Here is a 112,950-nt window from a genome sequence, read left to right as displayed (position 1 = left end):
CGCCATGAGCCACGCCAGCCTCGAATCCGCCGTCAACGCCGCGTGGGAAACCCGCGACACCCTGAATGTTTCGACCAAGGGCGCCGTCCGCGACGCCGTGGAGGAGGCCCTGTCCGGCCTCGACTCCGGCGACCTGCGCGTGGCGCAGAAGACGGACGCCGGCTGGGTCGTGAACCAGTGGCTGAAGAAGGCGGTCCTGCTGTCCTTCCGCCTGAACGCCAACGAGACGATCCCCGGCGCGCCGGGTGGCGCCTCCTGGTACGACAAGGTGCCGCCGAAGTTCGAAGGCTGGTCCGAAGCGCAGTTCCAGGCCGCCGGCTTCCGCGCCGTTCCGGGCGCGGTGGTCCGCCGCTCCGCCTACGTCGCGCCGAACGTCATCCTGATGCCCAGCTTCGTCAACGTCGGCGCCTATGTCGACAGCGGCACCATGGTGGACACCTGGGTCACCGTCGGCTCCTGCGCGCAGATCGGCAAGAACGTCCATCTGTCGGGCGGCGTCGGCATCGGCGGCGTGCTCGAGCCGCTCCAGGCCAACCCGGTCATCATCGAGGACGATTGCTTCGTCGGCGCCCGCTCCGAGGTGGTCGAGGGCGTGATCGTGGAGCGCGGCGCCGTGCTGTCCATGGGCGTCTTCATCAGCGCCTCGACCAAGATCATCGACCGCAACACCGGCGAGGTCTTCGTCGGCCGCGTCCCGGCCTACTCCGTCGTGGTGCCGGGCACCCTGCCGGGCAAGCCGCTGCCCGACGGCACGCCGGGTCCGGGCCTCTATTGCGCGGTGATCGTGAAGCGCGTGGACGAGCAGACCCGCGCCAAGACCTCCATCAACGACCTGCTGCGCGACTGACGCCGGGGAAGACCGCACGATGAGCACCGCCGCCGTTCCCTCCTTCGACCCCTGCGATCCCGTCGCGGTGGCGCAGGCCCTGATCCGCTGCCCCAGCGTGACGCCCGAGGACGGCGGCGCGCTCGGCGTCCTGGAGGCGGCGCTGGCGCCGCTGGGCTTCGTCTGCCACCGCCTGCGGTTCGAGGAGGAGGGCACGGCGCCGGTGGACAACCTCTACGCCCGCCTGGGCACGGAGGGGCCGAACTTCTGCTTCGCCGGGCACACCGACGTGGTGCCCCCCGGCGAGCTGAAGGGCTGGTCCATCGACCCCTTCGCCGCGGAGATCCACAACGGCCGCCTCTATGGCCGGGGTGCGGTGGACATGAAGGGGGCCATCGCCGCCTTCGTCGCCGCCGCGGCCCGTCATGTCAAAGCAGGCGGCGCGCCGAAGGGCTCGATCAGCCTGCTGATCACGGGGGACGAGGAAGGGGTCGCCATCAACGGCACCCGCAAGGTGCTGGACTGGTTGCAGGCCAAGGGTGAGACGCTCGACGCCTGCGTGGTCGGGGAGCCGACCAACCCCAAGGCGCTGGGCGACATGATCAAGATCGGGCGGCGAGGCAGCATGACCGCCTTCCTGACCGTCCACGGCGCGCAGGGGCATGTCGCCTACCCGCATCTGGCCGACAACCCGCTGCCCCGGCTGGCCCGCATGCTGGCCGCCATCACGGCGGAACCGCTGGACGCCGGCACCCCGCATTTCCAGCCGTCGAACCTGGAGCTGACCACCATCGACGTCGGCAACCCGGCGCACAACGTCATCCCGGCGCAGGGCAAGGCGACGCTGAACATCCGCTTCAACGACCTGCACACCGCCGACACGCTGCTGGCGTGGCTGCGCGAGCGGCTCGACGGGGTGGGCGGCTCCTACGATCTGGACCATTTCGTGTCGGGCGACAGCTTCCTGACCCCGCCCGGCCCGCTGACCGGGCTGGTGGCGGACGCCGCGGAGCGCGTCACCGGGCGCCGTCCCGAATATTCGACGACCGGCGGCACATCGGACGCCCGCTTCATCAAGAATTTCTGCCCGGTGGTCGAGTTCGGCCTCGTCGGGCAGACGATGCACAAGGTGGACGAGCACACCGCGCTGGACGACCTGACCCGCCTGACCGACATTTACGGCGAGGTTTTGCGGAACGTCTTCGACCGGATCGGTTGACGTAAGGCCCCTTCCGCCCGCTCCCACCACCCTCCGGTGACCGCAACATGCCGCTGACCGCCCGGGACGTCGCCTCCTCCGTCTTCGGCGCCTATCGCCTGGCCCGGTTCGACCCCACCGGATTGCAGCATCTGGACCGCACCCCCGAAGGGGCGTGGAAGTCCTTCTACGCCGCCGTGATCGTCGCCCCGGCCTGGACGCTGCTGCTGGCGATCCGGCTGTGGGGCCAGGTGCCGGACACGCCGCTGTTCCAGCTCGTGGTGGTGGAGGCCATCGCCTACGTCATCAGTTGGACGGCCTTCCCCGTGGTCATGCACGGGGTGAGCGGGCTGCTGGACCGGCAGAACCGCTACATCGATTTCCTGTGCGCCTACAACTGGTCGTCGGTCGTGCAGATGAGCATCTATCTGCCGGTGGTGATCCTGGCCGCCACGGGGATTCTGCCCGGCCCGATCTCCGAAGGGCTGGTGTTCGGCATCATGCTGGCGATGCTGACCTACCAGTGGTTCGTCATGCGCACGGCGCTGGACATCTCCGGCGTCGCGGCGGCGGTTCTGGTCCTGCTCGACCTGTTCCTGTCGGCGCTGATCACGGATTTCGCCGACGGGCTGCTGTAAGGAGCTTTTGCCCCCTCCCTAACCCTCCCCCGCTTCGCGGTGGAGGGGATCAAGCCCCCTCTCCCACGACAGCGGGGGAGGGTCGGGGAGGGGGAAAATGCGACTCACACCCCGCGGGTGCTGACGCCCGCGTCGGCGAAGGTCGCCATGCCGGCGTGGCAGGCGCAGGCCGACTTCACGATGTTGATCGCCAACGCGGCGCCCGAGCCCTCGCCCAGACGCATCCCCAGATCGAGCAGCGGCTCCTTGCCAATGGCGGCGAGCAGATGGTCGTGGCCCGGCTCGACCGAGCGGTGGGCGACCATGCAATGGTCGAGCGCCCGGCGGTCGGCCTTGAACAGCACCGCCGCCGCCGCCGTGCAGGCGTAGCCGTCGAGCAGCACCGGCACCCGCGCCATGCGGGCGGCCAGGATGGCGCCGGCGATGGCCGCCAGCTCATAGCCGCCGAAGCAGCGCAGCGCCTCGAACGGGTCATCCTTGGCCTGCGGGTTGGCGGCCAGGCCGGCCTCGACGGCGGCAACCTTGCGGGCCAGCCCCTCGTCGTCCACGCCGGTGCCGCGGCCCGTCCAGTCCTTGGCCTCGCCGCCGAACAGCGCGTGGCAGAGCGCCGCCGCCGCCGTGGAGTTGCCGATGCCCATCTCGCCGAGCGCCAGAAGCTGGACGCCCGTCTCCACGGCCATCATGCCGTAGGCCATGGCTTGGCAGCAGTCCTCCTCGCCCATCGCCGGGCCTTCGGTGAAGTCGGCGGTGGGGGTGTCGAGGTCCAGCTCGTAGACGCGCAGGTCGGCGTCGGCCACCTCGCAGAGCTGGTTCACGGCGGCGCCGCCGTTCTGGAAGTTCTGGACCATCTGGGCGGTCACCGCCGCCGGGTAGGCCGAGACGCCGCGGGCGGCGACGCCGTGGTTGCCGGCGAAGACGGCGACGCGCGGGCGGCGCACCTCCGCCGGGTGCTGGCCCTGCCACGTCGCCATCCACTGGGCGATCTCCTCCAGCCGGCCGAGCGCGCCCGCCGGCTTGGTGAGCTGCCGTTCGCGCTGGAGGGCCGCCGTGCCGGCGTCGAGGTCCGGCCCCGGCAGGTTGCGCACCAGCGCGCGGATTTCCTCGAAGGTGATGGCGGGCTGCGTGTTGCTCATGGCGAAGGGTCCTGACGCTGACGGCAGAAGATGTGATCGGGAAACGATGAAAAAAGCGGCGCGACCTTGGACCATTCCCGACCCGCTGTCAAAGCGCCTCTCGTCCGGTCTGTCATCCGTTGCTGGGCTGTTATCCGTTGCGGCGGGCCTGGGGTTGCCGTACTCCGAAGCGCCATGCTTGAGGAATCCCCCGCCCCGCCCGTCTCCCGCTGGATCAGCGATCTGGCGCTGGCCGTCGTCTTCCTGACGCGGCTGCCGCTGCGCCTGTCCGGCCCGCTGGCCGGGGACGCCCACGCCCGCGCCATGGGCTGGTTTCCCCTGGTCGGCGCCGGGGTCGGTCTGTTCGGCGGCGCCGCCTATGGGCTGGCCGCGCTGGCCCATCTGCCGCCGCTGCCGGCGGCGCTGCTGGCGCTGGCCGCCATGGTTTGGCTGACCGGCGCCCTGCACGAGGACGGGGCGGCCGACGTCGCCGACGGCTTCGGCGGCGGGCGCGACAAGGCTCGCAAGCTGGAGATCATGCGCGACAGCCGGGTCGGCAGCTACGGCGTGCTCGCCATCGTCTTCTCGGTCACGGTCCGCGCCTCGGCGCTGGCGGCGCTGGCCGAACCGCGCATCGTCATCCCCGCCCTGCTCGCCTCGGGCGCCCTGTCGCGCGGCGGCATGGCGGCGGTCGCCCGATTCATGGACCCGGCCCGCGCCGACGGCCTCGCCGCCCGCCAGGGCCGTCCGTCGCCCGGCACGGTGGCCCTGTCGCTCGTCCTGGCACTGGCCGTGGCCGTGGCGGCTCTAAAGGGGCTGGCCATTGCCGCGATTCTGGTCTCGATTTCGGCGGTCGCGGCGGTGGCGTGGCAGGCGCGGCGGCAGATCGGCGGCCACACCGGCGACGTGTTCGGCGCCGCCCAGCAGGTGGCGGAGGCCGCCATTCTGCTCACCCTGGCCGCGACTGTTGCATGAAAAACACTCGCTGGTGGCTCATCCGCCACGCACCCGTCCCGAATCCGGGAAACGTGATCTACGGGCGAAGCGATCCCGCCGCCGACACCGGCGATTCCGACGCGCTGGCGGCGCTGGCGGCGCGGCTGCCCCCGCAGGCGGTTTGGGTGACCTCGCACCTGCGCCGCACGCGCCAGACGGCGGCGGCGCTGCGGCTGCCCGGCAGCGACATGGCGCTGGTCGAGCGGGCGCTGGCCGAACAGGATTTCGGCCGCTGGGAAGGGCTGTCCCATGACGACGTGGCGGAGTTGCATCCCGAGGAGGCGCGCCGATTCTGGAGAGACCCGGCGACAGAGGCCCCGCCGGACGGCGAGAGCTTCAAGGCGGTGATGGAGCGGGTGGCCGGCGCCGTCGCCCGGCTGACCGACCTCTACGCCGGGCGCGACATCGTGGCGGTGATCCATGGCGGGTCGATTCGCGCGGCGCTGGCGCTCGCGCTGGATCTGGCGCCTCGGGCGGCGCTGCGGCTGGCGGTGGCGCCGCTGTCGCTGTCGCGGATCGACCATTATAGCGGCGACGTGGGGGGCGGCTCCTGGTCGGTCGCGGCCCTGAACGCGCTCGGAACCTTTCCGGGCAGCGGGCGTTGACCGGACTCCGTTGGGCTACCAATAGAGGGTCAGACCATGGCAAGAAGCGCTGACGATCGCGAGGCCGCCGAGAAGCTCTGGGGCATGATCAAGGGCGTCCGCATCTGCATGATGACGACGCTGGACGAGAACGGCATTTTGCACTCCCGCCCGATGGCCACCCTGCCGCACGCGGGATTCGACGATGGAACCTTGTGGTTCTTTACGCGGGCCGACTCGCCGAAGGTCCATGAACTGAAGACGCATTGGCGCGTCAACCTGTCCTACGCCGATCCCGACAAGCAGGATTACGTGTCGGTGTCCGGCGTGGCGGAGACGGTGCGCGACCGCGACAAGATCCGCTTCCTGTGGCGGGACATCCTGTCCACCTGGTTCCCACAGGGGGTGGACGACCCCGATCTCGCGCTGCTGAAGGTCAGCGTCGATCGGGCGGAATATTGGGACAGCCCGTCGAGCGCGATGGTCTACGCCTACGGCTATGTGAAGGCGAAGATCACCGGCGAACCGCCGAAGCCGGGCGATCACGCGAAGATCGCGTTCCAGTAAGGGCATGAAAGAGGCAGTCTTTGCCCCACCCTTCCCATGCTTCGCATGGGCCCCTTCCCTCCCCCGCTATCGCAGGAGAGGGAGCTTGATCCCCTCCCCTGCGCAGCGGGGGAGGGTTAGGGAGGGGGCAAGCGCCCCCCATCCCCCTCACTTCTCCTCGGCCACCGGCTTCCCGCCGCCATCCAGCGCCCCGACCCGCTTCTTCAGGTCGGTCACGTCCGCGTGCATCCGCTTCAGTCGGGCCAGCCCCTTGTACTGGTCGAAGGCGCGGTCGCGCGGCACCGCCGGGTAGCCCATGTAGACGGCCTTCGCCGGGATGTCCGTCCCCACGCCGGAATTCGCCGCCACCACCGCGTCGTTGCCGATCTTCACATGGTCGGCCACGCCGACCTTGCCGGCCAGCACCACGCGGTCGCCGATGGTCGTGCTGCCGGCGATGCCGACATGGCCGCACAGCATGCAGTTGGTGCCAATCTGCACGTTGTGGCCGATCTGCACCAGGTTGTCGATCTTGGTGCCCGAGCCGATGCGGGTCGCCGTGATGGTGCCGCGGTCGATGGTGGCGTTCGCCCCGACCTCCACGTCGTCGCCCAGGATCACCGTGCCGATGGAGTTCACGCGGTGGATCAGCACGTTGGTGCCGACCACCTTGCCCGTCGCCTTGGCCGATTCGACGCTGCCCGGCTCGGGCGTCACGAAGCTGAAGCCGTCGTTGCCGACCGCGGCGTTGGGGTGGATGATGCAGCGCTCGCCCATCACCACCCGCTCGCCGATGCGGGCGCCGGGGTGCAGCAGGCAGTCCTTGCCGATCACCGCCTCAGCCCCGACCGTGGCGTGCGGCATGACGATCACGCCCTCGCCCAGCACCGCCCTCGGCCCGACATAGGCGAAGGGACCGACCGACACGCCCGCCCCCAGAATGGCCTCCGGCGCCACGAAGGCGGCGGGGTGGACACCCGGCTCGGCATGGACCGGCTTTTCGAAGACGGTGGTCAGGCCGGCCATGGCGAAGCGCGGGCGCTTGACGACGAGCCAGCCCTTGAGGTTGGCCGGCACCTCCGCCCCTTCCGCGATCACGGCGGCGACGGCCTTGCCGCCGGCGAGCAGCTCCGTCATGCCCTTTTCCATGGCGAGCGCCAGATCCTCCGGCCCCTCGGCCTCCGACGGATGGACGGCGCGGGCGATGCGCAGGGTGCCGTCGCCCTCCAGCGCCGCGCCCAGGGCGGCGGCGATCTCGGCGAGGGTGACCGGGGCGGCGGGGGAAACGGGAGTCATGGCGGGGCTCTGGCTGTCGGTCCGAAGAGGCCGGGACGCTAGCACGGCTGACCGGTGCTGGCGAGGGCCGGCGCCTTTTGTCACTCTCCCGTTTGCAGCAACGCCCCGCGCACCCGCGCCTGATGGAAGGAATAGAGGAAGGCGGCGCTGCACAGCCCCATGAACAGCGCGTTCAGCCCCACCGCCCAGGCCAGATGGTCCCAGCGCATCGTGCCGTCGAACAGGATGGCGCGCATCCCCTCGAAGACGTGGGCGGAGGGCAGCGACAGCGCCACCCATTGCAGCCAGCCCGGCAGGACGCTGACCGGGTAATAGACGGCGCTGACCGGGGCCAGCATGAAGACGACGATCCAGGCCAGCCCTTCCGCCCCCATGCCGTAGCGCAGGATCAGCGCCACGATGACCAGCCCCAGCGACCAGCCGAAGACGATCAGGTTGGCGAAGAAGCCGGCCAGCGGCAGCCCGAGGTCGAACAGCGAATAGCCGAACAGCGGGATCGCCAGCAGCGCCGCCGGGACGACGCCGATGACGGTGCGGATCAGGCTCATCCCGAACAGCGCCGCCACCCATTCGCCGGGGCGCAACGGGCTGACGAACAGGTGGCCGAGGTTGCGCGACCACATCTCTTCCAGGAAGGACACCGAGACGCCGAGCTGCCCGCGGAACAGCACGTCCCACAGCAGCACCGCGCTGACCAGCACCCCCGCCCCCTGCGCCACCCAGGCGCTGGAGGAGGCCATGAACTGGTTGATGTAGCCCCACAGGATCATCTGCATGGTCGGCCAGTAGGCCAGCTCCAGGAAGCGCGGCCAGGAGCCGCGCAGCAGATACCAGTAGCGCAGCACCATCGCCCCGACCCGGCGCAGCGAGAAGGCGGGGTTGGAATGCACCATCACGACGGCGTCACTCGGCGGCATCGGCGGCCTCCCGGCGGGCGTCTTCCCCGTTGGCGCGGTCGCGGGCGATGTCGAGGAACACGTCCTCCAGCGAGGTCCGTCCATAGCGGGCCAGCAGCCCCGATGGCGACCCGCGGTCGACGATCCGCCCCTGGCGCATCACCAGCACGTCGTCGCACAGCCGCTCCACCTCCAGCATGTTGTGGGAGGCGAGCAGGATGGTGGCCCCGGACTCCAGGCGGTAGCGCTCCAGATAGGTGCGGATCCAGTCCGCCGTGTCGGGGTCGAGCGAGGCGGTCGGCTCGTCCAGCAGCAGAAGCTCCGGCCGGTTGAGCAGCGCCTTGGCCAGCGCCACCCGCGTCTTCTGCCCCGCCGACAGCCCGCCGGAGGGACGCTCCAGGAAACGGGTCAGCTCCAGATGCTCGGCCAACTCCTCCACCCGCCGCTTCACTCCCTTCAGCCCGTAGAGATGGCCGTAGACGGTCAGGTTCTCCCGCACGGTCAGCCGGTGCGGCAGCTCCACATAGGGTGAGGAGAAGTTCATGCGGGGCAGCGCCGCGTGGCGGTGGCGCACCATGTCCACCCCCAGCACCTCCACCGTGCCGGAGGTCGGCAGCAGAAGCCCGAGCAGCATGGAGATGGTCGTCGTCTTGCCGGCCCCGTTGCCGCCAAGGAGCCCGGTAACCGACCCCGCCGCCACGGTGAAGGAGATGCCGTCCACGGCGGTGACCTCGCCGGACCGGGCGGTGCCGTAGCGTTTGGTCAGGGTCTCGGCCCGGATGGCGTGCTGTTTTGCGCATTGATCCATAGGCGGAGAATATGGCCGCTTGGCGCGCAAACGCCAGAGTGGCAAAACAGCACCGACAAATCGGCCAAGCGCCCCGATACGAAGCCGCGGCGACAGCGGCCCTTGCTGGAAAGCCCGCCCATGACCGTGACCGCCGCTTCATCCCTTCGCCACGCCATGACCCACGCCGGCCGGCCGGGTCCGGCGCAGTGGACCAACCTGGACGGCCGCGTCACGCTGCGCACCCTGATCCTGATCCGCTGGATCGCCGTGATCGGGCAGCTCGCCACCGTGGCGACGGTGCAGCTCGTCATGGGCTTCCCGCTGCCGCTGGGGCCGGTGCTGGCGGCCATCGGGGCGTCGGTGCTGCTGAACCTCGTGGCGATGGCCCAGCGCGGCGGGCGGCTGCGGCTGGCCGACCGGGACGCCGCGCTCTATCTCGGCTACGACATGCTGCAGCTCACGCTGCTGCTCTATCTGACCGGCGGCCTCGCCAATCCCTTCGCCATTCTGCTGCTCGCCCCGATGACCGTGGCCGCGGCGATCCTGTCGCGCTACAGCGTGGTTCTGCTGACCGGGCTCAATCTCGTCTGCCTGACCGTGCTGGCGATGTGGCACTTCCCACTGCCCTGGCCGGAGCCGATGCCCTCGGTCGCCCCGCTCTACGCCTTCGGCATCTGGCTGTCGCTGTCGGTGTCGGCCGGCTTCATCAGCGGCTATGTCTTCCGCGTGGCCGAGGAGGCGCGGCGCTTCGCCAACGCCCTGTCGGCCTCGCAGGTGGCCCTGGCGCGCGAGCAGCGGCTGTCCTCGCTGGGCGCGCTCGCCGCCGCCGCCGCGCACGAGCTGGGGTCGCCGCTCGGCACCATCGCGGTGGTGGCGAAGGAGCTGCTGCACGACATGCCGCCGGACAGCCCCTTCACCGAGGACGTAGCGCTTCTGCAAAGCCAGGTGATGCGCTGCCGCGAGATCCTGGCGGAGCTGGCCCGCAAGCCGGAGGCCGACGGCGGCGACCCGTTCGAGCGGCTGCCGCTGACCGCGCTGGTGGAGGCCGCGGGCGCGCCGCACCGGCTGGGCCACATCCAGTTCACGGTCGAGCGCAGCGACGGCTCCGTGGAGGAGGAGCCGATCGTCCGCCGCAGCCCGGAGATCATCCATGGTCTGGGCAACTTCATCCAGAACGCCCACCAGTTCGCCGATGGGCGCGTGACGGTCGCCGCCTCCTGGGACGCGAAGTCCGCGACCGTCGTGGTGATGGATGACGGCCCGGGCTATCCCGCCCATCTGCTGAGCCGCATCGGCGAGCCCTACCTGTCGGCAAGAAGCGAGCGGTCGGGCCATATGGGGCTGGGAATCTTTATTGCACAAACGCTGCTAGAGAAAACAGGTGCCCTTGTAGCCTTTAGCAATAACCGTAGCGGCGGCGCGCGAGTTGTCGTACGTTGGGACCGTGGTGTCTTAGAACCAGAGGACTAGTGGTGGATAGCGCGATGACCACGGACGAGAGTCCAACGGGCGAAACCGCCAAGCTGACGTTCACGGGTGACGTTACCCGCAGCCTCCTCATCGTCGACGACGACGCGCCGTTCCGAACCCGCCTCGCGCGCGCCATGGAAAAGCGCGGTTTCAACGTGGTGGCCGTGGACAGCGTGCAGCTCGGCATTGACGTCGCCCAGGAATCGGCGCCGGCCTTCGCGGTGGTCGATCTGCGGCTGGCCGACGGCAGCGGCCTGGACGTGGTCAAGACCCTGCGCGACGCACGCCCCGACGCCCGCATCGTCATGCTGACCGGCTACGGCAACATCGCCACGGCGGTCGCCGCGGTGAAGGCCGGCGCGGTGGATTACCTGCCGAAGCCGGCGGACGCCGACGCCGTGGAATCCGCCCTGCTGGCCGACGGCCGCCCGCTGCCCTCCCCGCCGGAAAACCCGATGTCCGCCGACCGCGTGCGGTGGGAGCACATCCAGCGCGTGTTCGAGCAGTGCGACCGCAACGTCTCCGAAACCGCCCGCCGGCTGAAGATGCACCGCCGCACCCTGCAGCGCATCCTGAACAAGCACGCCCCGCGGGGGTGATGCCGGTCGCCGGACCGTGACAGAGATAAGGCCCCTTTCCTTGCGGAGAGGGGCCTTTTTCTTTGCGGCGCGGCGGCTCATTTCCTGACGGAGCAGGTCCTGACACCGAACAGGGTGTAGGCCGGGCAGAAGCCGACCACGGCGGTCAGCAGCGGGACGAGGCCGATCCAGCCCCAGGGGGTCTGCGGGCCGACGAAGACGAGGGCGATCAGGACGAGGCCGACGATGGCGCGCAGCGCGCGGTCGATGGTGCCGACGTTGACGGGCATGGGTGCACCTTAGGAATTGAAGTGGGCGGTTGGTGCGCCCATCCAAGACCCTTTCCGCCCGCCGGTCTGTGACTCCGTCACACGCCGTCCGTGCGCTCCAGCGCCAGCAGCGCGTCGGGATCGCGCACCCCGACGCGCCCGCGCGACAGCTCCACGAAGCCGCGCCGCTCGAATTCCTTCAACTGGCGGCTGACCACCTCGCGCGCCGTGCCCAGCTCGACGGCCAGCGTCTGGTGGGTGGTGTCCAGCCCGCCGCGCGCGTCGCGGTGGTCGACCAGGAAGCGGGCCAGCCGCAGGTCGATGCGCCCGAAGGCCACCTCCTCCACCAGCATCATCATGCCGAGCAGGCGCGTGCCGAAGGAGGCGAAGACGAAGTCGCGGAACAGCGCGGATCGCGCCAGCAGCTCATGGAAGGCCCCGGCTCCGAGCGCGATGGCGTCCAGGTCCGTTTCGGCCACCCCCTCGGCGCTGTAGTCGGCGCGCGTCATCAGGCAGGCGGTGGTCAGGATGCAGGTCTCGCCGGCACCGACGCGGTAGAGAACGATCTCCCGCCCGGTCTCGGCGGTCATCTGGACCCGCACCGTGCCGTCCAGCAGCATGAGAAAATTGTGGCACAGGCTGCCGATGCGGAACAGCACCGTGCCGCGCGGCACCGCCATCCGTGCCCCCTGCGTGCGCAGGACGGCCTGTGCGTCGGGTTCCAGGGCGGACAGCGCCGGAAACGCACCGGCCCAGGCAGCGTCAATCTTTCCAACATGTTGCGGCAGCATGCCCGGCTCCCTTCGATCGACTATGACCATTATCCGCAAAGGGGCTTCCCCGGTCCACCCAAAGGACCGGCCCACCCAATGACACCTCCGGGGAGGGTACCCAATGAGCGTGTCTTCCCCACCATATGCCCTCCGGGCAGCATGAAACGGCCGGACGGTCGATGGCGTTCTAGGCAATCGTAACGCCCCGAACGGGGTGCCGTTCGGCATGCGAGGAGGAACCCGCTTTGGCCACCCAGGACATTCAGGATCAACCCCAGCGGCGGCAGGCGGCACCGGTTTCGGCACCGGTCTCCTTCGACCTGTCCACCGCGGCGGCCAGCGCGGTGCGCCGCACCACCGGCATGCTGCTGCGCCACAAGCTGTTGATCGGGACGGTGATCGTGCTGGGGACAGGCATCGCGGGCATCGTCGCCCTGCGCATGACGCCGCTCTACACCGCCCAGACCCTGATCATGGTGGAGCACCGCAAGAACCAGGTGATGAACTACCAGGAGGTCGTCTCCGGCCTCTCGACCGAGCTGGGCGCCCTGCAGAGCGAGGTGGCGATCCTGAAATCCCCCGCCTTCGCGGAGAAGGTGGTGGACAAGCTCGGCCTGATGAACGATCCGGAGTTCAACGCGGCGCTGCGGCCCGAGCAAACCAACTGGTTCTACTATCTGAACCCGAAGAACTGGATGCCCGACTCCTGGTGGAACAGCGCCCGTGGCGACCGGCCCGAGATCACGCTGAGCCCGGAGGAGAAGACAGCCAACGAGAGGACCTCGGTCGTCAACAGCTTCATCGAAAATCTGGCGGTGCGCCCGCAGGGCCGGTCCTACGTCATCGCCGTGGATTTCGACAGCGAGGACCCGCGCAAGGCCTCCCTCATCGCCAACACCATCGGCGAGATGTACCTCGTCGACCAGCTCGACGAGAAGTTCAAGGCGGCCAAGCGCGCCACCGCCTGGCTGGAGGAGCGCATTACCGAACTGCGCCGCGAGGCCAAGACGACCGGCGAGGCGGCGGAGAAGTACCGCGCCGAAAGCGGCCTGACCAGCGCCAACGGCGAATCCACCCTGATCGCCCAGCAGCTGGCCGAGCTGAACACCAGCTACGTCCTGGCCCGCACCAAGCGGCAGGAGGCGGAGGCCAAGCTGCGCGAGGTGACCACCCTGGCGCAGAGCCCGCGTGGCGTGTCGGCCATCGGCGACGTGCTCGGCTCCCCCCTGATCCAGGCGCTGCGCCAGCAGGAGGTCGAGCTTCAGCGCAAGATCGCCGACGCCGCCAACAAGTACGGCGCCCGCCACCCGACGCTGACCGCGCTGCAGAGCGAGCTGCGCGACCTGCAAGGCCAGATCAAGGCCGACGTGGGCCGCATCGTCCAGAACCTGAGCAACGAGGTGGAGGTCGAGCGCGGGCGCGAGGCCGCCCTGAAGACCAACCTCGACCAGCTCCAGGCCCAGCGCAACCAGCAGCAGGAATCCAACGTGACCCTGCGCACGCTGGAGCGCGACGCCGAGACCTCGCAGACCATGTACGAGGCGATGCTGACCCGCTTCCAGGAGATCGCCGGCCAGACCGAGATCCAGCAGCCCGACGCCCGCATCGTGTCGGAGGCGGCGATCCCCCTGAACCCGTCGCAGCCCGACAAGAAGATGATCGTGCTGCTGGCCCTGATCGCCTCGGCCACGCTGGGCGTTCTGCTGGCGATGCTGCGCGAGCAGTCGGAGCGCGGCTTCCGCAGCCCGCACCAGTTCGAATCGGTGACCGGCGTGCGCTCGCTGGGCATCGTCCCGGCCATCGGACGGCGGCGCCGCGGCACCTCGCCCGCCGCCTACGCCATCGACAAGCCGATGTCGGCCTTCGCCGAGGCGATGCAGAACCTGCGCACCACGCTGCTGCTCGCCAACCCCGACGGGCACCAGCGGGTGATCCTGTTCAGCTCCTCCGTCCCCGGCGAGGGCAAGAGTTCGATCGCCGCGGCCTTCGCCCGCATCTGCGCCAACGCCGGCCAGAAGACGATCATCCTGGACTGCGACATGCGCCGAAAGGGGCTGCACCCGATGCTGGGGCTGGAGAACCGGCACGGCCTGTACGAGGTGCTGTCCGGCGAATGCGCGCCGAACGAGGTGATCCAGACCGACCCGCGCACCGGCCTGCATTTCATCGCCTCCGGGCGCGGCTCCGCCTTGCCGCAGGACATGCTGGGCTCCAGCCGGATGCACCAGCTCATCTCGCGGCTGGCGCTGGAGTATGACCGGGTGATCCTGGACAGCCCGCCGGTGCTGGCGGTGTCGGAGGGCAAGCTGCTGGCGGCGCTGGCCGACCAGACGGTCTTCATCGTGCATTGGGGCAAGACCAAGCGGGAGACCGCCATGGCCGGGCTCAAGGAGATCGTCGAGGCGGGCGGCGAGGTGGTCGGCGTCCTGTTCTCCCAGGTCGATATCCGCCGCCACGCCCAATACGAGTTCCCGGACAGCGGGCGCTACCACGGCTACCGCCGCTACTACGCGAACTGACGGCGGCGCTTGAGAGAAGCGGTCGCGTCGGGCCCCCCTCCCGACCTCCCCCCGCTTTCGCAGGGGGAGGAGAAAAAGCCCCCCCTTGCGAAAGCGGGGGAGGTTTGGGTGGGGGCCCGAAGCCCGCACTTGCCATCACACCCAGAAAAGACCCGATGACCGCCGGACGACGCATTTTCCTGAACATCCGCGCGCTGGGGCTGGCCCGCGTCGCCACGCTGCTGAGCGGGCTGATCACCACGGCCTGGACGGCGCGCGCGCTCGGACCGGACGGGTTCGGCGTGCTGGGTTTCGGCACCTCGATGCTGGCCTACGCGGCGCTGTTCGTGAATCTCGGCCTGTCCACCTACGCGGTGCGCGAGATCGCCCGCGACCGGGAGAAGGCCACCGATCTCGCCGATCACGTGCTGACCCTGCGGATGCTGCTGGCCGTGCTGGTCGGCGGGCTCTACGTCCTGTTCGTGCTCCAGCTCGACAAATCGGCGCTGGTCAAGGCGGTGCTGCTGGTGCAGGCGGTGCAGTTGCTGGGCAACGCGCTGCTGCTCGACTTCGTCTATCAGGCGACGGAGCGGATGAGCGTCATCGCGGTGCGCGAGATCGGCACCTCGCTCGGCAACATGGTCGCCGTGCTGGCGCTGGTGCACGGGCCGGACGATCTGGCCGTCGCCGCCGGCATCACAGCCGTTTCCTTCGTCATCAACGCCGCCCTGATGCTGGTCCGCTTCAGCCGCGATTTCCGGATGCCACGGCCGCGGGTGGACCTCGCCAAGTGGCGGGACATCCTGAAGACCTCCGCCCCGATGGCGGTCAGCGTCTTCGCCTGGGCGCTGTTCTCCCACCTCGACCTGGTGATGCTGGGCTTCATGGCGCCGCAGACGGAGGTCGGCTGGTACGCCGCGGTAACCAAGCTGCTGGTGCTGTCGCTGACCGCGGGGAACATCATCCTCAGCGCCTTCATGCCGCAGCTCGCCGCCGCCTACGGCGACCGCGAGGCGATGCGGGCGCGGATGCGCGACTACGCCGCCACCACCCTGTCCATCGGCGCGCTGATCGCGGCGGGCGGCTTCACCCTGGCGCCGGCCATCCTGGGCACCGTCTTCGGCCCGGCCTATGCGCCGGCCGCCGACACGCTGCGCCTGCTGATGATCGCGGTCGCCATCGTGCACGTCAACCTGACGATGGGCAACCCGCTGCTCGTCTGGCACCGGCAGACCGGCTACATGACCGCCATCCTGATCGGCGGCCTGACCAACGCGGCGCTGAACCTGCTGCTGATCCCACGCTATGGGATCGAAGGGTCCGCCGTGGCGACGATCATCGCAGAGTTGACCGCCATGACCGGCCTCGCCTGGCTGCATCGGCGCGAGGTCGGGCAGCTCTATCTCGGAATCGCCGCGCGGGCGGTGCTGTGCGCCGCGCTCGCCATGGGAGTCACGCTGGGCTTGACCCACGCGCTGCCGGACCTGATGGCTCCCGCTCATCCTCTGCCGGCGCTGCTGATCGGCGGCAGCGTCCTGGTCGCGGTCTACGCGCTGGCGGCGCTGCTCACCGGGCTGGTCCGCCCGTCGCGGTTGCGCCGGTTGATCGTGGCGGCCGCATGACCCGCCCGCCTCATCCCGAATCCCGAAGGACGCCGACCGGACGCACCCTTGCCGCCGGTCCGGGGTACCACGAACAAAACAATGCCCGATCAACGGCATAGTCATTTCACGCCACCCCGAACGGCCGGAACAATGCCGCGTTGCAAGACGTTCGGATTGCGCATGGCGCGGGTGGCGGATGGCGGCGCCTTTGGATGCATGCTCCAATCACTAGCAGGATCGAAAGACTATGCTCCCAAAGTCCTTTCCCGACCGGAACGTCTGCGTGCTCGGTCTCGGCTATGTCGGGCTGACGCTGGGCGTCGCCATGGCGGACGCGGGGTTCCAGGTGCACGGCGTGGAAGTCCGGGACGAGGTGCTGGACAAGCTGGCCCACGGCATCCCCCACTTCCATGAGCCGGGCCTTGCCGAGACGCTGCGGCGCGTGATGGAACGCGGGCGCTTCACCTTCGGCCGCAAGCCGGAGAACAGCCGGGATTGCTCCGTCTTCATCATCACCGTCGGCACCCCGCTCGACCGCGACGGCCGCGTGCGCACCGACATGATCGAGGCGGCGACCCGCCAGGTGGCCGACTGCATCCACGACGGCGATCTCGTCATCCTGCGCTCCACCGTGAAGCTGGGAACGACGCGCGAGGTCGTGGCGCCGATCCTGCGCCGCACCGGCAAGCGCTTCGACATCGCCTTCTGCCCGGAACGCACGCTGGAGGGGCAGGCGCTGATCGAGCTGAACCAGCTTCCCCAGATCATCGGCGCGGAAAGCGTCGAGGTGGCGGCCCGCGCCTCGCAGATCTTCGGCATGCTGACCCCGACGACGGTCAAGGTCTCGACGCTGGAGACGGCGGAGATGATCAAGCTGGTGGACAACACCTACCGCGACGTCACCTTCGCCTTCGCCAACGAGATCGCCCGGCTGTGCAACGCCATGGAGGTCTCGGCGCTGGAGGTGTCGCGGGCGGGCAAGCTCGGCTACCCGCGCACGCAGCTTCCGCTGCCCGGTCCGGTCGGCGGCCCCTGCCTGGAGAAGGACCCGCACATCCTGATTGAATCCGCCCGCGAGTTCGGGGTGGAGATGGACATCACCGCCGCCGGGCGCCGCATCAACGAAAGCCAGCCGCTCGAGGTGTCGCACTTCCTGGAGCGGCTGACCGGCTCGATGCAGGGCTTCCCGCAGGAGCCGACCATCAGCCTGATGGGCCTCGCCTTCAAGGGCCGCCCGGCGACCGACGACTTGCGCGGCACCATGGCCAAGCCGCTGTTCGAGGAGTTGCGCACCCGCTTCCCCAAGGCGCGCTGGCGCGGCTTCGACGCGGTGGTGGCGGCGGACGACATCCGCGGCTTCGGGCTGGAGCCCGCCAACAGCATGGCCGAGGCGGTGGATGGCGCCAACCTCGCCGTCATCCTGAACAACCACCCGGTCTTCACCTCCATGCCGCTGCCGGATCTGGCGCGCCGCATGGACCGGCCGGGGGTCATCTACGACTTCTGGAACAACTTCAACAGCCGCGAGGTGGACCTGCCGGAGGGCACGGCCTACGTGGCGCTGGGCAGCCACGGCGCCGCCCGCTTCGCCCATGTCGCTTGACGCCGCTGCCTGAGGGAAAAGACCAATGCCGAAACATTACCTCGTCACCGGGGGCAGCGGCTTCATCGGCGCCGCCCTGGTGCGCCGGCTGGTGCGCGACGGACACCGCGTGCGCGTTCTCGACGACAACTCCCGCGGCCACCCGCGCCGGCTGGGCGACGCGGTGGACGCGGTCGAGTTCGTGTCCGGCGACATCCGCGATCCGGCGGCGGTGGACAAGGCGGTGCGCGGCGTCGACGGCGTGCTGCATCTGGCCGCCGTCAACGGCACCAAGCATTTCTACGAGAAGCCGGAGGTGGTGCTGGACGTCGGCGTGCGCGGCATGCTGAACGTGCTGGACGCCTGCCGGTCGAACGGGGTCGGCGATCTGGTCGTCGCCTCCTCCTCCGAGGCCTACCAGACCCCGCCGATGGTCCCGACGCCGGAGGACATCCCGCTGGTCGTGCCGGACGTGCTGAACCCGCGCTACAGCTACGGCGGGTCGAAGCTGATCTCGGAACTTCTGGCGGTCAACTGGGGCCGCACCGGCTTCGACCGCGTCGCCATCTTCCGCCCGCACAACGTCTACGGCCCCGACATGGGCTGGGAGCATGTGGTGCCGGAGTTCGTGCGCCGCGCCGTGGAGGCCATCGACCGCAGCCCGGAGGTTCTCGTGCCCTTTCCCATCCAGGGCGACGGCACCCAGACCCGCGCCTTCGTCCACATCGACGACGCGGTGGACGGCATCATGACGGTGATCGAGCGCGGCGAGCATCTCGGCATCTATCACGTCGGCAACCCGGAGGAGATCTCCATCGCCGAACTCGCCCGGCAGATCGTCGCCGCGCTGGGGCGGGTGGCGGACATCCAGATCGGACCGCCCGCCCCCGGCGGCACCCAGCGGCGCAGCCCCGACATCGCCCGCCTCTCCGCGCTCGGCTACACGCCGCGCATCCCGCTGAAGGACGGTCTGCCCGGCGTGGTGGACTGGTACGCCGCCCGCAGCCGCGACGGCGACGCCCCGATCGCCAGCGCCGCCGAATAAGGGAACCGAGACCCATGGAGCGAAACAGCCGCATCTTCGTCGCGGGGCACCGCGGCCTCGTCGGTTCGGCCATCGTCCGCCGTCTGGTGGAGGGCGGCTACGACGACCTCGTGCTGCGCGGCCGCGACGAGTTGGACCTGACCGACCAGGCCGCGGTGCGCGCCTTCTTCGACCGGGAGAAGATCGATTACGTGATCCTGGCCGCGGCCAAGGTCGGCGGCATCCTGGCGAACGAGCGCTTCGGCGGCGACTTCATCCGCGACAACCTGCTGATCCAGACCAACGTCATCGACGCGGCCTGGCGGGCGGGGGTAAGGAAGCTGCTGTTCCTCGGCTCCTCCTGCCTCTACCCGAAGTTCGCGGAGCAGCCGCTGAAGGAGGAGGCGCTGCTGACCGGCCCGCCGGAGCCGACCAACAAGCCCTACGCCATTGCCAAGATCGCCGGCATCACCCAGTGCCAAGCCTACCGGCGCCAGTACGGCTTCAACGCCATCTGCGCCATGCCGTCCAACCTCTACGGCCCCGGCGACCATTTCGACCCGGAGGGCTCGCACGCCATCCCCGGCATGATCCGGCGCTTCCACGACGCGAAGATGGAGCGGGCGCCGAGCGTCACCCTGTGGGGCACAGGAACGCCGCGGCGCGAGTTCCTGTACGTCGACGACATGGCCGACGCCTGCCTGCACCTGATGGAGCGCTACGACGGCGAGGACATCATCAACGTCGGCCCCGGCGAGGACATCGCCATCGGCGATCTGGCCCGGCTGATCCGCGGTGTGGTCGGCTACGAGGGGACGCTGACCCAGGACCTGAGCAAGCCGGACGGCCACCCGCGCAAGCTGATGGACGTGTCGCGCCTGTTCGCCACCGGCTGGCGGCCCAAAGTCGGGCTGGAGGAGGGGCTGAGCCGCACCTACGGCTGGTTCCTGGAGAACGCCGCCCCGCCGGCTCCGCGGCCCGCCGCCACTGGCGAAGCCGCGGAGTGACCGCCGATGCCCGATGACTCCACACCCCTGCGCACCCGGACCGTGGCTCCGGCCGCCCTGCCGCCATCGGTCCTGCTGGTGGCGATGAGCTATTGGCCGGAACCCGCCGGCAGCGCACCGATGATGACCGACCTCGCCACCGCCTTCGCCGCGGCGGGAACGGACATGACGGTTCTGACCGCCCGCCCCAACTATCCGGGCCACGCCATCTACGACGGCTACGCCGACGGGGCGGAGGACCGCCGCACCGTGAACGGCGTCCGCATCGAGCGGCTGCTCACCATCCCGCCGAAGGGCGGCGGCATGAAGGCCCGGCTGATCCACGAGGGGGTGCTTCACGCCGGCTTCCTGGCGGCCCGCGCCCGCGGACGCGTCGCGCGGCACAAGGCCGTGCTGTCGCTCTGCCCCTCCATCTTCAGCGTCGCCGTCGCCGACCGCTTCCGCGCGCCGGGCGGGCGGCACATCGCCATCGTCCACGACATCCAGTCGGGCCTCGCCGGCGCGCTGGGCATGGGCGGCGGGGCGGCTCTCAAGGCCATTCAGGCGGTGGAGCGCACCGCACTGAACCGCGCCGACGGCATCGTCGTGCTGTCGGAGGCGATGGCCGACGTGCTGCGCGATCTCGGCGTGCGGCGGCCGATCACGGTGATTCCGCCCCACGTCGACGCCGACGCCGTCCGCCCCCTGCCCCGGCCGGAGGGCCAGCCGCCGACCGTGCTCTACAGCGGCGCCTTCGCCCGCAAGCAGGGGCTGGACCAGGTGCTGGAGATGGCCCGCCACCTCCACGCGCTGCGCCCCGACGCCCGCGTGCTGCTGCGCGGCCAGGGCGGGCTTGAGGAGGAGCTGAAGGCCCAGGCCAAGGCGATGGCGCTGCCCAACGTGGAGTTCGCCCCGCTGATCGCCTCCGACCGGCTCGCCGAGGGACTGGCCGAGGGCGACGTGCATCTGGTGCCGCAGCGACCGGAGGGGGCGGCCTTCGCCATGCCGGGCAAGGCGGTGACCATCCTGGCCGCCGGGCGGCCCTTCGTCTGCACCTGCCTGCCGGGCTCCGCGCTCGACCGGCTGGGGACGGAGATCGACGCCTTCCGGCGCATCCCGCCCGACGCGCCGGAGGCGATGGCGCAGGCCGTGGCCGACCTGTTGAACGATCCCGCCCGGAGCGCCTCCATGGGCCGCCGGGGCCGCGCCTGGGTGGAAGGCAACGCCAGCCGCAGCGCCGTCCTCGCGCAATACGCCGCGCTGCTGCTGGGAGACGACGCCGCATGACGAAGCCCGCCCTGGTCTTTTCCTGGGAGATGTTCGGCCCCTACCACATGGACCGCTTGGAGGCGGTCGGGCGACGGCTCGGCCATCTCTACGACGTGGTCGGCCTGGAGGTCGGGTCGAAGTCCCACACCTACGCCTGGGACTCCACCGGGGAGGGGCAGCATTTCCGCAAGGTCACGCTGTTCCCCGGACGCTCCAAGGCGGACATCCCGGCCTTCCAGGTCTACCGCGCCCTGCTGCGCGAATGCCGGGCGGCGGGGGCCAGCCACGTCTTCCTGTGCCATTACGAGGAGCCGGACGTCTTCGCCCTGGCGGTGACGATGCGGCTGATGGGCCGGCGCGTCGTCAACATGAACGCCTCGAAGTTCGACGACAAGCCGCGCGTCCTCTGGCGCGAGGCGCTGAAGTCCCTGCTCTACAAGCCCTATCAGGCGGCGATCGGGGGCAGCCACCGCACCGTCGACTACTACCGTTTCCTGGGACTGCCCAAGGACCGGCTGTTCATCGGCTACGACACCCTGTCGCTGGAGCGGGTGCGCCGGCTGTCCGGCATGACCCCGGCTCCGGAGGGCGTGCCCTTCGCCGAGCGGCACTTCACGATCATCGCCCGCTTCGTGCCGAAGAAGAACCTATTCCGCGCGGTCGAGGCCTACGACCTCTACCGCCGGCTGGCGGGAGACGCGGCGCGGCCCCTGCACCTCTGCGGCTCCGGCCCGCTGGAGACCGATCTGCGGGCGGAGGTCGCCAAGCGCGGGCTGGAGGGGCAGATCATCTTCCGCGGCTTCCTTCAGGAACAGGGCATCGCGGAGACGCTGGGCTCCACCCTGTGCCTGCTGCTGCCCTCGCTGGAGGAGCAGTTCGGGCTGGTCGTGAACGAGGCGCTGGCGATGGGCGTGCCGACGATCCTGTCCGACCAGTGCGGCGCCCGCGACGTGCTGATCCGCAGCGGGCTGAACGGCCACATCGTCGAGCCCGACAATCCGGAGGGGCTGGCCCGCTACATGCTGTCCGTCGCGTCGGACGAGGCGGAGTGGCGCCGCCTCAGCCTCAACGGACGGCCCTTCCAGACGCTGGCCGACGCCGGCTTTTTCGCGGAGGCCGTGGAGAAGGCCCTGCACAGCCTGGGCGCCCGTCCGGCGGCGTCCGTACTGGAAACCGCCGCACCGGAAAGTGCCAACGAAAGCGCCCGAAAGGGCACCCGTGAAAGCGAAGCCTGATGACCGACCGCCGCAACACCCCTCACATCGTCGTCTCGGGCCGCCTTCCCCCGCCCACGGACGGGATGAGCCGGGTCACCGCCCTGGTGCTGGACCGCCTGCGCAACCGCGGCCCGGTGGAAGCCACGGTGGAGGTCGCGGACCTGTCGCCGGGCTGGAACGGCGGCGGCCTGCGCTACCACGCGGCCAAGGCCATGCGCGTCCTGCTGGCGGGCTTGCGGCTGGCGGCCGGGGCGACGATCCCCGAACGGCGCTTCTACATGCCCGTTGATTCGGGGCTGGGCATCTTCTACACGGCGGCGCTGGCCGGCACGGCGCGGCTGTTCGGCTATGAGCGCACGCTGCACCACCATTCCTTCGCCACCATCTCCAAGCCGACCTGGCGGATGAGCCTGCTGACCCGTCTCGCCGGCACGGACTGCATGCATGTGCTGCTCTGCCCGGCCATGCAGGCGCGGTTCCAGGCGCTCTACCCTGCGGCGAAAACGGCGATGAGCGTGTCCAACGCCATCTTCACCCCGCCGGTGCCACGGCCGCGCCACGGCAAGTCCGGTCCGCTGCGCATCGGCCACCTGTCCAACCTGTGCGCCGACAAGGGGCTGGACACGCTGTTCACCCTGCTGCGCGCCTTGAGGTCGGAGGGAGTGGACGTCACTCTGGTGCTGGCCGGGCCGGGTCTGGGGCGCATGGACAACGCACTGGTCGCGGCGGGGCTGGCGGCCTTCGACGGCGACGTGGAGTACCGCGGGCCAGTGGATGACGACGCCAAGGCGGCCTTCTACCGCGACATCGACGTCTTCGTCTTCCCCACCCGCTACCGCAACGAGGCGCAGCCGCTGGTGCTGTTCGAGGCGATGGCGGCGGGCGTCCCGGTGCTGGCCTATGACCGCGGCTGCATCGGCAGCGACATCCCCCGCCCCGGCCTCGTCCCGCAGGACCGGGACTTCATCCAGGCGGTGCTGCCGGCGCTGCGCCTCTGGGCCAAGGACCGCGACGCTCTGGCGCTCGCCTCCGAACAGGCCCACGCCCGCGCCCGCGCCGCACACGAGGCCGGGCACAGCGGCATGGACGCGCTGCTCGACCGCATCGCCGGCCCGCTGCCCGAAGCCGCCGGAACCGCCGTCCGCCCGAAACGCGCCATGGGCTGACCGCCCCAGGGTGGAATTTCTTCGATGCCAATCGCGTTTTCAGATGAGGCGGCTGGACCCGCGGGCCGGGATGCGCCATCATCGGGGCATACATCCGCAATCCGGCCGACTCGATGAACCCCACCGGCAAGAAAGCCCCAGCCAATCCCTTGAGCCAAGCCAGGGCCGTTCCGCCGGAAGAATCCATCGACAGGGACACGAAAGCGGTTCACCCTGAGGCGGCCGGATGCTCCACCACGCCGGCTTCCGCGCAGGAACGGACGGTACGCATGGCTTACGTGACCCAAGACAAGTTCAACGAAGCCATCGACGAACTTGGTAACCACATCGATCGTCGGCTGACCGCGCTCGAAACCGAGGTGAAGTCTCTGCGCACCGACATGGTGCAGGGCTTCGAAAAGGTGGACCAGCGTTTCGAGGCCATCGACCAACGGTTCGAGGCGATTGATCAACGGTTCGAGGCGATCGACAACCGGTTTGAGGCGATCGACCAACGGTTCGACGCCATGGATCGGAAATTCGAGTCGATTGACCAGCGTTTCGAAAATCTCGAAGGGTCGCTGGCCGCGTCGAACAAGGTCCACAACGACAATCACCTGGAACTGAAACAGATGCTCGGCGTCCTGCTCCAGGAAATCCGCAGCAAATAACCGTCACACCCAGCGCGCCGCCCTCACCCCCACGCGGGACAGCAGCACCGCCACCCCCGCCAGCGCGCGGGCGGTCCAGGGCGGTGCCGGGTCGAGACGGGCGGCGTCGTGGGCATGGAGACGCTCGTCGAGGCGGCAGGCCTCCAGCAGGTTCAGCAGGTCCGGATCGGGGGCAAGCCGCCGCGCCAAGGCGATCTGCCGGGCGTAATGCCCGTCCACCCACGCTTCCACCCCGGCGACCACCGCGTAGACATAGGGCGGGCCGAGCCACGCCGGCAGCCCGCCCATCATCCGGCCCGACCAGAGCCAGAAGCCCATCGGAGCGCTGCGCCTGTCCGGTGGCAGGACCGCCTCGAACAGCCGCAGGTGCCGCCGCTCGACCCGGCGGTGGGACGCGGCGAAGCGCAGGACCTTCGGATCGGTGGTGGCGCCGGCGACGCCGTCGTAAAGAGCGACCGCCACGGTCTCTCCGACATGGCTGGCGCGCAACTCGCGACGGATACGCGGCGGCAGGGCGGACAGGTCGAGCTGCGGCGGCGCCAGCCCGATGGTGGCGGACGGCGGCGCCTCGGCAGACGAGTTGGGCGAGGGAATGCGGGTGTCCACGGGCTCAGCGCGCCCCTTCCGGACCGATGCGCGACCAGGGAAGCTCCTGGAAGCCGATCTTCAGGGCGGGGGAGTTCGGGCGCAGGCGGTAGTCGTCCTTCGCTGGGTTCATGAAATAGGGGTCCGGCAGGTTGCCTCCTTGAACGGAGCGCGCCTGCGTCCGTTCCATGGGCGCGCCCGGCGCGCGCAGGCCGCGGCCCGGACGGTCGAAGATGTTGTTCTCCAGCCGGTATTCGCCGCCGGTCAGCGCGGTCACCAGCTGCTCCACCGGAACGCGGGCGTGGATGAGGTTGCGGCTGGCCTCGTTGTCGCGCAGGAAGCCCGCCGTCCCCGCCTTGGGCACCCATTCGAAGCGCAGGAAGCGGTCGCGCTCGTCGGTCAGCACGGCGATGTTGTTCTCCACCCGGTTGCCGTCACCGCCATGGATGAAGACCGACGCCCAGCCCGTGTCCTCCAGGAAGTTGCCCTCCACCCGCACGCCGTTGGTCAGGTCGTCCAGATAGACGCCGAAGCCCTTGTAGCGGGTCATCCAGCGCCCCGCCGCGTCGGTGGCGATCCCGCCGGTCCCCCGGATGTCGTTGAAGCGGATGACCAGCTTGGTGTCGATGTCGCTGCGCCCCAGCGTCTCGATGGCGCCGAGGTCGGCGGTCTCCCGCCCGACGTCGCGGATGCGGTTGTACTCGATCACGTTGTCGGTGTTCTTGGTCTCCGGGTTCCAGTTCTTCATGGAGATGCCGTAGCGCGCGGCGTGCCGGATGTCGTTGTGGGCGATCCGCGTGCGGGTCACCCCGGCGGTCATGATGCCGGCGCTGTAGAGGTTCACCTCCCCGACATGGCGGATAATGTTGGCGACGATCTGGTTGCCGGTGCTGCCGGGTGTGAGTTCGATCCCGCTGCGCCCCAGATGCTCCAGGCGATTGCCGCGCACCTCACTGTCGGAGACGCCGACCAGCAGCACACCCGTCCCGACCGCGGAGAAGCGGTTGTCGAGGACGCGGTGCCCCGAACCGCCGGCCAGCCGCACCGCCGCCCCGTTGTAGGGAACGTCGGCGAAGGACAGCCCGTCGAGCGTGATGGAATCCGCCTTCTCCGCCTGGATCAGCGGGGCGGTGCGCGCCACCACCGCCTCGCCGTCGCGGGCGAAGGCCGTCGGGTCGTGGGGGCGGAGCAGCAGGCGCCGGTCCTTGGCGCTCCAGGCGAACTGGCCAGGGAATTTCAGGAAATCGGGATGGCCGAGCAGGCGGAAGGTGCTGCCGTCGCGGAACGGGTACCAGCCGTCGCGGTCCAGAACCAGCGTGCCGTTGCGGTCGATGCGCTCGATGCCGCGGATGTCGTCGGCCTGCCGCTCGCGGTCGAGCGCCTGGACGCGCACGCCGGGGACCGCCCAGGCCGCCTGAACGGTGCCGGGCGGAAAGCGGAACTGCCGCTTGTCGCCGCCGCCCTTGGTCTGCTGGGCGACGAACCAGCCGCTGCGGATCGGGTCCTGCGGGTCGAAGGCGCCGCTCTGCGCCGCGCGCAGCCGCACCCCGCCGACGGTGACGTCCAACCCCGGCTCGCGCGCCAGCGGGGCGGAGACGGTGCCGTCGCGCTCCGCCTTGAAGCCCGTCACCACCTCGCCGCCCGAGAAGACCGGGGTCTCGCCGGGAAAGGCGGCGATGCGCAGCCCGGAATCCTCCGGCCCCAGCGTCACCGTGTCGGTCAGCCGGTGGGTGCCGCCGCGCAGCAGGATCAGGTGCAGCCCGCGCTTGCGCGCCTCCTCCACCGCGCGGGCCAGCGTGGCGACCGGGCCATCCCGCCCGTCCGGTGTGGAGGCGGCGACCCGCCCGGACCAGCGGTCGTCGCCCTGGGGGGAGACGTGGATCGCCGGCTCCGCCGCGAAGGACGGGGTGGGACCAGCCAGGAACAGGACCAGCCACAACAGCCCGCCCGCGAAGAGTCCAGGAATCCGGCGCGTCATATCACCTCCGTTCCGCACCCCAGCGAAACTGGCGGCGGGGGGCGGATGAAGCAAAAGCGCGGACGGGGTGCCTCGAAGGCGCGGCACGGATAGCCCTGACCGGACAGCCCTCGCCGTCTGCGTTCCCGGACGGGTGGACCCGACCGGGGCCGGCGGTGTTGCTTCCGGGGAGTGTCGCTCTCGCTCCCGAGGGCCGGCACGACGACACCGCCCCACAGGCCGTCACCACGGGCCGTGGCCGGCGGTGCCGCGCGTTCACGAGGCCAAGCGGAGTCCGGCATGATCGAAACGGCGTTGATCGCGCAGGTGCTGGTGGTGGCCCTGGTCGCCGTGGTGTTCCTCAGCACCGGCACCGCGTCGATGTTCCACCCGCTGACCTACTATCTGATCTTCCACACGCTCGTCTTCGTGATCCGACCGCTGCTGGTCCATGGCTTCGGCATCGACAACGCCTGGCTGTTCATGGGCTATTGGCCGAGTGCGGCGGAGTTCGTGAAGTCGCTGACGGTCAGTTCGGTCGCGCTCGTCGCCTTCTCCGCCGCCTGCGGCTGGGCCGGGCGGGTGAAACCGGATTTCAGCCGGGCGCCCACCTTCACCTTCGACCGGCTGGACATCACCGCCTTCGCCCTGACGGTGGCGGCGCTGGGACCGCTGGCCATCTATTCGGCGATCCTGCGCCAGGACGGCGCCGACTTCACCGGCACCGGCGACGTGCAGATGGAGCGCGACCCGCTGACCGGCCAGCCGGTCTACGTCAACACCACCGGCTACATCGCCGAGGCCCATTCGATGGGCCTGCCGCTGACGCTGGGCATCATCTGGGTCAGCCGCTTCCATCCGCTGTCCTTCATCCCCTTCATCGCCTTCGTCAGCTACCGCGCCTATCTGGGCTGGGGGCGCTGGGCGATCATCATGGGCGTGCTGGGCATGGTGCTGCTGATCCTCTACCACACCCGCACCAAGTGGTTCCGCTGGTGGCAGCTCGCCTGCGGCCTGCCGGTGCTGCTGCTGTTCCACACGCTGGGCAACAACCGCGACTTCCTGCGCGGCGTGCTTGCCGGCACCGAGAGCCCGGGCAAGCTGTTCAGCGTCTTCCAGGGCGGCCAGGGCTCCTTCGTGGAAAGCGTGTCGAACCAGGACATCGCCAACTTCGACTTCCTGGCCTTCATCCTGTGGGCGGTGCCGCAGCAGTCGGGCACCTACACCTGGTTCACCCAGTATCTTCAGCTCTTCACCGAGCCGATCCCGCGCATGCTGTGGCCGGACAAGCCGATCGGCGCGCCGATCAAATGGGTGTCGCTGCATGATTTCGGCAATTTCTCCAACCTGACCACCTCGCTGGCCGGCGACGGCTGGATGAGCGCGGGGTGGATCGGCGTGATCGTCACCATGGTGGTGGTCGGGCTGATCCTGGGCCGGCTGCACCGCTGGTTCTGGGAGTCGGGCGTCACCAACCGCTACGCGGTGCTGTTCTATTGCGCCTTCATCCCGCTGTCGCTGCAATGGTACCGCGACGGCAACATCACCATCGTCAAGTTCGGCTTCTTCTCGCTGCTGCCCATCCTGCTGTGGATCGGCGCGACCAAGGCGCTGCGCCTGTGGATCGGCGACTCCGCCGGGTCGCCGCTCGCCCAACGCCGCATGTCCGTCTTCCACAAGCCCGCCTTCCGCCTGCCCGGCTTCCGGTTCCCCGCGGACCGGGCGTGAGGCGACCGGTGAGGGGCGGGTTGGACAGGATCGTTCTGCGCGGGCTGGCCCTCGCCGCCGCGCTGGTCCTGCCGCTGGCCTTCGCGCTGGACCCGCCGGACGGCGACCTGACGGAGCTGGGCGGCTACGCGGAGAACCGTTTCGGACCCAGAATGCCCCAGGCGATCTTCGTGCCGCCGCTGGCCGAGGCGGCGCGGCCCGGTGCCGGTTACGACGTTATGGTCTTCGGCGATGGCTTCTCCCGGCCCGAGGCGGAGGAGCGCCACGGCCGCTACGGCCGTTATTGGACCGACCATCTGCGCAACCTGACCGGCCTCTCCGTCGGCGTGCGGCCCGCGGGCGCGGCCCCGCTGGCCGCCTATCTGGCCTCCCCCGACTTCCGGGAGCGCCCGCCGCGCGTGGTGATACTGCAGTTATCGGAGCGCGACCTGGGGGAGCCCGTCGGCGGGCTGGCGCTGTCCACCGTCACCGCCCCCCGCTCCTACGGCATGGCGACCCTGCCCCCCCTCGCCGTCGAGCCCCTCAACCGCCAGCCGCGGTCCCTGGAGCGCTCCCGCGCCCAGGCCTGGAACCCGCCGCCCATCGGCCACGCGCTCGACCTGCTGCTCAAGGCGCTGCCGCGCGCGGTGCTGAACGTGACCGGCAGTCCGGTGGAAGAGCGGTCCCTGGCCTACGCGGGCCTGTTCAGCTCCGCCGCCGCGACGACCACCCTCTTCCGCGCGGAGGATTTCCAGCCCTGGCGCACCGACCGCCGCCTGCTGGAGGAGCGCCGCGCCGGGTTGCACGCGATCCAGGACGCGGTGCAGGCCAACGGGGTGACGCGCTTCCTGCTGCTGATCGCGCCGGACAAGGGGACGGTCTACGCCGATTTCCTGCTCACCCCCCCACCCCACCGGTCCGCGGTGGACGAGGTCATGGCCGCCGACCCGACGCTTCAGGCGGTGCCGCTGGCCGCCGGCCTGACGGCGCTGGCCGCGGGCGGGGTGCGCGATCTCTACGCGCCCAACGGCAGCCGCTGGGGGCTGGAGGGGCAGCTCTACGCGGCGCGGACGGTTGCCCGCGCCCTGGGGCAGCTGGGCGTGCTGTCCGGCGCCACCGACCCATCGCCGGACGTCGCCATCCTGCCCTGCCGGCCGGACCAGGGCGACTGCACCCCCACACGCACCCAAACCGACTGATGGACAGGACCAGGAGGAACCGCCCAGCCATGGCTCACGACACACTCCCGGCGGACAGCGTTTCGGCGGACATCGCCCACGGCGTCGTGGCGATCGTCGTCACCCACAACCGCCTGCCGCTTCTCGCCACCTGCGTCGCGGCGATCCTCGGGCAGCAGCCGCGGCCGGAGCGGCTGGTGGTGGTGGACAGCGGCTCCAGCGACGGCACGCCGGAGTGGCTGGCCGCGCAGGCGGAGGAGCGGGACGACGCGCTGGTCGTGGTGCGGCAGGCCAACTGCGGGTCCGCCGGCGCCTACCACACCGCCTTCGAGACGGCGCTCGGCCTCGGCGCCCGCTGGATCTGGAGCACCGACGACGACGGCATCCCGCAGCCCGGCGCGCTGGCAGAGCTGCTGGTCCAGGCGCGGCACCACGGCCTGTCCATGGTCGGCCCGCTGGTGCTGGCGGTGGAGGACCGCTCCACCCTGGCCTTCCCCATGCAGGGCACCCGCGACCCGGACAGCCTGATGGCGCGGGCGGTCGACGGGCTGGCGCCGGGCACCATCGCCCTGTTCAACGGCACGCTGATCGGCCGCGCCGTCTTCGAGCAAATCGGCAACGTGAAGCGTGAGATGTTCATCTGGGGCGACGAGTACGAGTTCACCCTACGCGCCCGCCGCGCCGGGCTGAAGGTCGGCACGGCGGTGAAGGCGCTCCACATCCATCCCGGCATGTCGCGGACGGAGCACAAGGTGCTGGGCGGCCGGCTGGGCACGGTGGAGACGATGCGGGCCGACCGGGCGCCGCATTTCTTCCGCAACATGGGCTACATCCACGCCAACTACGAGAAGGCGGGGGTGATCCCGCGCATGATCGCCAAATACACCGCCCATTATCTGGTGAACCGGGACGTCCGCGGCCTGCGGGTCTTCCTGGACAGCTACCTGTCCGGCCTGCGCGACGAGTATCCGGAGGAGCTGAAGCGCCCGCCGGTCCGGCTGCCCCTGCCCGAGCGGCCGCGCGCCGCCCCGTCCTCCTCCAGCGAGGTCGCCTGATGCCCAGCGTCAGCGCCGTCATCGCCACCTTCAACCGCGCGCCGGAACTGCGCACCGCGCTGTCCCGCCTGCTCGCCCAGACGCACCCCGTCGCGGAGATCCTGGTGGTGGACGACGGGTCCACGGACGGCACCGACGCCATGGTGCGGGGGGAGTTCCCCACCGTCCGCTACGTCCGGCTGCCGCACAACGCCGGGCTGATCTACGCCCGCAACTTCGGCTTCGTGAACACGGCGGGCGACTATGTGCTGTCGGTGGACGACGATTCCTGGTTCGCCGAGCCGGACGGCCTCGCCCGCGCGGTGGCCTACATGGAGACTCACGCCGACGTGGCGGCGGTGGCCTGCAACATCGAGACGCGCGACGGGCTGGTCTATTTCCCGCCCCAATCCGATCCCTTCGACGCGCCCTGGTACGTCGGCTGCGGCCATCTGCTGCGCCGCCGCGCGGTCGCCGCCGTCGGCCTCTACATGCCGGAGCTGTACCGCCAGGGGGAGGAGAAGGACCGCTGCCTGCGGCTGATCGGCGCCGGCCACCGGGTGGTCGCCCTGCCCGGCATCATGGTCTACCACGATAAGAGCGAGAAGGGCCGCAAGCCGGGGCTGGAGCGTTTCTACAACCACCGCAACGACCTGATCCGCGAGGTCGCCCGCTGCCCCGCCGGCCTGCTGCCCTGGCGATTCGCGCGGAGCTGGATCGGCAACAGCTGGAAGAACCTGCGCCACGGCCCACGGCTGACCGACCTGAAGGTCCTGCTGGCCCTGCCGGAAATCCTCCGCATCGGCCTGAAGCACCGCGCTCCCGTCAGCGAGGACGCCTACCGCCGCTGGCTGCACCTGTCCAAGACGGCCGCACCCAATTCCCCTCCCCTGCAAAGCGGGGGAGGGTCAGGGAGGGGGCACAAAACTTCGGGTAGGATGGCTTCATTCTGACTGGCATCCACCTTTTCATCGTCACCCCCGCGCAGGCGGGGAGCCAGGAAACTCCGCAGATAAGTACTTGAGAAGACTGGATTCCCGCCTTCGCGGGAATGACGATGAGAGAGGTGAGGTTCAGTCGGATAATGAATGAGGTGAGCGAAGTTAGCGCCTATGAGCCCCCTACCCCATCCCCCTAAGCCGACGTCCGCGCCAGATGGTGCCCGATCGCCGTGCGCAGCTTGTTCAGCCGGCGCGGCAGCTTGCGGAGCTGGCGCAGCACGGCGGGCTGCGGCGGGTTGATCGGCTCGCTCAGCAGATCCGGGGCCATGCGGCGGATCAGTTCCGCCTGATGCTGGCTGGAGCGCCGGACGTCCACCGGCATGGCCAGGGCGATCGCCAGGAAGTCCGCGCAGTTGCCGACTTGGAAGAGCTGCCGCCCGGTCAGGTCCACCCCCTGGTCGATGGCCGACAGCCAGCCGGCCACCCGCTGCTCCAGATAGAAGCGGTCGCGCAGGTCCATCGCACCGCCCGGCAGGACGTCCGGCGTCTTTACCACCCAGGCCAGCCATTCGCGCAGCGCCTCGCAATGGGACGGCGGGTTGTAGAGCTTGCCGCGGAAGGCGTCGAACATCCGGGCGGCGGTGTCCTCGCCATCGGCGGCAAGGCCTGGCGGGATCTGACCCCAGTAGAAGCAGCGCGCCACCTCGAAGACGCCGCCGTGCAGGACGACGGCGCCCTCCGGCACGCCGTCCCAGGCGCCGTTGGCGTAGAACTCCCCGTCCATCGCCGCGGTGTGCCCGCCGGTGTGGGCGGCGTAGTCGCGCGCACGCTGGGCGTCCAGCGGCGGGCAGGGGATCAGGTGATGCTCCACCCCGGCCAACAGGGCCAGCTTCGGCGGCAGCTTGCGGTCGCCCGGCGTCAGGTCGCGGTGGTCGAAGGTGAAGGTGGCGAAGGGCACCTCGGCCTTCTGCGCCGCGGCCAGCAGCAGCCGCGTGTCGTAGCCGGCGGTCAGCTGGAGCATCAGCGGACGGTTGCCGCCCTCCGGCCCCGACAGGGTCCGGTGCAGATTGCGGATGGCGGTGACCAGGATGGATTCCATGCGCTCATAGGCGAGCGAATCGGAAAATCCCGGCGGAACCGCCGGGAAGGGTCGGCGGAAGGTCAGGAAGCCCGGATCGTCCATCGGGCGGGCGGGGTCGAGCACCTGGGTCGGCAGCAGCCGGCGCACCCCCGCAAGCCCGGAGCCGGGCAGCGGGTACCAGTCCAGCCCGGCCTCGTGCGCCAGCGGGCGGCGGAAGCTCGCCTCCTCGCCCAGCAGTTCGGCCATCACCCCGGCGCTGGAGGCGAGGGTCAGCGCGCCGTCCACCATCCCGTAGAAGCAGCCGAGCGTCCCGCCGGTGTCCAGATGAACCGCCCGGTTGTTCAGCAGCAGCCAGCGTCCTGTCCAGGAACGGCACAGCTCCGCGATCTCCCCGGCGCGACACGCGGCCAGCGCCTCCACCGGGTCGGGACGCGCCGGGTCGGTCTGCACGGGAAGCCCCAGCAGATGCCAGACCGTCTTGTCGGCGCCCAGCACGCGCCGGACCGGCAGGTCGGGACAATGGGACAGGACGAGCCCGCCGATGTCACGGCTCACCCATTCCGGACGGAGCGCGTGGGTGTTTTTGGACACGATGAATTGCCGCCGGTGCAGCATGCCGACTTCCCCCGGACCTTTCGCGAATGTCAGGGGGTAAACACGCCGCACGGCAAGGGAGGCAGGGCCCTACCCCTTTTCACCCTCCTTTGCGCCACCCTTCTTGCCTTTGCCCATCCGAACGGAGAATATTTCCCACGCTTGGGTGGCAGCGCGTGATTGACTCCGGGGGTCGGTACCTCTATACAGCGGGGCTCATTTTTTGCCCTGAGATCGAGGAGTATGGTGCCGTGAAACGCACGTTCCAGCCCAGCAAAATCGTGCGCAAGCGCCGGCATGGCTTCCGCGCCCGCATGGCGACCGTCGGTGGCCGCAAGGTGATTGCCCGCCGTCGCGCCAAGGGCCGCAGTGTCCTGAGCGCCTGATACGCATGGCGGCGCCGGACCCCAGGGTCGGGCGCCTGAAGCGGCGGCCGGAGTTTCTGGCCGTGGCCGGTACACGGCGCAAGCATGTGGCTCCCGGCCTTATCCTGCAGGTGCGCCGACACGACGAACGGCAGCGGCCCGCCCCTGGCGAGCCGCCGATTCGTCTTGGCCTGACGGCGAGCCGCAAAGTGGGGAACGCGGTCGTGCGCAATCGCGCACGCCGCCGCCTTCGCGAAGCGGCACGCCAAATTCTGACCGCCCACGCGGCCCCCGGTCACGATTTCGTGCTGGTGGCCCGCGCCGCGACGGCCGAAAGGCCGTGGACGGAGCTGGTGGGCGATCTGATCGCGGCGCTGAAACGCCTCGGTCTGTGGCGCGACGCGTCCAAGAACGAGGTGCCCAAGAGCGAGGTGAATGGCGGGCCAAACGCCGTCATACCCAACGGCGGGACCGGCAACGGTTCCGGCGGCGGGGAGGCCGGCGCGTGAGCCCGCTCGCCTATTTTCTGCGCGCGCTCGTGGTCGGCTATCAGTGGACCCTGTCGCCCTTCATCGGGTGGCACTGCCGATTTCAGCCGACCTGTTCAAACTATGCGCTGGATGCGCTATCTAAGCACGGAGCGATCCGGGGCAGTTGGCTGACCGTCCGGAGGCTTCTGCGCTGCCATCCCTGGGGCGGGTGGGGATATGATCCCGTGCCCGAACCGGGGCGGTCCACCCGCTGTTCGCACGGGCCGGACGACGCGGCGCATCGATGCAGCAATTCGCATGCCGGCCTGAAAACCGGCGTTCGGCCCCCTTCTTAACAGAAGGCCCACGGCAACCGGGATGCCATGACCGATCAACGCAACCTCATCCTCGCGATCGCTCTGTCGATCGCCATCCTCCTGGGATTCCAGTATTTCTACGATGGACCCCGGGTGAAGCAGCAGCAGGCTGCGCAGCAGGCCGCCCAGACGGAGCAGTCGGTCGCCCCCGGCGCCGCGCCCGCGCCGGGCGCCGCTCCCGGTTCGGTCCCCGGCACGGCGGCTCCCGCCACGGTCCGCGACCGCGCCGGCCTGCTCGCCGAGCAGATGGCCGCCGGAACGCGCGTCAAGATCAACACGCCGTCGCTGCACGGATCGGTCAATCTGGTTGGGGGCCGCATCGACGACCTGACGCTGGCCGACTACCGCGTCACCCCCGATCCCAAGAGCCCGGAAATCGTGCTGCTGGCCCCCGCCGGCACGCCCGAGGCCTATTACGCCGAGTTCGGCTGGGTTCCGGAGGACAAGTCGCAGCCGGTCCCCGGCGCCGACACCCGCTGGACCGCCGCCGGCACCGCGCTGACGCCGGACCAGCCGCTGACCCTGACCTGGGACAACGGCAAGGGCCTGGTGTTCGAGCGCACCATCGCGGTCGATCAGAACTTCATGTTCACGATCACCCAGAAGGTGCGCAACACCGGCTCCGCCCCGGTCAGCCTGCTGCCCTACAGCTTGGTCAGCCGCGCTGGCACGCCGCACACCGACGGCTACTACATCCTGCATGAAGGCCCGCTCGGCGTCTTCGACGGCAAGCTGAACGAGCACAAGTACGACGATCTGCGCAAGGCCGGCACCGTCTCCGCCCAGAGCACGGGCGGCTGGATCGGCATCACCGACAAGTACTGGCTGGTCTCGCTGGTCCCGGACCAGAAGGCTCCGATGACCGCCCGCTTCGTCCACTCCGCCCCCGGCGGCACCGACCGCTATCAGGTCGACACGCTGGGCAAGGCCGTGGAGGTCGCCCCCGGCGCCACCGTCGAGTTGACCGACCGGCTGTTCGCCGGCGCCAAGCAGGTCCGCCTGCTGGACGACTATTCGGACAAGCTGGGCATCGCCAACTTCGACCTGGCAATCGACTTCGGCTGGTTCTACTTCCTGACCAAGCCGTTCTTCTACGGGCTGGACCTGCTGGGCCGCCTGTTCGGCAACTTCGGCATCGCCATCCTGGTCTTCACCGTGATCATCAAGGCGGCCTTCTTCCCGCTGGCCAACAAGTCGTATCACGCGATGGCCAAGATGAAGAAGCTGCAGCCCAAGATGATGGAGCTGCGCGACCGCTTCGGTGACGACAAGGTCCGCCTGAACCAGGAGATGATGGCGCTCTACAAGCGCGAGAAGGTCTCGCCGGTATCGGGCTGCCTGCCGATCCTGATCCAGATCCCGGTCTTCTTCGCGCTGTACAAGGTGCTGTTCGTGACCATCGAAATGCGGCACGCGCCGTTCTTCGGCTGGATCCACGACCTGTCCGCGCCCGATCCGACCACCATCTTCAACCTGTTCGGTCTGATCCCGTGGCAGCCGCCGCACATCCTGATGCTGGGCCTGTGGCCGATCATCATGGGCATCACCATGTACTTCCAGCAGAAGCTGAACCCGGCACCGCCCGATCCGGTGCAGCAGAAGGTGTTCCAGTTCCTGCCGATCATCTTCACCTTCATGCTCGCCAGCTTCCCGGCTGGTCTGGTGATCTACTGGGCCTGGAACAACACCCTGTCCATCGCCCAGCAGTGGATCATCATGCGGCAGGACGGTGTGAAGGTGACCTGAGGGTTCTCTTCACCTGACACCCGGCCTCCCTGACTTCAGGGCATTGACCGCCGGCAAGCGCCTCCCTTGACGGGCGTTTGCCGGCGGTTATGTTTTGGGCCGGTCACGTTCATCCGCACCCTGTGTCTTTCGAAAGCGCCGTCCATGACCTCTTCCAGCAGCTCCCCGATCTCCGGTTTCGACGAGGAGGCCCTGGAAGCGGGGCGGCTTCTGTTCGCCAAGGAATGCGATTTCATCTGGGGCGCCCAGACGGCGGAGCAGTTGCCGGAGGCCGACCTGCCGGAGGTCGCCTTCGCCGGGCGGTCCAACGTCGGCAAGTCCAGCCTCGTCAACGCGCTGACCGGGCGCAAGACGCTGGCCCGCACCTCCAACACGCCGGGCCGCACCCAGCAGCTCAACTTCTTCAACCTCGGCAACCGGCTGAAGCTGGTCGATATGCCCGGCTACGGCTACGCCAAGGAATCGAAGGAGAAGATCGAGATCTGGAACGACATGGTCCGCCGCTTCCTGCGCGGCCGCGTCACGCTGCGCCGGGCGCTGGTCCTGGTCGATTCGCGCCACGGGCTGAAGCCCAACGACGAGGAGATCATGACGATGCTCGATCAGGCGGCGGTGCCCTACGTCGTCGTCCTCACCAAGTCGGACAAGGTGCGGTCGCAAGAGCTGGCCGAGGTGAGCAAGCGCACCGTGGCCGCCATCAAGAAGCACCCTGCCGCCTTCCCGGAGATCCACGCCACCAGCGCCGAGAAGGGCCAGGGCATCGCCGAGCTGCGGGCCAGCCTCGCCCAGCTCGCCAGCCTGGGGTGACCCGATGCCCGTCGAGCTGACGCCGGCGCTGCTGTTCCTCCTCCAGGCCATCCTGCTGATCGCCGGCCCGTTCCTGCTGTGGCGGCTGTCCGGCCTGAAGCATGTGGCCCCGATGGTGGTGATCCAGATCCTGTTCGGGATCGCGCTCGGCCCGTCGCTTCTCGGGCAGGCCGCCCCGGACCTCTGGCAACCGCTGTTCGCCAGGGAGTCGCTGGCGCCGCTCTCCGGGCTGGCTCTGCTCGCCGTGGTCTTCTTCGCCTTCCTGACCGGGCTGCATCTCGACCTGGAGGAGTTCAAGGGGCGCGGGCGCGCCTTCGTCGGAATCAGCCTGTCGAGCATGATGGTGCCGACCCTGCTCGGCGGGGCGCTCGGCTGGTGGATCGTCGGCGCCTTTCCCGAGATGGCCGGGCCGAAGGCCGACCCGCTGCTGTTCGCCGCGGGATTCGGCATCTGCGTCGGGGTGACCGCCCTGCCGGTGCTGGGGGCCATCCTGCGCGAGATGGGGCTGATCGGGGAGAGGGTCGGGCGGCTGGCGCTGGGCTACGCGGCGGTCAACGACGCGCTGCTGTGGCTTCTCATCACCGCCGTGCTGGCCCTGGCGGCGGGGGGAAGCGGCGGATTCGCCGGAGTGGCCTGGATCGCCGTCCTCGGCTTCGCCTATCTCGCCGCGACCGAGCTGTTCGCCCGCCCGCTGCTGACCCGGCTGATGAACCGCATCGCCCCGGACGGCGCGGTCGGCGACATGGTGGTGGTGGTCACCTGCGCCGCCCTGCTGGGCTCCGCCGCGGTGACGGAGCTGATCGGGCTGCACTACATCCTGGGCGCCTTCGTCGCCGGCACGGTCATGCCGCGGCGGCTGGCGGCGGCCATCCTGGACCGGCTGGAGCATTTCGCCACGCTGATCCTGCTGCCCTTCTTCTTCACCCTGACCGGACTGAAGGTCGATCTCGACCTCGCCGCCTCGGCGCAATGGTGGGTCTTCGCGCTGGCGACCGTGGCGACCATCCTCGGCAAGGTCCTGGGCACCGCCCTGCCCGCCCGGCTGTCGGGTGAGAGCGCCGCCGATTCCTGGCGCCTCGGCACGCTGATGTCCTGCAAGGGGCTGATGGAGGTCATCGTCCTGACCATCCTGCTGGAAGCCGGGGTGCTGTCGGACGCCTGCTTCTCCGCCATGGTGCTGATGGCGGTGGTGGTCACCGCGCTGACCCAGCCGATGACCCTGCTGGCCGGGCGGTTGGCCGGCCGCCGGGCGGGCCACGCCGGCACAGCCTGACTCGTCAGCCGGGCTGCCTCAGCCTGGCTTGCGCACGTTCCCGGTCACCACCGGATCGGCGCCCGGCCCCTCGGAATCCAGCCTGCCCGACCCGGCCTTTCCACCCCCGCGGGCCTGCTCCTTCAGCGCCTTGTTGGCCTCCGTCACCTCCTGGGCGTCGGGGGAGCCGTAGATCTCCTCGGCCCGCCGGGCGGTCTCCTCCATCTCGGCCTTGTGGGCTTCGGTGAAGGGGTTGCGCGGCGTCGGCATGATGCGGTCGTTCATGGCACCGTCCTTTGCGGTTCATCCTACCCTGGGCGAACCGCCGGGCACGGCCAAGGGTTCCCGGACGCGGCGCCCACCTGAAAAAGCCCCCTAGGCACCCCCCGCGCTTTCCGTTAAAGAGTCGGCGGAATCTCACCCGATTGGCCCACCCCGACGAACGGCTCCATCCCGTGCAGAACACGACCCGCGACGAGTGGCTCGCCAAGGCCCGCACCCTGTCCGAAGCCCTGCCCTACATGCGCCGCTACGCCGGGCGCACCTTCGTCATCAAGTACGGCGGCCACGCCATGGGTGACGACAGCCTGGCGGAGAAGTTCGCCCGCGACATCGTCCTGCTGAAGCAGGTCGGCATCAACCCCGTGGTCGTGCACGGCGGCGGCCCGCAGATCGGGCAGATGCTGCAGCGGCTGGCCATCAAGTCCAGCTTCATCGACGGCCTGCGCGTCACCGACAAGGAGACGGTCGAGGTGGTCGAGATGGTGCTGGCCGGCTCCATCAACAAGCAGATCGTCGCCGCCATCAACAACGCGGGCGGCCGCGCCGTCGGCCTGTCGGGCAAGGACGGCAGCCTGATCACCGCGCGCAAGCTGCGCCGCACCCAGCGCGATCCGGACAGCAACATCGAGAAGGTGCTGGACCTCGGCTTCGTCGGCGAGCCCTATCAGGTGAACCCGCAGATCCTCACGTCGCTGGCCCAGTCGGACATCATCCCGGTCATCGCCCCGATCGGCTTCGACCGCAACGGCGACACCTACAACATCAACGCCGACACCGCGGCGGGCGCCGTCGCCTCGGCGCTGGGCGCCACCCGCTTCTTCCTGCTGACCGACGTCGCCGGCGTTCTGGACAAGACCAAGGAGCTGGTGCCGCGCATGTCGCTGGACCAGGCGCGCGCCGCCATCGCCGACGGCACCGCGACCGGCGGCATGATCCCGAAGATCGAGACCTGCATCGACGCCGTCGAACAGGGCGTGGACGCCGCCGTCATCCTGGATGGCCGGGTGCCGCACGCCCTGCTGCTGGAGATCTTCACCGAGGGCGGGGCCGGCACGATGATCGGCCGCGAGTGACCGGGTAAGCGAAGGGGACCCGCCATGTCCGACGTGCGCAAGGACCTGCTCCGCCAGATGAAGGCCATCCGCGAACGGATGGACCCGAAGCTGCTGGAACGCGCCAAGCTGTCGGTCTTCGGCAAGGTCCCCTACGACCGCGACTCGGCGAAGGAAGCCGTCGGGCATTTCCTCGACTCCAAGGACGACGGCGGGGCTTTCCGGCGCAAGCTGGAGGCCGCGCTGCGCGAGGACGGCGCGCCCGTCGACCTTCCGGAAGGGGAAGCCGGACGCGGCGACAGCCCCGCCGAACCGCCCCAGCCGCGCAAGCCGCGCCGCTTCGGCCGCCTCCTCTAAGGCGGACCGCCGCCATGCTCCACGTCTTCGCCTGCGACGGTGACCGGCTGCGCTGGGCCCGCGAGGCCGAGGGCGTCCGCACCCCGTTGCCCACTGAGGCCGTCTGGCTCGACCTGCAGAATCCGACTCCGGAGGAGTTGGCCCGCGCCGAGGCGCTGATGGGCATCAAGCTGCCGACTCGGGAGCAGATGGCGGAAATCGAGGAATCGAGCCGCCTGCGCCTCACCCCCGGCGCCGTGCACATGACCGCCCTCGTCCTGGTCTGGGCCGACACCGACCAACCGCGCATCGTCCCGGTCAGCTTCGTCCTGGCCGGCGGGCGGCTCGCCACCATCCACGCCGTCGATCCGCAGCCCTTCCTGGCCTTCCGCCGCCGCGTCACCCGCAACGGCGGTACGGAATTGACGGCGGAGGCGGTGCTGGCCGCCCTGCTCGACGGGGTGGTGGAGCGCACCGCCGCCGTCCTGCGCCGCGTCGGGCTGGAGCTGGACACCATGGGCAGCCGCGCCTTCCGCGGGCGCGCCCTGCCGGTCAAGGGGGAGCGGCGGGACGACACCCGCACGCTGAAGCGCATCGGTCACACCGGGCACCTGATCGGCAAGGCGCATGTCAGCCTGTCGACTCTCAACCGCCTGCTGACCTTCCTGGCCCGTGGCGAGGGCTGGACTCCGGCCAAGCGGACCCGGCGCTGGGCGCGGGCGGCCTTGCAGGACGTGACGGGGCTCGGCGAGTACGCCCAATTCCTGTCGGGGAAGGTCAGCCTGCTGCTGGACACCACGCTGGGCCGCATCAACGTCGAGCAGAACGAGATCATCAAGATCGTCTCGATCCTGACGGTCACCCTGTTCCCGCCGACCCTGGTCGCCAGCATCTACGGCATGAACTTCGCGACCATGCCGGAGAAGGACTGGACCTTCGGCTATCCGCTGGCGGTGATGCTGATGATCCTGTCGGCGACGCTGCCGATGATCCACTTCAAGCGGCGGCGCTGGCTGTAGGGACCGTTCCGGGGGTCAGCCGAGCCGGGAAGGCGCCGCTTCCGTCACCCGCGCCTCGCCCAGCTTCTCCCGTGTTTCGGAGAACTGCCTGCGGACTTCGATCCACTCCTTGAGGATTTTCCCCACCGCGAAGACGAGCAGACCGTGTGCGGTGGTGATTTCCACGCCGATCAGGTCCTCCAGCATGGTGTCGAACAGCTCCAGCAACGCCGTCAGCAGAAGGATCGCGGACAGAGCGATTTGAAGCAGCGAAGGGCAGCGGACAAGGAGGCTCATCGGTTTCACCGGCAATCGGACGGCATACGGCGAAATCTATGACACAAGCCGGAGGCGTTGGGGAGCGGGGTTGTGGCCGTTCCGCGTCTTAAACGATGGCGAGCACCAGCGCCCAACCGAGCACGACGAGGTTGACGGTCAGCGTGACCGCCATGCCGGGGGCGCGGGCGTAGGGGTGGATCACGTAACCCGCCCAGAACAACAGGCGGCCCAGCACGAACAGCGCGGTCGCCAGCCGGGCGAACCCCAGGTCGGGCAGCGGCATCTGCGCCACCAGAGCTGCCAGGGCGGGCACGAAGATCAGCGTCTGCTCCACCGTGTTGGTCAGCACGCGCTGGCTGACCCGGTGGAAGCGCGACTCGGCGTCGTCAATCGGGTTCAGGGCGACGGAGCGGGCACGGGCGACCAGCACCCCGCCCACCGTCAGGAACAGCACCAGCGCCGGCCAGAGAACCAGCCGCCCCCAGAAGGCCATGCGCGCCCCCGGATCGGCGATGCCGGGCGGCGGAGCGAACAGCGGGGGCAGCAGCCACAGGGCCAGCAGCGCCACGACCACCGCGGCGAGGTTGACGATGGCCGCCAGACGCAGAAGACGGGTCTTGGAGGGACGGGTCTCCAGCGGGGCGGCCATGGCGTCTTACCCCAGGCCCTTCTGGCCCATGTCGAGGAACTTCTGACGGCGCTGGGCGCGGATCGCCTCGCCGTCCAGCCCGTCGAGATCGCCCAGCGACTCCTCGATGGCGTCGCCGAGGGCCTTGACGGTCTCCGCCGGGTCGCGGTGGGCGCCGCCGATCGGCTCGCTCACCACCCGGTCGATGACGCCGAGTTCCTTGAGGTCGTGGCTGATCAGGCGCAGCGCGACGGCGGCCTCGCCGGCCATGTCGGGGTTGCGCCACAGGATCGACGCGCAGCCCTCCGGCGAAATGACGGAGTAAATGGCGTGCTCCAGCATCAGCACCCGGTCGGCGGTTGCGATGGCGATGGCGCCGCCGGACCCACCCTCGCCGATCACCGCGGCCACCATGGGCACGGACAGGCGCAGGCAGCGCTCGATGCTCTTGGCGATGGCCTCGGCCTGGCCGCGCTCCTCGGCCTGGACGCCGGGGAAGGCGCCGGCGGTGTCGACCAGCGAGACGACCGGCAGTTTGAAGCGGTCGGCGAGGTCCATCAGGCGCTGGGCCTTGCGGTAGCCCTCGGGCTTGGCCATGCCGAAGTTGTGGCGCACGCGCGTTTCGGTGTCGTGGCCCTTCTCCTGCCCGATCACCACGACCGAGCGGCCGCGGAAGCGGCCCAGCCCGCCGATGACCGCGCGGTCTTCGGCGAAGCCGCGGTCGCCGGCCAGCGGCGTGAAGTCGTCGATCAGCCCCTTCACATAGTCCAGACAGTGCGGACGGTTGGGGTGGCGGGCCACCTGCACCTTCTGCGCCGGGGTGAGCTTCGCGTAGGTCTGCCGGAGGAGCTTGTCGACCTTGGTCTGCAGCTTCGTCACTTCGTCGGCGATGTTGATGTCGCCGGCGTTGGTCAGATGGCGCAGTTCCTCGATCTTGCCTTCAAGCTCGGCGATCGGCTTTTCGAATTCCAGGAAGGTTTGCATGCCGGAAGGATCACGGACCGAATAGGATAGGACGCGGACGTCGCGGACCGGCCTTGGTACCACGGTGCGCGGCGGCGATGCCACAGCTTATCGCGCGAATCGCCGGCCAAAACTGACCAGAAGCACGCCCAGGACGATCACCGCCGCCCCGCCCCACACCCAGGGGGAATAGCGCTCGCCGAACAGCAGCGTCCCGGTGCCCAGCCCGACGGAGGTCGCCACGTAACCGATCTGGCTGAGATAGACCGGCCCGGCGACGACCTGGAGCCGGAAATACAGCACGTAGGTCAGCGCCGTCACCGCGATCTGGAGCAGGGCGAGCCCGGGTGCCCGGCCCAGCGCCGGCAGCTCCGCTACCGCTCCGGTTGCGAGCAGCGCCAGCAGGACCCAGCCCGCCCCGCCCAGCATGGTGCCGGCGGCCAGCGCCACCGGCTGACTGCCCGGCGGCCAGGCCACGGTGCGGTAGACGTTGCCCGCCGCGACCGACAGCGGCATGACGAAGGCCAGCGCCATCCAGCCCGCCAGATCGGGCGAGGGCAGGCTGCCGCGCGGCCCGACGATCATCAGCGCCCCGACGAAGCCCAGAAGGATGCCCGCCACCCGCCCGCGGTCGGGCGTTTCGATGCGCACCGCCACGGCCATCAGCAGCGTCAGGATCGGCGGCAGCGTGTAGACCACCGCCGACAGCCCGGCCCCCAGCCACGGCATGACGAAGAACAGCACCACGTTGGGCAGCGCCATGGACAGCAGCCCCGACACCGCGAAATAGCGCAGGTACCGCCCGGTCAGCGGCATCGCCTGGCCTTTGACGCGCGCCAGCCCGGCCAGGATCACCCCGGCGCCCAGCATCATGGAGAAGGCCCAGGGCAGCGGCGGCACGCCGGCCGCCTGCGCGATCTTGGTGACCGGAAAGATCACGCCGATCAACCCGCCGACCAGGAGCAGCAACGCAAGCGATTCGGCCCCGCGCGACGTCGGCGGAACGGTGGAGGGTTGGGAGGTCAATGTCAGATACGCAATGTCAGATCGGCGGGGTCCGGGAGCTGCGGCGCCAGCCGTCCTCCAGATCGTCCGGGAAGGCCGGGTCGAGGGTCTGCTCCACCGTGAAGGGACTGTCCTCGGGGAAACGCTCCAGCGGCAGATCGGTTTCGCGGGCGGCCTCACGCCGGGCAAGCCGGTAGGCCTTGGCGAACAGCGCGGGCAGCTTGGGCGTCAGGCTGGGGTTGTCCTCCAACACGAGGGCCGCGTTGTCCCGCTCCCGCTGGATGCTGTTGCGCCAGCTCCGCGACCGGCGGGCGGGTTGTTCCTGCCATTTCAGGAGATGCAAAAGAATCAGGCGCAGGCAGCTTCGCAGACGATCGGCCTCGCTGCGGCCCATGCTCTCGATCTCCTCCGCGAGGTTTTCGGCGTCCACTTCGGACAGCTTGCCGGCGCGCAGAAGCCCGGCCTGCTCCTGCGTCCAGCCGTAGAAATCGTCCCCATACGCGGCGGCGTTGCGTCCCATGGCGGCCCCTTCGGGTGATGTGCCGACACCAATATGGTGAACACGCCGTGGGCTTGGCAACGCCCTCACGCCCCTTGCGCGACGATGCGGTCGTAGGCGGGCAGGGTCAGGAAATCCACGAAGTCGTCGCGCTCCACGAGGTCGCGCAGCATCACCGCGGCGTCCTCGTACAGGCCCCGCTCGAAGGCGCGGTCGCCGACGCGGGCCTTCCAGGCGGCCAGCTCCTCGGCGATGGTCTCGTCCACCAGCTCCATGGTCACCGGGCGCCCGTCGTCGAGCGCGGCTCCGTGATGGACCCACTGCCAGAGCTGGGTGCGGCTGATCTCCGCGGTGGCGGCGTCCTCCATCAGGTTGAACAGCGGCACGCAGCCGATGCCGCGCAGCCACGCCTCCAGATAGCCGATGGCGACGGCGACGTTGTTGCGCAGGCCGCGCTCCGTCTTCGGCCCCTCCGGGACGGCCAGCAGGTCGGCGGCACTCACCGTGACGTCGGCGCGCTTGCGGTCGATCTGGTTGGGCTTGCGCATGTAGGCGTCGAACACCTCCCGCGCGACGGGGACGAGGCCGGGATGGGCCACCCAGGTGCCGTCATGGCCGTTGGACACCTCCCGCTCCTTGTCGGCGCGAACCTTGGAGAAGGCCGTCTCGTTGGCCGCGGGGTCGTCCTTCACCGGGATGTAGGCGGCCATGCCGCCGATGGCCGGGGCGCCGCGGCGATGGCAGGTCCTGACCGCCAGCAGGCTGTAGGACTGCAGGAAGGGCGTCGCCATCGTCACCTCCGCCCGGTCGGGCAGGACGGCGGCGGGGTCGTTGCGGAATTTCTTGATGAAGCTGAAGATGTAGTCCCAGCGCCCGCAGTTCAGCCCGGCGGAATGGTCGCGCAGCTCGTAGAGGATCTCGTCCATCTCGAAGGCGGCCAGGATGGTTTCCACCAGCACCGTGGCCTTGATCGAGCCGTGCGGGATCTTGAGATAATCCTCGGCGACCGAGAACACCTCGTTCCACAGCCGCGCCTCGAAATGGCTCTCCAGCTTCGGCAGGTAGAAGTAGGGGCCGGAGCCGCGGGCCAGAAGCTCCCGCGCGTTGTGGAAGGCGTAGAGGGCGAAGTCGAACAGCGCGCCGGACACCGGTTCGCCATCGAACCGGACGTGTTTCTCCTCCAGATGCCAGCCGCGCGGGCGGATCTTGAGGACCGCGGTCTTGTCGTTCAGCCGGTACTTCTTCCCCGACATAGGGTCGTCGAAGGCGATGGTCCGGCGCACGGCGTCGCGCAGGTTGCTCTGCCCCTCGATCAGGTTGGTCCAGGACGGGCAGCTCGAATCCTCGAAATCGGCCATGAAAACCTTCGCGCCGGAATTCAGCGCGTTGATGATCATCTTGCGGTCCACCGGCCCGGTGATCTCCACCCGGCGGTCGAGCAGGTCGTGCGGCAGTGGCGCGATGGTCCAGTCGGCCTCGCGGATGGCGCGGGTCTCCGGGAGGAAGTCCGGCTTGTGCCCCTGGTCGATCAGCGCCTGCCGCTTGGTCCGCACGTCAAGCAGGCGCAACCGCTCCGACCCGAACCGGCCCTCCAGCTCCGCCAGGAAGGCCAGCGCCTCCGGCGTCAGGATCGCCTCGAAGCCCGGGTTGATCGGACCCAGGATCTCAAGCCCGGAGATGGTCGTGGCCATGCGGTTCCCCCAGTTCGTCGCGAGGGCGGTCCGGCGCGCCCCGCCGGCCAACCCCATTGGACCAAGGGCTATACCACAGCGGGAGGAGCCGCCATAGCCGGATTGGTATCTTTTGAAAGGAGCAACCCCTTTTAGCGCAATACTATTGCGTACGAACGGTTTTTCGCCGGGCCAGCGGGTGATGCTCGTGCACGACCTGCTTCAGCCGCTCCGACACCACGTGGGTGTAGATCTGGGTGGTGGCGATGTCGGCGTGGCCCAGCATCTTCTGGACCGAGCGCAGATCCGCCCCGCGGTCGAGCAGGTGGGTGGCGAAGGCGTGGCGCAGCACGTGGGGGCTGACCTTCTCCGGGTCGATGTTCGACTCGATGGCCAGCTCCTTCAGAAGCTGGGCGAATCGCTGGCGCGTCAGATGGCCGTTGGTGGAGCTGCGTGACGGGAAGAGGAAGGCGATCGGCCCGTTCTCCCGCCCGGCCAGGATGAAGTGGCTCCGCCAGGGCAGATAGGCGCCGAGCGCGGCGGAGGCCGGTTCGGACAGCGGCACCATGCGCTCCTTCCCGCCCTTGCCGCGCACGATCAGCCCGCGCCCGTCGCGCAGGATGGCCGCCATCGGCAGGCCGACCAGCTCCGACACGCGCAGGCCGGTGGCGTAGAGCACCTCCAGCAGGGCGACCAGCCGCAATCCCTCCGGCCCGCCGCGGGTCTGGGCGGAGTCGATCATCCGGGTGACCTCCTCCACCGTCAGGATCTTGGGCAGCGGGCGCCCCTGTTTGGGGCTGTCCAGCGCCGAGGCCGGGTCGTCCACCCGCCGGTCTTCCGAGACCAGGAAGCGGTAGAACTGGCGCATCGCCGACAGGCGGCGGGCCAGCGTGCGCGGCGCCGGCTTCTGCCCACCCTCCACATATTGGAAGGCGAGGTAGGCGCGCAGATCCTCCGTCCCCGCCTTCTCCAGCGGCTGGCCGCGCTGGGCCAGCCAGAGGGCGAGGTCGGCGAGGTCGCGCTCGTAGGCCATGCGGGTGTTGAGCGCGGCCCCGCGCTCCGCCGTCAGCATGTCCAGGAAGGCGTCGACATGGGGCGAGGTGGCGATCGGGCGCGGTTTGCAGGGGCGCCCGCGCCGCTTCGGCCGGGTTTGCGGCTGGGCTTGCGGCTGGGCTTTTGGCGGGGTCGTTTTGGGCATGGGACTCATCCGGCCAGGGCCGCGGCGGCTTCACGGGCGATGGCGCGGGCATCGCTGTCCAGACCCACGGCGCGCAAGGCCCCGACCACACGCGCCACCACCGCGGGCGGCGTGCCCGCCGGCCCGGCGTCGCCGAGCAACAGCAGGGCGGCCAGCGCCGTCTCGCCGACGCGCCGGTCGGCGGCGGCCTCGACAAGCCGCTGCCACAGGGCGGGGTCGGCGGTGGGGGGACGGGCATCCGTGGGCGTGGGCGCCGTCTCCTCGGGGTCGGCGGTCTTGCGCCACGCCTCCTCCGGCACGGCGACGCCCATCGCCTGGAGCAGGGCCAGCTGCCCGGCGACGCGACCGCGGGCCTCCGGATCAGCGCCGCGCAGCGACTCGTCCAGCCAGCCGGCGAGGCCCAGCGCCCCACCGCCCGGTGGCGGACCCAGCGCGATGACGGCGAGCGGCCACAGCCGCGCCACCTCCGCCGTCGGGCGGCTGCGCAGGGCGAGGTCGTACCAGCGCTTGCCCTTGTCGGCCCGGCCCAGCGCGAAGCAGAGCCGCGCCGCGGCGGGGGCCAGGGCGGCGGCGTCCGGAGTCGGCGACAGGGTGTCGAGCATGTCCGCCACCACCGCCCCCACCGGACCGCCCAGCATCGGCGGGTCGAGAAGCTCCAGCGCCAGCCCGGCCAGTTCCACCCGCCGCCCGCCGCCCATGGCGGCGAGCATGGCCTGCTGCACCAGCGCGCGGGTGCGGGCGGTGCGGTCGCGGGCCGCGGCGTCCTTCAGCCGCAGAAGCTCGTCGCCCTTGGCCGGGGCGGCGCGGTACGCCTCCGCCAGCCGCCGGGAATCGAGGAACAGGGCGACGGCGGCGCGCTCCGCCGCGGTCACCCGGGTCGCCGGGTCGGTGCCGCTGTTGGACGCCACCGCGGCCAGACGGGCCGGGTCGGTCAGGGACAGCACATCCGGCGGCAGCGCGGCCTGGAGCGTCCGCAGGGCGGCCAGGGTCAGCGGGCTGGGGTCCTTCAGGCTGCGCAGCCGCAGCGTCGGACCGCCGGCCATCGCCTCGGCCACCCGCAGGAAATCGGCATCGCCGCCCGGCTGCTCGCGCAGCATGTCGAAGGCGAGGTCGTCGCCCGCCGGGGCGGCCCCGGCCTCGGTGGGCATTCCCCCGCCGATCCGCCCGGCGCGCAGGCGGCAGAACAGCTCCACCCGCTGCCAATAGGGGCCGGAGAAGGGCTTGGCGCGCTCCGTCGCGGCGGCGCAGTCCAGCGGGCCGGCGAGCAGTTCGGCGTCGGTCAGGGCGCGGGCGGCGGCCTCGTCGACCGTCATCGCCTCGGGAAGCAGCGCGGCGAGGTCGGCGGCGCCGCGCGGATCGCCCATGGCCGCCAGTTTCTCCACCCGCAGCGCGCCGAAGCGGCGCGCCGGTTCGGGCTCGCCGGGAGCGGCGGCGGGCGAGCCGCGGCTGAGCAGCAGGCGGCGCTGCAGCTCCTTCACGGCGGGCGACGGGGTGAGGGTGGGCAGTTCCGGCAGCAGGGCCAGAACCTCGGCGCGCGGGATGCCGCGCCAGGCGTCGCCGCCCAGCCCGGCGGCGCCCGCCAGAGGACCGGCGCCATCGGGGTCCAGCGGCCCCAGCGTCTCCACCGCAATGGCCGAGGGCGACGCGACGGTGGGCACCACGTCGAAAGACGGCGAGCGGTCGGGCGCCGGAGTCAGGATCGGCGTCAGGGGGAGCGGCGCGGCGGACGGCCCCGGCGACGCCAACGGATCGTCCAGCACCCGCCCGGCCCCTGGCTGGACGCCGGGATCGGCCTCGGGCGCGGCCAGCCTATCCGGTGGCGGAAACAGGCGGATCGGCGGCCCGGAGGGCACGGCCTGGGCCAGCGCGGGCGTTGCCGCAGCCGCCAGGGCGCCGGTCAAAACCAAGCCGAGAGAGACGACGGCAAACATGGAAACGGCGCCGGCACCGGCCCTTCCGCCCCGTGACGGAGCGGCGAACCGGCGGCGGCGCCCAGCGGCGTCCCCGTCGGCGTCCCCGGCGTCAGCGGGGGAACCGCTCATCCGGAATGACCTTTTCCACCGTCTTGGACGGTGCCGGCATGTCCCAGGAGGCAAGGAAGGCCATGCCACCCCCGATGACGAACAGGAACAGGACGAAAAGAATGGAAATAACCCGGCTCATGGCGATCGGAGTCGTGTTTCTGTGGAAGGAACGGCGGCGCTGTATCACGGTCTGCGTCCGTGCGGCTTGGGACAAGGGTGCGCTTTCATGCTAATCATCGCACACCGTCCGCACCGCTGGCCCGATGGCCGATGAACGCCGGACGTACCACTTTAGCCACGGGGGCGCCGCTGTGCAACATGCGCAGGCCCCTGCGACCGAATCGAACACCGGCACCCCGGTCTCGCATCAGGAAAGTTCACAGCACCATGACCGCCCGCCTACCACCGCAGGGACAACCGCAAGCCCCTTCGAAGATTCTGCCGAAGACGGTGGTGCTGGTCGGCTTGATGGGCGCCGGGAAAAGCGCGATCGGGCGACGGCTGGCCGCGCGGCTGCACCTGCCCTTCGTCGATGCCGACACGGAGATCGAGACGGCGGCGGGCTGCTCCATCGCGGAAATCTTCGCCCGCGACGGCGAGGCGGTGTTCCGCTCGGTGGAGCGGCGGATCATCACCCGGTTGCTGACCGAACAGCCGGTGCACATCCTGGCGACCGGCGGCGGCGCCTTCATGGACCCGGAGACGCGCGCGGCCATCCGCGCCCACGGCCTGTCGATCTGGCTGCGCGCCGAGCTGGACGTGCTGCTGGCCCGCACGGCGCGGCGCACCCACCGCCCGCTGCTGAACGCCGGCGACCCGAAAGAGATCCTGAGCCGGCTGATGACCGCCCGCTACCCCGTCTATGCGGATGCCGACCTGACGGTGATCAGCGACGAGCGCCCGCCGGAGGCGACCGTGGAACAGGTGATCGAGGCGCTGGAGGCGCATTTCGGCATCACCCTGCCCCACGCGCACCACCATCATCACCGCCACCCGGCGCACCACCACGACAAGCCCTGATCCCGCCATGACCTCCTCAGACACACCCACCGTCACAGACACCGTCCGCCTCGACCTCGGTCCGCGCAGCTACGACATCCTGGTCGGCGATCGGGTGCTCGACGGCGCCGGACCGCGCATCGCCGCGATCACCAGGGGCAAGGCCCCCATCGTCGTCACCGACGAGAACGTCGCTCCGCTGCACCTGCCGACGCTGGAACGCACGCTGCGCGAATCCGGCATCGAGCCGACCCAGGCCATCGTCCTGCCGGCGGGCGAGAAGACCAAGGACTTCGCCCATTTCGAACGGCTGATGGATGCCGTCCTGGCGCGCGGGATCGAGCGGTCGGCGGTCCTGCTGGCGCTCGGCGGCGGTGTGATCGGCGACATCACCGGCTTCGCCGCCGCTTCGGCGCTGCGCGGCATCGACTTCATCCAGGTGCCGACCACGCTGCTGAGCCAGGTGGACAGCTCGGTCGGCGGCAAGACCGGGATCAACAGCCCGCACGGCAAGAACCTGATCGGCGCCTTCCACCAGCCGCGTCTGGTCATCGCCGACACCGCCACGCTGGACACCCTGCCGCGGCGCGAGGTGCTGGCCGGCTACGCCGAGGTGGTGAAGTACGGGCTGATCCGCCTGCCCGGCTTCTTCGCCTGGCTGGAGGCGAACGGCGAGCGGGTGGTCGCCGGCGACAGCGACGCCCGCCGCCACGCCGTCACCGAAAGCTGCCGGGCCAAGGCCGCCATCGTCGGCGCGGACGAGCGGGAGAGCGGCGACCGCGCCCTGCTGAATCTCGGCCACACCTTCGGCCACGCGCTGGAGGCGGCGACCGGCTTCGGCTCCCGCCTGCTGCATGGCGAAGCGGTGTCGATCGGCATGGTTCTGGCCTTCGACCTGTCGGTGCGGCTGGGCTTGTGCCCGGCGGCGGACGCCGAGACGGCGCGCGCCCATCTGGCCCGCGTCGGCCTGCCGGTCCGCCCCACCGACATTCCAGGCGTGGAGTGGGACGTCGACGGGCTGATCCTGTCCATGGCCAAGGACAAGAAGGTCAAGGACGGGCGCATCGCCTTCGTGCTGGTGCGCGCGCTGGGCGACGCCTTCACCCGGAGCGATGTCGATCCGGCGGTGGTGCGGGCGCTACTGGAGGATGCCGTCGCGCCCTGATGCGGTGCACCATAAGCCCTTGACCGTTGGAGTGGCAAACTGTCAGACTTCACGACAGTTCCGATTCGCGTCCAAGGCGCAACGGAGTGCCGACCCATAAAGGGAGAAGGGACATGCCGAACCGCAAGCTCATCCCCGACGTCATCAAGGATCAGCAGCTCGTCTGCCTGTCCCCGGAGGCCAGTGTCCACGACGCCACCGTTCTGATGGCGGAACGCCGCGTCGCCGCCCTCTTGGTCACCCAGGACCAAGCGGAAGGCGGCCGGTCGCTGAAGGGCATCTTCACCGAGCGCGACCTCGCGGCCCGCGTCGTCGCCGCAGGGCGCGATCCGGCAGCCACCCGGCTGGCCGAGGTCATGACCGCTTCTCCCGACACGCTGGGGCCGGACGCCCACGCCTACGAGGCGTTGGACCTGATGGAGCGCCACCACTACCGCCACCTGCCGGTCACCGCGAACGGCGAGTCGGACGGCACGGTGATGGGCATCGTCTCCATCCGTGACCTGTTCGCCGTGGTCCGCGCCCATCTGGAGGACGAGATCCGCGACCGCGAGGCCTTCATCTTCGGATCGAACTACTCCGCCAGCGCTCCACCCTGATCACCGAACCGGTAATGCTGCAATGCGGCGGAGCCGGCTTGACCTGAACGCTGGCCCCACCGATATTCCCGGGTACGCCCCAACAATCAGGCCGTCCGAACTAGGCCGAACGTCAGAGAGTCCCATGCCGCTGTCCGAACCCGCCGCGCGCGAACCGATCCACACCCGGGAAGTCACCTGCCGGGGCTATCGGCGGACCGATGGGCTGTGGGATGTCGAAGGCCATCTGACCGATGTGAAGAGCTACGCCTTCCACACCGAACAGCGCGGCCAGATCCTGCCCGGCGACCCGGTGCACGGCATGTGGCTTCGCCTGACGGTGGACAACGACCTGACCGTCCATGCGGTGGAAGCGGTGACGGAGAAGAGCCCCTACCGCACCTGCGGCTCCGTCACCCCCAATTTCCAGCGGCTGGTCGGGCTGAAGATCGGTCCGGGCTGGACCCGCACGGTGAAGGAGCGGCTGGGCGGCATCCAGGGCTGCACGCATCTGGTGGAGCTTCTGGGGCCGATCGCCACGACCGCCTTCCAGACCATCTATCCCATCCTGGCGCGCGAGCAGGCCGACAAGGCCAGGGCGGCCGGCGGCGAGGCGGGCAGCAAGGAGGACATGCTGCGCACCAAGCGCCCGGTGCTTCTGAACACCTGCCACATCTTCGACAGCAACGGCGAGGTCGTGCGGAAGAACTGGCCCGACCACTACACCGGCGACCGTCCGCGCGACGCCGCGGACTGAGGCGGCGGCCGGGTCGGCCGGGAATCCGGTCGGGGCAGACCGGTTTTCGTCCGCACCGGACACAGCATGCCGGACAGACACAAAAGGGCGCATCCTGTGGACGCGCCCTTTTCTTTTCCCGATCAGGATGCTCAGGCCGTCACGCCTCCAGCGCGGACCGCAGGACGTCACCCGGCGCGCCCGGCTTTGCCGCCGGCGGCAAAGCCGATGCCGTGGTGCCGGCCCCGCTTTCGGGCCGGTCCAACTCGTCGAGCGGCGGCAGGTCGAAAGGCGTGCCCACGAAGGGATCGCCCCCGCCATGCCCGGCCTGGACATGGCCATCCTCGGTGCAGGCCCGGCGGAAATAGGCCGCGATGAAGACTCGGACCGCCGAGGTCAGGGTGACCTCCGCATTGTCCGCGCCCGGGCCGCGCCGCCGGATCTGCTCGTCCAGCCGGTCCTTGATCAGCGTGCAGAGGCCGTTGACCGTCAGGCCCTCGCGGCGGGCGATGTCCTCCAGAGCGTCCCACATGGTCGGCTCCAGACGCATGCTCGTGCGGCGCCCGGCAATCATGATGTTCATGCTCTTCAGCGGTTCCACACACGCGTTGGGATTCACTGTTAACCGCTTCTTCGGCCCGCGCTTCGCCATACGCCGCCCTCTCCACGAACCCGCCGGACGACGCGCGAAAAGTGCATCGCCCACGGCGCATTGATTGGTTGCATGCGCCGCACTCTACTAAATACAGCGAGAATTGCAACCACGGCAGCACTCCAATTATGTTTGAAGACGGAAAAGAACCTCTAGTAGTTGCATGCGTATGTATGCATTTGCAGGTGGCACTTTTCCCTTGCTGCACGGGCGGCGGCCGGGCGTTCTTGTCGGCGTTGCTGTCAGCGAGCCTCCTCAGGAGTCAGCGTGGTCAGGCCGAGGGCGTGAACGCGCTCCGCCATTTCTTGGGCCAGCAGGCCATAGACCAGCCGCTGGCGCTCCACGCGCGACTTCCCGGCGAAGGCGGCGGAGACGATCGTGACGTGGAAATGCGTCTCGCCCTCCGGATGGGCACCGCCATGGCCGGCGTGCCGGCCGGAATCGTCCTGGATGTCGAGCCGCTCGGGGGCCAGCGCGTCGGTCAGCTTCCGGCGCATGCGGGTGGCGTATTCCATAGGGGTCCTCACTGGGTCTGGACTGGGTCGGGTTTGGGATTGAGGTGACGGCGCGGCACCGCTCCCGTCAAGACGCCAATGCCGCAGACCGGCCATTTTCCGCAGTCCGGCACCGCCCCCTTGCGTGCGCTTGCCAGAAAGGATGCCTCTTCCCATACTTCGCACATGAGCAAGCCACGCACCCGCCACGACTTCAGCCGCTACGACCAGCCGCGCACCGCCGTGCGCGCCTGCGATCATCCGGGCTGTGCCGGCGAGGGCGAGTACCGCGCGCCGAAGAGCCGCCGGCAGCTCAACGACTACTACTGGTTCTGCCTGGACCATGTGCGCGAATACAACCGCGCCTGGGACTATTACGCCGGCATGAAGCCCGAGCAGATCGAGGCCGAGGTCCGCCGCGACACCACCTGGCAGCGGCCGAGCTGGCCGCTCGGCTTCTGGGGGGTGCAGGAGAAGTTCCTGCGCGACCGCGCGATGCACGGCTTCAGCTTCGAGTTCGGGCGCGAGGCCGGCAAGGACCAGTCCGAGGAGAGCAAGCAGCGCCGGCAGGCCGCCCGCAACGCGGAGGAGGAGGCGCTGGTCGTCCTCGACCTCGCCCCGCCGGTGGATTTCCCGCGCATCAAGGCGCGCTACCGCGAGCTGGTGAAAATCCACCATCCCGACGCCAACGGCGGGGACAAGGCGGCCGAAGAAAAGTTGAAGGAGATCAATCAGGCCTACAACACGCTGAAAGCCTGCTATGGTGCGTAACCCCGACGGTTGGCCGGACCAGATTGGCCGGGCGGCCCCGACAACAGACACGTTGGAACGATAAGAACCTCCCATGCCTTCTCAAGGAGCCACCCAGGCCAGCTCGGCCCTGTTCGATCACGTTCCCGACATCACCCTGTCGGTGCGTCAAGTGTTCGGCATCGACAGCGACATGCAGGTGCCGGCCTTCAGCCAGCGCACCGAGCATGTGCCGGACATCGACGAAGCCTACCGCTTCGATCGCGACACGACGCTCGCGATCCTGGCGGGCTTCGCCTACAACCGCCGCGTCATGGTCCAGGGCTATCACGGGACCGGCAAGTCCACCCACATCGAACAGGTGGCCGCCCGCCTGAACTGGCCTTGCATCCGCATCAACCTGGACAGCCACATCAGCCGCATCGACCTGATGGGCAAGGACGCCATCGTCCTGCGCGACGGCGTCCAGGTGACGGAGTACCGCGAAGGCATCCTGCCCTGGGCGCTGCAGCACGCCTGCGCGCTGGTCTTCGACGAGTATGACGCGGGCCGCCCCGACGTGATGTTCGTGATCCAGCGCGTGCTGGAGGTGGAAGGCAAGCTGACCCTGCTCGACCAGAACCGCGTCATCCGCCCGCACCCGGCCTTCCGCCTGTTCGCCACGGCGAACACCGTCGGCCTGGGCGACACCACCGGCCTCTATCACGGCACGCAGCAGATCAACCAGGGCCAGATGGACCGCTGGAACATCGTGGCGACGCTGAACTACCTGCCGGTGGACGCCGAGGTGAAGATCGTCGCTTCCAAGGTGCCGGAGTACGACAGCGAGTCCGGCCGCAAGACCGTGGCGTCGATGGTGCGCTTGGCCGACCTGACCCGCGCCGGCTTCATCAACGGCGACATCTCCACCGTGATGAGCCCGCGCACGGTCATCACCTGGGCGCAGAACGCCAACATCTTCAACGACATCGCCTTCGCGTTCCGGATCACTTTCCTGAACAAGTGCGACGAGGTGGAGCGGCCGACCGTCGCCGAATACTACCAGCGCTGCTTCGGCACCGAGCTGCCGGAGACGGGGGTTCAGGCCAACCTGGTGTGAGGCGGAGACGGCGATGGGGTTCATGGATTATGTTGTGGTCGGCCCAGACGGCGAACTGATGCTGCCGAAAGCCGTGCGCGACCAGCTTGGCTTAAAGCCAGGTGATTGCGCACGGATCGATGTCGATCCTGTACACCACCACATCGCCGCCCTTTCACGAAGCAACGAGCCGCTGGCAAGCCGGTCCATCATGGTCGGCGGGCACCGCACGAGCATGCGGCTGGAGCCGGCCATGTGGGACGCGTTGGAAGACATCGCGCGGCGCGAAGGGCTCACCGTCAACACGCTCTGCACCCAGATCAAGGACCGGCTGGAGGAGCAACTCCGGCGCCACGGCCCGGGCGCGGACAATGCGGAGGTCACCCTGACCTCGGCAGTCCGCGTGTTCATCGCCGCCTACTTCCGAAGGTGCGTTCTAGACCAGAAGCGCGGACAGACCGAACCCAGCAGACCAGACCCCTTCAGCGGAACACCGTTCGAACTTTCCGACGCCATGACAGGCTCGGCCGCCGCGTCGAGCGGGAAAGCCCAGGCCCGAAAAACCATCGATGATCTTATCGGGATGGGAGGAACCATTCATCGGTCCGTTTCGGTCGAGGAAATGAATGAAGCCGTTCGCCGAAGGGCCGCCCAAAGGTTTCTTAAAGGATGATCGGACTCGACACCAACGCTTTGGTCAGGCTCGTCATCAAGGACGATGCCGAGCAGGCGGACCTCGTCCGGACAACGGTTCGTCGGATTGTCGCTGATGGCAAGCGGTGCTTCGTCAATCGCATTGCGCTGGTCGAATTCGTCTGGGTCATGGAAAGCGTTTACGACCAACCGCGCGCCGAAATTTCCAGGTTTATCGAAGCCTTCCTTGAAAACGGCGACCTGTGCATAGAGGATCGTGAAGCCGCGCAATGCGCGTTGGATCGCTACCGCGACAACGGGGCCGACTTTTCCGACGCGTTGATGGCAATTGGGAACCAGGACGCCGGCTGCTCCACCACCCTGACGTTCGACCGCAAGGCAGCCCGGCTGCCGGAATTCCAGATTTTGAGCTGACAGCCCGCCATGACCGACCGTGAAAACCCCGTCGAGGCCTTCAAGCGCTCCACCGCCGCCGCGGTGCGGGCCCTCTCCCGCCGGGCCGACGTGCAGGTGGGCTTCTCCACCGAGCCGCCCGGCGTCGCCGGCCTGCGCGTGCGCATCCCCACCCCGGCGCGCGACCTGAACCCCCACGACGTCGCCACGCTGCGCGGCGCCGCGGACGCGGTGTCGCTGCGGCTGCGCTTCCACGACAACGCCATCCATCTCCAGCGCATGCCGCTGGGCGACAGCGCCCGCGCCGCCTACGACGCGCTGGAGCAGGCCCGCTGCGAGGCGCTGGGCGCCAGCCACATGCCCGGCGTGGCCGCCAACCTGGAAGCGGCGCTGGACGAGCGCTACCACAAGCAGGGCTTCGAGCGGTTGGAGGAGCGCGAACAGGTCCCTCTGCCCGAGGTGCTGCGCCTGATCGCCCGCGAGGCGATGACCGGCGCCGCCCCGCCCCCCGCCGCCGAGCACGCGGTCAGCCTGTGGCGCGGCTGGATCGAGGAGCGGCTGGGCAAGGACCTGCACGGGCTCGCCGGTCACATGGCCGATCAGGACGCCTACGCCCGCGCCGTGCGCAAGCTGCTGACCGAGCTGGACATGGAGGTCGGCAACGACCCCGACGAACAGCAGGAGCCGGAGGAGGACGAGCGCGACTCCGGCGAGAACGAGAACGAGCCGAACAAGGGCCAGACCCAGGGTGAGGACGACACCCAGAGCCAAGCCGAGTCGATGACCTCGCAGGAGGTGCAGGAGTCCGACCAGGGCGAGCAGGCCGAGGAGGGCACCGGCGAGGAGGGCGACACCGAGATGGGCCAGGGCGAGGGGGCGGAGGAGCCCGCCGGCCCCGGCCAGCCCTGGCGCCCGGAAGCGCGCGGCCGCAACGAGCCCGACCCCAACGCCTACAAGCCCTTCACCACCCAGTTCGACGAGGTGGTCGACGCCGCGGAGCTGTGCGACCCGGAGGAGCTGGCCCGGCTGCGCCACATGCTGGACCAGCAGCTCGTCCATCTCCAGGGGGTGATCTCCAAGCTGGCCAACCGTCTGCAGCGCCGCCTCCTGGCCAAGCAGCAGCGGTCCTGGGAGTTCGACCTGGACGACGGCATCCTCGACGCCGCCCGTCTCGCCCGCATCGTCGTCAACCCGGTCCTTCCCCTGTCCTTCAAGAAGGAGAAGGAGATGGACTTCCGCGACACGGTGGTGTCGCTGCTGATCGACAATTCCGGCTCGATGCGCGGACGTCCCATCTCCATCGCCGCGATGAGCGCCGACATCCTGGCCCGCACGCTGGAGCGCTGCGCGGTGAAGGTGGAGGTGCTGGGCTTCACCACCCGCGCCTGGAAGGGCGGGCAGGCGCGCGAGCACTGGATATCATCCGGCAAGCCCGCCAATCCGGGCCGCCTCAACGACCTGCGCCACATCGTCTACAAGGACGCCGACCAGCCCTGGCGCCGCGCCCGCAAGAATCTCGGCTTGATGCTGCGCGAAGGCATCCTGAAGGAGAACATCGACGGCGAAGCGCTGATGTGGGCGCACAACCGCCTGATCGGGCGGCCCGAGCAGCGGCGCATTCTGATGGTGATCTCCGACGGCGCGCCGGTGGACGACTCGACGCTGTCGGTCAACGCCGGCAACTATCTGGAGCGGCATCTGCGGCAGGTGATCGAGTACATCGAGACCCGCTCGCCGGTCGAGCTGGTGGCCATCGGCATCGGGCACGACGTGACCCGCTACTACCGCCGCGCCGTCACCATCGTGGACGCCGAGCAACTGGGCGGCACCATGATGAACAAGCTGGCCGAGCTGTTCGACGAGGACGACCGCCGGGGCCGCAGCGGCTGGCGGTGAGGCCGAAGACAGGACCGAAAACGACAACGGCGCGGATCACTCCGCGCCGTTTTTACTAATGCCGCCCGGTTCGTCCGGTCACTGCAGGCTGCGCTGCATCTCTTCGAAGTTGCGCGAGAAGCCGTTCAGCGGGAAGTCGATGTCGCGCTTGCCGGCGCGCAGGAAGTTCACGCGGACCAGCACCGTGGAGCCGTTGCGGAACTGGTCGACCACGCGGCCCGACACGAAGTTCGGGAACATGCACATGTTCAGCGTGGCGATCTGCGTCTCGATGCGCGGCTGGCGGTCGACGCGGATGGCGCAGTTGTCGATCATGCCCTGGCTGGTCGTCAGGAACAGGTGGTAGTCGTTGCCGGTCGGGATGACGCTCAGCGCCACGAAGCCGACCTCCTTGCCGTCGTCGAACAGCCGGTAGTTCATCAGCCGGCAGACCTTGGTGTCGGTCATCCGGTCGATCTCGCAACGGCTGGTCCAGGCGCCTTCCGGGCCGTACTCGGCGGCGGATTTGGAGAAATCGACGGCGGAGGCCGGCGTGGCGGCCAGCGCGGACAGCAGCGCCGCACCAAAAGCGAAGAGACCTGTCCAACGCATCCTGACGCTCCCCAATCTTGTCGCCCCGATCGGCCGCTCACGAACCCGCCCGACGGCGGTCATTGCGAACGGATTATAGGCATACCCCGAAGACGGACAAGCATCTACACCTTTGGTTGGCGTCTTCATCCCGGATGATCGTTCCGCTCCGCATCCTTTCCGAATATTGAGAATGGTTATCGTTCACGCTTGACACCCCGCGCCCCGAATGGTCAAGTCGGCGCATGAGAACGCTTCGCAATTGCGGGCGTGAACCGACAAGAATTCGGGAGTCACGAGGATGCACATCGGATCGCGCGGCGTGTTTGCCGCCACCTTCGCCGCCACGCTGCTGACCATGACGGGTCTTGCCAGCGCCGCCGAGGTGAACGTCTACTCTGCGCGCCATTACGATGTGGACAAGGACCTCTACGACGCCTTCACCAAGAAGACCGGCATCAAGATCAACGTCATCGAGGGCAAGGAAGAAGAGCTGATCGAGCGGATGAAGACCGAAGGCGGCAACAGCCCCGCCGACGTGTTCATCACCGTCGACGCCGGCCGCCTGTGGCGCGCCCAGGAGGCCGGCCTGCTCCAGCCGACCCGCTCCAAGGTCATGGAGGAGGCCATCCCGGCCCATCTGCGCGAGCCGGAAGGCCATTGGTTCGGCATTTCCAAGCGCGCCCGCATCCTGGTCTACAACAAGGCCTCGGTGAAGCCGGGCGAGATCAAGACCTACGAGGAGCTGGCCGACCCGAAGTGGAAGGACCGCGTCCTCGTCCGCTCCTCGACCAGCGTCTACAACCAGTCGCTCGTCGGCTCGCTGCTCGCCGCCCATGGCGAGAAGGCGACCGAGGAGTGGGCCAAGGGCGTCGTCGCCAACATGGCGCGCAAGCCGCAGGGCGGCGACACCGACCAGATCAAGGGCGTGGCCGCCAACGAAGGCGACGTGGCCGTGACCAACACCTACTACTTCGCCCGCATCGCCTCCTCCGCCAAGCCGGAGGACAAGGCCATCGCGGAGAAGCTGGGCGTGATCTTCCCCAACCAGGACGGTCGCGGCACCCATGTGAACGTCTCCGGCGCCGGCGTCATGAAGAACGCGCCGAACAAGGAGCAGGCCGTCCAGTTCCTGGAGTATCTGGTCAGCCCCGAAGCCCAGAAGATGTTCACGGAAAAGAACTACGAGTATCCGATCGTCGCCGGGGCCGAGACCGCGCCGGTGCTGGTCTCCTGGGGCAAGTTCAAGGAAGACCCGCTGAACGCCGCCGTCTATGGCAAGAACAACGCCGAGGCTCTGAAGATCATGGATCGCGCCGGCTGGAAGTAAGCCACCGTCCGGCGTAGCGAAGGGGCGCGTCCCAGCGGTGGAGACGCGCCCTTTTCGTTTCTGTGGTTTAGAATTTTCCCTCTTCGTAGTCGCGGTAGGCCTGCATCACCTCCTCGCGGCTGTTCATGACGAAGGGGCCGCCCCAGGCCACCGGCTCGCCGAGCGGCCGGCCGGAGAGCAGCAGGAAGCGCGCGCCGGACGGGCCGGCGGTGATCTCCGCCCGGTCGCCATCGCCCAGCACCAGCACCCGCGGCCCGCCCAGCCGGACGGAGCTGCCGGGCGCCACCACCGATCCCTCGAAGACCACCAGCGCCGCCGTGTGCCCGGCGGGCACCGGCTCGGAGAAGGCCGCACCCGCCGGCAGGGTGACGTCGAAGTAGCGGGCCTCGGTCGGGCCGCTACGCACCGGGCCGGCGGTACCGTTGCCGGTGGTGCCGGCGATCACCGTCACCGTGGTCCCGTCTTCCCGCGTCTCGACCGGGATGCGGTCGGCGGCGAACTCCTGGTAGGCGGGCTCCGACATCTTCAGACGCGCCGGCAGGTTGATCCAGAGTTGGAAACCCTTCATCAACCCTTCGGTCTGCTCCGGCATCTCGGAATGGATCACGCCGCGCCCGGCGGTCATCCACTGCACGCCGCCGGTCTCGATCACGCCCTCATGGCCGTGGTTGTCCCAATGGCGCATGCGGCCGGCCAGCATGTAGGTGACCGTCTCGAAACCGCGGTGCGGGTGGTCGGGGAAGCCGGCCAGATAATCCTGCGGCGTGTCGGAGCCGAAGTAGTCCAGCATCAGGAAAGGGTCGAGCATGCGCAGGCGCGGCGTGCCGACCATGCGGGTCATGCGCACGCCGGCCCCGTCGGACGCTTCCATGCCTTCGACGGCGGTCAGGACGGGGCGGACGGTTTCGGCGGTCATCGGACGCTCTCCTCAGGCAACATTGCTGAGAGAGAGGTATTCTTTCCCGGCCGCCGGATAAAGCCCCACCGCCGCTCAACACTGTTGCGGCGGAGGCAACAGCCTCACTCGTCGGTCTGGCCGGGGCGGGAGCGGCTGATGGACAGGCTGAGCAGGATCACCGGCACGATACCCACCGCCACGATGGCCAGCGCCCCGGTGGCGGCCTCGGTCAGCCGCTCGTCGGAGGCCAGCGTGTAGACGCGCACCGCCAGCGTGTCGAAGTTGAAGGGCCGCACGATCATCGTCGCCGGCAGTTCCTTCATCACGTCGACGAAGACCAGCAGGCCGGCGGTCAGCAGGCTGCCCCACATGATCGGCGCGTGCACCCGGATCAGCGTCCGCCCCGCCGTGTGGCCGAGCACGCGGGAGGCGAAGTCCATCGTCGGGCGGATCTTGCCCAGGCTGGCCTCGATCGTGTTGAAGGACACCGCCAGGAAGCGGACCAGATAGGCGAACAGCACCGCCGCGATGGTGCCGCTCAGCAGCAGGCCGGTGGACACGCCGAAGGTCTGGCGCATGAAGGCGTCGACGGCGTTGTCGAGATGGGCGAAGGGAATCAGCACGCCGACCGCGATCACCGAGCCGGGAATGGCGTAGCCCATGGCGGCGACGCGCACCGCGCCCTTCAGCAGCGGCGTCGGGCGCAGCCGCTGCCCGTAGGCCAGGACCAGCGCCAGCGACACCGCCAGCACCGCGGCCAGCGCCGCCAGCGTGAAGCTGTTGCGGGCCAGCGTCAGGAACACCGGCCCGAAGGCCTGATCCCCGGCGGTGACCGCCATGCGGACCAGCAGCCCGGCGGGCAGCAGGAAGCCGAGGAGCAGCGGCAGCCCGCAGGCCGTCATGGCGGCGGCGGCGCGCCAGCCGGTCAGTCGGTGCTTCGGCAGGCGGCGGTAGCGGGTGGTGGTGTGGTGGTAGCGGGCCTGACGGCGTGACCAGCGCTCCATCAGCACCAGCACCAGGACGAACATCATCAGCACGGCGGCCAGCTGCGCCGCCGCCACCGGCTGCCCCATGGCGAACCACGTCCGGTAGATGCCGGTGACGAAGGTGTTCACGGCGAAGTACTGCACCGTGCCGAAATCGGCCAGCACCTCCATCAGCACCAGCGCAAGGCCGGCGACGATGCTGGGGCGGGCCAGCGGCAGCGCCACCGTGAAGAAGCTGCGCCACGGACCGCGGCCGAGCGTACGGCTGACCTCCAGCACGCAGACGGACTGCTCCAGGAAGGCGGCGCGCGACAGCAGATAGACGTACGGGTACAGCACCAGCGTCATCATCAACGCCGCACCTTCAAGCGTACGGATGTCGGGAAACCAGTAATCCCGGCGCGACCAGTGGAAGGCCTCGCGCAGCGCGGTCTGCACCGGGCCGACGAACTGGAGCAGGTCGGTGTAGACGTACGCCATGACGTAGGCCGGCACCGCCATCGGCAGCAGCAGCGCCCACTCCAGCATACGGCTGCCGGGAAAGCGGCACATGGTGACCAGCCAGGCGGTGCCCACCCCGATCACCAACGTGCCCAGCCCCACCCCGAAAACGAGGCGTACGGTGTTCAGCAGATACTCCGCCAGCACCGTCTCGACCAGATGCTGCCACACCCCGTCCGTCGGCACGAAGACGCGGCTGATCACTGCAATCACCGGCAGGGCGACCAGCGCCGCGATCACCAGCGTCGCCAGCGTCCAGCCGCTGAAACCGATGCGATGCCACAGCGAGGCCCACAGGGAGGAGTGGAAGCCGGCGGCCTGAACCGGGCCGCCCGGAGGCTGGCCGGGAGTTTGAAAGGTGTCCGTCGTCAAGGCCGGATACGCCCATAGGGATGTGTCGAACGGGACCCCTATGGTGTCACAGTGTGCGAATAACTCGCAATGACAACATGCCGCACCCCTTTCTCCTGACGGTATGACAGGGATGCGGCTGCTGTTTTGATTACTTGGTGCCGAACATGCGGTCGCCTGCGTCGCCTAGGCCGGGGACGATGTAGGCGTTCTCGTCCAGATGGCTGTCGAGCGAGGCGGTGAAGACCTTCACCCGCGGGTGGGCGGCGGCGAAGACGCGCATTCCCTCAGGCGCCGCCACCAGCGCCATGAAGCGGATGTTCTCGTCGTCCACTCCGTGACGGTTCAGCACGTCGCAGGCATGGACGGCAGAGTTGCCGGTCGCCAGCATTGGGTCCACCACGATGAACAGGCGGCCTTCCGCCTCGGGCAGCTTCACCAGATACTCGTGCGGCATCTTGGTGTCGTGGTCGCGATAGAGGCCGATGTGCCCCTCGCGCGCCGACGGCACCAGCTCGTGCAGGCCCTGGGCCATGCCGAGGCCGGCGCGCAGCACCGGCACGATGGCCAGCTTCTTGCCGGCGATGACCGGCGCGTCCATGGGCTGGAGCGGCGTGTCGATCCGCTCGGTCGTCAAGGGCAGGTCGCGGGTGATCTCATAGCCCATCAGCAGCGAGATTTCGCGCAGCAGGGTGCGGAAGCCGCCGGTGGAGCGTTCCTTGGCCCGCATCAGCGTCAGCTTGTGCTGGATCAGCGGGTGGTCGAGGATGAACAGGTTGGGGAATTCGGTGTGGGTGCGCATGGATCTCGTGCCGCGGCCTGTATAGACCCCGATCCTAACCCGGCGGACCCGCTTCGGCCAAGCCGCCCTTACGCGATGCCGCCGGATGCACCGTTCGGAAAACGAAAATCAGCGTCGGTTCGGAAGCGCCGACCGTCCCGCCACACCTTCCGGCTGGTCGACCCCGTAGCGGACCACGCGGTTGCGGCCGCTGTTCTTCGCCTGATAGAGGGCGCGGTCGGCGCAGACCACCATCTCCTCCACCGGCAGATCCTCCCCGGCCTCGACCAGCCCGAAGGAGGCGGTGACCGCGATCCGCCGCCCGTCCGGCAGCACCACCGGGGTGCGCGCCAGCTCGCCGCGCAGCCGCTCGATGACCCGGAATCCCTCGGCGAGGCCGGTTTCCTTCAGGCAGATCAGGAACTCCTCCCCGCCCATGCGGAAGGCCTCGTCGAAGCTGCGGATGCCCCGGCTGATGGCGGCGGCGGTGGCGGCCAGGACGCGGTCGCCGATGTCGTGGCCGAAGGTGTCGTTGATGCCCTTGAAGCGGTCGATGTCGCAGATGGCGACGCAGAAGGCGGGGCCGTTTCGGCGGAAGCGGTTGTGCTCGCGCTCCAGCGCCTCCTGCATGCCGCGGCGGGTGCGCAGGCCGGTCAGGGGGTCCAGCCCGCTCGCCGCCGCCCCGAAGGCACGCTCGACCCGGCGCAGATGCAGGACGAACTCCTCGAAGCGGGCGATCACCCCCTCATAGTCGGCCTCGCTGGGGCTCTCGCCGCCGGCCGCCTTCAGCAGAAGCAGCTTGGCCTTGCGGTGCATCTGCTCGTGCAGGGTGACCAGCTTCTCCACGGCGGGCTGGTGGGCCAGATCGTCGGCGTTGACCGCGACGCACCACGCCGCGAAGGAGGCCGGGGCCGACACCCGCTCGCCTCCCTCCCCGCCGCGGAAGAAGACCGCACGGTGCCACTGCCCGATCCAGCGCAAATGCTCGTCGAGCACGAGGCCGAGGCTGTCGGCTGGCGAGCGTGTGTCGGACGAGCTGGTCATCGGGCTTGCACGGCTTCCCTTCGGACACATCCACCGGTCGCGGCCCATGGATGCCAACAGTATCGCACGAAGTCATACCCCGGGTCCGCAACCCGGTCGTGCGATTAAGTTGTGCCCATCCGCCAAAAGGGAAAGCCCCGCGGCAACAACAAATTTTATTCAAATGCCCTGCCGCGACGCGATGTCACAGCCCGGCCACGCTGTCGAGGAAGCGGCGGATCAGCTCCGGGTCCTTGTGGCCGGGACGGTCCTCCACCCCCGACGACACGTCGAGCGCCGTGGCCCCGGTCGTCCGCACCGCTTCCGCCGCGTTTTCCGGCTTCAGCCCGCCGGACAGCATCCAGGGCTTCGGCCAGCTCCGCCCGGCGAGCAGCGTCCAATCGAAGGCGATGCCGTTGCCGCCCGGCAGCGCCGACACCTTGGCCGGCGGCTTGGCGTCGAACAGCAGCCGGTCGGCCACCTCGGCGGCCTCCAGCGCGGCGGCCAGATCCTCCGGCCCGCCGACCTTGATCGCCTTCATCACCGGAATGTTGAAGGCGGCCTTCACCTCGGCGATGCGGCGCGGCGTCTCCTTGCCGTGGAGCTGGATCAGGTCAAAGGGGACCTGGCCGACCACATGCTCCAGGAAGTCGTTCTCCGGATCGACGAACAGCCCGACCGTGCGCACGCCGGTGGGGACCAGCCGCGCCAGTTCCGCCGCCATGGATGGCGCGATGGAACGCGGGCTCGGCGGGTAGAAGACGAAGCCGACATAGCGCGCCCCGCCGGCCACCGCTGCGTGCAGCGACAGGGGCTCGGTGAGGCCGCAGATCTTCACGCTGACGGGCATGGGTGGCGGGTCCTTACAGTTCCGAAACGATGCGTCGGGCGGCCGCTTCCGGATCGGCGGCGCCGGTGATCGGGCGCCCGATGACCAGATGGTCCGCCCCGGCGGCCAGCGCCTCGGCGGGAGTCATGACGCGCTTCTGGTCGTTGGCGGCGGCCCAGGCGGGGCGGATGCCCGGCACCATCAGGATGAACTCAGGCCCGCAGGCCTCGCGGATCAGCGCCACCTCGGCGGGAGAGCAGACCACACCGTCCACCCCCGAGTCCTTGGCGAGCAGCGCCAGCCGCTTCACCTGATCGGCCACCGGGACGCTCTGGCCGACGGCCTGGAGATCGGCGGCGTCCATGCTGGTCAGCACGGTGACGGCGAGGATCTTCGGACGGTCCGCACCCGCGCTCGCCGCGGCTTCCGCCGCCGCGCGCATCATCGCCGGGCCGCCGGAGGTGTGGATGGTCAGGAAGGCCGGCTTCAACGGCAGCGCCGCCCGGATGCCGCCCGCCACCGTGTTGGGGATGTCGTGCAGCTTGAGGTCGAGGAACAACGGCGGGCCGTCTTCGCCGATCACCGTGCGGATGCCGGCTGGGCCGTGGGCGATGAAGAACTCCAGCCCCAGCTTGATCCCGCCGACCACCCCCGCGATCCGCCGGCCGAGGTCGCGGGCGGTGTCGAGGTCGGTCGTGTCGACGGCGCAGAAGATGCGCGAGGCGGGCGCGATGCTGGGCGTGCTCATGGAAAAACGGCTCTCCGAACCCTGGAAGGTGGTGATGCCGCGCAGCCTAACAAGGGCCGCCGGCAATCACCAGACTTCCGGGGCCGGAGAGGGGGAAGTGGCGCCCGATTCCCTCTCCCGCCCCGGGAGAGGGAAAGACCCACGCGCCAGCGTGGGAGGGTGAGGGTGCTGCCAAAGGATCAGCGCTCCATCCTCGTCCGTACCCTCACCCACCCGCTTCCGCGGGCACCCTCTCCCGGGACGGGAGAGGGATTGAACGCGTCAGTCGCGGTTCACGTCAACGCGGCCGGTCGGCGTCCCCATCGGAGCCGCGGTCGGCGTGGCGGCCGGAGCGCCCGCCGCCGGGTTGGCGCCCTGCGTGTTGACGTCGCGCAACGAGGCGGCGGCGGCGCGGCGGCGCTCCTCGGCGGCCTGCGCGCTGTCGTAATCGGCGGTGGCGGCGTCATAGCCGCTCCAGCCGGCCTCGCGGTAGCCCTTCGCCCGGCCGGGGATGTCCACCGAACCGTGGCGCTGCATGACGGCCAACGCGGAGTCGCACATCGCCTCCTCGACCCGGCCGACCAGCAGAACGCCGCCGCGGCGCACGCCCTCCGCGAAGACCTCCGCGTCCTCCCGCGTCACGCCGACGCCGGTCAGCATGGAGACGCGGCGGTCGCGGGCGTCGAAATTCGGGTCCTCCCCGAAGTCGGCGGCGTGGCGCCAGCTTTCCAGCCGATTCTCGGTGGCCAGACTGGCCGAGGAGCCCAGCTTCGCGCTGTCGGCGCCCATCATGGTGAAGTCCTGCCGCAGATTGGCGGCTTCGAGTTCGCTCAGTGCACGTTCGGCGCCGGACAGGTCGTCGTACAGCGCGACAATGGTCTTCTTGTTCATGAACCCGCTCCTGTGCTGGTCCGCTCCGGACGTGGTCCGGGCTCAGAGGAAGAAATAGAGGAGGGCGAGGACCACCAGCACGACCAGCGCGATGACCCACCAGTTCATGGAGCCGGCCGCACCGCCCGTGGCCGTCCGGTTGCCGTCCGTGTCATAGACACCCACTTTGCGAGGTTCGTCGGCCATGGATGCTTCACTCCCTGTCGGTAAGGCTTCAGCCAACACAGGCTGATTGCCCTCTCAACAGGGGTGGAGCCGCACCGTTCCGCCGGTGCCCGGGGTCAGCGCCCGGCGGCCCAGTCCGTCAGTCGGAACGCACGCGCCGGATCGCTGATGGCCTCGCACAGCGCTTCGCCCAGCGCCGGGGCGAACTTGAAGCCGTGGCCGGAGCAGGCGCTCATCAGCCAGCAGCGGACGGACAGAGGCTCGACCACGAAGCGCTCGTCGTCGGTCACCGTGTAGAAGCAGGTCGCCGCGTTGGCGAGGCTGTAGCGGTGCCCGTCCGCCAGCACCCGGCGGGCGCGGTCCAGCACGTCGCGCGCCTCGTCCGGATCGGGATCGCGCTCGGTGTCCGGGTCGCCGACGCGCGAGAAGCGGTGGTCGCCCGCCTTCATCGTCGTGCCGGCCACCGGTGGAACGACGTAGACCCCGCTCTCACCGTCCGCGTCGATTAGCATCGGCGCCGTCGCCCAGATGCCGCGCAGGCCCTCCGGCGGCATCAGATAGGCCACGACCTGCCGCGACGGGGTCAGGCGCGCCGCCGTTTCCGGCAGCAGCTTCGTCACCCAGGCCCCGGCGGCGACCACCAGCGCGTCGGCGCCGATGGTCCGGCGGTCGGCGAGCGTCACGGTGGCGCGCTCCGCATCGATCGCCGTCACGGGGGCACGCGCGTGAACCGTCACCCCCAACGCGTTCAGATAGTGGCTGAGCAGCTCCACGATGCGCCCGGCGAGCAGCACGCCGCCCGACTCCAGATGCAGCCCCTCGGCCACCGCGTTGGCGTCGACCAGCGGGAATTCCGCGGCGATCTGCGCCGGGGTCAGGCGGCGGAAGGGATGGCCCAGCGACTCCAGCACATCGACGCTGTCGGCCAACCAGCGCCGACCGTCCTCCGCGGAGGCGGTGCAGAGCGTGCCGCTGGGGACGAGCAAGCGCTCGCCCAGGTCGGTCCACAGCCGTTCCCACGCCTGGAAGGCGGTGTCGGCCATGCGGGAGTAGCCGGCGCTGGCGCCGTAGGCGTGGCGGAACAGCCGGTGCTGGTCGACGGAGCTGCCGAAGGGGTTGGGCACCTGCCCCTGGTCGAAGACGGCGACCTCGTGCCCGGCGCGGGCCAGCGCCCAGGCCGTGCACAGCCCCATGATGCCGGCGCCGACGACGGTGATGCGGAGAGTCATGATGGAAAAACGCCTCAGCGGATCGTGTCGTTGTGGATCACCATCTCCACCGCCAGCTGGGCGGCGCAGAGGTCTTCCAGCGCGGTACCGACCGACTTGAACAGGGTGATCTGGTCGTAGAAGCGGCGCCCGGCGCGCTGGCCGCGGGTCAGATCGTACAGATCGCCGGCAATGTCCGCGTCGGTCAGGATGCCGGCCTTCATCGGCTGAACGATGTCGCCCGCTTCCTTGCAGGCGCCCTCGCGGGTGTCCACGAAGACGCGGGAGCGGCGGATGCAGTCATCGTCCGCCTCGCGCATCTCCGGGGTGAAGCCGCCGACGAGGTCGAGATGGGCGCCCGGCTGAAGCCATTCGCCACGGATCAGCGGCTCCTTCGCCAGCGTCGCGCAGGAGATCACCTGGGCGCCGCGCACCGCTCCTTCCAAATCGGCGGTGGCCTCAATGCGGAATTTCGGGCGGTGGAAGCGGCTGGCCACCTTCTTCGCCTTCTCGATGCTGCGGCCCCAGACCAGCACATGCTTGATCGGCAGGACGGTGGCGAAGGCCTCGATCAGCTCGGGCGCCAGCGCCCCGGTGCCGACCATCAGCAGCCGTTCCGAGTCGGGCCGCGCGAGGTAGGAGGCGGCGAGCGCGGAGGCCGCCGCGGTGCGCCGCTTGGTCAGGGCGGTGCCGTCCAGAACCGCCTGGGGCATCCCCGTCTTGCCGTCCATCAGCAGGTAGAGCCCCTGCACCGCCGGCAGGTCCTTCGCCCCGTTGTCGGGGAAGACGGTGACCACCTTGACGCCGATGGACTGGTTGACCTGCCACGCCGGCATCAGCAGCAGCGTGCCGTCACTCTGGCCGTAGGTTTCGACCGTGTGGTGGTGCCGCATCGGCACCTCGACCCCGGCGCGGAAGGTCTGCCGCATGCGCTCGATCAGCATGCGGAAGTGCAGGACGGATTTCAGCTCGGCTCCGGTGACGGTGCGCATCGGCGGCTCCCTCCACAGGTCCGGCAAAGCGGAACCCCCCTCCCGCCCCCCAGCCGGACGGGAGGCCGAAGGGGATGCCGGCGGGCGGTCAGTGGACCGTGGTCGCCGGCAGAGCGGCGCCGGACCCGGTCACCGCGGGCAGGCCGGCGGTGCCGGACACCGGACGGTTCATCTCCGCCAGGCGCTTCTCCGCGGCGGCGGCGCGGGCCTGCGTCTCCTTCAGTTCGCGCTCCAGGTAGGAGACGCGGTCGGAGGAGCGGCGGGCGCGGCGGCGGTAGCGGCGCTGGGCGTTCCAGGCGACGACGCCGCCGGCCAGGAAGCCGATCACCAGCGCCACCAGCGTGGCGAGGTAGACCGGGACCTCCAGCGTGAAGGGCAGCGGCCAGAGCGACAGCGTGACCAAGCCACGGTTGGAGATGGCGAACAGCACCGCGGCCAGCGCGATGGGAACGGCGATGATGAGGGCGATGAAACGCACGGGTGTTGTCCTCGTATCCATGATCGGGGGCCGGGGCAGCGCCGGGTCCGGGCCGATGACTCAGCGACGGTCTGTCAATGAACGGACATCATTCGTCGGTGTTCAAGCGCTCGCGCAACTGTTTTCCGGTCTTGAAGAAGGGGATCGCCTTCTCGCCCACCTCGACGGCTTCGCCCGTGCGCGGGTTTCGGCCGGTGCGGGCGTCGCGGCGCTTGACGGAGAAGGCGCCGAACCCGCGCAGTTCCACCCGGTCGCCGCGGGCGAGCGCTTCGGAGATCTCGTCGAAGATGGTGCCGACGATCTTTTCGATGTCGCGCTGGTACAGGTGCGGATTGCGCTCCGCGAGCCGTTGAATCAGCTCTGATTTGGTCATGGCGATTCCGTTTCCCCCGGTTCGAGCGCCCTTGGACCGCGCTCCTTGACCTGCGCGCAAGCGTGCCACCGGGTCCGGTGACCGTCAAGCTAAGCCTTTCTGGCGGAACCCTTTTCCCGGCAACGCTCCGGCTTGTCCGACCGCTGCCCCGAAAAAGGCCCGAAATGTGATTAATACGTCTTACGGATTGCCTTCGAACTCACCATTTCCGATGAGATGGTTGGAACGGTCCCGGTCGCCGGACGCGGTCGGAGGGACGCGGTTGAAGGTTTGCCGTCGGAGGTTCGCCATGACACACGCCCATCACACCGGCCCCGCCGACCCGCTGGCCGGCCTGCCTTACGCGGACCGCGTCCGCACCGTCACAACCGCCCAGGCGCTGGGCTGGCTGCGGGCGGGCTGGCTGGACCTGCGGGCGTCGGGCTGGGTCAGCCTCGCCTACGGCGCCCTGTTCGTCGCCATCGGCTTCGCGCTCACCGGCGGGCTGGTCCTGGCCGGGATGGCCTATCTGATCGCGCCGATGATCGGCGCCTTCCTGCTGATCGCCCCGCTCCTGGCGCTCGGCCTCTACCGGATTTCCAAGGACGTCGAGGAGGGGCGCCGGCCCAGCCTGTGGCGGGCGCTGACCGCGTGGCGGGCCAACCCCTACCACATCCTGACCGCCGGCCTGATCCTGATGCTCTATGTGATGATCTGGGCGCGGATGAACGTGGTGGCCTTCGCCCTGTTCTTCCCGCACGAGGCCATCGCGCTCGATCATTTCGTGGCGCAGATGTTCAGCCTGGACGGTCTGGTCTTCACCGTCTTCATCACGGCGCTGGGCTTCGCCTTCGCCGCCTTCGCCTTCATCACCAACGTCACCGCCCTGCCGATGATGATGGACCGCCCGGCCGACGTCTTCGCCGCGGCGCTGGCCTCGGCGATGGCCGTGCTGCGCAACCCATGCGTCATGGCGCTGTGGGCCGGGCTGATCGTGCTGGTCACCGGCGCCGGGCTGCTGACCGGCTTTCTCGGCTTGATCGTCGCCCTGCCCCTGGTCGGGCACGCGAGCTGGCACGCCTACCGCGACCTCATCAAGGAGGACGAGGAGGGGTGAGAGGCTGACGCGCTGCAAAAGGAAAAAGCCGCCGCGGGTGACCGCGGCGGCTTTTTCTTTAGCATAGGTACGGGAGACGGGCCCCCTCCCCGACCCTCCCCCGCTGACGCGAGGGAGGGAGATGGGAAGGACCTTACTCTTCGCCGGTCTGCTGCTTGCGCTTCAGAGCCGCACCCAGGATATCGCCCAGCGAGGCGCCCGAGTCGGACGAACCGTACTCGGCCATCGCCTGCTTCTCCTCCTCCATCTCGCGGGCCTTGATGGACAGCGAGATGCGGCGGGAGCCGCGGTCGATCTGGGTAACCTTCGCGTCGACCTTCTCGCCGACGGCGAAGCGGTCCGGACGCTGCTCCGAACGGTCGCGGGACAGGTCCGACTTGCGGATGAAGCCGGTGTAGCCCTCGCCGACCGTGACCTCGATGCCACCGTCGGTGACCTGGGTGACGGTGCAGGTGACGACCTCGTTCTTCTTCAGGCCGGCCGTGGCAGCCTCGAACGGATCGTTCGCGAGCTGCTTGATGCCGAGGGAGATGCGCTCCTTCTCGACGTCGACGTCCAGGACCTTGACCTTGACGCGGTCGCCCTTCTTGTACTCGGCGATGGCCTCCTCACCCGACTTGTTCCAGTCGAGGTCGGACATGTGGACCATGCCGTCGATGTCGCCCGGCAGACCGACGAACAGACCGAACTCGGTGATGTTCTTGACCTCGCCTTCCAGCTCCGTGCCCGGGCCGAACTTGTCGAGGAAGGTCTCCCACGGGTTGTCCAGGCACTGCTTGAGGCCCAGGCTGATGCGGCGCTTCTGCGGATCGACGTCCAGGACCATGACCTCGACTTCCTGCGAAGTCGACACGATCTTGCCCGGGTGGACGTTCTTCTTCGTCCAGGACATCTCCGAGACGTGCACCAGGCCCTCGATCCCCGGCTCCAGCTCCACGAAGGCGCCGTAGTCGGTGATGTTGGTGACGCGACCCTTGAACCGCGAGCTGACCGGGTACTTGGCTTCCACGCCTTCCCACGGATCGGCTTCCAGCTGCTTCATGCCGAGGCTGATGCGCTGGGTCTCCGGGTTGAAGCGGATGACCTGGACCGTGACGGTCTGGCCGATCTGCAGGGCCTCGGACGGGTGGTTGATGCGGCGCCACGCGATGTCGGTGACGTGCAGCAGGCCGTCGACGCCACCCAGATCCACGAACGCGCCGTAGTCGGTGATGTTCTTGACCACACCCTGCAGAACCTGGCCTTCCTTGAGGTTGGCCACCAGCTCCGAACGGGCCTCGGCGCGGCTCTCTTCGAGCACGGCGCGACGCGACACGACGATGTTGCCGCGCGAGCGGTCCATCTTCAGGATCTGGAACGGCTGCGGGGTGCCCAGCAGCGGGGAGATGTCGCGGACCGGACGGATGTCCACCTGCGAACCCGGCAGGAACGCCACGGCGCCCGACAGGTCGACGGTGAAGCCGCCCTTGACGCGGCCGAAGATGACGCCGGTGACGCGGGTCTGGTCCTGGAAGGACTTCTCCAGCAGCGCCCAGGCCTCTTCGCGCTTGGCCTTCTCACGCGACAGAACGGCTTCGCCGTTCTTGTCTTCCATGCGCTCCAGATACACCTCGACCGTGTCGCCCGCCTTCATCTCGGGCGGCTGGCCGGCAACGGCGAATTCCTTCAGCGCGACGCGGCCTTCCGACTTCAGGCCGACGTCGATGGTGACCATGTCGTTCTCGACGGAGACGACGCGGCCCTTGACGACCGAGCCTTCGAGGGACTCGGCCGTTCCGAGCGACTCCTCGAGCAGAGCCGCAAAGCTTTCCTTCTCGCCGGTCCGGGCCATAGCTTGTGCCATTGAAACTCCTAAGGTTGGCCGAAAGCGATCCCGCCATGGTCCGTCCCGCGGCAAAACGGGCCGGCCCCCGATGGGACCACCGCGCCGGGCACCACGCCCGGCGACTTGGTTGACATATGTTCCGTTGGAGGGCCGAAGCGCCCGGACCCTGATGCTCAGACCTTGGGGCCGAAACCGGTTTTCGTTCCGATAAAGGCGGTCGCCGCTGCGAACGCCTGGTCGGCGTCGAGGGCGGAGGTATCAAGCACAAAAGCGTCGGCAGCCGGCAGGAGCGGTGCTACCGTCCTCTGGCTGTCGCGCGTGTCACGGGCCTTCATGTCCTCCAGGACGTCGGACGGTATAGCCGGAATCCCGCGTTCCCGCAACTCCTTGAGTCGCCGCTCGGCCCGCACCTCCACGGAAGCGGTAACGAACAGCTTGGCATCGGCGTTCGGGCATACGACCGTTCCGACGTCCCGCCCGTCCAGCACCGCCCCCGGCGTGCCGCCGGGCGGGGTGGCGGCGAAGCGCCGCTGGAAATCGAGCAGGGCGGCCCGCACCTCGGGCACCGCGGCGACCTTGGAGGCCGCCTGCGCCGCCTCGTCGCTGCGCAGGGCCGGGTCGTTCAGGATGCCGTCGTCCGGCCGCAGCGCGCGGGCGGCCTTTGCCGCGGCGTCCGCATTGGCCGGATCGCCGCCCGCGCGCAGGACGGCGACACCGACGGCGCGGTAGAGCGCTCCCGTGTCGAGATGCGCGAAGCCGTAGACCTGGGCGATCCGCTTGGACAGCGTGCCCTTGCCCGCCGCCGCTGGGCCGTCGATGGCGATGACCAGACCCATCGCCCTCACGCCCCCGCGATCTGTGCGCCGACACCGTTCATCAGGGCGACGAAGCCGGGGAAGCTGGTATCGATGAAAGCGCCGTCGTCCACCCGCACCGGCTCGGCCGTGGCCATGCCCAGCACCAGGAAGCTCATGGCGATGCGGTGGTCCATGGCGGTGGCGACGGTGGCGCCGCCCTGCGGCGGCGTGCCGGTGCCGTAGACGGTCAGGCTGTCGTCGGCCCCGACCTCGACCTTCACGCCGCACTTGGTCAGCCCGTCGGCGACCATGGCGAGGCGGTCGCTCTCCTTCACGCGCAGCTCCTTCAGGCCGAGCATGACGGTGGTGCCCTCCGCGCAGGCGGCGGCGGCGGCGAGGATCGGGTACTCGTCGATCATGCTGGGCGCGCGGTCGGCCGGAACGACGATGCCCTTCAGCGGGCCGTGCTTGACCCGCAGGTCGGCCACCGGCTCGCCCGCCTCGTCGCGGCGGTTCTCGAAGGCGATGTCAGCACCCATCTCGATCAGCGTGTCGTAGAGGCCGGTGCGGCGCGGGTTCATGCCGACGCCGGGCAGCAGCAGCTCCGAGCCGGGGCGCAGCAGCGCCGCCACCGCCGGGAAGGCGGCGGAACTGGGGTCGGCCGGCACCACGATGGTGCGCCCGGTCAGCTCCGGCTGGCCGACGACGGACACGGCGAGCGCGCCGTCCTCCATCCGCTCGGTCGTCACGGTGGCGCCGAAATGGCGCAGCATCAGCTCGGTGTGGTCGCGGGTCGGCTCCGCCTCGATCACCGTGGTGGTGCCGGCGGTGTTCAGGCCGCAGAGGAGGATCGCCGACTTCACCTGGGCGGAGGCCACCGGCAGGCGGTAGGTGATCGGCACGGTGCGGTCGCTGCCGACCACGGTCAGCGGCAGCCGCCCGCCGGACCGTCCGACGAAGCGTGCGCCCATCTGCTCCAGCGGGCCGGTCACACGGGCCATCGGGCGCTTGTTCAGCGAGGCGTCGCCGGTGAAGACGCAGGTGATCGGGTGCGACGCGACGAGGCCCATCAGCAGGCGCGCCGCCGTGCCGCTGTTGCCCATGTCGAGCACCTGCGCCGGTTCCGCCAGCCCGCCCAGACCGACGCCGCGCACGCGCCACACGCCGTCCCCGCCGCGCTCCGCCTGGGCGCCCAGCAGGCGCATGGCGGCGGCGGTGTTCAGCACGTCCTCCCCTTCCAGCAGGCCGTGGATGACGGTTTCGCCCACCGCAACGGCGCCCAGCATCAGCGACCGGTGCGAAATCGACTTGTCGCCCGGCACGCGGATCGTGCCGGCCAGCGCGCCGGTGGAGGATGAGCGAAGCGGCTTCGCCTGCAGCATGGGAGGACTCCCCAGACAAGAATGTGACCAGGGCGGAGTACCTAGCACAGCGGGAAGGGCGATGCGAGCGATGCGCGGTTCGCCCCGTCAGTCGCCGACCGCCACCCCCTCGCGCCGGGTGTCGGCGCCGCCGGACAGCCCTTGGCCGGTCACCACGATCGCCTGGGTGCCGGAGGTCAGCTCCATCGCCTTGACCGTGTGTCCCCGCGCCTCCAGCGCCGCGATCCAGCCTTCCGCCTCGGTGCCCTGCTCCAGCTCGGTCGGGCCGTTGCGGCTGCCGAAATTGGGGGCGTCCACCGCCGCCTGCGGGTCGAGGGTCCAGTCGAGCAGGGCGACCAGCGTCTTGCCCACGTAATTGATGATGTTGCTGCCCCCCGGCGACCCCACCGAAGCGACCAGGGCCCCGTCGCGGAAGACCAGGGTCGGCGCCATCGAGCTGCGCGGCCGCTTGCCCGGCTCGACCCGGTTGGCGACCGGCTTGCCGTCTTCCGTCGGGGTGAAGGCGAAGTCGGTCAGCTCGTTGTTCAACAAGAAGCCGCGCACCATCAGGCGGGAGCCGAAGCCATCCTCGATGGTGGTGGTCATGGCGACCGCGTTGCCCGCCCCGTCGACCACGGAGATGTGGCTGGTGCCATGCTCCTCGGCCTCGGCGAAGCCCCAGGCGCGACCCTGCTTGAAGGGCGGCTCGCCCGGCTGGGCCTTGCCCATCGACCGCTCGCCGACCAGGGCGGCGCGGCTCGCCAGATAACCGCGGTCGAGCAGCCCCTTCACCGGCACCGACACGAAATCGGGGTCGGCCAGATAGAGGCCGCGGTCGGCGAAGGCGAGTCGCCCGGCCTCCGACATCCAGTGCGCCGCCAGCGCCGGATCGTTGCGGGTGGCGGCCATGTCGCGGCCCTCCAGGAAGGCCAGCATCTGCAGCACCGCGACCCCGCCGGAGCTGGGCGGTCCCATGCCGCACAGGGTGTAGGCGCGGTAGGGACCGCAGACCGGCTCCCGTTCCTTGACCCGGTAGGCCTTGAGGTCGGCCTCGGTCATGTCGCCGGGGTTGGTGGGGTGGCCGGTCACCGCCTTGACGAGGTCGGCGGCGATCGGCCCCTCGTAGAAGGCGGCGGAACCCTTGTCGGCGATGGCGCGCAGGGTCGCCGCGAACTCCGGGTTCTTCAGGACATGGCCGACCGGCCAGGGCGTGCCGTCCGGCTGGTAGAAATAGGCGCGGGCCGCGGGGTTGGCCGGCAGGTGCTTCTCCATCGCCAGCTGGCCGTTCAGCCGGGGGCTGACCGTGAAGCCGGTCTCGGCCAGCGCGATGGCGCGTTCGAACAGGCGGGGCCAGGGCAGTTTGCCGTGCGTGCGGTGGGCGTGCTCCAGCAGCATCACCGTGCCCGGCACCCCGACCGACCGGCCGCCGACCACCGCGTCGTAGAAGGGCATCGGCTTGCCGTCCGCCCCCAGGAAACGCTCCGGAGTCGCCGCAGCCGGCGCCGTCTCGCGCCCGTCGAGGGAGGTCACCGCCTTCGTTGCGGCTTCGTAATGGACCAGGAAGGCGCCGCCCCCGACTCCGGAGCTTTGCGGTTCCACCAGATTCAGGACGAGCTGCACGGCGATGGCCGCGTCAACCGCGCTGCCCCCCGCCCGCAGGATCTCGCGCCCGGCCTCCGCCGCCAGCGGATTCGCGGCGGCCACCATGTGGCGCGTGGCGGTGTCGACGCTGCGGCTGCCGCGTCCGGTCGCGCGCTCCGGCGCCACATCGCCGGCGGCGGACGGCGACGTCTGGGCCACGGCCTCCAGCGGCAGCGCCGCCAGCAGGCCGGCGGACAGCAGCGCCCGCCAGCGGCGGGACAGCAGGATCGGCATCGGTTCCTCCCCCTTTATCATGGTATCCTTGACGGCGGCCCGGAGGACCACCGCAGGGTGAAGTTTGGCACCGGCCGACGGCCCTGCCACGCCGACGGCGACATTCAGCGAACTTTTTTTTGACAAGCGCCCGCCGGCGTGGCAAAGGGCGCGGCTTGCAATTCCCGAATTGGGCATTCCCTAGGAACGTGACGGAGGACGAGGCGTGGCCAAACCCGAATGGGGCGTCAAGCGCATCTGCCCGAGCTGTGGCGCGCGCTATTACGATCTGCGCAAGGACCCGCCGGTGTGCCCGAGCTGCGGAGCGCAGTTCGATCCCGAGGCGTTGCTGAAGTCCCGCAAGGCGCGCCCGGCGCCGGTCGATGATGTCAAGAAGGCCCCGGTGGTCTCCTCGGAGGACGAGGAAACCGAGACCGAGGAGGAAGAGTCGACGGAACTCGACGAAGTCGAGGACGATGTGACCGTCGACGACATCGAGGAAACCGACGAGACGCCCGAGGACGAGGACGATGTCCTGATCGAGGACACCTCGGAGCTGGGTGAGGACGACATGGACGAGGTCGTCGACGTCGAAGGCGAGGACGAGGAGGAGCGCTGATCGCGCTCCCCCTTGGAAGACGGGGGCGGGTGAGCGGAAAAAAGCGGGACGGGGCTGAATTTTTCTCTTGCATCGGACCCCCGTCCTGACCAATATCCCGCTCCACCGAGGCAGGCCGCAAGGCTCGTCGCCCAGAGTTTCGGGGCCATAGCTCAGCTGGGAGAGCGCTACAATGGCATTGTAGAGGTCAGGAGTTCGATCCTCCTTGGCTCCACCAAACACCCGAAGGGCCTGCGCAGCACCGCGCGGGCCCTTCGGCGTTTCGGGTCCTTTTTCCGCCGGCTCTTTCCAGCGCCGCCGTCTTGACAGGCGTCAAGGAAGGCTCTTTGGTCGGGCGGCACCGTCGGCTTGCGCCGATTCCTCCTCCCTCCCGCTTCGGACACGCCATGGCCGACATCCTGATCGCCAACACCCTGACCGGCGACACCACCCTGGGCGCGCTGAACGCCGTCGATCCCGACGCCGTGAGCCGGCTGGCGCAGATCCACCCGGTCTTCAACCCCGGCGTCGGCGTGCCCGACAGCGCCAGCCTGAGCGATCTCGCCAAGGCCACCGGCATCCCGCTGGACGTGCTGCTGGCCACGGCGCGCGGCGCCATCCACGTCACCGCGCCGGCCGGCGGCTGCGGCTGCGGCAGCGGTGGCTGCGGCACCCCCAAGCACTGAACGCTTTCCCCCTCCCATTCGCGGCGCCGGTCCCCACCTGTTGGGGGCACCCACCATTGGGAACAGGCTTCGGGAACGGGAGGACAAGCATGACGACGGCCCCAACATCGACCGAGTCTCCGGACGGCTGGCTGGAAACGGTGGTCGTCCCGCGCACCAGCGACATCGGCGGGTTCGAGGTGCGGCGCGCCCTGCCCTCCGTCCGCAAGCGGATGGTCGGGCCCTTCGTCTTCCTCGACCAGATGGGGCCGGCGATCCTCAAGGCCGGGGCGGGCATCGACGTCCGCCCCCACCCGCACATCGGGCTGGCCACCGTCACCTATCTGTTCGACGGCGAGATCCTGCACCGCGACAGCCTGGGCACCGTCCTGCCGATCCGGCCGGGGGCGGTGAACTGGATGACCGCCGGGCGCGGCATCGCCCATTCCGAACGCTCCGCCACCGACGAGCGCGGGCGCGACCGGCTGCTGTCGGGCATCCAGTCCTGGGTCGCCCTGCCCAAGACCCATGAGGAGACCGACCCAGACTTCGTCCATCTCGGCGCCGACGAGCTGCCGGTGGTCGAGGGCGAGGGCAAGCGGCTGCGCGTCGTCGCGGGCGAGGCGTACGGTGTACGTTCGCCCATGAACACGCTGTGGGACACGCTGTACGTCGATGCCTCGCTGGACGCCGGCGCCCGCCTGCCCATCGACCGCGAGACGGAGGAGCGGGCGCTCTACATCGCCGACGGCACCGTCACGATCCACGGCGACCGCTTCGAGTCCGGGCGGCTTCTGGTGCTGCGCCCCGGCGACGCGGTGACGGTGGAGGCCGAAACGGCCGCCCGCCTGATCCTGCTGGGCGGCGCCGTGATGGACGGCCCGCGCCACATCTGGTGGAACTTCGTGTCCAGCCGCCAGGACCGCATCGAACAGGCCAAGGCCGAATGGAAGGCCGGGCGGTTCGACGCCGTTCCCGGCGAGACGGAGTTTATTCCGCTTCCGGAACGGTGAAGCCGAGCGCCGTCAGCTTCTCCCGCACCGCCGGATCGGCCAGCGCCGCCAGGAAGCGCCGGACCGCCGGCCGGTCCCGGCGGTCGTCGGGGATCACGAAGTCGTAATGCTCCGCCTGCAGGGGCAGGAAGCCCAGCCCGTAGAGGGTGGCGACGCTGTCGATGGCGACACCCCAGTCGGCGCGGCCCTGGGCGACCGCCACCGCCACGGCGTTGTGCGACTTGGCCTGCGACCAGTAGCCGTTGGGGCGCGCCGCGCCAAGCAGGCGGTCGGTCAGGATACGGGTGCCGCTGCCGGCGTTGCGGTTGACCAGGATGCAGTCGGGGTCCTGCGCCGCCGCCAGACCGGCCTCCTCGGCCGTTTTGCCTTCGAAACGATCGTCGCCCTTGCGGAAGACGATGCCCTGAAGACGGCGGTAGCCGGTCACGAGGCCGAGCGCCGGGGTCAGGAAGGGGCGGTTGTACTCCCCGCTCTTCGGGTCCATCAGGTGGATGGCCGCCACGTCGCATTCGCCGCGCCGGGCGGCGGCGAGGCCGCCCATGGAACCGACGTTCAGCGCCTTGACCGTCAGCCCCTCCCCGACCAGCCGGCCGGTGATGGCGTCCAGCCCGACGCAATGGCTGCCGATCACGATCAGGTCGGCGGGGCGGGTGTCGCGCCCGATGCGCTGCACCGACACCGGGGTGCCGGCCTCCACCGCCTCGGCCTGCGGGTCGATGGCGATGAAGCCGTCCGCCGCGCTGAAGGCGGTCACCGCGCCGGAGCCCTTGGACAACGGATAGGCCGCCAGCCCGCCGTCCGCCCCGCGCACCAGCGAGACCATCACATATTCGGTTCGGCCCCGTTCCGATCCCAGCCGCATCGGCACCGTCGCATCCACGCTCTCCTTCGCCGCAGGGGGCAGGCCGGCCAGCGCGCGCAGCACCGGGGCGACGAACTCGTGGAAGGTGAACATGGCGGAGGTCGGGAAGCCGGGCAGGATCACCACCGGCTTGCCCTTCGTTACGGCGAGGCACAGAGGCTTGCCGGGCTTCAGCGCGACGCCGTGCGCAACGATCCCGGGGTCGGTCAGGCGGCTGACGATGCGGTAGGACAGGTCGCCCGCCCCCTTCGACGTTCCGCCCGACAGCAGCAGCGCGTCGCAGGCCAGCCCCCGTTCGACCAACGGCGCCAGCTCCGCCTCGTCGTCGCGGGCGATGCCCAGCCGGACCGGCTCCCCGCCCAGCTCCTCCACCGCGGCGGCGAGGATGGCGGCGTTCGAGTCATAGACGGCGCCGGGCCGGATCGGCTCGCCGGGGGCGACGATCTCGTCGCCGGTGGACAGGATGGCCACGCGGGGGCGGCGGACCACCGAGACCTCGGCCCGCCCGATGGCCGCCAGCACGCCGATCTCGCGGGAGGTCAGCAGCTGCCCGCGCCGCATCACCGTCTCGCCGCGCCCGATGTCCGACCCGGCGGCGGCGACGAAGGCACCGGGCACCACCGGCTTGCGGATCTCCACCAGAAGAGCGTCGTCGTCCTCATGCGATTCGGTGTGCTCGACCATCACCACGGCGTCGGCGCCGCGCGGCAGCATGCCGCCGGTGGCGAGCACGGTGGCCGTGCCGGGGGCGACGGTCAGCGTCGGAACGCGCCCGGCGGACAGCACCTCCTCGTTCAGGCGCAGCACGACCGGCGTGTCCTCACCCGCCCCCTGGGTGTCGGCGGCGCGCACCGCGAAGCCGTCCACCGAGGAACGGTCAAAGCCGGGGACATCGACCTCCGCCACCACGTCGACGGCCAGCACGCGGCCCAGCGCGGCGCCCAGCGGCACCGTCTCCGCCCCCTTGGGCGTCAGGTCGAGATGGCGGCGGAACCGCGCCTCGGCCTCGTCACGGCCAACCACCTCGAGAAACTGCTCCTGCCGGGCCGCCTGGGCAACAAATCGCCGGATGCCGAATCGCCGGATGTCCTGGTTGGACACGCCCTTCCCCCCTCGCTCGATGCCGTTCAGAGACTTGTACCGTCAAAACAGCGCAGGGTCACGGTCGCCCCGGCGGGAAAACCCTCGCTGTCCGCGGGGATCAGCACAAAGCCGTCGGCCAGCACCGCCCCGGCCAGACCCGGCCGGTGCGGGGAGGCGACCGGCTCGACCATCCCATCCGCCGTCCGGCGCACGCGGTACAGTTCGGTGCAGCCGATCTCCGACACCAGCTTGCGCACCGCCACGGCGGGGACAGCCGGATGCGGCAGCGCGGAGTCCCGACCGGCCAGACGGCGCACCGCCCGGCCAGCCAGCAGCTCATAGGCCGTCAGGCAGGCCATCGGTTCACCGGGCAGAAGCACGGCGGGGACGCCGCCGGCCGTCCCCAGCGCCGCCGAATCGCCGGGGCGCAGGGCCACGCCGTGCAGAGCGAGTTGCCCCGCCTCGGCCAGCGCCAGCGGGGCCACGTCATCCTCCCCCACCCCGGTGCGCCCGGCGGAGATCAGCAGGTCGGCGCCGGGAGCCGCGTAGGCGGCGGCCAGGACGGCGCGGTCCGCCGGCAGCGGCCCCACCAGCTCCGCCACGCCGCCATCGCGCGCCACCAGCGCGGTCAGCATGGCGCCCAGCGTCTCGGGTCCGGACCGCGGTCCCCCGGCCAGCACGATCCGCACCCGCGGTCGGGCGCCGACACGCACCGTGCCGATCCCCAGCGCGGCGAACAATCCAAGATCCTGCGGGCGCAAACGGTGCCCGGCCTTCAGCAGGACCGTCCCGCCGCGCAGCCCCTCCCCCTGCCGCTCCACCCCGTCGCCCGGGGCGGCGCTGCCCAGCGCTTCGACGAAGGGGCCGTCGGCCTGCATGGCCTCCACGGGCAGGACCGCGTCGGTTCCCGACGGCATCGTCTCGCCCGCCGCGACCGTCACGGCGCCCGGCAGCGGAACCGGGTTGTAGGAGCCGGCGCCCAGCGTGTCGCTGGAGGCCACCGCCACCCCGTCGCGGGCGGCCCGGTCGGCGGGCGGCCAATCCCCCGGCGCGGTCACCGGCTCGGCGAGAACCACCCCCTCCGCCAGCGTGGCGGCGAGGTCGGCGAGAGCCACGGCGCGCGGCGGCAGAGGGTCGACGGCGGCGTCGATCCAGCCTTCCATGACCGGCAGGGCGGCACGGCTGGAAAAGCCGCGCCCGCGTACATCGAGGGGAATCGCTGAAGTAGGACGCCGGTTCCCGGTCGCGCGGTCGTCTCCGGCTCTGGCCGAACGCATGGCTGCCCCCGTGATGCCTCAGGTCGGCCCCTTATACCGCAACCTCCACACCGCCGCTGCACACACGGTTGCGGCCGGCGCGCTTGGCCTCGTAGAGCAGGCCGTCGGCAAGCTGTGTCAGCCGGTCCGGCGTGTCGTCCGGCATCGGCCGGGCGGTGGCGACGCCCAGGCTGATGGTGACGTGGTCGGCGACGTGGGACACCGCGTGGGGCAGACGCCGGTCGGCCACCGTCTGGCGCAGGCGCTCGGCGACCTGGACCGCCCCGTCCTCATCGGTTTCGGGAAGCAGGCAGACGAATTCCTCGCCGCCGTAACGGGCGATCAGGTCGCCCGGCCTCATCACCTGCTCGGCCAGGAACTGGGCCACCGCGCGCAGGCACTCGTCGCCCGCCTGATGGCCGTAATGGTCGTTGTAGGGCTTGAACTGGTCGACATCGAGCATGATCAGCGACAGCGGGAGCTGCACGCGTCCACAGCGCCGCCATTCGCGCAGCAGCACCTCGTCGAAGCGGCGGCGGTTGGCGATGCCGGTCAGGCCGTCGGCGAAGGACAGGGTGCGCAGCAGGTCGGTCTGCCGCTTCAGCAGCAGGTGGTTGCGCACCCGCGCCTTGACGATGGGCGGGCTGATCGGCTTGGAGATGAAGTCGATGGCGCCGACCTCCAACCCATAGGTCTCGTCCTCCACCTCGCTCTTGGCCGAGATGAAGATGACCGGGATGTCGCGGGTGATCGGATCGGCCTTGAGGCGGGAACAGACCTCGTAGCCGTCCATGCCCGGCATCATGATGTCCAGCAGAACGAGATCGGGCCGCCGGGACTGCGCCAATTCCAACGCCTTCGCCCCGTCGGTCGCGAAATAGATGTCGTGGTCGTCCTTCAGGATCCGGCTCAGCACATGCACGTTCGACGGAATGTCGTCGACCACCAGGATCTTGGAGCGCGCGTCGGTCATGTTCGGTTCCTGGAGGTCGGTTCCCAAAAAACGGTTCCGGATGTGAAGCGGATCAGTCGGCTGGAAGGGATAGGCCGAGATCCTGGGTGATCCTGCGCAAGATTCCTTGAGCCTTTGTAAAATCGAGACCGTCGACGGCCGACGAGAGCGCCTTCATGGCCGCCGGGTCGATCCAATCGGCCAGCGGCGGCGCCAGGACGGAAAACTCCTCCGCGGCAGCGAAGTTGCTGTCGCGCAGCAGGCGGGCGAAGCGCTCCAGCATGGGCTCCAGCGTCGCGATGTCCATCGCCGGACCGTCACGGCCAGGGGGAAGGCCGGGACCGTGGCCGGGAGCGTGCCCCGGCGCCACGGCCAGCCGCGCGGCGGAGTCCAGCACCGCCTCCAGCTCCGCGCGCAGAACCGGCAACTGCGCCGCCGCCGCCGCCCCGTCCCCGCGGAAGGCGGCGACCTGCACCGCGTCCGCGGCGGCGGACAGCGTCCGCGCGCCGATGTTGCCCGCCAAGCTCTTCAGCTCATGCCCCAGCGCCTTGGCCCGCGGCAGGTCGCCGGCGGCCAGCGCCGAGGCGATGCCGTCCGCCGCACCGCCGTAAGTCCGGGCGAACTCGGTGACGAACTTGCGGAACAGCCCGACATCGCCGTCCAGGCGGTGCAGCGCGTCCTTCACGTCGATGCCCGGCAATTCGGCGGGAAGCGCACCACGGGCATAGGACGGCACAGCCTTGGGCAGCAGCGGCATGCCGGCCGGCGCCGGCTGGCCGAGCCAGCGGGTCACCACGGAGAACAGCTGCTCCACGTCGATCGGCTTGGCGATGTGGTCGTCCATGCCGCCGTCCAGGCAGCGCTGCCGGTCGGACGGCAGCGCGCTGGCGGTCATCGCGATGATCGGCAGCCCCTGCCCGGCGGGCCGGGCGCGCAGCCGGCGCGTCGCCTCGAATCCGTCCATCTCCGGCATCTGCACGTCCATCAGGACGAGATCGAAGGGCGGATTCGCCTCCTCGACGCGGGCGACGGCCTCGCGCCCATTGCCGGCCAGGGTCACGCGGGCGCCGGCGCGTTCCAGGATCTCGCGGGCCACCTCCTGGCTGATGCCGTTGTCCTCCACCAGCAGCAGGCGGTGCCCGAACAGGGGACGCAGATGCGGCGGGCGGAGAAGGCCGGCGGGGACCGGGGCGCAGGGATGCAGCCGGAAGGTTTCCGCCGAGTCGTCCTCCGCACCGCGCCCAAAGGCGTCGATCACCGCGTCGAGCAGCGAGGAGGCGGTGACCGGCTTCACCAGCGCGCCGCTCAGGCCCAGATCCTGCGTTCCCGCCCCCCCCGGCACGGCGCCCATCCGTTCGCGCCCGAAGGCGGACACCACGATGATGACCGGCGCCTTCACCAACCCGTCGTCGCGGATGCGGCGGGAGGTTTCCAGCCCATCCATCCCCGGCATCTTCCAGTCCATCAGCACGATGTCGTAGGGCTGCTCGGCGGCGGTCGCACGCTCCAACTCCGCGATCGCGTCGCCCCCGGACGCGCAGAGCGAGGCCCGCCATCCGAAGGAGACGACCAGTTCGCCCAGCACCTCGCGCGCCGTGAGATTGTCGTCCACCACCAGCACCGACAGGCCGCGCGGCGCGGCGCGGAACCGCGGCGGACGCTCCTTCGCCCGCCCGGCGTTCTCGAAAGCGGATTGCCCGAAGACGGCGTTCCCGAAGACGGCGGTGAAATGGAAATCGCTGCCCTGGCCCGGTTCGCTCGTCACATCCATGACGCCGCCCATCAGGGCGACCAGCCGCGTGCAGATGGCCAATCCCAGGCCGGTGCCGCCGTAACGCCGGGTGGTGGAGCTGTCGGCCTGGCTGAAGGCCTGGAACAGCCGCTCCTTCTGTTCCGCGTCGATGCCGATGCCGGTGTCGCGGATGGAAAAGGTTAGGACCGCCCGCTCCTCCGTCACCTCGACGGCGCGGACGGACACCACCACCTCCCCCGCCTCGGTGAACTTGATGGCGTTGCCGGCAAGGTTGATGAGCACCTGCTGAAGGCGCAAGGGGTCGCCGACGAGGTCGAGCGGAACCTCCGGCCCGACCGAGAACAGAACCTCGATGTCCTTGTCCTGCGCCGCCGCGCCGACGATCACCGCGAGGTTCTGCAGCAGGTCGTCCAGGCGGAACTCCACCCGCTCCAGCTCCAGCTTGCCGGCCTCCACCTTCGAGAAGTCCAGGATGTCGTTGAGGATACCGAGCAGCGACTGCGCCGACACGCGGATCTTCTGGGCGTAGTCGCGCTGGCGCGTCGACAGGTCGGTCTGCTGGAGCAGATGGACCAGCCCCAGGATGGCGTTCATCGGCGTGCGGATCTCGTGGCTCATGTTGGCCAGGAATTCGCTCTTGGCGCGGCTGGCCGCCTCCGCCACGGATTTGGCCTGGTGCAGCGCCTCCTCGGCCCGCTTGCGCTCGGCGATCTCGTGGAAGACGACCACCGCCCCTTCCACCCGGCCGTCCTCGAGCATGGGGGAGGCCGCGAACTCCACCGGGAAGCTGGTGCCGTCCTTGCGCCAGTAGATGTCCTCCGAGCCGCCCCGCGCCTCGCCGGTGCGCAGAACCTCGAAGACCGGGCAGTCGATGGTCGGCGCCGGCGTGCCGTCGGCGCGGGTGTGGTGCAGCAGCACATGCAGGCTGCGGCCCAGCATCTCCTCGTTGGTGTAGCCGGTCAGCGCGCAGGCGGCGGGGTTGGCGAAGGTGATCCGCTCGTCCCGATCCACGCCGCAGATGCCTTCCGACGCGGATTGCAGGATCAGGTTCAGCCGGCGGTTGGCCCCGGCGAAGGCGCGGTTGGCCTGTTCCAGGCTGCGGGCGGTGGCGTCCAGATCGGCGTTCGTCTCGGCCAGCCGGCGGCGCCCCACCTCCTCGCGCGACAGGCTGCGCGCCGCCGCCATGGCCAACACGGCGCAGGCGGCCACCGCCAGCAGGACCAGCAGGCCGCCGTGGATCGTGCGCTCGCGCCAGGGCGTCAGCGCCTCGTCCCGCGACACGCCGACCTGCACGATCAGCGGCAGATCCTGAACCCGCAGGTTCGCGACGATCCGCTCCGATCCGTCCACCGGAGACTGGCTGAAGATCGTGCCGCCGATGGCCCGCGGCGCCTCGTCCATCGGTCGGGTCACCGGAGGCATGTCGGGGGGCGCCGCGGACAGCGATGCGGCGGTGTCCTGGCCCGACAGGCTGAACAGCAGGGTCCCGTCCTCGCGGTACACGGCGACGGCGCCCCCGCGGCCGATGTTCAGCCCGTCGAAGAAGGAGCGGAAATAATCGAGGTCCAGGGCGATGTTGGCGACGCCCTGGAAATTCTCCACCGTTCCGATGCGGCGGCTGATGGTGAAGGTCGGCCGGCCGGACAGCCGGCCCCGGATCATCCCGCCGATGTGGAACGCCTCGCCGTTCCGGTGGGCCTGGAAGAAAGCGCGGTCCCTGTTGTTCATCGGCGGCGCCGGGAACTGGCGCGTGGTCAGCAGCCCGTTTCCGGCGGCGTCGTGAATCAAGATGGAACTGACCTCCGGCATGGCGTCGGACATGATGCGCAGCTCCTGCCACAGCGGCAGGTCGCGCCCGACCGCCTCCATCTCCCGCGCGCGAAGCCGGTCGTCCACACGCTGCAGAACGAGATCGCTGGTGGCGACGGTGCGGCGCACATGCTCGTGCAGCAGGCGGGCGGCGTTCAGCGTCCGGTCACGGGCATGGCTCACCGCCTCGTCGCGGTCGGCCCAGGTGGCGGCCCCCCACAGGCCGACTCCGAACAGGGCGATCACCCCGACAATGGTCGTCAACAGGGTCCGCAGCCGCGTGCGGGGGGCCGCGGCGGGGCCCTCCCCCGTCAGAAAAGCTTCGTCCATTGCCGGTGTCCGCCAGATCCGGCGCACGCCGGAGGAGAGAAAGTTGCCGCACATGGGAATTATGGCGTCTGGACGATATCCTTCGCAAGGGACTTGAAACGGCGGCTCTCCCGGCCGCGGGACAGCGCGTCGCGCAGAGCCTCCGCCCCTTCCTCCGCGGCGTCGAGAACGCTGCCGGCCAGTTCCTCCGCCTCGTGCCGGCGACCGGCGCGCAGGGCGGCGCTGAGCGCACGGCAGGCGGACGCCAGACGGACCAGCCCCAGATTGGCCGACGGTGCGATCAGCGCCTGCGCTTCCGTCAGCGGGGAACCGGACTCGCGGCCCTCGCGCAGGCGGCCCATCCGCTGCGGCAGCTCGTCGAGAAAGGCGGCGACCAGACGGGCGCACGCCTCCTCCCCCAACTCGTCGGACAGCCGGGCCAGCATCACATGGTCGAGCGGCTGACGGAGCGGGGTCGGCTCCACCACCGTGAAGGTCTCGGGCATGGCGCCCCTTCCCGCCGCGCCGTCGATTGCTTCGGCGGCCCGGCCGCCCGGGATGGCCCAGCCCAACACGCCGTCGATCGCGTCCAGCATGGCGGCGCGGTCCACCGGTTTGGCGATGTGGCCGTTCATGCCGGCGTCGTGGCAGCGCTGAACCTCGTCGGGCAGCGCGCTGGCGCTCATCGCCAGGATCGGGATGGTCCCCACCGGCGGCGGCAGGCCGCGGATCGCCCGTGTGGCGGAATGACCGTCCAACTCCGGCATGTGCACGTCCATCAGCACGAGATCGTAAGCGCCGCGCTGCACCGCCTCCACCGCCTGCCGCCCGTTGGCGACGGCGTCCACGCGGTGGCCAGCCCCCTGCAACATGGCCGTGATCAGCTCCCGGTTCATCGCCAGATCCTCGGCCAGCAGGATGCGCGCCGGACGGCGGTGAACCAGCAGCTCCGCCGCGCAGGGGGCGTCGTTCCCGGCGGGCGGATCGGCTTCGGGCAGCACCAGCGACAGCCAGAAGGTGGAGCCGACCCCCGCCTGGCTCTGCACCCCGACCGTTCCGCCCATCATCTCCACAAGCCGCCGGCTGATGGCGAGGCCGAGACCGGTGCCCCCGCGCGACCGGTCGATCTGGCTGAAACGCTGGAACAGCTGGTCCTGCCGATCCTGCGGGATGCCGATCCCGGTGTCGGCGACGCTGATCGTCAGATGCGGACCGGTGGGGGTGTCGGCGGTCTTCACGACGGTCAGGCCGACGTCGCCATGCTCGGTGAACTTCACCGCGTTGGCCAGCAGGTTCAGCACCACCTGCCGCAGCCGGTCGGGATCGCCGCGCAGCCAGTCCGGGACGTCGGGGGCCACGGCGACGTGCAGCGTCAGCCCCTTCGCCTCGGCCTCCAGCCGCAACACCGCCGCGCAGTTGGCGATCAGGTCGCGGACGGCGAAGGAGGTGTCGTTCAGCGCCAGCCGCCCCGCCTCGATGCGGGAGAAGTCCAGCACATCCTCGATCACCGTCAGCAGCGACCGCCCGGCGTCGCGCACCAGGTGGGCGTGATGGCGCTGCCGGGGCGTCAGGTTCTCGTCCAGCAGAAGACGGGCGAAGCCCAGGATGCCGTTCAGCGGGGTGCGCATCTCATGGCTCATCGTCGCCAGGAACTCGGCCTTGGCGCGGCTGGCCGCCTCGGCCTCCAGGCGGGCCTGGATCAGCGCCTGTTCGTTGCGCTTGATCTCGGTGACGTCGGTGACGATGCCGTCCCACACGATGTCGCCGTTGTCACGCCGCGCCGCGCGGCTGGAGACGCTGATCCACCGGACGTCGCCGTCCGGCCAGAGGATCCGGTATTCGAGCCTCCAGGGCTCCAGCGTCTCGGCGGAGGCATGGATCGAGGCGAACAGGCGCGGGCGGTCTTCGGGGTGGAGGATGCGGTTCAGCGCCTCCAGCGTCACCCGCTCGGTCGGCGGCAGCCCCATCACCTGGAAGAAGCCGGGGCTGCAATAGGGAAAGCGCAGCCGGCCGTCCACCGTCAGCACCCGCTGATACACGCCGCCCGGCAGGTTCGCCACCGTCGCGGCGAAGCGGCGCTGGCTTTCGGTGAGGGCGATCTGGAGATCGCAGCGCTCCTGCTCCTTGCGCAGGAAGGTGCCCAGCGCCAGCGTGCCGAAGAAGTTTCCGAGGCTCAACGGCACCAGCGTCGTTTCGAACATGCGGTAGGCCATGTCCGGCGGCAGCAGCAGGAAGCTGAAGGGCGCCATCACCGTCACCAGCAGGGCCAGCGCGGCCAGATGCCGATTGCCGAACCGCCCGGACCGTCGCGCCACCGCCCCGACCAGCATGCCGATCAGCCCGGCCCCGACCAGCGAGGTGACCCCCGCCAACGCTCCCGGCCCGCCCAGCCAGAAACGGAAGGCTCCGGACACCGCCGCCGCCGCCGCCCCGGCCAGAGCGCCGCCGAACGGACCGGCCAGCCCGACCATCACGTTGCGGGCGTCGATGAACACGCCCGGCGCCACCCGCACAGGATCGGCCATGCCCAGAACCGCCACCCCGCCGAACATCAGGCCCAGCAGGGCGTTGGCCGCCGGTGCCGGCCAGCCGGCGGCGCGGCCGCGGATCTGCAGGAAGACGACCGCCACGACCGCGAACAGCCCGATGTTCTGCGCCAGCCCGACCAGCAGTTCGCTGGAAACCATGTTCATCGCAAACCCACCGGCCATCACAACCCCCTGGCGGTCCCGTTTTGCATTTTGCCTGCGGGGCGCGACGCGGATTCGCATCGTGCGACGCATTCTCGGCATACGGGCGGATGTCGCTCCGTTTCGCTCCGCCCGCTCGCCGCGTTCACGCAAGGGACGTGCCGCGCCGGAGGTGGTCGCCCGTTCTGGGCAGCCCGGCGGAGGCAACCCGCCCGGCATCGCCGTACGGGGTGGCGAAGCGGCGGCGCCCCGGGGCGGGAAAAGCCCCGCGTTCCGCACCGCACCAAGCCTTTGGAGGCACCCCGTTCGCATCGGCAATCGTCGCAAATGCCGTAGGCCTGTGACGTTCCGGGGACTTCCGCCGGTCGGCGCGGCGCGGCGCGGGCATGACCGGGTTAGTACCGAATTCCGACGGGGCAAAAGGGCCTGCAATCCCGTTGCGGAAGCGGGATGCCGGCGGTACCGCGCCGGTGTCGCCCGAAGACTGCGCTCTCGCCCGAAGGGGTTCTCCCTTGGGTTTCACGCCATGAAAAGCATCGGCAGGATGGCCATCGGGCTGGGGGCGCGGACGGGAGGCGGTGACGGGAGAAGGTTCATGCAGCACGCCGTTGCCGGGGCTCCGCGGTTGTCCGTGGTGGTTCCCTGCTACAACGAGGCCGAGGGGATCGGCGAATTGCACCGCCGGGTGTCGGCGGCCTGCCGCGCCGAGGTCGGGGAGAGCTATGAGCTGATCCTGGTGGATGACGGGTCGCGCGACGGCACCTGGGGCCGCGTCGCCGATCTGGTGCGCGACGATCCGGCGGTGACCGGGGTGCGGCTGTCGCGCAATCATGGCCACCAGCTGGCCCTGACCGCCGGCCTCCATGTCTGCCGGGGCGAGCGCATCCTGATCATCGACGCCGACCTGCAGGACCCGCCGGAGCTGCTCACCACCATGATGGCCCGCATGGACGCCGGGGCCGACGTGGTCTACGGCACCCGTATGGCCCGCGACGGCGAGACGTGGTTCAAGAAGGGCACGGCGGCGCTGTTCTACCGCCTGCTCGACCGGCTGGTCGACATCGAGATCCCCAAGGACACCGGCGACTTCCGCCTGATGAGCCGCCGCGCCCTGGAGGTGCTGAATGCCATGCCGGAGCAGCACCGCTTCATCCGCGGCATGGTGAGCTGGATCGGGCTGAAGCAGGAGCCGCTGCCCTACGACCGGCAGGCCCGCGCCGTCGGCGAGACCAAGTATCCGCTGGGCAAGATGATCCGCTTCGCGGTGGACGCCATCACCAGCTTCTCCATCAAGCCGCTGCGCGCCGCCTCCTACGTCGGCTTCTTCTTCGCGCTGTGCGCGCTGCTGGCTCTGGGCTACGCGCTGGTGAGCTGGTCGCAGCACGCGACGGTTCCGGGCTGGACCAGCGTGATGGTCGTCTCGCTGGTGCTGGGCAGCACGCAGCTCCTGATCCTGGGCGTCCTGGGCGAGTATCTGGGACGGCTCTACATGGAGACGAAGCAGCGGCCGCTGTTCGTGGTGGACCGCATCGCCCGCCATCCGGACGCCATGGCCGCACAGGTCGCCGCCCACGCCGCCGCCCAGGCCGCGGCCGCCGAAGCCGGCGTGCAGGCCGTGCCGGACCCCGTCGTGGTGCATCTGGGAACCGGCATCGCCGCGGCCGCCGGAGCCTTCTCCCGCATCGAGGCCAAAAGCGGGGCAAACAGTTGAGCGGCACGGAGAGCCGGGGACGGGCCGTTCCCTGGACGGCCATCCGCTTCGCCGTGGTCGGCCTGCTGAACACCGGGGTGGATTTCGCGCTGTTCCTGGCTCTGGTGTCGCTGGCCGGCGCGCCCGTGCTGGCCGCCAACGCCGTGGGCTACGGCGCCGGGGTGCTGTGCAGCTTCCTGCTGAACCGCAGCTGGACCTTCCGCCTGCGCCGGGAGGCGGCGCCGATGGCCCGCCGCCTGCCGCTGTTCCTCGCCTTCAACCTCGTCGGGCTGGGGCTGTCCACGCTGGTGATCGGTCTGCTGGTGCCCACCGTTCCGCCCTTGGCCGCGAAGATCGCGGCGACCGCCGTCACCTTCGCCTGGAACTACTGGTCCAGCCGGCGCTTCGTCTTCACCGCACCGGCCGCCAATCCCCTCGTCTGACTCCGAGCCACCGGTTGCCCCGCCGGAGGGCGGGGGGCGCTTTGCCGCAACGGCGAACCTTGACCGCCGGGCGGCCTACCCCAATCTATGACGGAGCGGCGCCGATCCTCCCCTTTCGGGCCGCCAGCCAGCCGGGCGCCGGAAACGGGCCCAATGTGCAACTCGCTCGCCTCTCGAGGAGGATGCGCCGTGACGACACGTCTTTCGCTCTTCAACAGTCCGCTGCTCCTGGGCTTCGACCAGTTCGAGCGCACGCTGGACCGCATCGCCAAGAATTCCGCGGAAGGCTATCCGCCCTACAACATCGAACAGATCGGGGACGAGGGCCTGCGCATCACGCTGGCCGTGGCCGGCTTCACCTCCGAGGACCTGTCGGTCCAGATCGAGGACAACCAGCTCGTCATCCGGGGCCGCCAGACCGACGACCGCTCGCGCATCTACCTGCACCGCGGCATCGCCGCCCGCCAGTTCCAGCGCAGCTTCGTGCTGGCGGAGGGAATCGAGGTGGTCGGCGCCTCGCTCGACAACGGCCTGCTCAACATCGACCTCAAGCGGCCCCTGCCGGAACCGAAGGTCCGCACCATCAAGATCGAGCAGCCCGCCCAGGCCGCCAGCGGCACCGCCGGACCGCAGACCATCGACGTCGCGCCCGACCGCGGCGACGCCTGACCGGTCTTCGCGCTCAACCAGCGCGATTGCCCGCCGCTCACACCTCCTCGACCGTTTCGTCCAAAGGACTGCGTCATGAACAGCTTCGACACCGACAAGGCCGCGGCCTTCCTGCGCCAACTGTCGCCCCAGGACTTCGCCACCTTCGGGCTGGACCATGTGGCCTATGTCCGGCCGGTGACCGTCGACGACGCCCCGGCCTTCTCCGTCCACGCCGCCGACGGCACGCCTTTGACGGTTCTTCCGGAACGCGACGTGGCATTCGCCACCGTCCGCCAGAACGACATGGAACCGCTGAGCGTCCATTGACGCCCGGGGCGTCCTGCTGACGACGCCCGGAGGTTTCGCCGAAACCTCTCCGGCCGAAAAACCCCACGGAAGGTTGCGAAAGGGCCGGTCCGCCGCGGACCGGCCCTTTTCGTTTCTGTACATCCGGTGCTATGACATTGCTCCGGGACGCCCCCTTCAACCCTTGCCTGCCCCCCTCAACCCGCTATCCTTGTGGGGGACCTCGAAAGTGGACGAGCGGGCGGATGGGCGCCGGCTTGCGGGGAGATGGCATTGAGCGACGGGGCAGACACCAGCGAGGCTGTGGCCGAGGGTGCGGGGGACAAGTCGGCACGTCCTCAGGGCGGAGGCCGGCGCAGGCAGTGGGAGGACGAGGCCCGCGACGCGCTGCACATCATGCCGCTGTCGGCCATCCCGCTGGAAACGCCGGGTCTTCAGCACGCCCGGCTGATCAAGAACGTGCGGTTGCAGACCGTCGTCGAGATGTTCCACGACGTCCAGACCGGCAGCGGGCAGGTCTCGCCGCGCCACCTCACCGCCTATTTCGAGTCCTACAAGGAGGAGGTGGAGCGCGACCTCGTCAAGATCGAGAAGATCGCCGCCGCCTCCAGCTTCGACGTCTACACCTCCCGCATCGAACTGCGCCGGATGAACATCGACGTCAACAGCGTCGAGTCGCTGACCCTGTCCGAGCGTAAGAAGGAGGAGCTGACCAACTACATGCGCGTCTTCACGCGCCCGCTGGTCGAATATGTCTACGGGTCCGAGGACATGCAGGTCCAGGACGTGAAGGACATCATCGGCATGTTCTCCAACCCCAACCGGGACGAGGCGCTGCGCAACCTGCGCATGATGGCCGACCGTCTGGACATCGAGCTTGGGGAAATCCCGCAATTTCTTGAGGAGTACGGCGACATCTTCCTGTCGCTGGCCTATTTCAAGAAATGCCTGGACGACATCGTCCCGGAAATCCAGCGCTTCCTCTCCTGGATGGCCGAGATCCGCAGCTCCACCGAAGTCAAGCGCGACGCCCGGCAGATGCGCATGCTCGACGAGATCAGCCGCGACCTGACCGACATCTCGACCTCGATCACCGGGCGGTTCGAGAGCTTCGACAACCGGTCCAAGGACTTCTGGCGCGACATCAACGCCGAGACCTTCCATTCCATCCGCGAGCTGATCGCGTCCCACCACGTCACCATCGGCGGCGTGCTGTGCGGTCTGGCGGTGAAGATGGACCTGTGGAAGGCCCGCTTCGCCCGCGGCGGCGGCGGCCCGAACCGGCGCATGGAATTCGTGAAGTCGGAAATCCTGCCCGGCCTGTCCCACATCAAGTCGCTGGAACAGTCCGCCCGCTCCGCCAGCACTTGAGAGGTTTTCCACGGCACCGCTCCGGCTGTCCGGAACGGCGGCTCAGTCCGTCAGGGGCACCCTGGTGGTCACCGTCCCCCCGTCTGGCACCTCCAGGGCAAAGGCGTCGAAAGCCGGCGGGCCGAAAGCGCTGCCCGTCACCCCGCCGCTGAATCCGTAGGGCTCGCCCGGAATGCCCAGCATGTTGGTGGTGAGCACCGAGTCGCCGTTCCGGTCCTGGAACACCGCGATTCCGTAATGCCCCGCCGACAGCCCGATGAAGACCGCCGCCACCTCCCTCCCCGACGCCTCCAGGATTTGCCCGGCGAAACGCCGCTCCGCTTTGTAGGCATCGGCGCCGTCGTACAGCGCGACCCACAGCTTGCCCTGTTGGGGCTTGACGTTGGCGATGGTTGCGCGAAGCTCCCCCGCGCAGACTCCCGCCGCGGCGAGGGTCAGCGTCATCGCGCCGACCAACCCCATTCCGATCCGACATGCGGCCTCCATTTCCTGTCCCTTTCCTTTGCCGTGGGCGAACCGTCGCCTTTCCAAGCCGGTCCCTTCCATGCCCGAACGGGCGGGCGGCGGGCCACCACCGCTGCGGGACCGGCGGGATGCGGCTTCGCGAAACGACGGAACCGGCATTTCACGATGCGTGAAACGACGCTTCCCGCGGCGGGGCAGCCCCGCACGCCCTACCGCCGCCGGCTGCTGGGCCGGTGCTTGCCGTCGCTGCTCGGCGCGGCGCTGGTGCTGGCTCTCCTGGGTCCCTTCGGCACCTTCGTGGATCTGACGCTGACACAGCGGCTGGCCTATTGGATCAGCCTGATCGGGCTGGGCGGCCTTGCCTTCGAACTTCTGACCCTGGCCGCCACCCGCCTGCTGAGGGAGAGGCCCGAGGCGTGGCGCTCCATGCTGGTCGGGGTGACGCTGGCGGTGGCGTCGCTGATGACGCTGACTGTGGCGCTGCTCGAAAAGACGTTGCGCGGGTTGGATTTTCTACGCCCGCTGGGATTGGCGGAGCTGTTCGTCTATGTCGTCCTCGTCACCCTGCTGGTGTCCGCCATTCCGGTCTGGCTGGAGCTGCGGGACCGTGGGCTTCTCGCCGGCCCTGCGGCTCTCCCTTCCCCGCCCCTCCCCGACAACGCGCCGGCACCCCCGGCGGAGCCCGCCTTCCTCGCCCGTCTGCCCGCACGGCTCGGCCGGGACCTGCTGGCGCTGGAGATGGAGGACCATTACGTCCGCGTCCACACAGAGGCGGGCAGCGACCTGATCCTGATGCGGCTGCGCGACGCCATCGCCGAGCTGGCCGGGCTGGACGGCATGCAGGTCCACCGCTCCCACTGGGTCGCCGCGGCGGCCGTCGCCGGGGTGGAGCGCAAGCCGGACGGCAAGCTGGTGCTGGTTCTGCGCAACGGCCGGCGCGTGCCGGTCAGCCGCAGTTACCTGACGGAGGTTCGGGCGGCGGCTCGGGCGGCGGGCTGGGCGGAGAAGACGGGGTCGTGACCGGCAATCTTACCGCGCACACGAAGACATTGTAAAATCCCGACGGATCGCCGGACACCCCCGCAATAACGGTCGTTTTCTCTATCCCTATCGGTCACCGATTATCTTTGAATTCTTGTTAGACCATTCAAAGTGCCGACGCCCTAAGGATTTCATTCAATAATTCACTTCAACGCTCCGCCTCGATGACATATCATCGAATTCAAGAGCACTTTCCTCTCAAGGACCCTAAAAACATTAAAGCAATCCACGCGACAACAATGCCAATCTTACGCTCATAGCGCGACGTCTTTTCCACATCATCGGATTGTCAGGGGGCAAGCACGCTGCCGTCCCTCACGCAGCCGAACATCCCCACGCTCATCGCCGCTCGCCTCCCGCCGTAGAACCGGGTTCGGGATCGCCGACCCACGTTTCCGTTCCACCCAAGCATTGCGGGTTCCATGACGTACCGCCCCGACATCGACGGCCTTCGCGCGGTATCGATCCTTTCGGTTCTGCTGTTCCACGCGAAGTTTTCCCTGTTCAGCGGCGGATACATCGGCGTCGATGTGTTCTTCGTGATTTCCGGATATCTCATCGGCTCGATCGTTCTGAACGACGCGCAGCGCGGCACCTTTTCCCTGGCCGAGTTCTATGTCCGCCGCATCCGCCGAATCCTTCCCGCCCTGTTCGCGGCCCTGGCGGTCACCGCGGTGCTCGCGCTGATCCTGCTGTCACCCCAGGAGTTGAAGAGCTTTTCCCAGAATCTCGCGGCGACCACGCTGTTCTCGTCCAACATCGTCTATTATCTGAAATCCAGTTACTTCGAAAGCGCGGCGGAGATGAACCCGCTTCTCCACACCTGGTCGCTGGGGGTGGAGCAGCAGTTCTACATCGTCTTTCCCCTCGCCCTGCTGGCTTTGCTCCCGTACGGGCGTTCGGTATGGATTGCCGTTCTGGGGGCGGCAGCGGCGGCCTCCTTCGCCTTGAGCGTGTTCCTGGTGCGGGATCATCCGGTGGCGGCCTTCTACCTGCTGCCGCCCCGGCTGTGGGAACTGGTGCTGGGCGCCCTTCTCGCCTTCGGTGCCGTTCCGGACTTCCGCGGCCGGGCGGCGCGGGAACTGGCCTCCGCGCTCGGCGCCGCTCTGATCGTCGCCAGCGTGTTCGCCTTGACGGAGGCGACGGCCTTCCCGGGCTACGCCGCGCTGCTGCCCTGCCTGGGGGCGGCGCTGGTGATCCACGCGGGGCGGGGCGGCCCGACGGCGGTCGGGACGGTGCTGACCCTGCGCCCCATGGTCTTCATCGGGCTGATCTCCTACTCCATGTACATCTGGCACTGGCCGCTGATGGTCTTCGCGCGCTTCCACAAGGGGCGGGACCTGTCCACCAGGGAGACGCTGGTCCTTCTCGCGGTCATCGCCGCGGTGTCCGTGCTGTCCTGGCGGCTGATCGAAATTCCCTTCCGCAAGCCCAGGGCGGATCCCGGGGCGGAGTCGGGGCGCCGGCCGTCCACGGTCTTCGCCCGGACCGGCTGGGCCATGGCGGGGCTGGCGGGGGTCGGGCTGCTCGGCCATCTGTCCAACGGGCTGCCACAGCGCTTCACCGACTACGCGCCGCAGGACATCTCAGGGCGGGAACTCTACAAGGAACACACCTGCTTCCTCGAAACCGACCAGCCCCCCGAGGCGTGGCCGGGCATGGAGGGTTGCCGGATAGGCCCCCTGAAGGCGGACGCGCCCACCGCCCTGCTCTGGGGGGATTCCTTCGCCGCCCATTATGTGCCGGGGCTTCAGAACATCGCCGACACCCTGCCCTTCAACATCGTCCAATACACGGCATCCGGCTGCCCGCCCATCAAGGATCTGTCCGTCAACGCCCGTCCGAACTGCCAGGACTTCAACAGCCGCGTCGATGAGATCATCGACCGCAACGGCATCCGCATCGTCATCATGGCGGCGCGGTGGGAATGGTACATGGACACCAACGCCCTCGATCTCCGCCGCCTGCATGACACCGTGGTGGCTTTGCTGAGCCGGGGCATCCGCATCGTCGTGCTGGGGCAGAGCCCGGTGTTCCGCTTCCGCAACCCCTACGACCACACCTATTTCATGAAGTCGGAGCGGGCCTATTCGATCACCGGCCAAGCCGCCGACCAGCCGCTGATCACCGCGACGCAGGGGGCGCAGTTCGTCGACACCTCCGACTATTTCTGCGATCCCGATCCCTGCAAGTCCCTTCCGCTCTGCCGGATCAGGGACGACCAGGGCTTCTACTTCCTGGACCAGGGCCATTTCTCGACCCACGGCAGCATCCTGCTCGTGCAGAGCATTCAGGAGGTTTTGCGCGCGCCCGATCAAACCTACGGAGAGTGAGGACCAGTCTCAGGCCGCGTGCCGAGCGTCCGTCGCGAAAGCATCGAAGAACAATCCGGCGGTTTCCTGATTGGCATGCCGCCGGGAAAGCTGATAGCTGAGTTCAAGGACGCTGATTTCCGGAATTGTGCCCCTTACGAAAAGGCGCTTCACCAGAAGCACGGCGGCCATTTCCTGGATCAAGTACAGATTGGGATTTCCCCAACCCTCCGGATTGAAATGCACGATCTTGAACCGACTCAGCCGGAAGGCCAGGACGCCGGCAATCTTGCCGGGCGTGATGCCATGCGTCCTTGAGCGCCGCGCCAGCACCGCGCGCAGGTCGATCTCCGCCTCCGCAACGGCCAAGGCCAGTTCGCGGTCGCTGTATTCCAGATGCTTCAGCGGCATCCGGAACACACGGCAGGCTTCGCTGAGAAACGTCACATATTCGGTGAAAATCCTTCGCCGAAGTTCATCGGTGAAGGAAAACTCCGGTAAGGCGGGATCAACCATTGGCGTCCGAGTCCAACCCCAACAGTTGACGGTAGGCATCGATGTCTTCAGGCTTGTGGGTGGACTGGCGCACCCAATCCTCCAGTTCCTGCGCGGTTCGGATGCCATGATTGATGCGGACTTCGCCGCGGCTGCCCTGATGGGCCATCATGCGTTCCACGGAATCCCGGAGCGCATCCGGATCGTTCATCACATGCTCAAGATTCGGCATCGTGCGAAACCAACCCATGTTGTCCGTCGCCGCGGCATCGGCAGAAACGCCACGCCTTTGGCCGGGTTGCGAAGGGAATTTCCCCCCAGAATCAAGGCGGTCGAGACATCATTCCCGACCGCCTCCATTCGGTTACCTCTTTTTCTGATTCAAGTCAAGGATCAGACCAGAATTCCGATATCGTAAGTCTTCAAACGTTCCAACAGCCTCACTTCGCCAGATTGCGCAGGACGAAGTTCAGCACGCCGCCGTTCCGGTAATACTCGACCTCGTCCACCGTATCGATGCGCAGCAGCAGCGGCACCTGCCGGGTCTGACCGCCGGCGCGGGTGATGGTCATCGTCACGTCCTTGCGCGGGCGCAGGTCCTGCTCGATGCCGTCGATGTCGAAGGTCTCCGTGCCGTCCAGAGCCAGATCGTTGCGGGTCAGCCCGTCCTTGAACTGGAGCGGCAGGATGCCCATCCCGACGAGGTTCGAGCGGTGGATGCGCTCGAAGCTCTCGGCGATCACCGCGCGGATGCCCAGCAGCTTGGTGCCCTTGGCCGCCCAGTCGCGGCTGGAGCCGGTGCCGTACTCCTTGCCGGCGATGACCACCAGCGGCACGCCCTCCTGGGCGTAGCGCATCGCCGCGGTGTAGATCGGCAACTGCTCGCCCGAGGGGTAGTGCCGGGTCTCGCCGCCCTCCACGCCCGCCAGCATCTCGTTGCGGATGCGGATGTTGGCGAAGGTGCCGCGCATCATCACCTCGTGGTTGCCGCGCCGCGCCCCGTAGGAGTTGAAGTCCTGCGGCCGCACCTGATGGCTCAACAGATACTCGCCGGCCGGGCTGGTCTTCTTGATCGACCCGGCGGGGGAGATGTGGTCGGTGGTGATGCTGTCGCCGAGCACGGCCAGCGCGCGGGCGCCCCGCACGTCGCTCACCGCGTCGGGGGTCTTCGGCATGTCGGCGAAGAAGGGCGGCAGCTTCACGTAGGTGCTGCCCGCCTGCCACTCGTAGGTCTGGCCCTCGGCGGTGCGGATGCCGCGCCACTGCTCCGGCCCCTCGAAAACGTTGCCGTAGCGGCTGCGGAACATCTCCGCCGACAGCGAGGCGTCGATGGCGTCCTGGACCTCCTGGTTGGTCGGCCAGATATCCTTCAGGTAGACGGGCTGGCCGTCATGGCCGGTGCCGATGGGGTCCTTGGCCAGGTCGATCTTCATGTTGCCGGCCAGCGCGTAGGCGACGCACAGCGGCGGCGAGGCCAGATAGTTCGCCCGCGTGTGCGGATTCACCCGGCCTTCGAAGTTGCGGTTGCCCGACAGCACCGCGGCGACCACGAGGTTGCCCTCTTCCACCGCCGCGGCGATGGGGTCGGGCAGCGGGCCGCTGTTGCCGATGCAGGTGGTGCAGCCGTAGCCGACGATGTTGAAGCCGAGCTGGTCGAGGTAGGGCTGGAGCCCGGCCTTGGCCAGATAGTCGGTGACCACCTGCGATCCCGGCGCCAGCGAGGTCTTGACCCAGGGCTTGGACGTCAGCCCCTTCTCCACCGCCTTGCGGGCGAGCAGGCCGGCGGCCACCAGCACCGCCGGGTTGGAGGTGTTGGTGCAGGAGGTGATGGCGGCGATCACCACCGCCCCCTGGTCGAGGGTGTAGCCGCAGCCCTGCACGGGAACGGAGCGGTCGGCGTCCTCCGCCTTGAAGGCGCCGACCAGATCGCCGCTGAAGCTCTGTGCCGCCTGGGACAGCGGCACGCGGTCCTGCGGGCGCTTCGGGCCGGCCAGCGACGGCTCGACCGTCGTCATGTCCAGCTCTAGCGCGTCGGTGAAGACGGGGTCCGGCGTGCCGGCGTCGCGCCACATGCCCTGGGCGCGGGCGTAGGCCTCGACCATCGCCACGCGGTCGGCGTCGCGGCCGGTGAAGGTCAGGTAGCGGATGGTCTCCGCGTCGATCGGGAAGATGCCGCAGGTGGCGCCGTACTCCGGGGCCATGTTGCCGATGGTGGCGCGGTCGGCCAGCGTCAGGTGATCCAGACCCGGCCCGTAGAACTCCACGAACTTGCCGACCACGCCCTTCTTGCGCAGCATCTGGGTGACGGTCAGCACGAGGTCGGTGGCCGTCGTGCCCTCCTTCAGCCGCCCGGTCAGCTTGAAGCCGACGACCTCGGGGATCAGCATGGAGATGGGCTGGCCGAGCATGGCCGCCTCGGCCTCGATGCCGCCGACTCCCCAGCCGAGCACGCCCAGCCCGTTCACCATGGTGGTGTGGCTGTCGGTGCCGACCAGCGTGTCGGGATAGGCGACGAGCTTGCCCGCCGGGTCGGTGTCGGTCCACACGCCCTGGGCCAGATACTCGACGTTCACCTGGTGACAGATGCCGGTGCCCGGCGGCACGACGCGGAAATTGTCGAAGGCCTTCTGGCCCCAGCGCAGGAAGGCGTAGCGTTCCAAGTTGCGCTCGAACTCCAGCTCGACGTTCTTCTCGAAGGCGGAGGGGTTGCCGAAGAAATCGACCATCACCGAGTGGTCGATGACCAGATCGACCGGGACCAGCGGGTTGATCTTCTTGGGATCGCCGCCCAGCGCGGCCATCGCCTCGCGCATCGCCGCCAGATCGCAGACCGCCGGCACGCCGGTGAAGTCCTGCATCAGCACGCGCGCCGGGCGGTAGGCGATCTCACGGTCGGACCGCTTGTCATGAAGCCACTGGGCCACCGCCTTCACGTCGTCGGTGGACACGGTGCGCCCGTCCTCGAAGCGCAGGAGATTTTCCAGCAGCACCTTCATCGAATAGGGCAGCCGGGAGAGGTCGCCCAGTCCGGCGTCCTCCGCGGCCTTGATGCTGAAATAATCGTAGCTCTTGCTCCCGACGGACAGGGAGCGGCGGGTTTTCAGCGAGTCCTGACCGGTGAACGTCGTCACGGTACCCCTCCTTCGCGTTATTGGCGGACCGGCCGGGCGGCGGCCGTGGTTTCCGCATGCCTCAACCGCCTGATTTAGTGCCGGTCCCGCCCCCCTTCAAAGGGCTCCTTCCGAGAGGCAGGGAAGCGGAGGCGTGGGGGTGCGCTCTCTTCGTGCGAAACCGGACCGGTCCGTACTAGAATCCCGCGCAATGAAAACCACGCGGACGGGCGCAACGGCCCGGCGCGCGACGGGTGGAGGAAACGGAATGGCATGGCGCGCCCCAGCTTTGGCGGCGGTGGCCCTGGCGGTGGCGGTGCTGTGCGCCCCGGCCAAGGCCGCCCCGGAGTCGCCGCAAGGGGCGCAGTTCTTCCCCCACCTTGTCTACCGCAGCGGCCCCTACGCGCCCTACGGCATCCCGCTGGCCGACGGGGTGGCCGATTATCTGACGCTGGTCAACCGGCGCGACGGCGGCATCGGCGGCGTGCCCATCGCCTGGGAGGAGTGCGACACCGGCTACAACACCGACCGCGGGGTGGAGTGCTACGAGCGGCTGAAGGCCAAGGGGCCGACCGGGGCCGCCGCCGTCCTGCCGCTGTCCACCGGCATCACCTACGCCCTGATCGAGCGCGGGGCCGCCGACCGCATCCCGGTCTTCTCCTCCGGCTACGGGCGGGCGGACGTGTCCGACGGGCGGGTCTTCCCCTACGCGGTCAACGCCCCGGCCAGCTATTGGACGGGCATCGACGCCGCCATCAGCCACATCGCAACGGAGCTGGGCGGGCAGGACCAGTTGCACGGGCGGAAAATCGCCTACGTCTACCACGACAGCGCCTTCGGCAAGGAGCCGCTGCCCATGCTGGAGGCGTTGCGCGGCCCGCTGGGCTTCGAGATGCGCAGCTTCCCCGTCGCCCCGCCCGGGCTGGACCAACGCGCGGTGTGGACGCAGATCGCCCGCCACTACCGGCCCGATTACGTGATCCTGTGGGGCTGGGGCGTGCAGAACTCCACCGCCCTGCGCGAGGCCGCCGCCGCCGGCTATCCGGCCGACCGCATGATCGGCGTCTGGTGGGCCGGGTCGGAGCTGGACGTCCGGCCGGTCGGCGCCGCCGCGGTCGGCTACAAGGCGGTCGCCTTCCACGCCGCCGGGGCGGACCTGCCGGTGATCCGCGCCATCCGCGAGCGGGTCCACGCCCATGGGCTGGGGGCCGGCGATCCCGGCCAGATCGGCACGGTGCTCTACAACCGCGGGGTCTTCAACGCCGCCGTCCTGGTCGAGGCCATCCGCACCGCGCAGGGCAAATACGGGCGCCGGCCGCTGACCGGGGCACAGGTCGCCTGGGGCTTCGACCATCTGGACCTGACCGCCGAACGGCTGGCCGCGCTGGGGCTGGACGGCTTCATGCAGCCGCTGCGCATCACCTGCGCCGACCATGAAGGGATCGTGCCGCTGCATGTGCAGCAGTGGGACGGGGAGCGCTGGCTGGACGTGTCCGGCCCCATCGAGCCGCGCCGCGCCCTGATCCGCAAGCTGGTGACGGAGTCGGCCCGGCGCTTCGCCGCGGAGCGCAAGATCGAACCGCGGGCCTGTGACGAGAAGCCTTAAGTCGGGCGCATCGCCACGTAGCGGCAGAAACGCAGCCCGCTGCCCAGCACGCGCAGGCGCGACCACCACAGCGCCAGCTCGCGGGCCAGCGCCTTGAGCACGCGGGGTTCGGGGACCGCGGTCTTCAGCGCCTCGCCCAGCCGGCGCACCCGCTCCACGGCCTGACGGCGATGAAATTGCGTAAGATCCTCGGAAATGCGCAGGTCGAGGTTGCGCTGGGTCAGCTCGTCGGCCATGCGGGTGGCCGACCAGGGATAGACCTCCAGCGGCTCGGAGTCGCGCCAGCCATTCCAGCTCTCCCAGGAGGACGGGGTGCCCTCGATCACATAATCGAACAGCAGCACACCGCCCTTCGGCTTGACGCAGTCGCAGACGCGGTCGAGGAAACCTTCCTTGTCGCGCACCCGGTGCATCACCCGGTCGGCCAGCACGAGGTCGAAGGAGCCCGCCTGGTTGAAATGCTCCGGGTCGTAATGGCCGATCGGCGCCTTCTTCGACACGCCCAGCGCCTTGGACCGCTCCATCCCCAGCTTGGCCAGCAGGGGGGACATCTCCAGGCCGGTGACCCAGGTGTCGTAGCTGTCGACGATGCCGCGCGCCGGCCCGCCCAGCCCCGCCGAGAGGTCCAGCACGCTCTTGGCCGGGTTCAGCCCGAAGGAGCGGACGGATTCGACCATCCATTGCGAGTCGCCGGGACCGACGCAGTCCTGGCCCCACAGCATCTGCGCCCCTTCCGTGCGGGCGACCGACCAGACCGGTTCGCCCTGCCGGTCCAGTTGCAGGTTCTCCAGCCGCTCCAGGTCGGCATCGGGCCGCGGCGCCTCGGGCGGCAGGGCGCCGGCCGGCGCGGCGGAACCCAGCGCCGCCACCGGGCCGCGCAGCGGCAGGCGGGAGGCCGGGGCGGTGCGGGCCAGCCGGGACAGGGCGGCGAGGTCGTAGCCTTCCCACCAGGCGACGAATTTCGTCCGCCAGTCGGGATTGCGCCAGCGCTCCCTATCCTGAAAATTGTGCCGCATCCGGCGCTGCGTTTCCAAAATTGCTGCCCCACGAAGGACGGCCACCGCCGGCATCAACGGATACCGCACAATACAGAGGTAGACCTCAACAGTCGGGGAGTCAAGTAACCAGCACGAACAGTTGGAAAGGACTTGCGTGAACTGTCGCGAAAATTTTATCTAACTGTGAAATATTTCCGTAACGACCATGGCTTGCGGTCCTGAAGCCGACGCGCGGCACGGTGGCCGAAGCGCGCCGCGTTGCAGCATCGAGGCGCAATGCCTATAGTTCCGCCCCAGCACCCCGCAGCCTGTCCCCACACCGCCCCCACACCGCTCAAGGAGCACCGGCGTGCCGCACAAGACCGGCAATCCCTGGACCGTCCTGACGACCAAGCCGATCTACGAGAATCCGTGGATGCGGGTGGTGGAGCACGACGTGCTGACCCCGCTCGGCAATCCCGGCATCTACGGCGTCATGCACGCCCAAAATCTGGCGACCGGGGTGGTTCCCATCGACGACCAGGGCCGCGTCACGCTGGTCGGCCAGTACCGCTTCCCCTTGGAACAGTACAGTTGGGAGATCCCGGAGGGCGGCGGCAAGAAGGGCGTCGAACCGGTGGAGTCGGCCAAGCGCGAGTTGCTGGAGGAAACCGGCCAGACCGCCCGCCACTGGCTCCCGATCCTGACCATGCACCTGTCCAACAGCATCACCGACGAGACCGCCCATTGCTTTCTCGCCTGGGGGATCGAGCAGGGGCAGGCCGAACCGGAGGAGACGGAGGTCCTGCAACTGCGCCACGTTCCCTTCGCGGAGGCCTACGCCATGGTCAAGCGCGGGGAGATCACCGACGCCATTGCGGTGGCCTGCCTGCTGAAGGTCCGCCTGATGGCGCTCGACGGCGACCTGCCCGCGGACGTCACCCGCCTGATCCTGGGCTGAGGGAAGACGTTATGCAGGCTGTCGCCATCGACTTCGAAACCGCCAACGAATCGCGGACCAGCGCCTGCTCCATCGGCGTCGCCTGGATCGAGGACGGGCGCGTGGTGGAGACCGAGGAGCATCTGATCCGCCCGCGGGAGATGCGCTTCAACCCCTTCAACACCGCCGTCCACGGCCTGCGGGCGGAGGATGTCGCCGGCGCACCGGAATTCCCGGAGGTCTGGCGCCGCTTCGCCCGTCGGCTGGAAGGCCGGTTGGTGCTGGCCCACAACGCCTCCTTCGACATCAGCGTGCTGCGCCACACGCTGGACGATTACGGGCTGGTGTGGCCGGCCTGCAGCTACCTCTGCACCGTGGTGCTGGCGCGCAAGGCGTGGCCGCAGCTGTCGGCGCACAAGCTGAATTACCTGGCCGACCATCTGGGCATCGCGCTCGACCACCACCGCGCCGGCAGCGACGCCGAGGCCTGCGGCCGCATCGCGCTCGCCGCCACCCGCGTGCTGGGGCTGGAGCGGCTGGCCGACATCGCCGCGGCCACCGGCATCACGCTGGGGCAGTTGACGCCGGGCGCCTACAGCCCCTGCAAGGGCGGCAACCCGCCGCGGCGGCGCAAGCTGGTGCCGGTGGTGTAAGGGGGAGCGTATGGGGCAAGCGCTTTACGCGCCACCCCGCTCCGGAAACAACCCCGCCAACCCCTCGCGGGTCGCCGGACACACCCCGCGTTCGGTCACCAGACCGGTGACCAGACGGGCCGGGGTCACGTCGAAGCCGTAATTGACCGCCGGGCTGCCGGCCGGGGTGACGCGGACGGTCTCGATCCGCCCGTCGGCGGTGATGCCGGTCAGTTCGGTCACCTCGCGGGAGTCGCGCTCCTCGATGGGGATTTCCTTGACGCCATCCGCCATGCCCCAGTCGATGGTCGGGGAGGGCAGCGCGACGTAGAAGGGCACGCCGTTGTCGTGGGCGGCCAGAGCCTTCAGATAGGTGCCGATCTTGTTGCAGACGTCGCCGGTCGCCGTGGTGCGGTCGGTGCCGACGATGCACAGATCGACCATGCCGTGCTGCATCAGGTGGCCGCCGGTGTTGTCCACCACCACCGTGTGGGGCACGCCGTGGCGGTTCAGTTCCCAGGCGGTCAGGCTGGCGCCCTGGTTGCGCGGGCGCGTCTCGTCCACCCAGACATGCAGACGGATGCCCACCTCGAAGGCGACATAGACGGGGGCGAGCGCCGTGCCCCAATCGACGGTGGCCAGCCAGCCGGCGTTGCAGTGGGTCAGCACGTTCACCGGCTCGCCCGGGGCCTTGCGGCGGGCGGCCTCGCGGATCAGGGCGGCACCATGTTCTCCGATGGCGCGGTTGATGGCGACGTCCTCGTCGCAGACCGCCGCGGCCTCGGCGTAGGCGGCCTCGGCGCGGGCAGCGGGCGGCAGCGGCGCCAGACGGGTGCGCATCCGGTCCAGCGCCCAGCGCAGGTTGACGGCGGTCGGGCGGGTGGCGAGCAGCCGCGCGCCGGCCGCCTCCAAGGCGGCGTCGGACGGGTCGGCCCGCATGGCCAGCGCCACGCCATAGGCGGCGGTCGCCCCGATCAGCGGCGCCCCGCGCACCAGCATGGCGCGGATGGCGTGGGCGGCCTCCTCCAGGTCGGTCAGCCGCGCGACGGCGAAATCATGCGGCATCCTGGTCTGGTCGATGATCTCCACCGACCAGCCGTCCTGCGCCAGCCAGATGGTGCGGTAGGCCCTGCCATCGATCTTCATACGCCATACTCCCCGCGCTCGATGCCGCTTCGGCCTTTCGGCCCGGCGCGACAATAGGGGGTGGCGCGGCGCGGTTCAACGGGCGTACCCAGGGAACAGGAGCCTGCAAAAAAGTGTTGGTCCGCCACGAAAGCCACGACCTTCGATGCTCAACGGCCTCTCTCCCATGCCCCTGCGCGCCCTGCGATCCAAAGGTTCCCCTCTGCTCTACCGGATGCCGGGCTCGGCTCTGGTCCTGATGGTCTGCGCGGTGGCGCTGCTGCTGACGCTCGGCCTGTCGGCCAGCTTCGCGTTGCGGGACCGGGCGGCGGCCCTGCAGCACGCCCAGGACACCGCCGGCAACGCCAGCCTGCTGGTCGCGGAGCACGCGGCCCGGCTGGTGGAGACCAGCGACCTGATCCTGAAGCAGGCGGTCCAGCTCGCCGGACCGGCCGACGCCCCGCTGCCCACGGACCGGGCGGCCTGGGAACGCTACGCGGCGCTGGTGCGGGGCACGCCCTATCTGGTGTCGATCTGGCTGTTCGACGCCGAAGGGAACCCCGTCCTGAGCACCCGCCGCTTTCCCACCCCGGCGATGAACGTCGCCGACCGCGATTACTTCGAGGCCCAGCGGACGGGCGGCGGCAAGGCGGCCGGCCAGCTCTTCATCACCGCGCTGGACAAAAGCCGCTACAGCCAGGAGCCGCTGATCCTGCTCTCGCGCCCGCTGGCCGCGGCACCGGGGCAATTCCGCGGCGTGGCCCTGGTCGCCGTCTCGCCGCGCTACGTCCGCGACATCTACAAGAGCTTCGATTTCGACTACGCCCGTTCCATCACCCTGCGCCGGGCCGACGGCACGGTCCTGCTGCACGAGACCCAGGGGCCGGACGCCACCGACAGCGCCGCGGCGGAGGCCGCCGGGGAGCCGGAAATCTCCGCGCTGCGCCAGGTGGACAGCGTGCCGCTGACCGTTGGAGTGGCCATCCCGGTGAGCAGCGTCATGGATCGCTGGCACGGGCAGCTGTGGACCTACATCTCCTACGCGCTGGCGGCCCTGGCCGCGGTGTCGGTGATCGGCGGGATGGCCCTTCAGCGCGCCCGGCGGGAGCGGCAGGCGGAGAGCGCGCTCCAGAACGCCTACGACACGCTGGAGGAGCGGGTGCACCAGCGCACAGCGGAGCTGGAGCGGACCAACGGGCAGCTCGAAACGGCGGTGACCGACAAGGAGGTCCTGCTGAAGGAGATCCAGCACCGGGTGAAGAACAACCTTCAGGTCATCTGCAGCCTGCTGCGCCTTCAGGCCGCGCGCATCGACGAGCCGGCCCGCCGCGCCTTCGACGAGAGCCTGCGCCGCATCCAGTGCATGAGCCTGATGCAGGAGCTGCTTTACCGCTCCGACCAGCCGGCGCGCATCGACTTCGCCGATTACCTGCGCCAGCTCTGCGACGGGCTGGTCCGCTCGACCAATCCGAGCGGGGCGCGGCTAACGGTGAACGCTCCCCAGCCCTGGAGCCTGGACGTGGATCAGGCCACCCCGCTCGCCCTGATCGCCAGCGAGCTTGTATCCAACGCGCTGCTGCACGCCTTCCCCCTTGGCCATCCCGGCACGGTGACGGTGGACCTGCTGCCGGAAGGCACGGAGGGCATGCGGATGGTGGTGCGCGACGACGGCACCGGCCTGCCGCCCGATCCGTCGGCCTCCCAAAGCCGCCCCAACGACAAGCGCCCGAGCGGGCTGGGGCTGGTTCTGGTCCGGGCGCTGGCCCAGCAGGCCGGGGCGGATGTGACGATCGACCGGCAGCCGGACGGTGGACCGGGCACCCGCTTCATCGTGTCGGTGCCCACCCTTTCGAAAGGCCAGACGAAAGCGGCTTGATGAAGCGTCAGGGCCGCGGCGGCTCCAGACGCAGATAGACCATGGCGGAGGCGAGCGCGCTGGCGTAGGCGTCCTCCCCGGCGCGCGGCGGCAGGTCGAGATCGCGCAGGATGCTGTCCAGCCGCAGATCGACCGCGTATTTGCCAGGCACCTTGGCCCTGCGGCCGTAATAGAGGCTGGACACCTCGATCCTCTGGTTCGGCAGCGGCATGCCCACCATCGGCTGCACCAGCCGATCCAGGAGCCCCACGGTGAAATCCAGGTAGTAACCGACCAGCGGGCGGTTGCCGATGAAGGCCAGCAGGCGGGACAGCGCGGGTTCCGCCGGTTCGGTGGGCCAGAAGGAAAGGATCAGGCGCTGGCTGGTCAGGATACGGCCGCCGCGAATGCGCAGAGCGGCGACGCCGCGGAGATCGGCCGTGGTCGCGTCGAAGGAGGTGGCCTCGCAATGGATCGCCACCCGCTCTCCGGTCTCCTCCCCCGACAGCAGCAAGGCGCGGTCGGGATGCTCGGCAAGCAGGACGGCGGAGTCAGCGACAGGAGCGGCCACCACCCCGTTGGCCACCACGCTGGCAATGGTCTCGGTCGGCATGCCGCCTCCTTTCCCCGCGCGCTCGGCGGGTCAATGGTTCAGGTGGAAGTGGTAGGCGAGCAGTTCCTTAAACTTCTTCACCAGCGCCAAGCAGTCCTTGAACTGGTCGCGGTCGAGCTTGCCCAGGGATTCGGTGCGGACGAGGTTGTCGGTCTGGGTGCCGGACACGCTGCCGTCCAGGCCGGCCTTCAGCCGCAGCGTGGACAGGAAGGTGAAGGCGTCGGCCAGTTCGCCGGCCACGGCGCGGTCGAGAACGCCCTGGTCGGCGAGCGCCCAGATGCGCTCGGTCGTGTTGGTCTCCGCCATGTGCTTTTCCAGCGCCAGCGCGCGGACGCCGTGGACGATGGGAAAGATGCCGGCCTTCTTGATGTCCACCGCCTCGTTGCGGCGCCGCTCGAACAGGCCGCCGAACAGGCCCGACGGCGTGTCGAAGGCCAGCGCCGGGCGGGCGAAGGCGGTGAAGAACATCTGGTTGTCCTGCAGCCGGCCGAGCAGGTAGCCCTTCGCCTCGGCCAGCAGGGCGGCGTCCCCGGCCACCGCCGCCGCGTCGTAGAAGATGGCGAGGTTCATCTGCGCCGCCTCGTCGGGACGGTGAATCCAGTGGAAGAGGGAATCCTTGTACAGCGCCAGCGGGCGCGTCCAGTCCGGGTTGGACACCATGATGCGCCCCGGGCAGGGCGGGTAGCCGAACGCGACCAGATGGCGGGTGAAGGCGTCGGTCACCTGCGACAGCGTCGGGCAATCGTAGCCGTCGCGCAGGATCAGCCCGTTGTCCTGGTCGGTTTTCAGAAGCTGCTCGCCGCGCCCCTCGCTGCCCATCACGATCAGGCAGGAATTCGCCAGCAGGTCCGGCGGCGCCAGCAGTTCGAACAGGCGGCGGAAGATCTTGCGGTTCAGCTCGGTCACGAGGTCGGCGATGAAGGACACCTTGACACCCGTGCCGTGCAGCGTGCGGATCAGCGCGACGATGTCCTGGCTGGCCCGGCCCAGATCCTCCGGCGTGGCGGCGCGGTCGACCTTGAGCGCGATGACCTGGGAATGGTTGGACAGGACGGCCAGCAGGTCGGTCTGCTCCAGCAGGCCGGCGACCTCGCCCTGCTCGGTGATGACGAGACGGCGCACCGAATGCTTGGTCATCAGGATCAGCGCGTTGAACAGCAGGTCGTCGCGGTCCAGCGCCAGCAGTTCGTAGCGGGCGAGCGGCCCCACCGGGCTGTCCACCGGACGCCCCTCCAGCACCACGAGGTCGCGCAGGTCGGTGCCGGTCAGGATGCCGATGCGCCCCCCGTTTTTCGGATCGCCTTCCCGGACCAGCACGCTGCTCGCCTGGTTCCGCTTCATCGCCGCCGCCGCGTCGCGCAGGGACGCCCCGGCCTCGACGAAGACCGGCGGGTGCAGATAGGCCTGGCGGATTCGCGCCATGGTCAATGCGGCGGTTTCGCGGTTCGAACGCTCGTTGGCCAGCGCGCTCAGCCGGTCGGCGAAGCCCTGCTGGATCACCGCGCCGAACGCGGCGTTCTCGTGGGCCAGTTCGAGAAGGACTTGGCGGGGCACCAGGTCGCACAGCGTGTCCTCCGCCGCGACGAAGCTGCGCGCCTGCCCGTCGGAGAACAGAGCCTGGAGGTCGAAGCTGTCGTGGGCGCCGTGCACCGCCACCACCTCGCCGCCCCGGCGCTCGTGGACCAGCCCCTGACGCACCACGAACAGGCAGTCCGCCGGCTCGTCCCGGCTCAGGATCACGCCGTCCCGGACATAGACGCCGAGGTCGAGCGCGGCGGCGAGCCGCTGCCGCTGCTCCGGGGTCAGGCGGTCGAAGGGGGGGACGGAGAAATCGAAGGCGTCGGACAAAATCCGCTCCACGAACCGGCGGGTGAATAAAAAAGGCGCCCCAAGACCGCGGTCTTGAGGCGCCTTGAAGATTACACCAGCCCCCTCATCTGCGGAAGGCGGGTGCGACCATTCGCATTAGTGAGCAGAGGCCCCTTCGGCACCCAGGCCGGTCTGCGACCGGATGTACTGGGCCTTGTAGGCCTCGCGCTCGTCCTGCGCGGTCTTGCTGTTGTCGGTGATCGAGAAGAACCAGATCGCCAGGAACGACAGCGGGATGGTGAAGACGCCCGGGTTGTCGTACGGGAAGAGGGCGGCCGGGTTGCCCAGCACCGACTTCCACACGGTCGGACCCATGATCAGCAGGCTGACCGACGAGACCAGGCCGATCCAGCCGCCGAGAACGGCGCCGCGGGTGGTCATCCGGCCCCAGAACATCGACATCAGCAGAACCGGGAAGTTCGCCGAGGCCGCGATCACGAAGGCGAGGCCGACCATGAAGGCCACGTTCTGGTTCTCGAAGGCGATGCCGAGGAAGATCGAGACGATGCCGATGACCACGGTGGTGATCTTCGAGACGCGGATCTCGTCATGCTCCGACGCGCGGCCCCTGGCGATCACCGAGGCGTACAGGTCGTGCGACACGGCCGAGGCGCCGGCCAGCGTCAGGCCCGCGACCACCGCGAGGATGGTGGCGAAGGCCACCGCCGAGATGAAGCCGAAGAACAGGTCGCCGCCCACCGCGTGCGCGGTGTGGATGGCCGCCATGTTGGAGCCGCCGATGATGGTCGCCGGGTTGGCCAGCGCGCCCGCCGCGGGGGCCGCGGTCAGGAACGGATAGGCGCCGGTGGCGTCCGGGGCCAGCAGCAGCACGATGGCGCCGAAGCCGATGATGAAGGTCAGGATGTAGAAGTAGCCGATGAAGCCGGTCGCGTAGAACACCGACTTGCGGGCTTCCTTGGCGTCCGACACCGTGAAGAAGCGCATCAGGATGTGCGGCAGGCCGGCGGTGCCGAACATCAGCGCCATGCCCAGCGAGATCGCCGAGACCGGGTCGGTGATGAGGGCGCCCGG

107 protein-coding genes and 1 tRNA gene (1 of these 108 running past the window's edge) are annotated in these 112,950 nt (G+C 69.5%); 56 read left to right on the top strand and 52 right to left on the bottom strand.

The window, feature by feature from the left end; genetic code table 11:
- The first annotated feature begins 4 nt into the window (after window positions 1-4).
- Genes dapD through DS837_RS07510 form a run of 3 tightly spaced genes read left to right on the top strand, consistent with a single transcriptional unit; the run spans window position 5 to window position 2,662 of the window.
- The gene (gene dapD, locus DS837_RS07520) at window positions 5-847 is read left to right on the top strand and encodes a 2,3,4,5-tetrahydropyridine-2,6-dicarboxylate N-succinyltransferase (RefSeq protein WP_014239316.1); all 843 of its coding nucleotides are present in this window, start codon (window positions 5-7) and stop codon (window positions 845-847) included.
- A 19-nt stretch (window positions 848-866) separates the two neighbouring features.
- Window positions 867-2,045 (top strand): succinyl-diaminopimelate desuccinylase, encoded by a 1,179-nt coding sequence (gene dapE, locus DS837_RS07515; protein WP_149164173.1) that lies wholly within the window; start codon window positions 867-869, stop codon window positions 2,043-2,045.
- A 47-nt stretch (window positions 2,046-2,092) separates the two neighbouring features.
- Entirely contained in the window at window positions 2,093-2,662 is a 570-nt protein-coding gene (locus DS837_RS07510; protein WP_149164172.1) for a hypothetical protein, read from the top strand.
- 104 nt (window positions 2,663-2,766) lie between these two features.
- Here DS837_RS07510 and cobT (DS837_RS07505) read toward each other — a convergent pair whose 3' ends face one another.
- Entirely contained in the window at window positions 2,767-3,795 is a 1,029-nt protein-coding gene (gene cobT / locus DS837_RS07505; protein ID WP_109070746.1) for a nicotinate-nucleotide--dimethylbenzimidazole phosphoribosyltransferase, read from the bottom strand.
- 174 nt (window positions 3,796-3,969) lie between these two features.
- Between cobT (DS837_RS07505) and cobS (DS837_RS07500) the strand changes: the two genes are divergently transcribed.
- Genes cobS (DS837_RS07500) through DS837_RS07490 form a run of 3 tightly spaced genes read left to right on the top strand, consistent with a single transcriptional unit; the run spans window position 3,970 to window position 5,921 of the window.
- Window positions 3,970-4,749 (top strand): adenosylcobinamide-GDP ribazoletransferase, encoded by a 780-nt coding sequence (gene cobS, locus DS837_RS07500; RefSeq protein WP_149164171.1) that lies wholly within the window; start codon window positions 3,970-3,972, stop codon window positions 4,747-4,749.
- Window positions 4,746-5,375, top strand: coding sequence for a histidine phosphatase family protein (locus DS837_RS07495; protein WP_149164170.1), 630 nt, complete (start codon window positions 4,746-4,748; stop codon window positions 5,373-5,375). The genes cobS (DS837_RS07500) and DS837_RS07495 overlap by 4 nt, the downstream gene beginning before the upstream one ends.
- 36 nt (window positions 5,376-5,411) lie before the next feature.
- Window positions 5,412-5,921 (top strand): pyridoxamine 5'-phosphate oxidase family protein, encoded by a 510-nt coding sequence (locus tag DS837_RS07490; protein WP_145701044.1) that lies wholly within the window; start codon window positions 5,412-5,414, stop codon window positions 5,919-5,921.
- A 147-nt stretch (window positions 5,922-6,068) separates the two neighbouring features.
- Here the strand turns inward: DS837_RS07490 and DS837_RS07485 are convergent, their stop codons facing one another.
- The 3 genes from DS837_RS07485 to DS837_RS07475 all read right to left on the bottom strand — a co-directional run bounded on the left by DS837_RS07485 (window position 6,069) and on the right by DS837_RS07475 (window position 8,900).
- Window positions 6,069-7,196 carry a UDP-3-O-(3-hydroxymyristoyl)glucosamine N-acyltransferase gene (locus tag DS837_RS07485; RefSeq protein ID WP_149164169.1) on the bottom strand — a complete coding sequence of 376 codons (1,128 nt, stop codon included), beginning with the start codon at window positions 7,194-7,196 and terminating at the stop codon, window positions 6,069-6,071.
- A gap of 80 nt (window positions 7,197-7,276) precedes the next feature.
- Entirely contained in the window at window positions 7,277-8,113 is an 837-nt protein-coding gene (locus tag DS837_RS07480) for an ABC transporter permease (RefSeq protein WP_247889817.1), read from the bottom strand.
- On the bottom strand, window positions 8,100-8,900 hold the full coding sequence (locus DS837_RS07475; RefSeq protein WP_149164168.1) for an ABC transporter ATP-binding protein: 801 nt from the start codon (window positions 8,898-8,900) through the stop codon (window positions 8,100-8,102). Before DS837_RS07475 ends, DS837_RS07480 begins: the two co-directional genes overlap by 14 nt.
- Before the next feature lie 120 nt (window positions 8,901-9,020).
- Here DS837_RS07475 and DS837_RS07470 point away from each other — a divergent pair, with 120 nt between their 5' ends.
- The gene (locus tag DS837_RS07470; protein WP_149164167.1) at window positions 9,021-10,352 is read left to right on the top strand and encodes an ActS/PrrB/RegB family redox-sensitive histidine kinase; all 1,332 of its coding nucleotides are present in this window, start codon (window positions 9,021-9,023) and stop codon (window positions 10,350-10,352) included.
- Between the two features lie 14 nt (window positions 10,353-10,366).
- Window positions 10,367-10,951, top strand: coding sequence for an ActR/PrrA/RegA family redox response regulator transcription factor (locus tag DS837_RS07465; RefSeq protein WP_014239303.1), 585 nt, complete (start codon window positions 10,367-10,369; stop codon window positions 10,949-10,951).
- Window positions 10,952-11,028: 77 nt separating this feature from the next.
- Here DS837_RS07465 and DS837_RS07460 read toward each other — a convergent pair whose 3' ends face one another.
- The gene (locus DS837_RS07460; protein WP_145625410.1) at window positions 11,029-11,220 is read right to left on the bottom strand and encodes a YgaP family membrane protein; all 192 of its coding nucleotides are present in this window, start codon (window positions 11,218-11,220) and stop codon (window positions 11,029-11,031) included.
- Between the two features lie 77 nt (window positions 11,221-11,297).
- Window positions 11,298-11,990, bottom strand: a complete 693-nt coding sequence (locus DS837_RS07455; RefSeq protein ID WP_149164166.1) for a Crp/Fnr family transcriptional regulator — start codon at window positions 11,988-11,990, stop codon at window positions 11,298-11,300.
- A 227-nt stretch (window positions 11,991-12,217) separates the two neighbouring features.
- Here DS837_RS07455 and DS837_RS07450 point away from each other — a divergent pair, with 227 nt between their 5' ends.
- The 9 genes from DS837_RS07450 (at window position 12,218) to DS837_RS07410 (ending at window position 23,968) form a co-directional block, all read left to right on the top strand.
- A complete protein-coding gene (locus tag DS837_RS07450; protein WP_149164165.1) occupies window positions 12,218-14,491 on the top strand; it encodes a GNVR domain-containing protein in 2,274 nt (757 codons plus the stop codon).
- A 155-nt stretch (window positions 14,492-14,646) separates the two neighbouring features.
- Window positions 14,647-16,092, top strand: a complete 1,446-nt coding sequence (locus tag DS837_RS07445) for a flippase (RefSeq protein ID WP_149164164.1) — start codon at window positions 14,647-14,649, stop codon at window positions 16,090-16,092.
- A 229-nt stretch (window positions 16,093-16,321) separates the two neighbouring features.
- Entirely contained in the window at window positions 16,322-17,677 is a 1,356-nt protein-coding gene (locus DS837_RS07440; protein WP_149164163.1) for a nucleotide sugar dehydrogenase, read from the top strand.
- Between the two features lie 25 nt (window positions 17,678-17,702).
- Window positions 17,703-18,701, top strand: a complete 999-nt coding sequence (locus DS837_RS07435; RefSeq protein ID WP_149164162.1) for an NAD-dependent epimerase/dehydratase family protein — start codon at window positions 17,703-17,705, stop codon at window positions 18,699-18,701.
- A 14-nt stretch (window positions 18,702-18,715) separates the two neighbouring features.
- A complete protein-coding gene (locus DS837_RS07430; RefSeq protein ID WP_149164161.1) occupies window positions 18,716-19,687 on the top strand; it encodes a GDP-L-fucose synthase family protein in 972 nt (323 codons plus the stop codon).
- Between the two features lie 6 nt (window positions 19,688-19,693).
- Window positions 19,694-20,953, top strand: coding sequence for a glycosyltransferase family 4 protein (locus DS837_RS07425; protein WP_149164160.1), 1,260 nt, complete (start codon window positions 19,694-19,696; stop codon window positions 20,951-20,953).
- The gene (locus tag DS837_RS07420) at window positions 20,950-22,170 is read left to right on the top strand and encodes a glycosyltransferase (protein ID WP_149164159.1); all 1,221 of its coding nucleotides are present in this window, start codon (window positions 20,950-20,952) and stop codon (window positions 22,168-22,170) included. The genes DS837_RS07425 and DS837_RS07420 overlap by 4 nt, the downstream gene beginning before the upstream one ends.
- Complete coding sequence (locus tag DS837_RS07415) at window positions 22,170-23,318, top strand: glycosyltransferase family 4 protein (RefSeq protein WP_170295776.1); 1,149 nt, start codon at window positions 22,170-22,172, stop codon at window positions 23,316-23,318. The genes DS837_RS07420 and DS837_RS07415 overlap by 1 nt, the downstream gene beginning before the upstream one ends.
- Before the next feature lie 113 nt (window positions 23,319-23,431).
- Entirely contained in the window at window positions 23,432-23,968 is a 537-nt protein-coding gene (locus DS837_RS07410; protein ID WP_149164158.1) for a hypothetical protein, read from the top strand.
- Window positions 23,969-23,971: 3 nt separating this feature from the next.
- Here DS837_RS07410 and DS837_RS07405 read toward each other — a convergent pair whose 3' ends face one another.
- Together DS837_RS07405 and DS837_RS07400 are read right to left on the bottom strand one after the other, a co-directional pair.
- Window positions 23,972-24,574, bottom strand: a complete 603-nt coding sequence (locus tag DS837_RS07405) for a demethoxyubiquinone hydroxylase family protein (protein WP_149164157.1) — start codon at window positions 24,572-24,574, stop codon at window positions 23,972-23,974.
- A gap of 4 nt (window positions 24,575-24,578) precedes the next feature.
- Window positions 24,579-26,531, bottom strand: coding sequence for a right-handed parallel beta-helix repeat-containing protein (locus DS837_RS07400; RefSeq protein WP_149164156.1), 1,953 nt, complete (start codon window positions 26,529-26,531; stop codon window positions 24,579-24,581).
- Between the two features lie 279 nt (window positions 26,532-26,810).
- Between DS837_RS07400 and DS837_RS07395 the strand changes: the two genes are divergently transcribed.
- Genes DS837_RS07395 through DS837_RS07380 form a run of 4 tightly spaced genes read left to right on the top strand, consistent with a single transcriptional unit; the run spans window position 26,811 to window position 31,382 of the window.
- Window positions 26,811-28,238, top strand: a complete 1,428-nt coding sequence (locus DS837_RS07395; RefSeq protein ID WP_149164155.1) for a hypothetical protein — start codon at window positions 26,811-26,813, stop codon at window positions 28,236-28,238.
- Window positions 28,239-28,258: 20 nt separating this feature from the next.
- Window positions 28,259-29,416, top strand: a complete 1,158-nt coding sequence (locus DS837_RS07390; RefSeq protein WP_149164154.1) for an alginate O-acetyltransferase AlgX-related protein — start codon at window positions 28,259-28,261, stop codon at window positions 29,414-29,416.
- A gap of 29 nt (window positions 29,417-29,445) precedes the next feature.
- Window positions 29,446-30,450 carry a glycosyltransferase gene (locus DS837_RS07385; RefSeq protein ID WP_247889816.1) on the top strand — a complete coding sequence of 335 codons (1,005 nt, stop codon included), beginning with the start codon at window positions 29,446-29,448 and terminating at the stop codon, window positions 30,448-30,450.
- Window positions 30,450-31,382 carry a glycosyltransferase family 2 protein gene (locus DS837_RS07380; RefSeq protein WP_247889815.1) on the top strand — a complete coding sequence of 311 codons (933 nt, stop codon included), beginning with the start codon at window positions 30,450-30,452 and terminating at the stop codon, window positions 31,380-31,382. Before DS837_RS07385 ends, DS837_RS07380 begins: the two co-directional genes overlap by 1 nt.
- A gap of 181 nt (window positions 31,383-31,563) precedes the next feature.
- Here DS837_RS07380 and DS837_RS07375 read toward each other — a convergent pair whose 3' ends face one another.
- Entirely contained in the window at window positions 31,564-33,066 is a 1,503-nt protein-coding gene (locus DS837_RS07375; protein WP_149164153.1) for a hypothetical protein, read from the bottom strand.
- Window positions 33,067-33,296: 230 nt separating this feature from the next.
- On the opposite strand from DS837_RS07375, the gene rpmH reads away from it, so the two are divergent.
- From rpmH to DS837_RS07345, 6 genes are all read left to right on the top strand, one after another.
- Window positions 33,297-33,431 (top strand): 50S ribosomal protein L34, encoded by a 135-nt coding sequence (gene rpmH, locus DS837_RS07370; protein WP_014239280.1) that lies wholly within the window; start codon window positions 33,297-33,299, stop codon window positions 33,429-33,431.
- Window positions 33,432-33,436: 5 nt separating this feature from the next.
- Window positions 33,437-33,919: a ribonuclease P protein component gene (rnpA, locus tag DS837_RS07365; RefSeq protein WP_149164152.1), complete on the top strand. Its 483-nt coding sequence runs from the start codon at window positions 33,437-33,439 to the stop codon at window positions 33,917-33,919.
- A complete protein-coding gene (gene yidD / locus DS837_RS07360) occupies window positions 33,916-34,236 on the top strand; it encodes a membrane protein insertion efficiency factor YidD (protein ID WP_079285227.1) in 321 nt (106 codons plus the stop codon). Before rnpA ends, yidD begins: the two co-directional genes overlap by 4 nt.
- 27 nt (window positions 34,237-34,263) lie before the next feature.
- Entirely contained in the window at window positions 34,264-36,003 is a 1,740-nt protein-coding gene (gene yidC, locus DS837_RS07355; protein WP_149164151.1) for a membrane protein insertase YidC, read from the top strand.
- Window positions 36,004-36,147: 144 nt separating this feature from the next.
- Complete coding sequence (gene yihA, locus DS837_RS07350) at window positions 36,148-36,810, top strand: ribosome biogenesis GTP-binding protein YihA/YsxC (protein ID WP_035674103.1); 663 nt, start codon at window positions 36,148-36,150, stop codon at window positions 36,808-36,810.
- A 4-nt stretch (window positions 36,811-36,814) separates the two neighbouring features.
- Window positions 36,815-38,083, top strand: a complete 1,269-nt coding sequence (locus DS837_RS07345; protein WP_149164150.1) for a cation:proton antiporter — start codon at window positions 36,815-36,817, stop codon at window positions 38,081-38,083.
- An 18-nt stretch (window positions 38,084-38,101) separates the two neighbouring features.
- Here the strand turns inward: DS837_RS07345 and DS837_RS07340 are convergent, their stop codons facing one another.
- Window positions 38,102-38,347 (bottom strand): hypothetical protein, encoded by a 246-nt coding sequence (locus DS837_RS07340; protein WP_145701079.1) that lies wholly within the window; start codon window positions 38,345-38,347, stop codon window positions 38,102-38,104.
- 170 nt (window positions 38,348-38,517) lie between these two features.
- On the opposite strand from DS837_RS07340, the gene argB reads away from it, so the two are divergent.
- From argB to DS837_RS07325, 3 genes are read left to right on the top strand one after another with little or no spacing between them, the layout of a single operon-like run.
- A complete protein-coding gene (argB, locus tag DS837_RS07335) occupies window positions 38,518-39,417 on the top strand; it encodes an acetylglutamate kinase (RefSeq protein WP_149164149.1) in 900 nt (299 codons plus the stop codon).
- A 24-nt stretch (window positions 39,418-39,441) separates the two neighbouring features.
- The gene (locus DS837_RS07330) at window positions 39,442-39,753 is read left to right on the top strand and encodes a hypothetical protein (RefSeq protein WP_149164148.1); all 312 of its coding nucleotides are present in this window, start codon (window positions 39,442-39,444) and stop codon (window positions 39,751-39,753) included.
- A gap of 14 nt (window positions 39,754-39,767) precedes the next feature.
- Window positions 39,768-40,751, top strand: coding sequence for a magnesium transporter CorA family protein (locus DS837_RS07325; RefSeq protein ID WP_149164147.1), 984 nt, complete (start codon window positions 39,768-39,770; stop codon window positions 40,749-40,751).
- Window positions 40,752-40,766: 15 nt separating this feature from the next.
- Here the strand turns inward: DS837_RS07325 and DS837_RS07320 are convergent, their stop codons facing one another.
- The 9 genes from DS837_RS07320 to DS837_RS07280 form a co-directional block, all read right to left on the bottom strand.
- On the bottom strand, window positions 40,767-41,027 hold the full coding sequence (locus DS837_RS07320; RefSeq protein ID WP_149164146.1) for a hypothetical protein: 261 nt from the start codon (window positions 41,025-41,027) through the stop codon (window positions 40,767-40,769).
- Window positions 41,028-41,115: 88 nt separating this feature from the next.
- Window positions 41,116-41,658, bottom strand: a complete 543-nt coding sequence (locus DS837_RS07315) for an MAPEG family protein (protein ID WP_149164145.1) — start codon at window positions 41,656-41,658, stop codon at window positions 41,116-41,118.
- A gap of 6 nt (window positions 41,659-41,664) precedes the next feature.
- Window positions 41,665-42,621 (bottom strand): acetyl-CoA carboxylase carboxyltransferase subunit alpha, encoded by a 957-nt coding sequence (locus tag DS837_RS07310; protein ID WP_145625456.1) that lies wholly within the window; start codon window positions 42,619-42,621, stop codon window positions 41,665-41,667.
- A gap of 87 nt (window positions 42,622-42,708) precedes the next feature.
- Window positions 42,709-43,569 (bottom strand): DMT family transporter, encoded by an 861-nt coding sequence (locus DS837_RS07305; protein ID WP_170295775.1) that lies wholly within the window; start codon window positions 43,567-43,569, stop codon window positions 42,709-42,711.
- A gap of 73 nt (window positions 43,570-43,642) precedes the next feature.
- Entirely contained in the window at window positions 43,643-44,125 is a 483-nt protein-coding gene (locus DS837_RS07300) for a DUF29 domain-containing protein (protein WP_149164143.1), read from the bottom strand.
- Window positions 44,126-44,190: 65 nt separating this feature from the next.
- Window positions 44,191-45,795 carry a malate synthase A gene (gene aceB, locus DS837_RS07295; protein ID WP_149164142.1) on the bottom strand — a complete coding sequence of 535 codons (1,605 nt, stop codon included), beginning with the start codon at window positions 45,793-45,795 and terminating at the stop codon, window positions 44,191-44,193.
- Between the two features lie 142 nt (window positions 45,796-45,937).
- Window positions 45,938-46,981: a site-specific tyrosine recombinase XerD gene (gene xerD, locus DS837_RS07290; RefSeq protein WP_149164141.1), complete on the bottom strand. Its 1,044-nt coding sequence runs from the start codon at window positions 46,979-46,981 to the stop codon at window positions 45,938-45,940.
- Entirely contained in the window at window positions 46,978-48,903 is a 1,926-nt protein-coding gene (locus tag DS837_RS07285) for a hypothetical protein (protein ID WP_149164140.1), read from the bottom strand. Before DS837_RS07285 ends, xerD begins: the two co-directional genes overlap by 4 nt.
- Before the next feature lie 91 nt (window positions 48,904-48,994).
- The gene (locus DS837_RS07280) at window positions 48,995-49,183 is read right to left on the bottom strand and encodes a hypothetical protein (protein ID WP_237904351.1); all 189 of its coding nucleotides are present in this window, start codon (window positions 49,181-49,183) and stop codon (window positions 48,995-48,997) included.
- 200 nt (window positions 49,184-49,383) lie between these two features.
- Here DS837_RS07280 and DS837_RS07275 point away from each other — a divergent pair, with 200 nt between their 5' ends.
- The 4 genes from DS837_RS07275 (at window position 49,384) to DS837_RS07260 (ending at window position 52,495) form a co-directional block, all read left to right on the top strand.
- On the top strand, window positions 49,384-50,016 hold the full coding sequence (locus DS837_RS07275; RefSeq protein ID WP_149164139.1) for a shikimate kinase: 633 nt from the start codon (window positions 49,384-49,386) through the stop codon (window positions 50,014-50,016).
- A 7-nt stretch (window positions 50,017-50,023) separates the two neighbouring features.
- Window positions 50,024-51,160 (top strand): 3-dehydroquinate synthase, encoded by a 1,137-nt coding sequence (aroB, locus tag DS837_RS07270; RefSeq protein WP_149164138.1) that lies wholly within the window; start codon window positions 50,024-50,026, stop codon window positions 51,158-51,160.
- Between the two features lie 113 nt (window positions 51,161-51,273).
- A complete protein-coding gene (locus DS837_RS07265) occupies window positions 51,274-51,759 on the top strand; it encodes a CBS domain-containing protein (protein WP_149164137.1) in 486 nt (161 codons plus the stop codon).
- A 124-nt stretch (window positions 51,760-51,883) separates the two neighbouring features.
- Entirely contained in the window at window positions 51,884-52,495 is a 612-nt protein-coding gene (locus tag DS837_RS07260; RefSeq protein ID WP_149164136.1) for a DUF2889 domain-containing protein, read from the top strand.
- A gap of 139 nt (window positions 52,496-52,634) precedes the next feature.
- Here DS837_RS07260 and DS837_RS07255 read toward each other — a convergent pair whose 3' ends face one another.
- Window positions 52,635-53,057 carry a ribbon-helix-helix domain-containing protein gene (locus tag DS837_RS07255; protein ID WP_247889813.1) on the bottom strand — a complete coding sequence of 141 codons (423 nt, stop codon included), beginning with the start codon at window positions 53,055-53,057 and terminating at the stop codon, window positions 52,635-52,637.
- A 311-nt stretch (window positions 53,058-53,368) separates the two neighbouring features.
- Complete coding sequence (locus tag DS837_RS07250; RefSeq protein WP_014239259.1) at window positions 53,369-53,641, bottom strand: BolA family protein; 273 nt, start codon at window positions 53,639-53,641, stop codon at window positions 53,369-53,371.
- Window positions 53,642-53,806: 165 nt separating this feature from the next.
- Here DS837_RS07250 and DS837_RS07245 point away from each other — a divergent pair, with 165 nt between their 5' ends.
- The 5 genes from DS837_RS07245 (at window position 53,807) to cobT (DS837_RS07225) (ending at window position 58,391) form a co-directional block, all read left to right on the top strand.
- Entirely contained in the window at window positions 53,807-54,391 is a 585-nt protein-coding gene (locus DS837_RS07245) for a J domain-containing protein (protein ID WP_149164134.1), read from the top strand.
- Window positions 54,392-54,464: 73 nt separating this feature from the next.
- Window positions 54,465-55,469 carry a cobaltochelatase subunit CobS gene (cobS, locus tag DS837_RS07240; protein WP_149164133.1) on the top strand — a complete coding sequence of 335 codons (1,005 nt, stop codon included), beginning with the start codon at window positions 54,465-54,467 and terminating at the stop codon, window positions 55,467-55,469.
- A gap of 13 nt (window positions 55,470-55,482) precedes the next feature.
- Window positions 55,483-56,121, top strand: a complete 639-nt coding sequence (locus tag DS837_RS07235; protein ID WP_247889812.1) for a ribbon-helix-helix domain-containing protein — start codon at window positions 55,483-55,485, stop codon at window positions 56,119-56,121.
- Window positions 56,118-56,516 (top strand): type II toxin-antitoxin system VapC family toxin, encoded by a 399-nt coding sequence (locus tag DS837_RS07230; protein WP_149164132.1) that lies wholly within the window; start codon window positions 56,118-56,120, stop codon window positions 56,514-56,516. Before DS837_RS07235 ends, DS837_RS07230 begins: the two co-directional genes overlap by 4 nt.
- A 9-nt stretch (window positions 56,517-56,525) precedes the next feature.
- Complete coding sequence (gene cobT / locus DS837_RS07225; protein ID WP_149164131.1) at window positions 56,526-58,391, top strand: cobaltochelatase subunit CobT; 1,866 nt, start codon at window positions 56,526-56,528, stop codon at window positions 58,389-58,391.
- Window positions 58,392-58,469: 78 nt separating this feature from the next.
- Here cobT (DS837_RS07225) and DS837_RS07220 read toward each other — a convergent pair whose 3' ends face one another.
- The gene (locus DS837_RS07220) at window positions 58,470-58,982 is read right to left on the bottom strand and encodes an invasion associated locus B family protein (protein ID WP_094301712.1); all 513 of its coding nucleotides are present in this window, start codon (window positions 58,980-58,982) and stop codon (window positions 58,470-58,472) included.
- A 280-nt stretch (window positions 58,983-59,262) separates the two neighbouring features.
- Here DS837_RS07220 and DS837_RS07215 point away from each other — a divergent pair, with 280 nt between their 5' ends.
- Window positions 59,263-60,291, top strand: coding sequence for a Fe(3+) ABC transporter substrate-binding protein (locus DS837_RS07215; RefSeq protein WP_149164130.1), 1,029 nt, complete (start codon window positions 59,263-59,265; stop codon window positions 60,289-60,291).
- Between the two features lie 67 nt (window positions 60,292-60,358).
- On the opposite strand, the gene DS837_RS07210 is transcribed toward DS837_RS07215, so the two are convergent.
- From DS837_RS07210 to ihfB, 12 genes are all read right to left on the bottom strand, one after another.
- A complete protein-coding gene (locus tag DS837_RS07210) occupies window positions 60,359-61,207 on the bottom strand; it encodes a pirin family protein (RefSeq protein ID WP_149164129.1) in 849 nt (282 codons plus the stop codon).
- Window positions 61,208-61,311: 104 nt separating this feature from the next.
- Window positions 61,312-63,048: an ABC transporter permease gene (locus tag DS837_RS07205; RefSeq protein ID WP_149164128.1), complete on the bottom strand. Its 1,737-nt coding sequence runs from the start codon at window positions 63,046-63,048 to the stop codon at window positions 61,312-61,314.
- Window positions 63,049-63,178: 130 nt separating this feature from the next.
- A complete protein-coding gene (upp, locus tag DS837_RS07200; RefSeq protein ID WP_014239248.1) occupies window positions 63,179-63,829 on the bottom strand; it encodes a uracil phosphoribosyltransferase in 651 nt (216 codons plus the stop codon).
- Window positions 63,830-63,937: 108 nt separating this feature from the next.
- Complete coding sequence (locus DS837_RS07195; protein ID WP_149164127.1) at window positions 63,938-64,852, bottom strand: diguanylate cyclase; 915 nt, start codon at window positions 64,850-64,852, stop codon at window positions 63,938-63,940.
- Between the two features lie 184 nt (window positions 64,853-65,036).
- Entirely contained in the window at window positions 65,037-65,681 is a 645-nt protein-coding gene (locus DS837_RS07190) for a phosphoribosylanthranilate isomerase (protein ID WP_149164126.1), read from the bottom strand.
- A gap of 13 nt (window positions 65,682-65,694) precedes the next feature.
- A complete protein-coding gene (gene pyrF, locus DS837_RS07185; RefSeq protein ID WP_149164125.1) occupies window positions 65,695-66,408 on the bottom strand; it encodes an orotidine-5'-phosphate decarboxylase in 714 nt (237 codons plus the stop codon).
- 261 nt (window positions 66,409-66,669) lie between these two features.
- Complete coding sequence (locus tag DS837_RS07180) at window positions 66,670-67,278, bottom strand: hypothetical protein (RefSeq protein ID WP_149164124.1); 609 nt, start codon at window positions 67,276-67,278, stop codon at window positions 66,670-66,672.
- A gap of 42 nt (window positions 67,279-67,320) precedes the next feature.
- Window positions 67,321-67,464: a hypothetical protein gene (locus DS837_RS31990; protein WP_014239243.1), complete on the bottom strand. Its 144-nt coding sequence runs from the start codon at window positions 67,462-67,464 to the stop codon at window positions 67,321-67,323.
- A gap of 95 nt (window positions 67,465-67,559) precedes the next feature.
- On the bottom strand, window positions 67,560-68,672 hold the full coding sequence (locus DS837_RS07175) for an NAD(P)/FAD-dependent oxidoreductase (protein ID WP_149164123.1): 1,113 nt from the start codon (window positions 68,670-68,672) through the stop codon (window positions 67,560-67,562).
- Window positions 68,673-68,686: 14 nt separating this feature from the next.
- Window positions 68,687-69,643 (bottom strand): bifunctional Delta(1)-pyrroline-2-carboxylate/Delta(1)-piperideine-2-carboxylate reductase, encoded by a 957-nt coding sequence (gene lhpI, locus DS837_RS07170; protein WP_149164122.1) that lies wholly within the window; start codon window positions 69,641-69,643, stop codon window positions 68,687-68,689.
- A gap of 88 nt (window positions 69,644-69,731) precedes the next feature.
- The gene (locus DS837_RS07165) at window positions 69,732-70,121 is read right to left on the bottom strand and encodes a lipopolysaccharide assembly protein LapA domain-containing protein (RefSeq protein ID WP_014239240.1); all 390 of its coding nucleotides are present in this window, start codon (window positions 70,119-70,121) and stop codon (window positions 69,732-69,734) included.
- A gap of 88 nt (window positions 70,122-70,209) precedes the next feature.
- Window positions 70,210-70,494 (bottom strand): integration host factor subunit beta, encoded by a 285-nt coding sequence (gene ihfB / locus DS837_RS07160; RefSeq protein ID WP_014239239.1) that lies wholly within the window; start codon window positions 70,492-70,494, stop codon window positions 70,210-70,212.
- A 289-nt stretch (window positions 70,495-70,783) separates the two neighbouring features.
- Here ihfB and DS837_RS07155 point away from each other — a divergent pair, with 289 nt between their 5' ends.
- Window positions 70,784-71,590, top strand: a complete 807-nt coding sequence (locus DS837_RS07155; RefSeq protein WP_149164121.1) for a DUF2189 domain-containing protein — start codon at window positions 70,784-70,786, stop codon at window positions 71,588-71,590.
- A gap of 133 nt (window positions 71,591-71,723) precedes the next feature.
- Here DS837_RS07155 and rpsA read toward each other — a convergent pair whose 3' ends face one another.
- The 4 genes from rpsA to ggt form a co-directional block, all read right to left on the bottom strand.
- Window positions 71,724-73,433, bottom strand: coding sequence for a 30S ribosomal protein S1 (gene rpsA / locus DS837_RS07150; protein ID WP_035671076.1), 1,710 nt, complete (start codon window positions 73,431-73,433; stop codon window positions 71,724-71,726).
- A gap of 155 nt (window positions 73,434-73,588) precedes the next feature.
- Window positions 73,589-74,251 carry a (d)CMP kinase gene (gene cmk / locus DS837_RS07145; protein WP_149164120.1) on the bottom strand — a complete coding sequence of 221 codons (663 nt, stop codon included), beginning with the start codon at window positions 74,249-74,251 and terminating at the stop codon, window positions 73,589-73,591.
- A 5-nt stretch (window positions 74,252-74,256) separates the two neighbouring features.
- Window positions 74,257-75,594 (bottom strand): 3-phosphoshikimate 1-carboxyvinyltransferase, encoded by a 1,338-nt coding sequence (gene aroA / locus DS837_RS07140; RefSeq protein WP_149164119.1) that lies wholly within the window; start codon window positions 75,592-75,594, stop codon window positions 74,257-74,259.
- Between the two features lie 87 nt (window positions 75,595-75,681).
- Window positions 75,682-77,448: a gamma-glutamyltransferase gene (gene ggt / locus DS837_RS07135; protein WP_149164118.1), complete on the bottom strand. Its 1,767-nt coding sequence runs from the start codon at window positions 77,446-77,448 to the stop codon at window positions 75,682-75,684.
- Window positions 77,449-77,653: 205 nt separating this feature from the next.
- Between ggt and DS837_RS07130 the strand changes: the two genes are divergently transcribed.
- The 4 genes from DS837_RS07130 to DS837_RS07115 all read left to right on the top strand — a co-directional run bounded on the left by DS837_RS07130 (window position 77,654) and on the right by DS837_RS07115 (window position 79,703).
- Entirely contained in the window at window positions 77,654-78,046 is a 393-nt protein-coding gene (locus DS837_RS07130) for a TIGR02300 family protein (RefSeq protein WP_149164117.1), read from the top strand.
- 141 nt (window positions 78,047-78,187) lie between these two features.
- Window positions 78,188-78,263: transfer RNA gene (locus tag DS837_RS07125), tRNA-Ala, on the top strand.
- 169 nt (window positions 78,264-78,432) lie between these two features.
- Window positions 78,433-78,711, top strand: a complete 279-nt coding sequence (locus DS837_RS07120; RefSeq protein WP_149164116.1) for a hypothetical protein — start codon at window positions 78,433-78,435, stop codon at window positions 78,709-78,711.
- Window positions 78,712-78,800: 89 nt separating this feature from the next.
- Window positions 78,801-79,703 carry a pirin family protein gene (locus tag DS837_RS07115; protein WP_149164115.1) on the top strand — a complete coding sequence of 301 codons (903 nt, stop codon included), beginning with the start codon at window positions 78,801-78,803 and terminating at the stop codon, window positions 79,701-79,703.
- On the opposite strand, the gene DS837_RS07110 is transcribed toward DS837_RS07115, so the two are convergent.
- Genes DS837_RS07110 through DS837_RS07090 form a run of 5 tightly spaced genes read right to left on the bottom strand, consistent with a single transcriptional unit; the run spans window position 79,681 to window position 90,420 of the window.
- Window positions 79,681-81,666, bottom strand: a complete 1,986-nt coding sequence (locus DS837_RS07110) for a molybdopterin biosynthesis protein (protein WP_149164114.1) — start codon at window positions 81,664-81,666, stop codon at window positions 79,681-79,683. The genes DS837_RS07115 and DS837_RS07110 overlap by 23 nt on opposite strands.
- A gap of 26 nt (window positions 81,667-81,692) precedes the next feature.
- Entirely contained in the window at window positions 81,693-82,925 is a 1,233-nt protein-coding gene (locus DS837_RS07105; protein WP_149164113.1) for a molybdopterin-binding protein, read from the bottom strand.
- 31 nt (window positions 82,926-82,956) lie between these two features.
- Window positions 82,957-83,877 carry a diguanylate cyclase gene (locus DS837_RS07100; RefSeq protein WP_149164112.1) on the bottom strand — a complete coding sequence of 307 codons (921 nt, stop codon included), beginning with the start codon at window positions 83,875-83,877 and terminating at the stop codon, window positions 82,957-82,959.
- A gap of 52 nt (window positions 83,878-83,929) precedes the next feature.
- A complete protein-coding gene (locus DS837_RS07095; RefSeq protein WP_149164111.1) occupies window positions 83,930-87,748 on the bottom strand; it encodes a response regulator in 3,819 nt (1,272 codons plus the stop codon).
- A 59-nt stretch (window positions 87,749-87,807) separates the two neighbouring features.
- Window positions 87,808-90,420: a hybrid sensor histidine kinase/response regulator gene (locus tag DS837_RS07090; RefSeq protein ID WP_170295774.1), complete on the bottom strand. Its 2,613-nt coding sequence runs from the start codon at window positions 90,418-90,420 to the stop codon at window positions 87,808-87,810.
- Window positions 90,421-91,012: 592 nt separating this feature from the next.
- Here DS837_RS07090 and DS837_RS07085 point away from each other — a divergent pair.
- The 5 genes from DS837_RS07085 (at window position 91,013) to DS837_RS07065 (ending at window position 94,878) form a co-directional block, all read left to right on the top strand.
- Window positions 91,013-92,128 carry a glycosyltransferase family 2 protein gene (locus DS837_RS07085; protein ID WP_149164109.1) on the top strand — a complete coding sequence of 372 codons (1,116 nt, stop codon included), beginning with the start codon at window positions 91,013-91,015 and terminating at the stop codon, window positions 92,126-92,128.
- Window positions 92,125-92,550 carry a GtrA family protein gene (locus tag DS837_RS07080; protein ID WP_149164108.1) on the top strand — a complete coding sequence of 142 codons (426 nt, stop codon included), beginning with the start codon at window positions 92,125-92,127 and terminating at the stop codon, window positions 92,548-92,550. The genes DS837_RS07085 and DS837_RS07080 overlap by 4 nt, the downstream gene beginning before the upstream one ends.
- Window positions 92,551-92,739: 189 nt before the next feature.
- Window positions 92,740-93,219 carry an Hsp20 family protein gene (locus DS837_RS07075; RefSeq protein WP_014239222.1) on the top strand — a complete coding sequence of 160 codons (480 nt, stop codon included), beginning with the start codon at window positions 92,740-92,742 and terminating at the stop codon, window positions 93,217-93,219.
- Window positions 93,220-93,294: 75 nt separating this feature from the next.
- Entirely contained in the window at window positions 93,295-93,528 is a 234-nt protein-coding gene (locus tag DS837_RS07070; protein WP_149164107.1) for a DUF1150 family protein, read from the top strand.
- Between the two features lie 252 nt (window positions 93,529-93,780).
- On the top strand, window positions 93,781-94,878 hold the full coding sequence (locus DS837_RS07065) for a hypothetical protein (protein ID WP_149164106.1): 1,098 nt from the start codon (window positions 93,781-93,783) through the stop codon (window positions 94,876-94,878).
- Window positions 94,879-94,920: 42 nt separating this feature from the next.
- Here the strand turns inward: DS837_RS07065 and DS837_RS07060 are convergent, their stop codons facing one another.
- The gene (locus DS837_RS07060; RefSeq protein ID WP_170295773.1) at window positions 94,921-95,340 is read right to left on the bottom strand and encodes a DUF2141 domain-containing protein; all 420 of its coding nucleotides are present in this window, start codon (window positions 95,338-95,340) and stop codon (window positions 94,921-94,923) included.
- A gap of 168 nt (window positions 95,341-95,508) precedes the next feature.
- On the opposite strand from DS837_RS07060, the gene DS837_RS07055 reads away from it, so the two are divergent.
- Both DS837_RS07055 and DS837_RS07050 read left to right on the top strand, forming a co-directional pair.
- On the top strand, window positions 95,509-96,363 hold the full coding sequence (locus tag DS837_RS07055) for a LytTR family DNA-binding domain-containing protein (protein ID WP_149164104.1): 855 nt from the start codon (window positions 95,509-95,511) through the stop codon (window positions 96,361-96,363).
- Window positions 96,364-96,806: 443 nt separating this feature from the next.
- Window positions 96,807-98,717, top strand: coding sequence for an acyltransferase family protein (locus DS837_RS07050; protein WP_149164103.1), 1,911 nt, complete (start codon window positions 96,807-96,809; stop codon window positions 98,715-98,717).
- Between the two features lie 9 nt (window positions 98,718-98,726).
- Here DS837_RS07050 and DS837_RS07045 read toward each other — a convergent pair whose 3' ends face one another.
- From DS837_RS07045 to acnA, 3 genes are all read right to left on the bottom strand, one after another.
- Window positions 98,727-99,212 carry a hypothetical protein gene (locus DS837_RS07045; protein WP_149164102.1) on the bottom strand — a complete coding sequence of 162 codons (486 nt, stop codon included), beginning with the start codon at window positions 99,210-99,212 and terminating at the stop codon, window positions 98,727-98,729.
- The gene (locus DS837_RS07040; protein ID WP_149164101.1) at window positions 99,205-99,423 is read right to left on the bottom strand and encodes a hypothetical protein; all 219 of its coding nucleotides are present in this window, start codon (window positions 99,421-99,423) and stop codon (window positions 99,205-99,207) included. Before DS837_RS07040 ends, DS837_RS07045 begins: the two co-directional genes overlap by 8 nt.
- 208 nt (window positions 99,424-99,631) lie before the next feature.
- Entirely contained in the window at window positions 99,632-102,322 is a 2,691-nt protein-coding gene (acnA, locus tag DS837_RS07035; RefSeq protein WP_149164100.1) for an aconitate hydratase AcnA, read from the bottom strand.
- 247 nt (window positions 102,323-102,569) lie between these two features.
- On the opposite strand from acnA, the gene DS837_RS07030 reads away from it, so the two are divergent.
- Window positions 102,570-103,907, top strand: coding sequence for an ABC transporter substrate-binding protein (locus DS837_RS07030; protein WP_149164099.1), 1,338 nt, complete (start codon window positions 102,570-102,572; stop codon window positions 103,905-103,907).
- Here DS837_RS07030 and DS837_RS07025 read toward each other — a convergent pair.
- The gene (locus DS837_RS07025; RefSeq protein ID WP_149164098.1) at window positions 103,904-104,923 is read right to left on the bottom strand and encodes a class I SAM-dependent methyltransferase; all 1,020 of its coding nucleotides are present in this window, start codon (window positions 104,921-104,923) and stop codon (window positions 103,904-103,906) included. The genes DS837_RS07030 and DS837_RS07025 overlap by 4 nt on opposite strands.
- Window positions 104,924-105,254: 331 nt before the next feature.
- Here DS837_RS07025 and DS837_RS07020 point away from each other — a divergent pair, with 331 nt between their 5' ends.
- Together DS837_RS07020 and DS837_RS07015 are read left to right on the top strand one after the other, a co-directional pair.
- Window positions 105,255-105,845, top strand: coding sequence for an NUDIX domain-containing protein (locus tag DS837_RS07020; protein WP_149164097.1), 591 nt, complete (start codon window positions 105,255-105,257; stop codon window positions 105,843-105,845).
- A gap of 11 nt (window positions 105,846-105,856) precedes the next feature.
- The gene (locus DS837_RS07015) at window positions 105,857-106,477 is read left to right on the top strand and encodes a 3'-5' exonuclease (RefSeq protein ID WP_149164096.1); all 621 of its coding nucleotides are present in this window, start codon (window positions 105,857-105,859) and stop codon (window positions 106,475-106,477) included.
- A 24-nt stretch (window positions 106,478-106,501) separates the two neighbouring features.
- On the opposite strand, the gene mtnA is transcribed toward DS837_RS07015, so the two are convergent.
- Window positions 106,502-107,602, bottom strand: a complete 1,101-nt coding sequence (mtnA, locus tag DS837_RS07010; protein WP_149164095.1) for an S-methyl-5-thioribose-1-phosphate isomerase — start codon at window positions 107,600-107,602, stop codon at window positions 106,502-106,504.
- 166 nt (window positions 107,603-107,768) lie between these two features.
- Between mtnA and DS837_RS07005 the strand changes: the two genes are divergently transcribed.
- Entirely contained in the window at window positions 107,769-109,457 is a 1,689-nt protein-coding gene (locus DS837_RS07005; RefSeq protein WP_149164094.1) for a sensor histidine kinase, read from the top strand.
- A 7-nt stretch (window positions 109,458-109,464) separates the two neighbouring features.
- On the opposite strand, the gene DS837_RS07000 is transcribed toward DS837_RS07005, so the two are convergent.
- The 3 genes from DS837_RS07000 to DS837_RS06990 form a co-directional block, all read right to left on the bottom strand.
- On the bottom strand, window positions 109,465-110,049 hold the full coding sequence (locus DS837_RS07000; RefSeq protein ID WP_247889811.1) for a 3'-5' exonuclease family protein: 585 nt from the start codon (window positions 110,047-110,049) through the stop codon (window positions 109,465-109,467).
- Between the two features lie 30 nt (window positions 110,050-110,079).
- Entirely contained in the window at window positions 110,080-111,897 is a 1,818-nt protein-coding gene (locus DS837_RS06995) for a putative nucleotidyltransferase substrate binding domain-containing protein (RefSeq protein ID WP_247889810.1), read from the bottom strand.
- A gap of 117 nt (window positions 111,898-112,014) precedes the next feature.
- Window positions 112,015-112,950 carry the 3' portion of a cation acetate symporter gene (locus DS837_RS06990; RefSeq protein WP_149164092.1) on the bottom strand. Its footprint extends 777 nt past the window's final position, so only the last 936 of its 1,713 coding nucleotides appear in the window; its start codon lies beyond the right edge, outside the window; it ends in the stop codon at window positions 112,015-112,017.

Origin of the sequence: Azospirillum brasilense (assembly GCF_008365405.1) — a bacterium.
Lineage (GTDB): Bacteria > Pseudomonadota > Alphaproteobacteria > Azospirillales > Azospirillaceae > Azospirillum > Azospirillum brasilense_D.
The sequence above is the reverse complement of the archived record's forward strand: the minus strand, read 5'-3'. Positions and strand labels throughout refer to the sequence as shown.

Coding starts and splice junctions, on each gene's coding strand:
- dapD (WP_014239316.1), top strand. CDS start 5: ATGAGCCACGCCAGCCTCGAATCCGCCGTCAACGCCGCGTGGGAAACC.
- dapE (WP_149164173.1), top strand. CDS start 867: ATGAGCACCGCCGCCGTTCCCTCCTTCGACCCCTGCGATCCCGTCGCG.
- DS837_RS07510 (WP_149164172.1), top strand. CDS start 2,093: ATGCCGCTGACCGCCCGGGACGTCGCCTCCTCCGTCTTCGGCGCCTAT.
- cobT (WP_109070746.1), bottom strand. CDS start 3,795: ATGAGCAACACGCAGCCCGCCATCACCTTCGAGGAAATCCGCGCGCTG.
- cobS (WP_149164171.1), top strand. CDS start 3,970: ATGCTTGAGGAATCCCCCGCCCCGCCCGTCTCCCGCTGGATCAGCGAT.
- DS837_RS07495 (WP_149164170.1), top strand. CDS start 4,746: ATGAAAAACACTCGCTGGTGGCTCATCCGCCACGCACCCGTCCCGAAT.
- DS837_RS07490 (WP_145701044.1), top strand. CDS start 5,412: ATGGCAAGAAGCGCTGACGATCGCGAGGCCGCCGAGAAGCTCTGGGGC.
- DS837_RS07485 (WP_149164169.1), bottom strand. CDS start 7,196: ATGACTCCCGTTTCCCCCGCCGCCCCGGTCACCCTCGCCGAGATCGCC.
- DS837_RS07480 (WP_247889817.1), bottom strand. CDS start 8,113: ATGCCGCCGAGTGACGCCGTCGTGATGGTGCATTCCAACCCCGCCTTC.
- DS837_RS07475 (WP_149164168.1), bottom strand. CDS start 8,900: ATGGATCAATGCGCAAAACAGCACGCCATCCGGGCCGAGACCCTGACC.
- DS837_RS07470 (WP_149164167.1), top strand. CDS start 9,021: ATGACCGTGACCGCCGCTTCATCCCTTCGCCACGCCATGACCCACGCC.
- DS837_RS07465 (WP_014239303.1), top strand. CDS start 10,367: ATGACCACGGACGAGAGTCCAACGGGCGAAACCGCCAAGCTGACGTTC.
- DS837_RS07460 (WP_145625410.1), bottom strand. CDS start 11,220: ATGCCCGTCAACGTCGGCACCATCGACCGCGCGCTGCGCGCCATCGTC.
- DS837_RS07455 (WP_149164166.1), bottom strand. CDS start 11,990: ATGCTGCCGCAACATGTTGGAAAGATTGACGCTGCCTGGGCCGGTGCG.
- DS837_RS07445 (WP_149164164.1), top strand. CDS start 14,647: ATGACCGCCGGACGACGCATTTTCCTGAACATCCGCGCGCTGGGGCTG.
- DS837_RS07440 (WP_149164163.1), top strand. CDS start 16,322: ATGCTCCCAAAGTCCTTTCCCGACCGGAACGTCTGCGTGCTCGGTCTC.
- DS837_RS07435 (WP_149164162.1), top strand. CDS start 17,703: ATGCCGAAACATTACCTCGTCACCGGGGGCAGCGGCTTCATCGGCGCC.
- DS837_RS07430 (WP_149164161.1), top strand. CDS start 18,716: ATGGAGCGAAACAGCCGCATCTTCGTCGCGGGGCACCGCGGCCTCGTC.
- DS837_RS07425 (WP_149164160.1), top strand. CDS start 19,694: ATGCCCGATGACTCCACACCCCTGCGCACCCGGACCGTGGCTCCGGCC.
- DS837_RS07420 (WP_149164159.1), top strand. CDS start 20,950: ATGACGAAGCCCGCCCTGGTCTTTTCCTGGGAGATGTTCGGCCCCTAC.
- DS837_RS07415 (WP_170295776.1), top strand. CDS start 22,170: ATGACCGACCGCCGCAACACCCCTCACATCGTCGTCTCGGGCCGCCTT.
- DS837_RS07410 (WP_149164158.1), top strand. CDS start 23,432: ATGAACCCCACCGGCAAGAAAGCCCCAGCCAATCCCTTGAGCCAAGCC.
- DS837_RS07400 (WP_149164156.1), bottom strand. CDS start 26,531: ATGACGCGCCGGATTCCTGGACTCTTCGCGGGCGGGCTGTTGTGGCTG.
- DS837_RS07395 (WP_149164155.1), top strand. CDS start 26,811: ATGATCGAAACGGCGTTGATCGCGCAGGTGCTGGTGGTGGCCCTGGTC.
- DS837_RS07385 (WP_247889816.1), top strand. CDS start 29,446: ATGGCTCACGACACACTCCCGGCGGACAGCGTTTCGGCGGACATCGCC.
- DS837_RS07380 (WP_247889815.1), top strand. CDS start 30,450: ATGCCCAGCGTCAGCGCCGTCATCGCCACCTTCAACCGCGCGCCGGAA.
- DS837_RS07375 (WP_149164153.1), bottom strand. CDS start 33,066: ATGCTGCACCGGCGGCAATTCATCGTGTCCAAAAACACCCACGCGCTC.
- rnpA (WP_149164152.1), top strand. CDS start 33,437: ATGGCGGCGCCGGACCCCAGGGTCGGGCGCCTGAAGCGGCGGCCGGAG.
- yidC (WP_149164151.1), top strand. CDS start 34,264: ATGACCGATCAACGCAACCTCATCCTCGCGATCGCTCTGTCGATCGCC.
- yihA (WP_035674103.1), top strand. CDS start 36,148: ATGACCTCTTCCAGCAGCTCCCCGATCTCCGGTTTCGACGAGGAGGCC.
- DS837_RS07345 (WP_149164150.1), top strand. CDS start 36,815: ATGCCCGTCGAGCTGACGCCGGCGCTGCTGTTCCTCCTCCAGGCCATC.
- DS837_RS07340 (WP_145701079.1), bottom strand. CDS start 38,347: ATGAACGACCGCATCATGCCGACGCCGCGCAACCCCTTCACCGAAGCC.
- DS837_RS07330 (WP_149164148.1), top strand. CDS start 39,442: ATGTCCGACGTGCGCAAGGACCTGCTCCGCCAGATGAAGGCCATCCGC.
- DS837_RS07325 (WP_149164147.1), top strand. CDS start 39,768: ATGCTCCACGTCTTCGCCTGCGACGGTGACCGGCTGCGCTGGGCCCGC.
- DS837_RS07320 (WP_149164146.1), bottom strand. CDS start 41,027: ATGAGCCTCCTTGTCCGCTGCCCTTCGCTGCTTCAAATCGCTCTGTCC.
- DS837_RS07315 (WP_149164145.1), bottom strand. CDS start 41,658: ATGGCCGCCCCGCTGGAGACCCGTCCCTCCAAGACCCGTCTTCTGCGT.
- DS837_RS07310 (WP_145625456.1), bottom strand. CDS start 42,621: ATGCAAACCTTCCTGGAATTCGAAAAGCCGATCGCCGAGCTTGAAGGC.
- DS837_RS07300 (WP_149164143.1), bottom strand. CDS start 44,125: ATGGGACGCAACGCCGCCGCGTATGGGGACGATTTCTACGGCTGGACG.
- aceB (WP_149164142.1), bottom strand. CDS start 45,795: ATGGCCACGACCATCTCCGGGCTTGAGATCCTGGGTCCGATCAACCCG.
- xerD (WP_149164141.1), bottom strand. CDS start 46,981: ATGAGTCCCATGCCCAAAACGACCCCGCCAAAAGCCCAGCCGCAAGCC.
- DS837_RS07285 (WP_149164140.1), bottom strand. CDS start 48,903: ATGTTTGCCGTCGTCTCTCTCGGCTTGGTTTTGACCGGCGCCCTGGCG.
- DS837_RS07275 (WP_149164139.1), top strand. CDS start 49,384: ATGACCGCCCGCCTACCACCGCAGGGACAACCGCAAGCCCCTTCGAAG.
- aroB (WP_149164138.1), top strand. CDS start 50,024: ATGACCTCCTCAGACACACCCACCGTCACAGACACCGTCCGCCTCGAC.
- DS837_RS07265 (WP_149164137.1), top strand. CDS start 51,274: ATGCCGAACCGCAAGCTCATCCCCGACGTCATCAAGGATCAGCAGCTC.
- DS837_RS07260 (WP_149164136.1), top strand. CDS start 51,884: ATGCCGCTGTCCGAACCCGCCGCGCGCGAACCGATCCACACCCGGGAA.
- DS837_RS07255 (WP_247889813.1), bottom strand. CDS start 53,057: ATGAACATCATGATTGCCGGGCGCCGCACGAGCATGCGTCTGGAGCCG.
- DS837_RS07250 (WP_014239259.1), bottom strand. CDS start 53,641: ATGGAATACGCCACCCGCATGCGCCGGAAGCTGACCGACGCGCTGGCC.
- DS837_RS07245 (WP_149164134.1), top strand. CDS start 53,807: ATGAGCAAGCCACGCACCCGCCACGACTTCAGCCGCTACGACCAGCCG.
- cobS (WP_149164133.1), top strand. CDS start 54,465: ATGCCTTCTCAAGGAGCCACCCAGGCCAGCTCGGCCCTGTTCGATCAC.
- DS837_RS07235 (WP_247889812.1), top strand. CDS start 55,483: ATGGGGTTCATGGATTATGTTGTGGTCGGCCCAGACGGCGAACTGATG.
- DS837_RS07230 (WP_149164132.1), top strand. CDS start 56,118: ATGATCGGACTCGACACCAACGCTTTGGTCAGGCTCGTCATCAAGGAC.
- cobT (WP_149164131.1), top strand. CDS start 56,526: ATGACCGACCGTGAAAACCCCGTCGAGGCCTTCAAGCGCTCCACCGCC.
- DS837_RS07220 (WP_094301712.1), bottom strand. CDS start 58,982: ATGCGTTGGACAGGTCTCTTCGCTTTTGGTGCGGCGCTGCTGTCCGCG.
- DS837_RS07215 (WP_149164130.1), top strand. CDS start 59,263: ATGCACATCGGATCGCGCGGCGTGTTTGCCGCCACCTTCGCCGCCACG.
- DS837_RS07210 (WP_149164129.1), bottom strand. CDS start 61,207: ATGACCGCCGAAACCGTCCGCCCCGTCCTGACCGCCGTCGAAGGCATG.
- upp (WP_014239248.1), bottom strand. CDS start 63,829: ATGCGCACCCACACCGAATTCCCCAACCTGTTCATCCTCGACCACCCG.
- DS837_RS07195 (WP_149164127.1), bottom strand. CDS start 64,852: ATGACCAGCTCGTCCGACACACGCTCGCCAGCCGACAGCCTCGGCCTC.
- DS837_RS07190 (WP_149164126.1), bottom strand. CDS start 65,681: ATGCCCGTCAGCGTGAAGATCTGCGGCCTCACCGAGCCCCTGTCGCTG.
- pyrF (WP_149164125.1), bottom strand. CDS start 66,408: ATGAGCACGCCCAGCATCGCGCCCGCCTCGCGCATCTTCTGCGCCGTC.
- DS837_RS07180 (WP_149164124.1), bottom strand. CDS start 67,278: ATGAACAAGAAGACCATTGTCGCGCTGTACGACGACCTGTCCGGCGCC.
- DS837_RS31990 (WP_014239243.1), bottom strand. CDS start 67,464: ATGGCCGACGAACCTCGCAAAGTGGGTGTCTATGACACGGACGGCAAC.
- DS837_RS07175 (WP_149164123.1), bottom strand. CDS start 68,672: ATGACTCTCCGCATCACCGTCGTCGGCGCCGGCATCATGGGGCTGTGC.
- lhpI (WP_149164122.1), bottom strand. CDS start 69,643: ATGCGCACCGTCACCGGAGCCGAGCTGAAATCCGTCCTGCACTTCCGC.
- ihfB (WP_014239239.1), bottom strand. CDS start 70,494: ATGACCAAATCAGAGCTGATTCAACGGCTCGCGGAGCGCAATCCGCAC.
- DS837_RS07155 (WP_149164121.1), top strand. CDS start 70,784: ATGACACACGCCCATCACACCGGCCCCGCCGACCCGCTGGCCGGCCTG.
- rpsA (WP_035671076.1), bottom strand. CDS start 73,433: ATGGCACAAGCTATGGCCCGGACCGGCGAGAAGGAAAGCTTTGCGGCT.
- cmk (WP_149164120.1), bottom strand. CDS start 74,251: ATGGGTCTGGTCATCGCCATCGACGGCCCAGCGGCGGCGGGCAAGGGC.
- aroA (WP_149164119.1), bottom strand. CDS start 75,594: ATGCTGCAGGCGAAGCCGCTTCGCTCATCCTCCACCGGCGCGCTGGCC.
- ggt (WP_149164118.1), bottom strand. CDS start 77,448: ATGCCGATCCTGCTGTCCCGCCGCTGGCGGGCGCTGCTGTCCGCCGGC.
- DS837_RS07120 (WP_149164116.1), top strand. CDS start 78,433: ATGGCCGACATCCTGATCGCCAACACCCTGACCGGCGACACCACCCTG.
- DS837_RS07115 (WP_149164115.1), top strand. CDS start 78,801: ATGACGACGGCCCCAACATCGACCGAGTCTCCGGACGGCTGGCTGGAA.
- DS837_RS07105 (WP_149164113.1), bottom strand. CDS start 82,925: ATGCGTTCGGCCAGAGCCGGAGACGACCGCGCGACCGGGAACCGGCGT.
- DS837_RS07100 (WP_149164112.1), bottom strand. CDS start 83,877: ATGACCGACGCGCGCTCCAAGATCCTGGTGGTCGACGACATTCCGTCG.
- DS837_RS07095 (WP_149164111.1), bottom strand. CDS start 87,748: ATGGACGAAGCTTTTCTGACGGGGGAGGGCCCCGCCGCGGCCCCCCGC.
- DS837_RS07090 (WP_170295774.1), bottom strand. CDS start 90,420: ATGAACATGGTTTCCAGCGAACTGCTGGTCGGGCTGGCGCAGAACATC.
- DS837_RS07085 (WP_149164109.1), top strand. CDS start 91,013: ATGCAGCACGCCGTTGCCGGGGCTCCGCGGTTGTCCGTGGTGGTTCCC.
- DS837_RS07070 (WP_149164107.1), top strand. CDS start 93,295: ATGAACAGCTTCGACACCGACAAGGCCGCGGCCTTCCTGCGCCAACTG.
- DS837_RS07060 (WP_170295773.1), bottom strand. CDS start 95,340: ATGGGGTTGGTCGGCGCGATGACGCTGACCCTCGCCGCGGCGGGAGTC.
- DS837_RS07055 (WP_149164104.1), top strand. CDS start 95,509: ATGCGTGAAACGACGCTTCCCGCGGCGGGGCAGCCCCGCACGCCCTAC.
- DS837_RS07050 (WP_149164103.1), top strand. CDS start 96,807: ATGACGTACCGCCCCGACATCGACGGCCTTCGCGCGGTATCGATCCTT.
- DS837_RS07045 (WP_149164102.1), bottom strand. CDS start 99,212: ATGGTTGATCCCGCCTTACCGGAGTTTTCCTTCACCGATGAACTTCGG.
- DS837_RS07040 (WP_149164101.1), bottom strand. CDS start 99,423: ATGCCGAATCTTGAGCATGTGATGAACGATCCGGATGCGCTCCGGGAT.
- DS837_RS07030 (WP_149164099.1), top strand. CDS start 102,570: ATGGCATGGCGCGCCCCAGCTTTGGCGGCGGTGGCCCTGGCGGTGGCG.
- DS837_RS07025 (WP_149164098.1), bottom strand. CDS start 104,923: ATGCGGCACAATTTTCAGGATAGGGAGCGCTGGCGCAATCCCGACTGG.
- DS837_RS07015 (WP_149164096.1), top strand. CDS start 105,857: ATGCAGGCTGTCGCCATCGACTTCGAAACCGCCAACGAATCGCGGACC.
- mtnA (WP_149164095.1), bottom strand. CDS start 107,602: ATGAAGATCGATGGCAGGGCCTACCGCACCATCTGGCTGGCGCAGGAC.
- DS837_RS07005 (WP_149164094.1), top strand. CDS start 107,769: ATGCCCCTGCGCGCCCTGCGATCCAAAGGTTCCCCTCTGCTCTACCGG.
- DS837_RS07000 (WP_247889811.1), bottom strand. CDS start 110,049: ATGCCGACCGAGACCATTGCCAGCGTGGTGGCCAACGGGGTGGTGGCC.